We start from the raw sequence: 115,343 nt of genomic DNA, 5'->3' as shown, positions 1-115,343 counted from the left end.
CTGTTGGCAAGCCACTATCTATACTATGTGGGTAACGAGTAGAATAATCGACAATAGAAGCTTGATTTAATACGATAGTATAATATTTTTCATTTTTACCGTGCTGTGAAGTTCTATAAAAATCAAAGGTTAATTTAAGAACTTCATTATTAGAAATGGCAACTAATAACAAAGGTGATGATTTATCAATATTTTTAATAAACTCTATTGGATGATGGGATACATTTTGATTTCTTGTTATCGTGCTACTATATTCAATAATAATAATTTCATCTTCCTTTCCTTCTTGGCATTTATTTCCAATAGAGTCAATTGTTCCACATCCTCTTGAAATTAATCCTTGTTGTTTCCCTTCAATTGTTAAATAAATTAAGTTTCCCATTTTAATTTTTTAATCCTTTAATTATAATAACCTTAAATATACAACTATAATAAAACATTAAAAATCAAATAAAGAATAGGGATATTAATATGAAATTAAAAATAGTTACCATTCTATTTATTATTATTATGTTTATAATAATGTTTTTTTTATTTCCGTTTAAGGAGGATAAAATAAATGATCCTTCTCCCTCTCTATTTAAACAAAGCCTTTCACATTATCAGCTTTACTTAGGCGATATTTATTTTGCTAAGAATGATAAAAACAAAGCCCGAAAGTTTTATTTATTATCTGCTTATAACGAAAATGCGGAAGCTCAAGCGAAAATAGGTTCTTTCTACATTAATGGAAATTTATATTTCCCTAAAGATTATGAATTGGCCATGAAGTGGCTATTAAAATCATCTAGTAAAAACAATCCTAGTGCACAGTTTTATATAGGATATATGTATGATGATGGTTTAGGTGTTACACAAAATTACTATACTGCAATTGAATGGTATTTAAAGTCTGCAGAGCAGAATTTTAGTAGAGCACAGAATAATCTAGGTCTTTTATATTTAGATGGTCTTGGTACTAAACAAGACTACGAAAAAGCAATGGAGTGGTATTTAAAAGCAGTTAGTAATGGGCATATCAAAACAAACAATAATATTGCTTATTCATATCAACATGGCTTAGGAGTTAAGCAGAATTATCAGAAAGCAATGACCTTCTATTTAAAGGCGGCTGAAGATAATGATCCCTCAGCTATTTATAATATCGGTTATTTATATGAAAAAGGATTGGGTGTCATTGCTGACAAAGAAAAAGCATGTGAATGGTATCAAAAGTCATATGAGCTTGGATTTAAACCCGCTAAATTTAGACTTGATCTATTAAAGATACATGACTAACTTACTTTCTTTTTCATAAAAAAATACCGTTGATTAATTATCAACGGTATTACAGTTTGTATATTAAGATAATATCAGTTAACCGCGACGAGCAACAACCGCATCTGCTAGTTGGCGTAACAGTATTTCAGTATCATCCCAACCAATACAAGCATCGGTGATACTTTTACCGTAAACCAAAGGTTCACTGCTTTCTAATGACTGGCTACCTTCCACTAAATGACTCTCAATCATAACGCCGATTAATGCTTTTTCACCTGAGCTAATTTGTTGGCAAATATCAGCACCAACTTCCATTTGTTTCTCAAATTTCTTGCAACTATTGGCGTGACTGAAGTCAACCATCACGTTTTGTGGTAAACCTGCTTTTTTAAGCCCTTCTTTTACCGCAGCTACATGTTCAGCGCTGTAATTTGGTTCTTTACCACCACGTAAAATAATGTGGCAATCACCATTACCTGCAGTACGTACAATGGCTGAATGACCCCATTTAGTGACAGAAAGAAAACAGTGTGGCGATCCCGCAGCGTTGATGGCGTCAATAGCAACTTTAATAGTTCCATCTGTGCCATTTTTAAAACCAACAGGACAAGACAAACCAGACGAAAGCTCACGGTGTACTTGAGATTCTGTAGTACGGGCACCAATTGCACCCCAACTCATTAAATCAGCAACATATTGAGGCGTTATCATATCTAAAAACTCGCCAGCTGTTGGCAAGCCACTATCGTTGATGGTTAATAAAAGATTACGAGCAATACGTAAACCTTCATTAATATCAAAGGTATGATCCATATGAGGATCATTAATTAAACCTTTCCAGCCTACTGTTGTACGTGGTTTTTCAAAATAAACACGCATAACAATTTCAAGTTTATCTTTAAGCTCTTCTCTAATGAGACTTAAACGTTGCGCATACTCCAACGCAGCTTTCGGATCATGAATAGAACAAGGTCCAATTACCACTAATAGACGATCATCTTTTCCTGCTAGGATTTGATGAATAGCTTCACGGGCATGACGAACTGTAAAAGCCGCATTATCAGTTGCTGGAAACTTTTCCAATAAAGCAACTGGCGGTAAAAGTTCATTAATTTGTGTTATTTTAAGGTCATCATTTTGATAATTCATTCCCGTGTATCCACTCTTTTATGTTATCTAGTCAATGTTATTATTGCTTTCCCAATCTAACCATTCGTTTTCTATCTGTAAACACCCTTTCACCTTAAAGCTCCTATAGTTGTTTTTCTAAAAAATCGTCAAAAATGGAAATAGCGCATTTAAGCAAAATAATGATTCAAAATTGCGTTAAGTATAAGAATAAAAACAATGAATAGTAAGGCTGGAGAGAAAGATAACTCTACCAGCCTTTTTTATTAGGAGAGATAATTATTTCTGCTAGAGCGTTTTGCTGTTTTGATCCACAAACGAGAACCGTTAATAGCGATAGCCAGTAAAATGATATATTCAACAGACATGGCATAAACACCTTGCTTGTAAAATATAACAACACTAATCACGTTGATAACCGACCAAACTAGCCAGTTTTCAACTAATTTCCGTGTCATTAAAATCATCGCCACAATCGACAGGACGGTCATTGTAGAATCCCAGAATGGGTAAGCATCAGGTTCAAGCACTGGCGTAGCTAAATTTGTACCAAAGACATTTAGTATATCAACAGCAACAACAGCTAAATAACCAAATACAGTATCAATATTAAAGGTCAAAGCGACAATAGCAGCTATTGAAACAACAATTAAAAAGAGACGATGGCTTGGTTTTAACCAACGAATTCTTAGTTCCGCTTGCTCAAAATCATTTACTCTACTCCATGCGTACCAGCCATAAATATTAGCTGCAAAGAAGAAAATTTGAAGGAGTAAGCTTGCGTATAGCTGAATTTGGAAAAAAATAATGGCAAATAAAGTGACGTTAATCAGTCCAAATAAGTAATTAATTATTTTTTCCTGACTTGCAAGCCATATACACAAAAGACCAGCTATAGTGCCCACAGCTTCAATCCACGAAAGTGGGTATCCACCTTGCCCAAGTGGAATATTGACTAAAATATTATTGATACTAAACCAACTCATGACATCCATTTTACAACCCCGACTTAATCATAGAAAAAAACAAAGAAAATATGGGTTATTGCGACATCTTTGCAAAGTAGTAAAGATATATTATAAATTCATATTTATAATGGTACTTAGTTTTTAATATTAAACATTATGTTTCTGATTTAAAAAAATAACAAACAAATGTTTTATATACTAAACAAATTATTCTAATTTTACTTTTTAAACAATAAAAACGACAAATAACTTTATTACATTTTACTTATTAGAGAGAAATATGGAGCCAACAACACGTTTAATCGATCGCATACTATCTTTTGCTCTCCTCGATCCTAGAATTGAGGCAGTAGTACTAACAGGATCGCTAGGACGCAATAGAAAGATAGACAGTTATTCTGATATTGATATAGAGCTTATCGGTTATGGTGCGACAGAGCTCGCAAAAAACCAACATTGGTTATCACAATTCGGTGATGCTCTTGTCAGCTTACAGTTGGAGTGTGAAGATCCCAAAAGTAAATTTTGGCCTATTTATTTACATGTTTTAGCTCAAGGTCGCAAAATGGACATTATGATGGCTGAACCTGAGCGTATTTTTAACATGAAAACAGAAGGACTTAGCCCAGTTTACCAGCGTGGATATCAAATCTTACTTGATAAAACGAGTTTATGTGACGGGCTTCCTGAAATTAGCGCTATAACGCCTCCTACGCTTTCAAAAGAGCAAGCATGTAACAATGCTCAAGAATTCTGGTTTGAGGCGACACAAGTCGCTATAGCCATTCTACGCCATGAGTTTTGGTTTGCTAATTATCGTATCAGTGATATGCGTGAATGGCTGATAGCATTACTTGAACAAGTTGCACTGCACGATACCCCAACACAAGATGTTTGGTATCAAGGGAAAAACTTAAAAGAATGGCTACCTAAATTTTATTCTTTACGATCATTGGAAAGTACTCTTGCAATGAGTACTCCCTATGAAGCGGCAGCAACACTTTCAATTATGATGGCATTTTTTCTTGATGCATCGAAACGCCTCAATTACCCTATTGATACAGCAATAAAAACACAAGAATTAGTCAGCAATTGGTTAATCGATAATGAATTTTTGACTGAAAATGAATACACCCAAATCACGTCATCAATTATTTGTCATTACTGATTTGAATGTCATTTCAAATTAAGACTAGGTAGTTTTTTCATTTTGAGAAAACTATCTTTATTGTTTAATAAAGCAATGAATTGCACTATCAAAAAATAGAAAAATAACTAAGAGTTTGTTTACTGTTTAGGGAATGATAAATATATAGGAAGGAGTTTGAAATGGTGGGCCGTGGGCGATTCGAACGCCCGACCAATTGATTAAAAGTCAACTGCTCTACCGACTGAGCTAACGGCCCATTTCAATAAAAACGGATTGGTGTTCGAAAATGGTGGGTCGTGGGCGATTCGAACGCCCGACCAATTGATTAAAAGTCAACTGCTCTACCGACTGAGCTAACGACCCTTTTTCGAACTTGCCACATTCTCTGTGGCAACGGCGGGTAATAATACTGATTTAATGTTTTTGTGCAACGTTTTTTTTCAAAAAAAAGTTCAACCGTTGAAAAAACAATCATTTAACCCCGAAAATGCAACATTTTACATTACGGGGTCAATAATTAGAGTGCCGCTAGCTGCTTTTGTGCTAATTTAGCGCCCGCACTATTTGGATATTGCTTAATCACTTGTTGATAAATAGCTTTAGCATTATCCTTTTGCCCTTTCTCTTGCATGATCAAACCAATTTTATAAAAGGCTTCACTTGCTTTTTGAGATTTTGGATAGTTTTTAACAACAATAGCAAATGTACTTGCTGCCTGATCCTTATTACCTTTTAAGTAATACATCTGACCCAACCAAAAATGTGCATTTGATTGATAGCTAGATTTTGGATAGTTATTGATAAAGTTGTTTAATTCAACAATTGCTTTATCGTAATCTTTAGAATTCAATACGATATCAATTGCTGCATTATAATCGGCCTTCTCATCACCTTGTCCTGAGCTAGTTGCAGCAGGTGGTGTTGAAGAAGCAGTATTATCAGGTTGAGTGGCTTCAGTTGATGTTGAAGCTCCGCCACTAAGGCCATCTAACTGTTGATAGATATTGCGTTGGCGTTCAACAACTTGATTTAACTGGTATTGATTTTCCTGAATTTGACCACGTAACATATCAATATCACGCTGAGAATCAGCGAGTTGTTGCTGTAATTGGGTCAAAAGCTGGCTGTGAGCATTTGAAAAACGCTCAAGTTGGGCGAGTCGTTCATCGGTCGAACCTGAACCGATATTACTGATTGGCGCTTGGGCAATAGCGGCTACAGGAGCCGCTACGCCAACCAGTAACAACAGACTCATCAAGAAAGGTCTGAAGTTACTGTTGTTCATGCCGTTCTCTTAGTAATCCAGTACTGCACGACGGTTTTTCGCGTAAGCGGCTTCGTCATGACCCAGTACAGCTGGTTTTTCTTTACCGTAAGAAACGATTGACAGTTGATCAGCAGATACGCCTTTACCTTGCAGGTACATTTTCACAGCGTTAGCACGACGTTCGCCCAGAGCGATGTTGTATTCTGGAGTACCGCGTTCGTCAGCATGACCTTCTACAGTGATACGTACTGATGGATTTGCACGCAGGAATGCAGCGTGTGCGTCTAACAGGTTAGCGTAGTCTGAGCTAATGTCATATTTGTCGAAACCGAAGTAAACGATGTTTTGTTGTTTCAGTTGTTCTAATTGCTGACGTGCTAATTCTTCAGCAGTAGGACCTTGTTCAACAACTGGTACATTGTTTGTATCAGTTTGATCTTCGTTTTTGTTTGAGCTACATGCTGCAACAGCAACGAGTGGTAATGCTAACATCAACCCTTTAAACACTTTGTTTAATTGCATCTCTATTTGTTCCTTTATTTTGTTTGCCATACATAATTTTTATGCATCACATAAACGGTGACCAGGCAGGTGATTTAACCTGACCATCAGTCGCCGGAAGACGCGCTTTGAAACGTCCATCAGTCGATACTAGCTGCAAAATGGTGCCTAAGCCTTGTGTAGAGCTATAAATAACCATTGTGCCGTTAGGCGCGATGCTTGGCGTTTCATCCAGAAACGTATCTGTTAGATATTGTACGGAATTCGTTTCCAGATCCTGCTTAGCGATATGTTGCCTACCGCTTTCAGAACTCACCATAACTAAGAAACTACCATCTGGGCTTACTGCAGGATTTTGGTTTTGTTTACCTTCCCACGTAATACGCTCTGGTGTTCCACCGTTAATATTAACTTTGTATATTTGTGGACGTCCACCTTGATCTGAAGTATAGACTAAGGTTTGTCCATCTGGCATCCAATTTGGCTCAGTATTATTGCTTCTGCCATTGGTTACCTGTGTCATATTCCCACTTGCTAAATCCATAACATACAGATTTAAGCTACCGCTCTTAGAAAGAGCAAAGGCAAGTTTAGAGCCATCAGGTGAAAACGATGGTGCACCATTATGTCTTGGGAATGATGCAATTTGGCGAATTTCACCTGTTGCTAATGTTTGTACCACTAAAGCAGATTGACCGCTTTCAAAAGTTACATAAGCCAGTTTAGCACCATCTGGTGACCATGCTGGTGACATTAATGGCTGTGATGAACGATAAACACGATCTTGGTTAAATCCATCATAGTCAGAAACGCGCAATTCATAAGGATATGCGCCCCCATTAGTCACAACAACATAAGCAATACGTGTACGGAATGCGCCACGAATACCAGTCAGTTTTTCGAACACTTCATCACTGGCCGTATGAGCAGAATAACGTAGCCATTTAGATGGGACTTTAAACTCGCTTTGAGATAAAACCGCGCCTGGAGAACCAGCAACGTCAACTAACTGATAGCTTACTAAATATTGGCCATCCGCTGACGGTTGTACGCGTCCAACAACAACAGAATCAATCCCTAATGCAGTCCATAATGCAGGTTGGACTTCAGAAGCCGTGACAGGCTGTTGAGGTATACGTGATACATCAATAGGATTAAATTTTCCGCTATTACGTAAATCAGCTGCAATCACACCAGCGATATCTTCTGGCATTTGACCAGTGCCTTCCCATTTAAAAGGAACGACACCAATAGGGCGTGCAGTATTCACCCCTTGTGTAATTTCAATTCGAACTTCAGCGTTAGCCAGAGTGGTTACGCATAAAATTAAAAGTCCGAAGATAACATTTAATGCCTGCTTCATCATGTCTCCCTTTTATTATTGCGGTTATTACGCAATAACGCACAGAATAGTAACAAACGCTTTTCAACAACACCATACAACACATCAATAACATTCTAAAATAGCTATAAATTAGTGTATGTTTTCCTACTATCAGACAGTTTTATGGCTTAAACTCAATTGTCGATGATTTTACTTGTTCATAAACATCTTTTGGTGGCTTAGGTAATTTAGCGGTATTTGCTGCTCTTAATGCCACTTGGCATAATGCCGCGTCACCACCTAAAATTTTCGCATTAATTAACATCCCATCAGGTGCAATACTAATTCTTAGTTCACAAGTTTTACCTTTGTATAACTCTGGATCAATGAACTTCTGTTCTATTGCAACTTTCAGCTGACCTTTATAGCGATCTACACCTTCACCATTTGCACCAGTGCGGTTTCCACCACCTTGCCCTGCTGCAGAGGCACCGCTTTGTTTATTACCATCAGCCATTAAACCATCGAGCAAACTATCAACGGCTTTACTCTGCTGTTGAGCAGCGGCTTTCGCTTTAGCTTCTGCGGCCGCTTTAGCTTTTGCCTCTGCGGCTGCTTTTGCTTTAGCGTCTGCTTCAGCTTTCGCTTTTGCATCAGCTTCGGCTTTTGCTTTAGCATCTGCCTCGGCTTTAGCTTTCGCCTCTTCCGCTTTTTGTTTTGCGGCTAACTCAGCTTGTTTTTTTGCTTCGGCTTCAGCTTGTTGTTTAGCATCCGCTTGTTCTTTTAAGATGCGATCACGCTCTGCTTTCGCTTGCGCAGCCGCTTCTTCTGCCACTTTTTGTTCTTCTTTCGCTTTGGCAGCAGCTAACGCGGCTTCACGTTTTTGAGCTTCTGCTGCCTCTTTTGCTTGTAAACGTTCAACTTCTAACGTTTTCAAACGTTCTTGTTCTTTCATTTGCTGCTGACGCAACTCTTCTTCTTGTTGCTCTGCACGCGCTTTACGTTCTTGTTCTGCTTTTTGGACGTTAGCCTGTTGCGATTTTTGCTGGTTATACTGTTGTACTACAGCATTAGGATCGACCATAATAGCATCAATAACTTGCCCACCTTCACCACCGCCACCACCTAAATCCCACTTCTGAGTTAATGACCCCCAGATAAGCAATGCGATAACAAGCAAATGCAAGGCAGTAGACAAGATAACTGAACGGCTCAATTTACTTCGGATTGGCTTCGTCTTCTTTCCCACGCTATTATCCAAACTTATTTCAACCTATTACATAGGCTGAGTCATTAAACCTACAGATTTAACACCTGCTTGACGTAACATGTTGAGCGCTTTAATTATCTCATCATAAGGAACATCTTTAGCACCGCCAATCAGAAATATAACTTTCGGATTTTTTTCCAATTGCCGTTTAGCTTCAGCCATAATCTGTTCTTGAGGCAATAATTCTAATACTTCTTGATCAACACGAATATTATATTGCCCAATTCCTGCAACCTCGACAATCACCGGAGGATTATCACTGGTTGAAACAGTTTGTGTATCTGTTGCTTCAGGAAGATCAACTTCAACACTTTGCGAAATGATAGGTGCTGTTGCCATAAAAATAAGCAAAAGCACTAACAATACGTCAAGCAAAGGAACAATGTTAATCTCTGATTTTACGCCTCGGCGGTTACTGCGACCTCGTGCCATCAGCTATCTCCTTCTGCGTTAACTATTTCTTTTCTGCTGAGGCAAAAGCTTGGCGATGTAAAATCGTCAGGAACTCTTCCATAAAGTTATCGTAACTTTGTTCCAGTTTAGTTACACGCTGCGTAAACCGGTTATAAGCCATAACTGCGGGGATTGCCGCAAATAAACCGATAGCCGTTGCAATCAACGCTTCAGCAATGCCGGGTGCGACCATTTGTAATGTTGCTTGTTTAACACTACCTAATGCAATAAATGCATGCATAATCCCCCATACTGTACCAAATAGACCAATATATGGGCTGATAGAACCAACAGTACCGAGGAAAGGAATATGAGTTTCTAGTGATTCTAATTCACGATTGAAAGAGACACGCATTGCTCTTGATGCACCATTTACAACTGCATCAGGGGCATGAACGCTTGCTTGATGTAAGCGTGCAAACTCTTTAAAACCGGAATGAAAAATTTGCTCTGAGCCTGATAACTCATCACGACGAGCTTGGCTATCTTTATATAAACGAGCCAAGTCAGTACCTGACCAGAATTTATCTTCAAAATCTGCGGCTTCACGATCAGCGGCATTCAGAACTTTAGTTCGCTGAATAATAATCGCCCAAGATGCAATAGAAAATCCGATTAAAATCAACATGATCAACTTAACTAAAAGCCCAGCTTTTAGAAAGAGATCGATAACATTCATATCAGCCACTACTTAAACTCCGCGATAATGGACTTAGGAAGCGCTACAGGCTTCATTTTTAATGAATCTACGCAGACAACGAGCACATCTGCGCTACACAAAACACAACCATATTGATTAATAAGCTTTTGAGAAAATGTCATTGAGGCACCACGTAATGTGGTAATTTCACTTTCTACTTGTAAAAGCTCATCAAGTCGAGCTGGTGCAATATATTCTATTGATAATTTACGTACAACAAATACAACATGATCATACTCCCGTAAATCATGCTGATGAAAACCTTTTTCTCTGAGTAGTTCTGTTCGGGCGCGTTCAAAATATTTTAGATAGCTGGCGTGATAGACCACACCACCGGCATCAGTATCTTCATAATAAACACGAACAGGCCAAAGAAACTGCATAATATCTTCCTTACATTTTCTGAGTTAAGTCCATAAATAATTAAGCTATAAGTCACTTAACTATACTTAAGAGGTAGCTCTAAGGGAATCATAGTAACGTAAAGAATAGAAAACACAGTTTTCAGGCGCCAATCATAAACTCTTCTTTGCAACACGCAATATGCTTTGTGCTCTGAATAGAAAAAATATTTTCATTAAGACAGCATAAAAATGCTTGCTAATTAGAAATTCATAGATTGTCTTATTTATTAGTATTATTTTTAATGGCCTAAAAAAACCAGTTTAAAAACTGGTTTTTCATATAAATCAATTAATTATTTATGATTGGTGTCTCATGGAGGTAGTGCCACTGCCAACTCGTTTCATGAGAATTGCGTCTCAATAACGCCACTGACTCCCGCATAAGAATTTTCTTATTTTCACTGTGTATTTCTTGATATCTGACAACCACCAAACAATCTGATTGATAAATTATTTTATAATCATCTGTTTTTATTTTCAGTCCACTTCTTTTTCCTGCATTTTGTCTGAACATCGCAATAACATCATCATAACTCACTGCTTTTCCATTGATCCCAACCATAGAAAACTCACTAGATAAAAGATTTTCTATCTTAGTTATTGCATCAATAGAAAGAGGAAATTGCGTAAAAACAGCTTCAATTTCATCATGTAAAGATCTAATGCTTTCTATAATTAAATCTGTATTAAATTTCATCTTGTATTTCCTGTACAATATTTTTTTTCTTTAATGTAAATAATAATGTGATAGGCAATATGCCAATTAAAGCACATATTAAAAACGTCATGTTATAAGCGGTTTGTGGTAAGCAAAAAAGTGAAAGAATATTAAATAACATAGCAACAACGGTTGCTCCGACACTAAAAACGACCTGCCTATTAATATTCCAAATAACACTGGCCTGAACTAATTCCTGTGAGTTAAAATCATATAATGCTGTTGTTTGCGCAGTATTAGCACCTATTCCGCCACCAATTCCGATAACTAAATAAGCAATAATTAATAAAGGTATATCCGTATTACTATTTACAAATATTAATAAAGCAATACCTATACTGTGTAATAACAGCGCGAAAATAAATAAACGTTTCATGCCTAATTTATTATAAAATACACCACTTATTGTCATTGAAATAAAAGCCCCAAGTGCATATAACAACATGAAAACACCTGTGCCTTGAGCAGTAAATTTTAAATATTGTTGTAAATAAAATATCGCAAGAATATTTACACCAGTGAAAACACCAGGAATACAGTAATAAACAAAAATAGAGATCGATAAATTTCTATTTTTTAATAATGATAAATTAATAACTGGAGATATATGGCGTCGATAATGATAATAATAAAGTACTGCAAAACATGCCGATAATGCCGCTATGACTAATGCAAGTAATGTTGAGTGATACTCACCATAAGCCGATAGAGCAAACAATCCTGAAACAATAACCAAACTAATAAGAATGATACCTTTGATATCAGGTATAGCGTTTTCTTTAGGTAAAGGCTCTTTTACCCAAATAAAAGCTAAAAGTGCGGTTAGTAATGAAAAAGGAATATTGCTATAAAATACCCAACGCCAAGAAGCCATATCAACAATAAATCCACCTAATGTAGGTGATATTGCTGGAGCGATTAAAGCTATCGCCATAATGATCGTTGATATTTTGCTTCTTTCATGTCCTTGAAAATATTGAAAAGTTAGTGCTTGTCCAATTGGGATCAATAATCCACCACTAACACCTTGAATAAAACGCCACAAAATAAGTTCACTAAATGAATGTGAGTCCCCTACTAGCGCCACAGACACACTAAACATCAGCATTGATGTCACCATCAATGCTCTAATACCAAAACGTTGTGATAACCAATGACTTAATGGAATAATTAACGTCAATCCCAAAATATAGCTATTTGAAACCCAAGTCACTGAAACAATGGAAATTTGCATATCATCAGCGACTGCGGGTAATGCAATGGCTGACATAAAAATGTTGATACAATCTATAAAGAAGCCCAGCAAAAATATAGATACAATTCGATAGCGGTAAGTCATAAAAATCCTCCGCGCATAGAGTACGGAAGATTGACGAATTTCGTCTATCTGACAAAATAGAACTTATTGTTTAATCAGAGTAAACAATCATGCAAAATCAAATTGATCGAATTCGCTCTTTTATTGCTGTTGTTGATACAGGATCTTTTACTCAAGCAGCAAAATATTTACGCTTGAGTAAATCAATGGTGAGTATTCATATCAAAGCATTAGAAACCGAGTTAAATGTCTCATTACTCAATCGCAATACTCGTCGATTTTCACTGACAGAGACTGGAGAGATGCTTTATCAAGATTTTCGTCAAGTGTTAATTCAATTAGAGCAAACATTAGATAAAGCGAGATTGGGTCAGCAGGAACTACAGGGATCATTGCGATTAAGTTCAACCGCTGAATTTGGTGAATATTATATTTTGCCGTTACTTAGTCAATTTATGCAATTACACTCAAAGTTGAAAGTACAGTATGCGTTTAATTCTTCTATTGAGGATTTAATAAATCATAAGTTAGATTTAGCTATTCGTTTAGGCACATTAAAAGACAGTAATTATCGCTCTACCAAATTGGCTAATTACGAGATAAGTTTAGTTATTTCACCTGATTTGTTACAAAAATTCTCGATAAAAACTATCAACGATTTAAGCGCTATTCCTTATTTAGCAAACAGTAATTTACGTCAAAGTAAGCTTTCATCATCTTCAGAATTTAATACCCTACTCTCTCAGTTAGCTCAAGATGCTTATTTTGAAACTAACACCATTGCCGCATTAAAAAAAATGGCTCTTGCGCACTCAGGGATGACTATTTTGCCACATTGGTATATTCGTCAAGAATTATTAGAAGGCCAATTGGTTGTACTGTTTCCTGAACATGCACTTTTAACTCAATCCGTTAATATTATTTTCCCTTATAGCGAACATATCCCAAGAAAAACACGTCTCTTTATTGATTACTTAAAAGAAAATATCCAGCTATAACGCTAGATGTGCGAGAGAATTTAGAAGAAATAGTTAGGAAATAAAATACCTTATTTCTTTCTCATACACTGAGCAGAAATAAGGTATTTTTTAGAAGAAAAAGTAACTTAGCCCAACAACTAAAATAATAATTGCAGGGATTGGATGTAATAAACATTTTGCAACAACATGTTTAGGGCGAAATGCTAAACCAAAAGTTGCACCAGCACACACAGACCAAATAAGAAGGACACCTTGCCAAATTGCAAGTGAACTGGTGTTCGCTGCAAATCGACTAGGATCCCACATGATACAAAATGCCATTACCAACGCCATGATTAAAACAAGAGCCCTAATAGGGCCCTTGTCTAGTAGTTGGTAGCTTTTATCCAACATTATTCTTCACTTTCTGAAGCTTTTTTCGCTTCAGCGTGCTCGAAAGCTAGTCCTGCGATCACCGCAATACTACAAGCGAAGAGCGTTCCGAGAAGCCATGCAAAATACCACATTCTCTATGCTCCTTAGTACAGAGTATGATTATTGCCTTCGATAAATTTCTTATCGAGGCGACCATGCATTTTCCAGTAACACCAGATGGTGTAAAGGAGAACGATAGGTACAAAGATAATCGCAACAACTGTCATTACCTGAAGAGTAAACAGGCTAGAAGTTGCATCCCACATTGTTAAGCTCACATCTGGGAAAGTGCTTGAAGGCATCACAAATGGGAACATAGTCACACCACAAGTCAGGATAACACAAGCAATTGTCAGTGAAGTGAACAGGAATGCCCAGCCACCTTTATTTGCTTTAGTAGCAACAATCGCCAGTAAAGGACATAACAGACCTAATGCAGGCAGAGCCCATAATACTGGATAGTTGTTGTAGTTAGTCATCCAAGCACCAGCTTCGTGAGAAACTGTTTTCAGTAGTGGAGATGAAGGACCAGCTGTATCAACAGTACTTGTAATAATGAAGCCATCGATACCATAGATTAACCATACACCAGCTAATGCGAAACCAACGAAAGTGATTAATGAGGTAATGTAAGTTGTCTTACGAGTACGCTCATGTAATTCACCAGTAGTACGCATTTGAAGATAGCTTGCACCGTGTGCAACAATCATCATTAAGCTAATTACGCCAGCTAATAAACCGTATGGGTTTAGTAGGTACAGCAGGTTAATGATACCGTTAGTTGTACCATTATAAGATACACGTTGCATGCTATCGACTTCTAATGGAACACCTTGTAACAGGTTACCAAAAGCAACACCGATAACTAATGGTGGAACGAAGCTACCAATAAAGATGCCCCAATCCCACATACCACGCCATTTTGGTGATTCTAATTTAGAACGGTAATCAAAACCTACTGGACGGAAGAATAATGCCGCCAATACGAAGATCATACCAAAATAGAAACCAGAGAATGCCGCAGCATAAACCATTGGCCATGCAGCGAATAATGCACCACCTGCTGTGATTAACCATACTTGGTTACCATCCCAGTGAGGTGCAACAGAGTTAATCAAAATACGGCGTTCAGTGTCATCTTTCGCGATAACGCGTAGTAACACACCGACACCCATATCAAAACCATCAGTGACTGCGAAGCCAATCAGTAAGATACCAATCAGTAGCCACCAAACAAATCGCAATACTTCATAATCAAACATAGTGGACTCCTGTGTTACTTACTTTGTGCAGAAGATGCGTTCTTCTGTTCAAAGTGATAGCGACCCGTCTTCAGGCTACTCGGCCCAAGGCGACCAAATTTGAACATCAGGAACATTTCGGCAACTAAGAACAGAGTATACAGACCACAGATAAGACCCATAGATATTAGGATATCAGCCTGTGTCAGTGAAGAAGTTGCTACAGCCGTAGGCAGGATTTCACCAATCGCCCATGGTTGACGTCCATATTCTGCAACAAACCAACCTGCTTCAATCGCAATCCAAGGTAATGGAATACCCAGTAACGCAGCACGTAGTAACCATCTATAGTTACCAATACGGTTTGATAGAACAGTCCAGAAAGAGACAGCAATAATCATTAACATCAGGAAGCCAACGGCAACCATGATACGGAATGACCAGAACAGAGGTGCAACATTAGGAATAGTGTCTTTTGCAGCAGATTTGATTTGCTCTTCTGTTGCATCGACAACATTTTCAGTATAACGCTTCAGTAATAAGCCGTAGCCTAAATCTTGTTTAGCGTCATTAAATGCAGCACGAATAGCAGGATCAGTATTACCTGCGCGTAGTTCGCTTAATAATTCGTAAGCTTTCATACCGTTACGAATACGAACTTCATGCTGACTCATCAGATCGTTAAGACCTAATACAGGCGTATCGAAAGAACGCGTTGCAATAATACCCATGACATAAGGGATTTGTAATGCAAACGAGTTTTCCATTTTTTCTTGATTAGGGAATGCAATCAGATTAAATGCAGCTGGAGCGGCTTCTGTATGCCATTCACCTTCAATTGCAGCCAGTTTGGTTTTTTGCACGTCACCCATTTCGTAACCAGATTCATCACCCAGTACGATAACAGATAATACAGCTGCGATACCAAAAGTAGCGGCAACTGCGAAAGAACGTTTTGCAAAACCGATGTCACGACCTTTGAGCAGGTAGTAAGAGCTGATACCCAGAACAAAGAATGCACCAGTACAGTAACCAGCAGCGACGGTGTGAACAAATTTAACTTGAGCGACAGGGTTTAAAACCAGATCAGCAAAACTCAACATTTCCATTCGCATGGTTTCAAAGTTGAAGTCTGCAGCGACAGGGTTTTGCATCCAACCATTCGCAACAAGGATCCATAGCGCAGAGAAGTTAGAACCGAAAGCAACTAACCAAGTTACCATCAAGTGCTGCTTCTTACCTAAGCGATCCCAGCCAAAGAAGAACAATCCGACGAAAGTTGATTCTAAGAAGAACGCCATCAGACCTTCGATTGCTAAAGGCGCACCGAAGATATCACCGACGTAATGAGAGAAATATGACCAGTTAGTACCAAATTGGAACTCCATGGTCAACCCAGTTGCGACACCCAGAGCAAAGTTAATACCGAATAACTTACCCCAGAACTTTGTCATATCTTTGTAAACTTGTTTACCCGACAGGACATATATCGTTTCCATGATTGCCAGCATAAACGCCATACCTAACGTTAACGGGACAAACAGGAAGTGATACATCGCTGTTAAGGCAAACTGTAACCGTGACAGTTCGACAATATCAAACATCTTGACTCCTTGCTCCTAGCAGGAAGACACCGACTTGCGGCAACCCGACTTTATTAAATTATAAAGCCTCATAACTACCAGCAATAAATGCCTCTAAAAACAACAACGAATATTAAAGACCAAAAACACAATACCTTACAAATAGTACGCTTATATTTACATATAATAAATATATTTTGCGTGACCCAGATTTGAATTCTGAGCTTAGGTCAACAATACGACTTTTAGGTTTGTAACAGCATATTTGATCGTGTGCCAATTTAAGCATATTCAGAAATTTTTGCCACAATTAATAACTTGACCTACATCAAAAAAACACTTTAATGTTAACTAGTTGCGAATAAATTACCCAATAGTTACCATTGTGTTAATGCAATGTTGTTTTTATTTTTAAGTGTAATTTATCTCCTTATATTTTCCATAATAAAATTAACTTTTTATTTTCATAAAAGCCCTAAAAATAAACACTTTTAGTTGTGTTTTATTAATTTTAATATCAAAATCATTTTTTTGCAGGTAAAAAATAAATATTTAAAAAAAATAATCTATTAATTAATAAGTTGAAATTTACAAAAGTGTAAATACAGAAAATGACATCTAGTTAATTTATCAAATAAAGATAAAATTAAAATCCAATAGTGATTATCTATTTTTAATATTAATAACTATTTATTTTGTTTTTTATTTCAGATAAGTAAACTGTAATTAATCTATGTTATATACCTAAAATACAAATCAATAATTCAATAAAATTAAAAATAACCTTTTAAATCAATTAAATAAGAAAGCCATCAAACCAGGTTCACGAAAAAGGAAAACAATTTGTCTTTATTGTATTTTATTATTTTTGTGGAACATTTCTTACAACAATCATAAGTGTTTCATCATTACTCTTGATAGGTATAAAAGAGCCTAGTTTCAGCTTTAATCTCCTTTTTGATGCCCTATCATAATAAAAGAATATTTTCTCAGGCACGCTTCTTTACCTGCCCTCCTTTTCACTTATTCATTAACATGTTTAAAAAAACATTTTTGTAGTAAAAATGTGCCTTACAGCGATGCTGAAGGGGGATTTAGGAACCATTATTACGATACTTATAGGAAAGGTATGATGATCACAACATAAAATAACTACTTACTTTTTTGTTAGTCCGTTTTTCATCTAAAAACATGTATTTAAAATGTTATTTTTAATAACAAAGAATGGATACAAACAGTATTTATCGTTATTTTCATTTTATGTAAAAAGCTTATAAAAAGAAAAAAGAGCGATTTTGCATAGAGATCAATATTTAAAAAAATCAATTAAAAACAAGTAATTACAATTAATTCATATAGATGTTTAATGTGTTAATCACAATACTTGATATAGACATTAATATTTAAATGAAGCTAGATATAAAAATGCCAGCTCCTATTAAGAAACTGGCATTTAAGATAGTATCAACCTGAAATCATTAACAGTATTGTTACTTACTTGATCATTGATTTAATAGCTTCGCCAATATCGGCCAAGCTACGCACAGTTTTAACACCCGCAGCTTCAAGAGCAGCAAATTTCTCATCTGCTGTGCCTTTACCACCCGCAATAATAGCTCCCGCATGTCCCATACGTTTACCTTTAGGGGCAGTCACACCGGCAATGTAACCTACAACCGGTTTAGTCACATGATCTTTGATATAAGCGGCTGCTTCTTCTTCTGCTGTACCACCAATCTCACCGATCATCACAATTGCTTCTGTTTGTGGATCTTCTTGGAATAGCTTCAGAATATCAATAAAGTTAGAACCCGGAATTGGGTCACCACCAATCCCAACACACGTTGATTGACCTAAGCCAACATCTGTTGTCTGTTTAACTGCTTCATAAGTTAATGTACCTGAACGAGATACAATACCTACTTTGCCCGGTAAGTGAATATGACCAGGCATAATGCCAATCTTACATTCACCTGGAGTGATAACACCCGGACAGTTAGGGCCAATCATGCGTACACCCGCTTCATCTAATTTTACTTTTACTGTTAGCATATCCAACGTAGGAATGCCTTCTGTAATAGTAATGATGAGTTTGATGCCCGCCTCAATCGCTTCTAAGATTGAATCTTTACAAAATGGTGCAGGTACATAAATAACTGTCGCAGTTGCACCTGTTGCCTCAACAGCTTCGCGTACAGTATTAAATACAGGAAGTCCTAAGTGCGTAGTACCACCTTTACCCGGCGTAACGCCACCAACCATTTGTGTACCATAAGCAATTGCTTGCTCAGAGTGGAATGTTCCTTGGCTACCAGTAAAACCTTGGCAAATTACTTTGGTGTTTTTATCAATTAAAATAGACATTATTTTGCCTCCGCTGCTGCAACAACTTGTTTCGCGGCATCAGTTAAGCTTTTAGCTGCGATAATATTTAATCCACTATCTGCTAATTTTTTGGTGCCTAACTCTGCATTGTTTCCTTCAAGACGAACAACCACAGGAACATTAACGCCAACTTCTTCAACTGCGCCAATAATACCGTCTGCGATTAAGTCACAACGAACAATACCGCCGAAAATGTTGACTAATACAGCACTGACATTTTCATCTGACAAAATAATCTTAAATGCTTCAGTTACGCGCTCTTTTGTTGCACCACCGCCTACATCGAGGAAGTTTGCAGGCTCGCCACCGTGAAGTTTAACGATATCCATAGTACCCATTGCTAAACCAGCACCATTGACCATGCAGCCAATGTTGCCATCTAATGCAACATAGTTCAGTTCCCACTGTGCAGCTTGCGCTTCTCGCGGATCTTCTTGCGATGGATCATGCAGTTCACGCATTTCAGGCTGGCGATATAATGCATTGCTATCTACGCCTAATTTACCATCAAGACAAATCAGATCATCTTCTTTTGTGATAACCAGAGGGTTAATTTCAATTAGCGCAAGATCGCGCTCTAAGAAAATAGTAGCTAATCCCATAAAGATCTTAGCAAATTGGCTGACTTGCTTGCCTTTTAAACCTAGTTTAAAAGCAAGTTCTCTTCCCTGATAAGGCATAGGGCCTGTCAGTGGATCAATAATTGCGCGATGAATAAGTTCTGGCGTTTCTTCCGCCACTTTTTCAATTTCTACGCCGCCTTCAGTTGAAGCCATAAAGACAACGCGACGGGTACCACGGTCAATAACCGCACCAAGATAAAGCTCTTTAGCGATATCAGTTGCAGCTTCAACCAAAATCTGTGTAACAGGTTGACCGTTAGCGTCTGTTTGATAAGTCACTAAACGTTTGCCTAACCATTGTTCAGCAAATGCGCGGATCTCTTCTTTAGATTTAACGACTTTTACGCCACCCGCTTTACCACGTCCACCCGCGTGAACCTGACATTTCACGACCCAAGGGCCTTGACCGATTTTTGATGCAGCTTCTTCTGCCTCGCGCGGCGTGGAGCAGGCGAAACCAGCAGGTGCTGGTAATCCATACCGTGTGAAAAGCTGTTTTGCCTGATACTCGTGTAAATTCATGATGTTCTATCCATAATCTTGTTGAAAGTCGGGCTTTCTTATTTTTTTGACTATAAGCCAGAGAAATCTGACTTCACGAACACACTGTACTTCTTTGATGCTTGTGTCTGTTGCTAAGTAGGCAGGAGGAGCATCTCCTGCCTAGAAGCGATATTTATTACCTATACATCAAGTAATAAACGGGCTGGATCTTCTAGCATCTCTTTGACGGTTACTAAGAAACCGACAGACTCACGACCGTCAATTAAGCGGTGGTCATAAGACAGAGCCAGATACATCATTGGTAGAATAACAACCTGACCATCAACGGCCATTGGGCGATCTTTAATAGCATGCATCCCTAAAATGGCACTTTGTGGTGGGTTGATAATAGGCGTTGACATTAATGAACCGAAAACACCACCATTTGTAATAGTAAAGTTACCACCCGTTAAGTCTTCAACGGTTAACTTACCATCACGGCCTTTTACTGCTAATGCTTTAATGTTTTTCTCAATATCCGCCATGCTCATTGCATCCGCATCACGTAATACTGGTGTTACCAGACCACGAGGTGTTGATACCGCAATACTGATATCGAAATAGTTGTGATAAACCACATCAGTGCCATCAATAGAAGCATTCACTTCTGGGTAGCGTTTCAGTGCTTCAACAACCGCTTTAATATAGAAAGACATAAAGCCTAAACGGACACCGTGGCGTTTTTCGAAAGCTTCGCCATATTGAGCACGTAAATCTTTGATTGGTTGCATGTTGATTTCGTTAAACGTTGTCAACATTGCAGTAGTGTTTTTCGCTTCTAATAAACGTTCTGCAACACGTTTGCGTAAACGTGTCATTGGAACACGTTTTTCGCTACGATGAGATAACAGCGCTTGAGGCGCTTCTTCAACAGGTTTCGTTGCAGTTTTATTTGCAACATGACCTTCGATATCTTGGCGAGTTAAACGACCACCTACACCACTGCCTTTCACATCAGCAGGATTAACATCGTGCTCTGCAACTAAACGACGTGCTGTTGGACTTAATGCATCGTTATTACCTTTTTCAGCAATATCAGCACTTTGACGTTGTGCTGGTGTACTATCTTGAGCTGGTTTCACATCAGCAGGAATACCGGTGCTATCACCTAAACGAATGCGGCCAAGTAATTGGCGTGAACCAACGGTAGCGCCTTCATCTTCAAGAATACTTTCTAATACGCCCGCTTCACTTGCAGGAACTTCTAAAACAACTTTATCTGTTTCGATTTCAACCAGCACTTCATCGCGTTGAATGCTATCACCAGGTTTTTTATGCCAAGTTGCGACCGATGCGTCAGCAACTGATTCAGGGAGATCCGGTACTAGAATGTCTACACTACTCATTTTCTATCCTTATTTATTCAACTTTCAGTGCGTCTTCAACCAGAGCTTTTTGTTGCTCCTGATGAACAGAGGTATAACCGACTGCTGGAGAGGCTGATGCCGGACGTCCTGCATAACGTAATGTTGCGCCCGTAGGGATCGCATCACGGAAATTATGCTGGCTGCAATACCAAGCCCCCTGATTTAAAGGCTCTTCTTGACACCAAACGAAATCTTTCACATGGGAGTAAGATGCCAGAATTTGCGCAATATTTTCGTGTGGGAATGGATACAGTTGTTCAATACGAATAATGGCAACGTTGTTTTGCTCATTAGCACGACGTTGTTCTAATAAATCGTAGTAAACCTTACCTGAGCACATCACAACACGTTTTACATCAGCCGGTTTTAAATCATCCATTTCACCAATTACAGGTAAGAATTTACCGTTGGCTAACTCATCCAATGCAGAAACCGCTAATGGGTGACGTAACAGTGATTTTGGTGACATTACGATAAGTGGGCGACGCATACCACGTAACGCTTGACGGCGTAACATATGGTAAACCTGAGCTGGTGTTGATGGCACACAAACCTGCATATTTTGCTCTGCACACAGTTGCAGATAACGTTCTAAACGTGCAGAGGAGTGTTCAGGGCCTTGGCCTTCATAACCGTGTGGTAGCAGCATCACTAAACCACACATACGACCCCATTTTTGCTCACCTGAACTAATAAATTGGTCTATAACAACTTGAGCAACGTTTGCGAAGTCACCAAATTGTGCTTCCCAAATTGTTAAATCACGAGGTTCTGTTGTGGCATAACCATATTCAAATGCAAGAACAGCTTCTTCTGTTAATACAGAGTCCCAGACATTAAATTGCCCTTGAGCATTATGAATATTAGCCAATGGAACATAAACAGAACCATTAGTTTGATTATGAACAACGGCGTGACGGTGGAAGAATGTACCACGACCAGCATCTTCACCAGAAAGGCGAATTGTGATCCCTTGGTCAACTAAAGTCGCATACGCTAATGTTTCCGCAGCACCCCAGTCGAGTAGTTTTTCACCTTCTGCCATGACAGCACGGTCAGCATAAATTTTCTCAACACGAGATTGCATGACGATTTCTGACGGAACAGTACTCACACGGCGTGCTAAATCTTGTAAACGTGTTTTCTCTACTTTATGTGGATACTCTTCATTCCATTCGTGATTTAAATACGGCTCCCATGTGTAAGAATGCAGCCCCATTGGGCGGTATTCTTCAACGACACAATCACCACGATCCAGTGCATCACGATAGAGATTAACCAGTTCAGTCACATCATTGGCATCAAGCAGTGATTGAGCAACCAGTTTATCTGCGTAAATTTTACGTGGTGTTGGGTGTTTCTTGATTTTTTGATACATCAGAGGCTGAGTCGCATTTGGCTCATCCGCTTCGTTATGGCCATGACGGCGATAACACACCAAATCAATCATTACGTCACGTTTAAAAGTATTACGGAAATCCAACGCAAGGCGAGTCACAAACGCAACCGCTTCTGGATCATCAGCATTAACGTGGAAAATTGGTGCCTGAACCATTTTCACAATATCAGTACAGTATTGTGTTGAACGAGCATCTTTTGGATTTGACGTGGTGAAACCAACTTGGTTATTGATAACAATACGAACTGTACCGCCAACTTCATAACCACGCGCTTGGGACATATTCAAGGTTTCTTGAACAACACCTTGACCAGTTACCGCAGCATCACCATGGATTGTAATAGGAAGAACCATATTACTACGCGCTTCATCTAAACGATCTCGACGAGCACGAACAGAACCGATAACAACTGGGCTAACAATCTCTAAGTGAGAAGGGTTAAAGGCTAATGCTAAGTGAACTTGAGCCCCTTCAGTTGCAAAATCGGATGAGAAACCTTGGTGATATTTAACGTCACCAGTTCCCAAATGCTCTTTATGGATCCCCGCAAATTCATCAAATAAATCAGCAGGTTTTTTACCGAGGATATTAACCAAAACGTTTAAACGTCCGCGGTGCGCCATACCAAGAACCACTTCACGAGTATCTTGTTTACCAGCATGACGGATTAAATCTTTTAACATAGGTACTAGTGCATCACCACCTTCTAAAGAGAAGCGTTTCGCACCTGGGAATTTCGCACCTAAATAACGTTCTAAGCCTTCAGCAGCTGTTAGCTCTGTCAGGAAGCGTAATTTTTCTTCTTTTGTAAATTGGTCTGCAACATTAACTGATTCTAAACGTTGTTGGATCCAACGTTTCTCTTCAGTGTTAGTGATATGCATATATTCAGCACCGATTGAACCACAATAAATGCGTTTCAGGGCTTCGTATAAATCACTTAATTTCATGGTTTCTTTGCCGATGGCAAAAGAACCAACATTGAAAGTTTCTTCAAAATCTTCTTTAGTCAGATTATGGAAAGCAGGATCTAAATCTGGAACAGATTCTTGTTTCCATAAACCAAGTGGGTCGAGGTTCGCATTTTGATGGCCACGGAAACGAAAGGCATTGATGAGCTGCAAAACTTTGACTTGTTTTGAGTCCGTTGCCGGATCGCTTACCGAGGTATGGTATCGAGTGGATTCTTTTGCGAGGCGTCTGAAGTAGTCGCGGGTCTGAGAATGCGACTGCTCTATGCCTTGACTTGCGGGCAGTTGTTGAAAAATCTCTCTCCAACTTTCGTCAACAGAGTTGGGGTCAGTTAGGTAATCTTCATAGATATCTTCTATGTAAGACTGATTCTCTCCTGCTAGAAATGTTGATTCTAGCCAGTCCTTCATTGCGCCGTTCTGCATTATGATCCCTTAAGCTATACAGCTTTAGTTCGCCGTGGATAACTAATACCGTGATTAAACGGTGTCGATTGCAAGGTTCTCTCATGACCCGCTATCTCGCAGGTTCTTTAAATATGGAGCTTTAGCTCTCAAGGAACCTTTAAGCACTGTCTAACAGTGTTTAAAGGTGCCTTACTATTTACCGCAAACGTCTAACTTAGTTTTTCCATTAACCGCCCTAACTATTTTAGGGCGGTTATTATTTTATGCACTACGTTTTAACAACATCGACTTAATATGGCCAATTGCTTTTGTTGGATTGAGTCCTTTAGGACATACGCTGACACAGTTCATAATGCCATGACAACGGAATACGCTGAACGCATCGTTAAGATCATCAAGGCGAGATTCTGTTTCTGTATCACGACTATCAATCAAGAAACGATATGCAGCTAACAATCCAGCTGGCCCGATAAACTTATCTGGATTCCACCAGAATGACGGGCAAGAGGTTGAACAACAAGCACAAAGGATACAATCGTAAAGTCCATCAAGCTTTTCACGTTGTTCTGGTGACTGTAAGTTCTCACGAGCAGGAGGATTTTTGCCATTATTAATTAAATACGGACGAATTTTCTCATACTGTGTATAGAACTGAGTCATATCCACTATTAAATCACGAATTACTGGTAAACCGGGTAACGGTCTGATCACAATTTTCTTACTTCCTTTCTGTAAAGATGAAATAGGTGTGATACAAGCCAAACCATTTTTACCATTCATGTTCACGCCATCAGAGCCGCAAACACCTTCACGACAAGAACGACGGAACGATAAGGTAGGATCTTTTTCCTTTAATTGAATTAATGCATCCAACAGCATCATGTCACGCCCTTCAGGAACTTCGAGGGTGTAATCTTGCATATGCGGCGCATTATCAACGTCGGGATTGTAACGATAAATCGAAAATTCAAGTTTCATATTTAAGTCTCCGCAACTTCAATAACACCGCTAATTAATATGTACGCACTTTTGGTGGGAAGGCTTCACGCAGTTTTGGCTGCATATTGACTTCACGGCGTGTCATTGTTTCGGTTTGCGGTTGATATAATGTATGGCATAACCAGTTCGCATCATCACGCTCTGGGAAATCGAAACGGCTATGAGCACCACGACTTTCTGTACGGAAGTTTGCAGATACTGCAGTGGCATAAGCTGTTTCCATCAGGTTATCTAATTCTAAGCATTCAATACGCTGAGTATTAAACTCGCTTGAATTATCATCCAGTCGGGCATTTTGTAAGCGCTCACGAATAACTTTTAGTTCTTCTAAGCCTTTTGCCATTGCATCACCTTCACGGAATACTGAGAAGTTATGTTGCATACAAGATTGCAGTGCTTTACGGATCTCAACAGGATCCTCACCAGAACGATTGTTTTCCCAGCGATTTAAACGTGTTAATGCTGCTTCAACATCCGACTCGCTTGCATCACGCATCGTGCCTTGTTCCATCAGAGATTCTTTTAAGTGAACCCCTGCTGAACGACCAAATACAACGAGGTCTAACAGTGAGTTACCACCTAAACGGTTGGCGCCATGAACAGATACACAGGCAATTTCACCGACAGCAAACAGTCCAGGAATAACAACATCTTCGCCCTTCTCATTTACACGAATGGCTTGGCCTGTCACTTTTGTTGGAATACCACCCATCATATAGTGGCAAGTAGGAATAACCGGAATTGGCTCTTTGATAGGATCAACGTGTGCGAATGTACGAGACAGATCAAGAATACCCGGTAAACGTGATTCAAGGACTTCTTTACCAAGATGGTCGAGTTTCAATTTCGCATGAGGACCCCAAGGACCATCACAACCACGGCCTTCACGAATTTCAATCATGATAGAACGAGCCACTACGTCACGACCAGCAAGGTCTTTAGCGTTTGGTGCATAACGTTCCATAAAGCGTTCACCGTCTTTATTCAACAGATATCCGCCTTCACCACGACAACCTTCGGTCACTAACACACCCGCACCCGCAATACCGGTTGGGTGGAATTGCCACATTTCCATATCTTGCAGTGGAACACCTGCACGAACCGCCATGCCAACGCCATCACCAGTGTTGATATGTGCATTTGTGGTAGATTGATAAATACGGCCCGCACCACCTGTGGCTAAAATAGTGGCATTAGCTTTGAAATAAACGACTTCACCCGTTTCGATGCAAATTGCAGTACATCCAACAATATCACCATCTTGGTTTTTCACGAGATCCAGTGAATACCACTCTGAAAAGATAGTTGTGTGATTTTTTAAATTTTGCTGATACAGGGTATGCAACAATGCGTGCCCAGTACGGTCAGCAGCGGCTGCAGTACGCGCAGCTTGTTCGCCACCGAAGTTCTTAGACTGACCACCAAACGGACGTTGATAAATACGGCCATCATCTAAGCGAGAAAATGGAAGCCCCATATGTTCCAGCTCTAAAATTGCTTCAGGGCCAGTTTTACACATATATTCGATTGCATCTTGGTCACCGATATAGTCGGAACCTTTTACTGTATCGTACATGTGCCATTCCCAGTTATCCTCATGAGTATTACCTAACGCAACAGTAATACCGCCTTGAGCTGAAACAGTATGAGAACGAGTAGGAAAAACTTTAGAAATTAGTGCGCAAGACAAACCCATTTGGGAAATCTGTAAAGCAGCACGCATACCCGCGCCACCAGCACCAATAACAACGGCATCAAACTCTCTTACTGGCAGATTCATTACACACCCCACACCACAATTGTTCCATAAATAAGATAAACCAACAGCGCAACAACAATAATCAGTTGTAAAGTCAGGCGTAATGCCAGCGGTTTAATATAGTCCGTTAACACTTGCCACATGCCTATCCACGCGTGGATAAGAATAGAAAGCAACGTCAAGATGGTGAACACTTTGGTTAGGGATGAGCTAAAGAACCCTCGCCATACTTCATAGGTAATTTCTGTGGTTGCAATAAAACCCACAAGATAAAGAACATATAAAACGATGATGATGGCTGAGGCACGCAGAAATAACCAATCCTGTATGCCAGTACGACCTAAAGTAGAAGAATTACTTACCATACTAATACCCCCGCCAATATTGATAAAATTACTGTAATAACCATAGATGCAGCCGCTGAATTGCGACCTACAACCAAGGTTTCATCAATAAAGCCGAAGTCCATTAACATGTGACGAATACCACCACAAATATGGTATGCCAATGCCGTTAGGATGCCCCACAAAATAAATTTTGCGAAGAAGCCAGTCATTATTTCAGCAGCTTGCTGAAAACCTTCAGGAGAGGAGAGAGAGGTGCCAAGTAACCACAGTAAGATGCCAACTGCGACTAACATGATAACCCCAGAGACACGATGCAAGATCGATGCGATAGCAGGGAGTGGAAACTGTATCGTCTGTAAATCCAGATTGACAGGTCTTTGTTTTTTCACAATTTATGCCCACACAGCTTTTATAATTTTTCCTTCCTCCGGACCTGGATGGAAATCAAACAGCGAATGGGGTACAAAGGCACATTTTAAGTAAAATGTTAAATCCGTCTATTTTACAAAAATTGTGGATTCGTTACGCTGGTTCTCCATACAACAAAGGTTCCGGAGACCTGCGCGCAGTATAAGTGGTTCACAAACTTATTACAATTACCACACAACTTGTGTGCTGGACATTTGCCTCGAACAGTGAGAGGGATCACTATTTAATATATCCGATGCAAAAATGATTATCATTTTTGACACATGCATAACATTTTTATTACATTTACTGCATAATTTTAATGTTTATGTTTTTTTTGTGCGCAAACACGCTTCCAGAAACCTCAAACTTATGTAAAAGTGTTGTCAGTACTAATTCTAAGTGCATTGCATAAAAAAGCACCTAAAAAAACATAACATCAAAAGCTCCTTAACATAAGTGACACACTATAGACCCAGATATGACGGGCATAAAATAAAACCCGACTGGGTACCTTACATCAACTATAGTTTCACTATCGAAGTGCATCTTTATTCTTTATGGAGATACCCTCGACTTTGTTAGGAGACATATAAGCGCTAAGGAGATTATAAATGGCTGATAACAAAGCTAAGCTAACGATTGATGAAACATCTGTAGACTTGGACGTTTTATCCCCTACACTCGGTTCCAAAGTTATTGATATTCGTACTCTCGGCTCCAAAGGTTATTACACCTATGATCCCGGCTTTACCTCAACCGCCTCTTGTGAGTCAAAAATCACTTTTATTGATGGTGATAACGGTATCTTACTTCACCGTGGTTTCCCTATCGGGCAATTAGCGACTGAATCAACATACTTGGAAGTTTGTTATATCCTGCTGTACGGTGAAGCTCCGACCCAAGAGCAATACGACAATTTTAAAACGACTGTCACTCGTCACACCATGATCCATGAACAAATCACCCGTCTGTTCAATGGTTTCCGCCGTGACTCTCACCCAATGGCTGTATTGTGTGGTGTAACAGGGGCCTTAGCTGCGTTCTATCATGATGCATTGGATGTCAGTAATCCGGTTCACCGCGATATCACGGCTTATCGCCTGTTATCCAAAATGCCAACCGTGGCAGCAATGTGTTACAAATACTCAATTGGTCAACCTTTTGTGTATCCAAAAAATGACCTATCTTATGCGGGTAACTTCTTGCATATGATGTTTGCAACACCATGCGAAGAGTATGTCATCAATCCAGTACTTGAGCGTGCTATGGATAGAATTTTCATCCTTCATGCTGATCACGAACAAAATGCGTCAACATCTACAGTACGTACAGCAGGCTCTTCAGGTGCAAATCCATTTGCCTGTATTGCTGCGGGTATCGCGTCACTTTGGGGACCCGCTCATGGCGGTGCGAACGAAGCGTGTTTACGAATGCTGGAAGAGATCAAAACAGTTGAACACATTCCTGAATTCATTAAACGAGCAAAAGACAAAAATGACTCCTTCCGTTTAATGGGCTTTGGTCACCGTGTTTACAAGAACTACGATCCTCGTGCAACAGTTATGCGTGAAACTTGTCATGAAGTGTTAAAAGAATTAAACCTCAATGACAGCTTGCTTGAAGTGGCAATGGAATTAGAACGCATCGCATTAAACGACCCGTACTTTATTGAGAAAAAACTGTACCCTAACGTAGATTTCTACTCTGGTATTATCCTTAAAGCGTTAGGTATTCCATCCAATATGTTTACTGTTATTTTTGCGATTGCACGTACAATTGGCTGGATTGCTCACTGGAATGAAATGCACGAAGATGGTCTGAAAATTGCGCGTCCTCGTCAGCTTTATACTGGTTATAATGAGCGCGATTTTAAAAGTGAAATTAAAAAGAAATAATTGAGTTCTATTAATTATTTATCTTGATAAGCCCCGTTTTAAATCGGGGCTTTATAATTTTAGCTACTATTAGCGACTAAAAGTTAATCAGCTTTTTAAATATTCTTGTGGCGTCTGCCCTGTCATTTTCTTAAAAAATGTAATAAAGGCACTGTCACTAGCAAATCCTAATATCTGACTAATATCTATATAACGATGATGAGTAGCTAATAATTCAATGGCTTTCATTAATCGCCACTGTTGACGCCATTGTTGGTAACTTAAACCTGTTTCTTTATAAAATAAACGCGTGATCGTTTTTTCACTCGCTCCCACATATTTCGCCATTTCTTGTAACGGTGGAGGTAAATCATCAAACGATAAACGTTTTAATCGCCTATCTTTCGGCATAAATAAATGATTGGGTTGTCGTTGAGCCTGCATGATTTCATCAAAGAAAACAGCTAATAGATTCGCATAACGCCCTTCTTCCCATTGCGTATCAAAGTCAGCCACAGAAATACGCTCAAGAATTTCTCGCAAAAGAGGAGAAAGCGTAAATATCTCACTCTCACTTGGAAATTTATCATGATATTTATCGGAAATATAAACAGAACGATATCCCACAGAGGCATACATTTCGACTCGATGTTCCAATTTTGCAGGGATCCACGCAATTCTCATGGGAGGCAAAACAGAAACCCGAGAGGCTAAAGTAATTCGCATACATCCTGACTGCGTAAATAATAATTGTCCTCTATCATGAGAATGAAATCCTGAATCGTGCTTTCCCATTTCTGCTGCAATACCCACTACTGATGCAAGATGCTCTTCTGGCACAAAGTGGTCGTATTGATTAAGCCAAGCCATCACTTGTCCTATTTGAAAAATAATATGTCTTTATATTTATAAAAAGACATTCATTATCTCTGTATTCTGTTCATCAAGATTTAAGGATGTAGGATAAAAAGATGAACAAAAAACTCTCTTTATGGTTAGCAATTGCGTTAATGATGTTTCCACAAATTGCAGAAACCATTTATAGCCCAGCACTTACTGATATTGCAAACGGCTTTTATGTCAGTGCAAACGAGGCTGGACAAACACTTTCGCTCTATTTCTTTGCATTTGCATTGGGGGTCATTATATGGGGTCGGTTATGTGATGTCATTGGTCGTCGTCCGACAATGTTAGCTGGGTTGTTTATTTATGCTATTGCTTGTCTTGGTGTTTTCATGACACAAGATTTTTCAGTATTACTTGGATTGCGCATGCTTTCCGCTTTTGGTGCTGCGGTAGGCTCGGTCGGCACACAAACCATTATGCGTGATGTCTATAATGGTGATGAGTTAGCAAAAGTATTCTCAGTTATGGGAGCGGCTATCGCCTTAAGTCCAGCAATAGGTATGTTAAGTGGTTCATTATTAGTGAGTTATGCAGGCTACCAAGGTGTATTTAGTGGCCTAGCCTTTCTTGCTGTGATTTTACTGTTATGGAGCACTTTTTCTTTACCTGAAAGCCGTCCTGAAACAGTAAAAACAGCGCCGTTAGGGGAAACTGCAATAAAAATGCTTAAAGATAAGCAAATTGCTAAAACAGTATTATTAATTGCTTTTTTTAATATCAGCCTCTTTGCTTATTATCAGTTAGCACCTTTTATGTTTGATAAACAAGGTTATAGCGCAAGCACTTTTGGATATAGTGGCATTGTGTTAGCAATAGGTGTCGGTATTGGCTCTTATATTAATAAAACATTATTAAATCATCATTGGTCATGTGGAAGACTAGTTTTACTCGCGAGTTTTATTGCATTAGTCAGTGCTGTGGGTGTTTATTTTTTACGTGACCACATTAGCTTTATTATCCCGATGATGACGAGTGTTATTGCTTATGGCATTGCTATTCCAAATATCTTAGCCACGGCATTAGCACAGTATAAAGATCGTTTAGGCACTGCCGGGGCATTATTAGGCTTGTTCTACTATTTGTTAATTGGTGTCGGGCTTGCACTTGCAGGATGGGGACAAAGCTTAGCAATCACCTTACTAATCTGTAGTCTAAGTTCATTGCTACTCTCTTTTTCTCGTCAAACGACAAAATAAAAAGGAATAAACTGACTAATATTACCTTGGTAGACGCTATTCATTGATGATTTTCTTATCCCGTACTAAATGAAAAGTACGGGATTGTTTCTAGCAATATTAAGTTTCGTTTTTTGCTGTTAATTCTCAATCAATTTAACTAAGGGTTAATGCTTATTTTGTTAAACAGACAATTCTTAAATTTTTCAAATACCACAAAAAATGCCTTTATTATCACTTCTTCATTTTCAGCACTTTTTCCTGATATAGCGTTTTATATATTGCAGAATTGAATATTAATAAAGCTAGGGTAGCTTTTTTAGCGTTTATATCTATAAATTTAACAAATGATATATCTTGCCATCGTTTCTAGTAGTGATAATCAAATTGTTCGTTTCGCTATTTCATGGTAAAAAAAACTGTTTATCCATACATAGCTTAAGGAACTGGCGTGATAAAAAAAATCTTAGACATTTTCCCTATTTTTGGGAAAAAAGACGTCGATATTACTGAGAAATATCTCCAAGAATCTCTTGTACTGCTTGCTATATTTGATGAAGGGTTACCTAAACGTGCATTAGATTATGTACTTACAGGCAAAAACCCTGAAATTCTTTTTGAATTAAATAAATTGGATGCAGCAAAAGCAGCCGTTTATTTTCATCGTGCAGGAACATTAGAATGGTGGTATGCCAGTAATGTTGATACAGGAAAATATAGTAAAGTTATCACCCAAGGTCTTAATGCCCGCCATAAGCTCTACTCTAAAGTTGGCGAAAGCTTTTCCTTAGAACAAGTCGCTCGTTATGCAAAAGTCATTGCAGCTGCATGCCAAGATATCAATATCAAAGTGACAACAACTGAAGTGCCAACTTGGGTTATTTACCTGTTAGTTGATGCGTTTTACACCACTTATGATAATGCACGTAATCTTAATTTAGAGCATCGTAAACATTGGAGTATGGAATTTATCGCTAATATGGTCGAAGCAGAGGCCAATATTCCAGGCGAAAATGCATTATTTGCAGTATTCGATAGAAAAGATATCTCTGAATATTATGCTTCTAATCTTAAACGTATTTATGAACTTCATGATTTAAAAGATTATCTACTTTCACATCAAGAATTTATTAGAACAGAATTAATCGAAAAACTGTCAGCAAATGGTTTAGTTGAGCTAATTAACTATCTAAATAAAAATACGATATTACGCGATACTTTTGCAGATATTATTGTTTTACTTGCCACCAGCAGTTTAAAAACAGTAAAAAAAGCCGCAGAACCTATTTTGAATACCTTACCGGCTGAAATTGTAAAAGAAAATTTAACTCATGTTTTAATGAATGGTACACCAAAACAACGTACACAAGCGGCTGATTTATTTGCTCGCCAAGGTGAAAACCGTGATGTGCTTGAAGAAGCGTTAAAACATGAAACCTCAAAAGCAGTCATCAAAAGCATTGAAAGTGCCCTACAACGTTTTAGCGTTGTTGATAACGCAAACACCGTTGATGCCATCGAAGCGCCTGATTTTACACCATTAGAAGATACGCCATTACCTGATAGTGCCCGTGATATTATGGTCAATAACTTCAATGAGATGTTAGCTAAAGCGAAAGAAAATGCTGAATGCGAAATTGAAGAAAATAAAACATCGAAGCACTCTTATAATTGGGCACAACGTCATTATAAAGATTTATCTAAGATTGATGAAAAACAATGTCGTGCATTAGTTGATAAACTCAATAGTGGGCAAGGCACTATTCAGTCGAATGAAATCCAAATTATTAAACACAAAAATCGTATTCCTAATTTGCCAGAATACACATTCTTCCATGCTGTGCGGGTGATAACTAACAACCGCCAACATGCCGATCACTTCTCCTCTCACTACTTTAATGGTGATATTCCTGAGCGTTTATTTAGTGATATTGAATTACGACAAGTTGAAAATGTATTAGAAAGATGTAGCTTCAAACGCGCAGCCCGTGTCACAGCGGCACTATGCTTAGAATCTTATCAAGATGGTTTACGCCGTTTTCGTAAACCAGAACAAGTTTGGCCATTCTTCTCTCAGCATACTGATTATATTGCTGAAGCTCTAAACTTAATGCCAAACCAAAGCGAACATCGCTATCGTCAATTTGAAACATCACAAGGTATTGAAGTATTAGGTCGTTTCCCAACAATTCCTGCACAATTTATTCCGCGCATCATGGAATTGGCATTAGGTGAAAACAAAACACACCGCGTTTCTGCACAAAAGTTATTAGAAACACTGCCTAATATTCATTTAAGTGCACAAGAAGGATTAACCTCTAGTAAACAAGAGATCCGTGTTACAGCCATTGAATGGCTAGCTCGCTTAAATAATCCGGATTCCTTACCTGCGCTTAATACCTTATTGAAAAAAGAGAAACGCGAAGTAGTACGAGCCTCTTTACTCACTGCATTAGAGCAATTAGGTGAAGACATTTCGAGCTACTTATCGCCAAAAACGTTATTAGCAGAAGCTGAAAAAGGCCTTAAAGCCAAAGCACCAGCAAGTCTTGCTTGGTTTAATTTTGAGGCAATCCCTGCATTAACATGGGAAAACAAGAAAGCGGTTGATCCTGCGATTATTCGTTGGTGGATTATTCTGGCAGTAAAATTAAAAATGCCAGGAGGCAACGCGCTATTACAACGTTATATCGGCCTGCTTTCTACAGATAGCCAACATAAACTTTCTAGCTTTATTCTACATACCTTCGTTGCTCAGGATATTAAAGGGCCATCACTGGAAGAAGCCATGGTAGAAGCGCAACGTGAAGCGCCGGGACGTTTAAGTAATTATCAAAACTGGGCTAAACGTTATCCTGAATATTATGCTAAATATGAAAACTTCACATTAGAACAAGTGGTTGAAGAGATTAAAAACGAGGTATTACGTCGTTATTTAGGCTCAGCAATCAGTGATAAAGGTATGCTTGCGCTTATCTGTGGTATTGAGGGTCATGTTGCGGTATCTGTACTACGCAACTATATGCGCGATCATTATCAGCGTCGTGCTCAAATTGAAGCGATGATTGATGCGGTTGCTTCAAGCAATGATCCTATTATCATCCAGCTTCTTCTTTCGTTATCTCGTCGCTATCGCACTGCATCTGTTCAGGAAAAAGCCCGTAATTTAGTTACGCAAATCGCAGAGCGTAATGGCTGGAGTGCAGATGAATTAGCCGATAGAACTATTCCAACCGCAGGTTTTGATGATACTGGAACATTAGTGCTGGAATATGGTGAACGTATTTTCACTGCAAAAATGGATGCAAAACAAAAACTTGTTCTGTTTAATCCAGAAGGTAAAGAGGTTAAAGCGTTGCCTGCTGCGCGCAAAAATGATGATGCAGAGCTGATTAAAGAAGCAAAAAAACTTTTCACTTCAAGTAAAAAAGAACTTAAACAAGTTATTGAATTACAAAGTGTGCGTTTATATGAAGCTATGTGTGCTCAACGTCAATGGTTAAGTGCAGATTGGCAAGAATATATTTTAGCTCACCCAATTATGCATAAATTAATCGAACAATTAGTTTGGCAGGAAGTTAAAGATGGCGAAGTGATCAATACGTTCCGCCCTTCTGATGATGGCGCATTACTTAACCTTGAAGATGACGAAGTCACTTTACAAAACGATTCATTTATTCAATTAGCCCACGCGGCATTAGTTAATGAAGATGAACGTAAAGCATGGATCGCGCATTTTAAAGATTACAAAGTGAAGTTTTTATTCTCACAAATGGAACATAAAATCCCAGAGTTAGATCTAACGCAAACAGAAGTTGAAGATCGAAAAGGCTGGATCACTGACACCTTCACTTTACGCGGTATTTTAACCAAAATGGGTTATCAGCGTGGCCCAGCAGAAGATGGAGGCTCGTTCTCCCACTATTACAAATTCTTCTCTAGTTTAAACTACTACGTCAACATCGGTTTCAGTGGTAGCTATGTGCCAGAGGAAAACATTCCTGCCGTCTTATTCGATTTAAGTTTTGAGAAAAATCAGCAAGATTACTGGGATCGCAATAATGTTGAGCTAAAAGAAGTTCCGCCAATTTTATTAGCTGAAAGCTATGCTGATTATCTAAAAATCGCTGAAGCTTGTGCAGGATTCGATCCTGAATGGGAAAAGAAAACACCTTGGTAATAATTAGGGATAACTAGGAAAGAATATGGCTAAAAAAGCACCCGCAGAACAACAAGCAATCAGGGAAAGTGCTGAGGTTCGATTTGCTCAAGAGTTAGAGTGTTTAACAAAAGCAGATGTAAATAATCCTAAACCACAAGGATGGCTTCGCTCTCCTCGTGCTGTACGCCAATTTATTTTAGGTGATGATGCATTAGGTATCACACCTAAGTTTTTCGGCGACGATGCCTTGGTTGATCGCGCAATTGTCACATTATTAGGCAAGCAAGGTTTAATGCTAGTTGGTGAGCCAGGTACAGCAAAATCAATGCTCTCAGAGCTTTTTGCTGCCGCCATCAGCGGTGATTCAGGATTAACTATTCAAGGCACTGCGGGCACTACAGAAGATCACATCAAGTACTCATGGAACTATGCGTTGTTATTAGCAGAAGGCCCAACGGAGCGCGCTTTAGTGGGATCGCCGCTTTATCAAGGTATGTTACAAGGTAAAATTGTTCGCTTTGAAGAGATAACCCGTTGTCCCCCTGAAATTCAGGATGTACTGGTTTCTTTGATGTCAGAAAAACAGTTAATGATCCCCGAAATGGGTGATGGTGCGCGTATTAGTGCAAAACCTGGGTTTAACCTTATCGGTACAGCAAACTTACGTGATCGTGGTGTCCACGAAATGTCTGCCGCATTAAAACGTCGTTTTAATTTCGAAACGGTAAAACCCATTCGTGATCCAGCATTTGAAATCAGCTTAATTCAATCACAGCTAGAAAATGAATTAGGCTCTTTAGCTAATGAAGTGACGGTACCTGTTGACGTAGTGGAATTACTGGTAACCACATTCCAAGAATTACGTTCAGGTAATACACAAGATGGCGGTAATATCAAAACCCCTGATGCAGTTATGTCTACCGCAGAAGCGGTGAACATTGCTTATGCTTGTGCCTTAGAAGCACATTATTTAGGTAATGGCGTAATGAATGCTGGTGCGATTGCGCGCCAATTAATCGGTGTTGTATTAAAAGATAATGCTGATGATATTAAACGTATTCGTTATTACATGGACAATGTAGCTAGAGAACGCGCTAGAAACAGTAAAGAGTGGAAAGCGTTCTTTGATGCATCAAAAGAGTTTTGGCAATAGCACGCTGAGATTAATTGCTACACAATAAATACGTTATTTATCAATTAAAGGCAGAGTTTACTGACTCTGCCTTTTCACCCAGAAAAGGGATCGACACGGTGACGCTACCTTCAATACCTTTGCCAGAAAGAATTGACCAAGCACGACTGAAATGGACGTCGTTACAGCAACAACATCTCTATTTTGCCCCTGTACGCCATCACAGCCCCGCTTGTGCTTATGCTGTTTTATCACTAATTGATTCGGTAAAGCCTGACTATATATTAATTGAAGGCCCTGATACCTTTAATTCTCTTATTCCAAGCCTGACTGATAAAGACACCCTGCCTCCGGTGGCTATTATGGGGCAAGCAGAATATTTGCATAATGATGGTAACCAAGAAGAGCGAGAAAAATCACTGCACTCTGCCTATTTTCCATTTTGTGAATATTCTCCTGAATGGCAGGCATTACGAGGTGGTTTACGCATCAATGCAAAAACACGCTTTATCGATTTACCATGGGCGGCTCAAGTTAATAACGAAGAGTATAGTGATTCACAAAGTCGCAGCTTACAAAAAGAACGTTATTTAGCCCATAGCCAATTTATTGCACAATTAGCCAAAAAATGTCATTGCCGTGATCACGATGATGTTTGGGAGCATCTTTTTGAGCTACGCAACATTGAAGCTTTAGCTGATTGGCAAGCCCTCTTTAATGATACCTTTATTTGGTGTGCTCTTGCGCGTCTTGATTATGAGCCAGAAGTACTTGAATCAGAAGGTTCTTCGCAACGTGAAGCACATATGCTCACTCATATTAAAACCATCAAACAACAAGAGCCCAATGCCAAGATTTTAATTGTAACTGGAGGATTTCATACCCTTGCATTAATTGAAGGTCTAGCTGATTCACAATCTCAATCTTTCGCCATTTCTAGCACAGAGCAAAAGCAATTCACTAAAATGCAAAGAATGGCCGAAAAAGAACAAGCTTGGCTTATTCGTTACAGTTTTGACAGATTAGATGCACTTAATGGCTATGCTTCTGGTATGCCATCTCCAGCTTTTTATCAACAAGTTTGGCAAAGCTTGATGCAACAACATCATGATAAATTAGAAAATAATGCTCTTGCTAAACAGCCAACACAAATTTATCGCAATAAAATGGGGATCGCATTTTTAAGCTCAGTGGCTCAATCTATTAGAGAAAAACAATTTGATAATCCACCTAGTTATTTAGCCGTAAAACTGGCTGCCGAGCAAAGTTTACGCCTTGCTTTACTTAGAGATCATGCTGGTATGGGTCGCTATGATTTGCTTGATGGTTTACAAAGTGCCTTTATTAAAGGCAGTTTAGATGATAGCCAAAGCGAGTTATGGACAGAAATTAAAACCTGTTTTTCCGGCTATCTATTAGGCAAAATTCCATTAGGTACAGCAACACCACCGTTGGTAAATGAAACCTATGAACGTGCCAGAGGTTTTCGTTTTAAACTTGATGATACATTAGCAAAAACCACTAAATGTGATGTTTACCGCAACCCTCAACATCGCTTAAGAAGTCGTTTTTTACATTTACTGGCTTTCTTAGAAATTCACTTTGCACATCGAATCAATGGCCCTGACTTTCTTTCTGGTCATCAATTGGATTTATTGTTTGAAGAGTGGCAATACGCTTGGACACCCAATGTGGAAGGAGAGCTGATTTCATTATCAGAGAAAGGCTCACAACTTGAAGCTATCGCCTTAACTAAGTTGTTATCTATGGAAAAACAGCTTGAAGAACAAGGCCAAGGTCGCTCAAGTCAAAGTGCTGTCACTTTATTAACACAAGCAGCATTAATAGGCCTCCACCAGCGCATTCCATCACTCTTTAAACTATTAGATAGCTATATTCAGCAAGATTTTCGCCTTGAGTCATTAACTCAATGTGGACATAAATTGATCCATTTATGGCGAGGTCGTCAATACCTTGATATTACCGATGAGCTAGCACTGGAAAATCGACTACATCAAGTTATCCCTCAAGCATTTTTTTGCTTAGAACAACTCGCTCAAGGTGATGAACAACAACAAGAAAGCAATTTACAAGCTTTGCTCTCTTTACGTGAACTGATTGAATTTATGCCATCACTCAATAATCCTCATGATTACAAAAGCGATTTCTATCAGCAACTTAATCGCCTTGATGGTCAACTAGATGCAGTTCCTTTATTAAAAGGTGCTGTTGATGCATTGCGCTATTTAGGCTCATATATTGATGAAACCACGCTGACAAACGCATTAAATGCCACGTTTAGTACAGGAAGTTCTCCTGAACAAGCTATTGGTTATTTTGTCGGGATTATGCGAACAGCACCAGAGCTTGTGATCCGCTTACCTTTATTGGTTGATCACTTAAATACCTTGTTACAACAATGGGATGAAGAGCGTTTCATTCAGATCTTACCTGATCTGCGTTTTGCATTTAGCCAACTTAATCCCAAGCAAAATGCAGAACTTGCACAATATATTGCCAACGATATTGGTTTAGATACACAAGCGTTATCATTATGGCAGTCAGAATTTAGTGCCAAACAAATGATTGAAGCCACTAAACTCAATCAAAAACTGCAACAGCGTATAACGGAGCAAGGCATAATTTCTTGGTTTGATACTAAGAAAGCAGAGAAAGGAGACAATGCCTATGAGTCAGCATAATGACGATATGCCTGAAGATAAAATACAACAAGCAAAACGCTGGCGCCTGATTTTAGGTCAATATGCGGATGATGCTCTTGGGCAAGCGACTTTTAATGCTGATGATTTAAAAGTTGAACGTACACTCGACTTTCTCTATCGCCGAGAATATCAGCGCCGAGGGCTTCGCCAAGAGCGAGGACGCCATGGTTCACTCGATGCATCGCAACTTACCGCGGTAAACTGGCTAAATCAAGCACGTAAGCTATTTCCTAATAGCACCTTTGAACGTATGCAATCACAAGCTATTGAACGTTATCAAATCAGTAGCTTTCTTAAAGATCCTAATACGTTAAAAGCAATGGAGCCCACAAAAGCGTTAGCCAAAACACTATTAAGCTTACGTGGACGAATGAGCGAAGAAACACGAGATGCTGTTAAAACTATTATTCGCAAAGTGGTTGAAGATATTTTACGTCAAATTCGTAATAATTTTCGCCAATCATTAACGGGACGTCGTAATCGCTTTAGACGCTCTTTGGTGCCTAATAGTCGCAACTTTGATTGGCGCGCAACTATTACTGCAAATTTAAAACATTACGATACCCAAAATCGTCGCTTAGTCATTGAAACACCTTATTTTAACTCACGGATGCAACAACATTTTCCGTGGGATGTTATTCTCTGCGTTGACCAAAGTGCGTCAATGTCTAGTTCCATTATGTATGCAGCTGTTTGTGCCAGTATTTTAGCTTCATTGCCTGCCGTTAAAGTCTCTTTAGTGGTTTTTGATACTCAAGTTGTCGATTTATCTCATTTAGCAGACGATCCTGTTGAGGTTTTAATGACCGTACAATTAGGAGGCGGTACTGATATTGCTGGTGCAATGCAATACTGTGAAAGTTTAGTCAAAAACCCTAAACGTACCGTTATTTCACTAATCAGTGACTTTGAAGAAGGTGGCTCATTAAACCGATTATTAGATTGCACACAACGTCTTAATAGCCAACAAGTTAAATTATTAGGGCTTGCGGCACTTGATGATGAAGCTCAACCTGTTTATGACTCTGCGATTGCACAAAAACTTGCGGACAGAGGTATGCAAGTTGCCGCCTTAACACCAGAACATTTCGCACAATGGCTAGCAGAGGTAATGCAATGAGTTGGCAAACCGTTTACTTTCATTACGATGAAGATGCGCTCACTGTATTTGCTAATGCAGGATTATTAAGACGCGCAAGAAAAGACGTTGATAACGAAAAAGTATCACTCACTGATGCCAATACAGGGCAATTCAGTAGTGATGGACAAAGTGTTGTTTTACACGAAGCAGGTATTCAACAAGCCAGTTGCGATTGCTCTGCATCTGGTTGCTGTAAACATATTTTAGCCGCCGTTTTATGGCTACAAGCTAATAATAATGCTGATAATTCAAATAACGATAATAGTGATGAAATATCATCAGAAACCATTACTGAGCCTGTTGAAATCATCCCTCTGCTACCCACATTATTTGCTCTTGATCCAGAAGCATTAATCAAAAAAGCGGGTAAACCAGCCTGTCGGACAGCAATTAAATTAATTGAGCAATGGGAAAATATAACATTCAATCTAGAAGACACAGGAATTCAGTTAAAAATTCAACTTCCTGATGTTGATGAGCCTGTTATTTTCTTACAAGCGAGTGGTTACGATGGCATGTTATCACCATTTTCCGACTCACATAAAAAAGCCTTTCATCTTGCTATCGTGGCTAAATTATTTGAGCAATACACGAAACCTTGGGCATGGCCAGAAGATTTAATGACGGTGCAATCTTCTAAACGTCCCCTGAATGATGAAGAAATAGCGCTAATTAATACCATTGAACAATTTATTTATGATTTATTACGCCAAGGGCTATCACATATTAGCTTAAGCAGTGCCACACAGTTGCACTTATTAAATATGTCCGCTCGAGCAGAAGGTTTACCTCGTTTAGCGTCTTATTTACGAACATTAAGCACTCAAGTCAAACTGTTGGCAGAAAGACATTTCACTATGGATGAAAGCAATGTCTTGCGTTTATTAGCCCATATTTCTGCCTATCTATTCCAATTATCTAATGCGACACCAGAACAGTTAAAAGTGTTACGAGGGCAACTTCGTCGTCAATATGATGATAAAAAAAATAGCCTTTCCCTTATTCCGGTTGGAGCAAATTGGTGGACAGCACAAAGTGGCGCATTAGGAGCAACGTTTACCTTTTGGGATAGCGAAGAAAAACAGTTATTACAAGCGACACAAGCGCGCCCTAATCAGCTCGATACCTTGTTTAATCGTTATGGTGTTTGGAACAGTTTGTCATTATGGAAACAAACTGCGGATAAATTAATGCGTCGTCCTTTTTTATTACAAGAGCCTCGTATTTCTGATGAAGGAAAACTCGCCACTATTGGTGATAGTTTTGCTCAAAATCAAGCAGACTTTCTTGATATGACGGAATACAACAATTTACAAACTGAGCTAGGCATCAATAATTGGCGAGATTTACCTGATTACTTTGCCCATCAAACAGAAGGGTTTCTTTCCCCTCTTGTTTTGCATATCAAAAACTATAAACCTTTAATTTGGTATGAAGTAGAGCAATGCATAATTTGGGAAGTGTCAGATAATCATGAGAATTCAGCATTCTTGCGCCTTTATTGGGAAGGAACAACACAAAATAATCTAGAAGAGTTGCGCTTTCTTACCAAAAAAGAGTTAGAAATTGTCGCAATCACGGTGCAACCCGTTCGACGTGATCTCAATATAGACTTGTTACCAACGACTATTTGGATCAAAACAGAAAAAGGCATTGAACTGTTTTATCTCGATTTTGACCAATTTCCACGTAAGAAAAAACAATCAGGCTTTATTAGCCGTATTCAAGAATATATGGCTAAACGTAAGCAACAAACAGCAATGCATCACAGTGAACCGACTCTAGCACAAAAGTTCTGTCGCCCTATTTTATCGGTATTAGAAGCTCAAGCGTGTACTGGACGGGAATTACTTTCAGAAATGCAAAAAGAGCAATTAGAAATAAGCAAACATACCGCAGATGATTTAGGAATGACATTAATAGCTGATCAATTGGCTTATTATTTGGCGTTAACTTCCCGCGACTCACGGACGTTATTACAGTTAATTTGGCTATGCGATAATCTGCAACAATTACAAAGTCCGTTACCTATTCAACTTAACGAATAATTGGTATTAGCGAAAAAAAGCTATCTCTCAAATTAAAGAGAGATAGCTTTTAAGATAAGAATAAATAATGGGTTTATGCTGGATTATCAATATCAACAAATGTCACATCTAAATGATGTGTTTGAGCCAGCCATTCACCTAATGCTTTAATACCATAACGCTCTGTTGCATGATGCCCAGCAGCAAAGAAATGAACGCCCATTTCTCTTGCGATATGAATTGTCTGTTCTGAGACTTCACCTGTCACAAAAGCATCTACACCTTGCTCTGCAGCATCTTGAATAAAGCCCTGTCCGCCGCCCGTACACCAAGCAATATTACGAATAGTTTCAGGGGCATTATCACCACAATGTAATACATTGCGTTGTAACGCTTTTTCTAAACGTTCTTTTAATTCAAGAGGTGTTAAAGGTAAATCAAATACGCCTTTAGGCAATAAAGGTAATATTTCACCTTCAACTTTAACCCCCATTTTTAATGCTAATTGAGCATTGTTACCTAAGATTGGGTGAGCATCTAACGGCAGGTGATAACCAAAAAGATTAATGTCATTGCAAAGTAATGTCTTTAAGCGGTTACGCTTCATTGAACGAATAACAACGGGCTCATTTTTCCAAAAGTAACCGTGGTGTACTAAAATTGCATCAGCGTTTAATCGTACTGCTTCATCGAGTAATGCTTGGCTTGCAGTCACACCCGTGACTATTTTTTGAATATGAGGGCGTCCTTCGACTTGAAGTCCATTAGGCGCATAATCTTGAAAGTTCTCAATGCTTAACTTCTCATTAATCACTAATTCCAGATCAGTATTCTTCATTTCATTTATTTCCCTGTTATCACGAATACCACTATTTATATAACAATAGTAAAAATAGCAATAGGTTAGTGGCATTCGTTTAAATGACTCATTATTGTTTATTGTAACGTAAAAATTGAAGATTATTTGAAGTTAAGAAAAAACGAGAAGATAGCATTACAAAAATGCTTAAAAAAGAGGAATAAAAATAACGCCTACTTATGTAAGCGTTATTTTGATGTTCTGTTATTTGTGGCTATTTAATGCCACTTCTGATTTTGCCAGCCAAACTGGTTTATCACTTGTTTTAGACCATACACGGTGTATATAGCTATAAAATTGTGCACGTTTAGGATGGAAAACCATAACAGGAAATGCCGCAACACCTAGCGCAACAGCACCAGTACGACGGGCCAAAACATGTTTTTTTGTATATTCGTTATAAGCTGGCATAGTGCTCTCCTGTATAGAGATTAATTTGATGTTGAAATTTTACCTCATTTGATGAAATTTTACTACTGATCAGACCACTCAATTCGTGCGAAAAATCACCTTTATTTTGCTTGATATGTAATTAAATTTCATAATAGAAACAAAAATGAAACATAAGTGACATAATTATTAACAGAATTAGATCGGTATTTTTACTTAATAAAAGTTGTAGTAAATAATTTCGAGGATAAATTATCAAAAAAGAAAAAATCAAATAAGAGAAGAGAAGAGAAGAGAAGTAGAATATTCAAGAATGCAGGTTTTAGTATTAACAACATAGATCTGCTACTAAATAATATACGACTGAATAATACATTTAGCAGTGAGTAATGAAGTATTTATTCAGGAAAATCAAGAAAATCAACGTCCATTGAATGATGGATAAGGCGAGCGATAAATAAGGCATCATTTTTTGGTAGATAATAAATTGAGTGTTTTTTAAACTCAAATCGTCTCATGCCATCACACACCCAATTGCACTCTCGCCCAATCCAAGGTGCTCGAGCAAGTAGCTCAAATGTCTGTTTTAACTCATTATGGTATTTTTTTGCCTGAGTTACACCAAATTGCTGAATGGTATAACGTGCAATTTGATAAATATCTTCTTCTGCTAATTTAGAAAGTTTATACATTTAAGTCCTTTTCAGCTCTTGTAAAAATATCATCCATGTTATTTTCACTTTCTGGTGAATTCACACCATCTAGTACCATTTTACGAATTATTTGGATCCGTTCTTCTCTGATTTCCATCATACGTAAAGCATCTCTGATTACCTCGGAGGTATTTCCATAACGTCCTGAATTAATCATTTCACCAACAAAATCATTAAAATGTTCACCCAAAGTTACGCTAGTTACTCGTGCCATAAATCCTTCCTACATTGTATTACTTAGTAATACAACAGTAGCAATAAATTTATTAATTTGCCATCTAATACCATAAAAAAACACCCCACTATTGAAAACCAATTTTGAGGTGTCATCAGTAAATAGAGAATTTTATAGCTTAAAATACCCTGAACTTATTTCTTAACTGCTTTACCTTTACCACGTAGGGTTTCGGTTAATCCTTTCAGGAAATATCTTACAAGCTGATCGCCACAATTACGGTAGTTTTTATGCCCTGGTTTACGAAATACAGCACTTAATTCAGGCTTAGAAACACGGAAATCCGCAAGTTCATAAATATTTAGAATATCCACATCTTTTAATTCAAAAGCGACACGCAGTTTTTTTAGGATAATGTTATTTGTGATACGCTTTTCAACTTCAGGTGCTGGGAAGTTTTCATCTTTTCCACGACGATAAAAAATTAGTCCATTTAAAAAATGTCCCATCGCATTATCGTCACACTCGACAAATTCAGGTTCATCGTCTTTTTTCAGCCAGCTATTTACTAACTCTTTTGTAACTGTAAAATCAGCCAATTTCATGATTTCAACAACATGTGCATCACTTAGATCCAGCATGTAGCGTACACTTCGTAAAACAAAATTATTTTGCATTGTATTGATTATCCACTCTATTTTTAATTCTAAATCAACCTCAATGATGGATATCAATGCTGTGATCTAAAAATATTCAATAATTAAAAAAATACACTCTACCTTTGGGTAGAGTGTATTCTATATAAATAGTTTATTGCACTAACTTATTTGTTAGCAAAAACATTATTTACTATTTCAATCGCTTCTTTTTCAATTAATTCACGATGCTCAGGGCCTCGGAAGCTTTCACAGTAAATCTTATATGCTTCTTCAGTACCAGAAGGACGAGCAGCAAACCAACCGTAATCAGTCATCACTTTTAAGCCACCAATAGATGCGCCATTACCTGATGCATGTGTTAAACGTGCAGTAATCGGATCGCCTGCTAATGTGCTTGCAGTCACCATTTCAGGTGATAAGCGTGACAACAGTGCTTTTTGTTCATGAGTTGCTGATGCTTGAATACGATTATAGCTTGGTGAACCAAAGCGTTGTGCTAATTCGTTGTAATGCTCTTGCGGATCTTTGCCTGTTACCGCTTTCATTTCAGCAGCTAACAGACATAAAATGATGCCGTCTTTATCGGTTGACCATGGTTTGCCATTAAACCGTAAGAAAGATGCACCTGCGCTTTCCTCACCACCAAAGCCAAACTCACCACTAAATAAACCTTGAACAAACCATTTAAAGCCAACTGGTACTTCAACAAGTTCACGACCTAAATCTGCCACAACACGATCAATCATTGCACTTGAAACCAGTGTTTTACCCACTTTTACATCTTGAGCCCATTGTGGACGATGACGGAAAAGATAGTTAATTGCAGCCGCTAAGTAGTGGTTAGGATTCATTAAACCAGACGGTGTCACAATACCATGGCGATCGTAATCAGGATCGTTAGCAAAAGCTAAATCGAATTTATCACGCAGTTGTAATAGACCTTCCATTGCCCAAGGTGATGAACAGTCCATCCGAATAACGCCATCATGATCGAGCGTCATAAAACGGAATGTCTGATCGACTTGATCGTTAACTAATTCAAGATCAAGACCATAATATTCACCAATGCGTTTCCAGTACTCGATACCAGAACCACCTAATGGATCAACACCTAATTTTAAGCCTGCTTTCTTAATAGCTTCCATATCAACAACGTCACCTAACGCTTTGACATAAGGCATAATTAAGTCTTGAGCTTCAATATAACCACTCGCCAAGGCTTCATCATAAGAAAGACGTTTGATCCCTGCTAAATTACTTTCAAGCAGTTCATTAGCACGTTTTTCAATAACAGAAGTTAAATCGGTATCAGCAGGCCCGCCATTTGATGGGTTATATTTAATACCGCCATCTTCAGGTGGGTTATGTGATGGCGTGATCACAATACCATCAGCAATATCTTGATGTGCATCGTTGTAAGTCAAAATAGAAAAAGAGACTGCCGGTGTGGGTGTATAGCCATTATTTTCTTGAATAATCACTTTCACTTTATTAGCAGCGAGTACTTCTAAAACAGAAATAAATGCAGGCTCTGACAGTCCATGAGTATCTTTACCCACGTAACATGGCCCTGTTACTCCATTTTTTGCACGTACTTCAGCAATAGCTTGTGCAATTGCCAAAATATGGGCTTCATTGAAGCTATGGCGATTTGCACTTCCGCGATGGCCAGATGTACCGAACTTCACACGATGAGCATTAATGCTAGCTTGTGGTTTAAGTGAATAATATTGCGACGTTAATTGTGCCACATTAATCAGATCACTTTGACAAGTATGCTGCCCTGCTCTTGGATGAATTGCCACAAATCTTCTCCTATTTGACATCACAAGCACGCTTTAAACAAAAGCCTTTGCAATGCATCAATTAACAATAGTGGTTAGATAGTTCCACACACCTTATCAATCTCATTCGCAGGGAATTGCATATCCTGCATGATGCTTTGTACCATTGTTCTTTTACGCTCTGTATTGGAGTTAGTAATAACCCAAAATGGCGTGCCTGAAATATGGCGCGGTTTTGTATGACGTCCACTATTGAGTAATGTTTGTTCATCACCAGCAAAATAGATGCGTGTTCGTCCATGTACTGTTTCAGCAGATTGAGTAAAAGTAGCACTATCTAGGCTATATAACGTAGAAAGGATCTGTAAAAAACGATCAACTGATTTTGTTTTTTCTGCATAGCTGTCAGATAACAACAGTTCTCGCATTTCACGGACCGGATTTTTTGCTGGTGTAATCGATTTAGGTTCAGCTTCCTGTTTAATAACAGGTGCTTGTACTGACTCAGTGACAACGACTGGCTGTACGGGCTGTTTGGCATCAAGCTTCAGTAGACGCCTTAAAATATCTGAAGCGCTTTCACCGATATGTCTAGTTTCGCTAGCAATATAGCGGTAAAGTTCGTCATCAATTTCTATCTTTTTCATTGCTACCCAGTACTGTTTTCAAAAAAAAGTAATTAGGATTATAAGATATAATCTTTAAAAACAAAATAGGTAAAATTTCAATAACTTAAAGAAGATCTATACAAGATCCAGCCATTTCAATGGCTAAGCTTGGTATTTATCCTATTGTTTATCTCGGTATCATCTTCTATTCTTTGAACTTATTCAAACAAAGCCTGCTTCAAATACCGCCTTCTCACACTACACCAACCATCAAATAATATAAAATTCTAAATATTTATTTTTGAGCAATATCAAGATTTCAACTTTTTAAATAAGTTTAGAATAAATATCTAGATAATGTCACTTATCTAGTTTTTTATAAATTTCCCTTATCAATTATTTCTGCTCTTAATCACTCACGCATATTATTACGATAAGTTGGCTTAGCACCTTGTGCATGTCATCATAGAAAAAATCGCAATTATTTTTTGGTCATTAACATGAAACTCAATACATTATTAAATTATCAATTACATCAACCTGAAACAGCACCTGCATCCGATTTACCTATTGTTTTGATCCACGGTCTTTTTGGTGACTTAAATAATTTAGGCATATTAGGGCGTGATCTACGCAAAGACCACTCCGTGATCCAAATTGACGTGCGTAATCATGGACATTCTCCTCATAGCGAAAGTATGAACTATCAAGATATGGCACAAGATGTACTTACATTACTTGATAGTTTACATATCTCAAAAGCCATCATTATTGGGCACTCCATGGGGGGAAAAATAGCAATGGCAATGACGGCATTAGCACCAGAGCGAATTGCTCGCATTGTCGTAATAGATATGTCACCTGTAGCTTACAATGTCCGTCGCCACGATAACATTTTTGCGGCACTCGAAGCCGTCAGTAAAGCTCAAGTTACACGACGTCAAGATGCAGTAGAAATTATGAGTCCCTTTATTAAAGAAGAGGGAGTTATTCAGTTTTTACTTAAATCATTTAAAAGTGGTGAATGGCTATTTAATTTATCTGCAATCAAAAATGCTTATTCAGACATTATTGGTTGGAAAGAAGTTCCTGCTTGGAATTATCCGGTGCTATTTATTCGCGGTGGTTTATCACCTTATATATTAGATGAATACCGTAATGATATTGCACGCCAATTTCCGCAAGCTAGCGCTTTTGTCGTAGCAAATACTGGACACTGGGTACATTCAGAAAAGCCTAGCACTGTTATTAACGCTATTCGTCGTTTTTTATCCAAAGCTTAATTTATTGCCTAAAGTGACGCCATTAAGAAAGTAATAATTTAGCTGAATGTATAATTATTGTACTTAATCACGCAATCTGTCGATAAAAAGACCAAATGACAATAGGTTAAACTCAGGAAGCAGTGGCAGGACGCCACTATGTGGGGTATTATTGGACGTTTCGCAATTTAGTCATTGGTATACGCCCTTTCACAGCAAAATTTATGGCAAAAGAACAAACTGATCGCACCACACTGGATTTGTTCGCAGATGAACGCAGACCTGGGCGACCTAAAACAAACCCGCTTTCTCGGGATGAACAGCTTAGAATTAATAAACGCAACCAATTAAGACGAGACAGAGTCAATGGTTTACGTCGAGTTGAGTTGAAATTAAATGAGGACGCTGTGAATGCACTTAATGAGTTGGCGACTGCAAGAAATGTTAGCCGTAGCGAGCTTATTGAAGAAATATTACTAGAACAATTGGCGCAAAATCACGCCTTGAAAATACATCAAAATGAGAATAGCTAGCAGCTAAACCACACAAATTCGACAGAATTACACTGCTATTTTCGTCAAAATACGTTTTTTAGTTTTCTATTATGAAAACAAGATGTTTATTTTTCACTAGTAATTGTTCAAACACAGACAAATATACTCTAACTATTTTGAAGTGTGGCTAGGTGGTAAGTAAAGGCGTTACTGGTACATACAAAGTATGTAATTAGTACGAATTAACGTAGCCAACAACGCAACAATTTGAAGTATAACGAATATAGAATAAAAGAGGTTATCTCACTTTATGGCAATCATAGGTATATTCTTCGGCAGTGATACCGGCAACACTGAAAATATTGCCAAAATGCTTCAAGAAAGACTGGGGGCTGATAATGCCGAAGTTCATGATATCGCAAAATCCAGTAAAGAAGATATCGAAGCATTTGATATTCTGTTACTAGGTATTCCTACTTGGTATTATGGTGAAGCACAATGCGATTGGGATGACTTTTTCCCAACACTAGAAGATATTAATTTTGACGGTAAGCTGGTTGCACTGTTCGGTTGTGGCGACCAAGAGGACTATGCAGAATACTTCTGTGATGCAATGGGCACAATCCGCGATATTATTGAACCTCGTGGTGCTGTCATTGTGGGTCACTGGCCAACAGAAGGTTACCATTTTGAAGCCTCTAAAGGGCTTGCAGATGATAATCACTTTATCGGCCTTGCGATTGACGAAGACCGTCAACCAGAATTAACCGAAGAGCGTGTTGATGCTTGGGTTGCTCAAATCAAAGAAGAAATGAGCCTAGATGAAATTCTGGGATAAATAAATACTCAATATTGAGAATGATAATTATTCAATGGTGTGCTAAGATAGTGTGATAGGTAGGGGTGTTTATTTTTAAATATCATGCCTATAATCAATAAGGTTATTTATTCACCCGAGTGTTAATGAATCAACCCTATTAGTGAGCACAAAAATTAAATTCACCATTAGCAACAGGATTAAATCCGCATGACCGACAATAATAAAGCGTTAAAAAATGCTGGGTTAAAAGTTACACTTCCTCGCTTAAAGATCTTGGAAGTGCTCCAGGATCCTGAGTGCCATCATGTCAGTGCTGAAGATCTCTATAAAAAACTCATCGATATCGGTGAAGAGATTGGTCTGGCAACCGTGTATCGCGTCTTAAACCAATTTGACGATGCTGGTATTGTTACCCGACATAATTTTGAAGGTGGTAAATCAGTATTTGAATTAACTCAACAACACCATCACGATCATTTAATTTGTCTTGATTGTGGTAAAGTTATCGAGTTTACAGATGATGCGATTGAAGTGCGCCAAAGAAACATCGCTGAACGTCATGGTATCAAGCTTTCCAATCATAGCCTTTATTTATATGGCCACTGTGCTGAAGGCAATTGTAAAGAAGATAGCCACGCACATGATGAGAAATAATTCATTCTGGATAATCTCTCAGTAAAAAAAAGGAACTGTCTACAGTTCCTTTTTTATTGCCTAAAATCCGAGGATAACTCTACTTAGCCACACTGATACTGTGTTTAATATGTTTTAAATGAACCACGATAGTAAATGTAACAATGACTAACAGTGACCAAGAGCCCCATTTTCCTGCATGTACAGCAGACCAAGCACCAATTTGGTTAGGATATTGCCATACGCCAAAAAATGTACCGAAATTCTCAGCAAGCCAAATAAAGAAACCTATCAGAACAAAAGCCAATAATAGTGGCATTTTTCGCTCTGTATCATAAGGCGTAAAATAAACCACACTACGGGCATAAAGACCTAAAATAAAGGCAGTTAAATACCAGCGATAATCACCGATAAAGTGATGAGAAAAGAAATTAATATAGATAGCGAGCGCAACCAAAGTTGCCATCCAATAAGGTGGATAATGTTCAATTCGTACTTTTAAAAAACGCCATGCTTGAATTAAATAACTTCCTACCGCGGAATACATAAACCCTGTAAATAAAGGGACTTCCCACAATTTAGTGTAAGCAAAATCAGGGTATTTCCACGATCCAATTGCCGCTGATGTTTTAAATAATTCCATCACAAAACCAACAATGTGGAAAAAACAGATCGCTTTTAATTCATCCCATGTTTCGAGTTTTCCCCATACCATCCATAATTGGAAAGCAATAGCGAGAATAAGTAAAACGTCATAACGAGGTATTCCTAATATTCCTTTACTTGGTGTTACAAATAAAATAAAAAAGAAAAATCCCGCAAATAAACAAGAACGCGCTTCTTTCACACCAAAAAAAAGAAATTCAACAATAAATCGTTTTATACCTTTAAAAGGCTTCAATGGTGGTTCTAATAAAAAATCATCCAATCGCTTTAACATGCTTCTTCCTGAAAACGTGCATTATTAAATAGTATTCAATGCAGAATAATAAATTAAGGAGAGATAAAATGAATGAGAAGAAATTTGCCATAGAATGAAAAAACGCACAAGGATGAAAAGGACGAAAAAGAAAGGATTTAAAAATAAAGGTATTTACCCCCCACTACGATACCCACTCTGACTGCCTTTTAGGGTAAATACCTTACGCAAATTTTGCGAAATAACTGAAGCTCAAGAGATAAACATAACCCACTCACATTTATCTCAGACGACATAACATGACATGACGACTTTACTTCTACTTTTTACTACTGCTGACAACTTCACTTTATTAACGAGGCTAATTTTTGAGAATAATATTTATTCTTTTTAATTTATCCCTACTCTTTCTATTAGTTATTTTTACTTATCGTAATCGTATTTAGCTTTTTATTTTTATTCAGGATAAAGTGCAATTAATACACTTTATCCTCACTCTGATATTAGAAAATAGTAAATGGCATAATTACGTTAAATTTAACGTCTTTTTCATCTTGGAAGATATTACCAAAACCACCTTCATAACTTGGGATATCGGAATGGTTATCATAACGGGTATAATGAAGCTTAAAGAGTGTCCCTTTAGCGCGACCTTCTTGAACCGTATACATAATATCCGCATTCCACGCACTTTCTCTGATGCGCTGACCTTGATCATAAATGGCTTTACCACTTGGTTTAGCATCCCATGCATAAACATAAGAAGTACCTACCGCCCAGCCAGATAGATCCCAATTTTTCAGGTCGTACATTACACCCGCATAAAGTGCTTTTTCACCGTTGGCGTTAAAGTCAGAACGACCATCCCACCACACATCAAGACGACCATTTGATGTCGCCCAACCCGGAGTCATACGTTGTAAGAAATAACCTTGATTACCTTCAGCTTTAACCCATGTTCCTTCTACTTTGAAGTCAAATACATTGTAGGTATAACCAAAAGTCAGTGCTTGTAACCATGCCAGCCCATCATAAACATCATTAACGCCACCACCGGTCACTTTATCTTTAGCACCGTAGAATTGGTAAGACGTTCTTAATGCATTGTCAGCAATTGGGAAATCATAAGAAACTTTACCAAAATACTGATCGATATAACCATCAGCCTGACCAAATGCAGCTTCTAACACAAGGCTGTTTTTAAAATCATATTTGGCGCCGAAAGAGTGAAGATAGCTGATATTCGTTTCTAGATCAGCTTTACGGAAGTTATACATATTCCGATACCATGGTGCTTTGTATTCATCTGTCCACATATAGGAGAAAGATAATTCACCACTTTTATCGAAATCGAAGACTGCACCAGCTTCAGCACCGCGGTAAGTTCCTGGTAAGAAGCTCCAATGTGGACGCAATAAACTTTGGCCTTTAGGTTGAATATACCCACCTTGTGCCCAGAAGTTGCCTAATTTGAATTTCGCAGCTGCTTTATAAACGCTCATACCACTGCGATCGCCAGTCCATTTTTCATCCCAGCGACTTTTTGCATCACTAAAACCGATTTCATTAGGTGCAGCAGGGCCACTATTATTCAATTCAGCCGCACCAAAGGCAGCTAAATCAATACCAATAAAATCACCTAGGTAACCTGATGAGAAGTCTAGATTAGCGTTGAAAGTAGAATGGTGTAGGTTGGCTTTGTATTTACCGTAATCAGGACTATTTGGTGTTAACTCTTTTCTATCACGGTCACGTTGCCAATAAAAAAGACCACCTGTTAAGGTTGAGTCATCAATAAATCCTTCAGCATGAGACATTTTTGCAGGTAGTGCAGTTACAAGCAATGCGCCCATAACGGCAAGTGCCACCCTGCCTGGTTTAGCATGTTGCATAACCATAGCATTGTTTCCTCTTTGACTTTGACTAAAAAAGAAATAAGCACAATGCCTATTTCCAAATATAAAACCCCAAGTGGGGAAAAAACCTAAATTAGGTTAGAAACAGCATATTTTTCGCGACGCGAATTATCAACCAAAAAAAAAGAATTTTTATCAAAATATGACCAAGGGCACATAACTAAATGATCGTTTCATTTTCTTGCTTTTATAAGCTCTCATTAAAAATAAACATAAGAAATTGATTTAATTTAATTTTTTAGACTAATCTTTAAACGATATTAGATTTCGTTTTTATTAAAAGGAATAATAAGTAGTGCTTATAAATAATCTTTTTTAACGTTGTAAAATATGTGCTTTAAATCACACTTTTCTTACTACAGTCTTATTGAATGAAATGTTATGAAAAAACGGAAGAATAAAGTGATAACAAGTTAATTATTTCAAATGAAATAAATAAAAAGTTATCGTTTGGAATGAAAAACTTGAGATTAATTGATCCTAAAAGAATAAATACTAAATATAAATAGATGAAAAATTGTACAAAATTAGAAAAAAAACAGATAAAAAAATGCTCGATAACTAATTACCGAGCATTCTATTAATTTTGGTGCTAACTATTGCGACTCAAAATAAGGTTTAAATCAACCTTGTTGAGAAATCTTAGCCCAAGTGTCACGTAAGCCTACTGTACGGTTAAACACTAACTTATCCGCTGTTGATAGCTTATCAGCACAGAAGTAGCCTTCACGCTCAAATTGATACGCTTTTTCGATAGCTGCATCTTTTAAGCTACGTTCAACAAAACCTTCACGAATAACTAAAGATTCAGGGTTAATTGTTGATAAGAAATCATCTTCTGCCGCTGGGTTTGGTACGCTAAACAGACGGTCATACAGACGTATTTCAGCAGGAACAGCATGTGGAATACTTACCCAGTGAATAACACCTTTTACTTTACGACCATCAGCAGGATCTTTATTTAAAGTCTCAGCATCATAAGTACAGTAAATGGTCGTAATTTCGCCTTGTTCGTCTTTTTCGACACGTTCTGCTTTAATCACATAAGCATTACGTAAACGGACTTCTTTACCTAGCACCAGACGTTTATATTGGCGGTTTGCTTCTTCTTTGAAGTCAGCACGATCAATATAAATTTCACGGCTAAATGGCACTTCACGCGTTCCCATTTCCGGTTTATTAGGGTGATTCGGCGCAGTTAAAATCTCTTCGCCTTCTGGCATATTTTCAATCACTAAACGAACTGGATCGATAACAGCCATTGCACGAGGTGCATTTTCGTTTAAATCATCACGAATACAAGATTCTAATGCAGCCATTTCAACATTATTTTCTTGTTTCGTTACACCAATACGTAAACAGAATTCACGAATAGAGTCTGCGGTATAACCACGACGACGTAAGCCTGAAATGGTTGGCATACGAGGATCATCCCAACCATTGACGATGTTTTCTGTCACAAGCTGATTCAGCTTACGCTTTGACATCACAGTATATTCAAGGTTAAGACGAGAGAATTCATATTGACGAGGATGACAAGGGATAGTGATATTATCCAGCACCCAATCATATAAACGACGGTTATCTTGGAATTCTAACGTACATAAAGAATGAGTGATATTTTCCAGAGCATCTGAGATACAGTGGGTAAAATCATACATTGGATAAATGCACCATTTATTTCCAGTTTGGTGGTGTTCAGCGAATTTAATACGATAAAGCACCGGATCACGCATAACAATAAATGGTGATGCCATATCAATTTTCGCACGTAAACACGCTTTACCTTCTTCAAAGCCACCAGCACGCATTTTTTCAAACAGTGCTAAGTTCTCTTCTACGCTACGTGAACGATAAGGACTGTTTTTACCTGGCTCTTTTAATGTACCGCGATATTCACGAATTTCTTCAGCGCTCAACTCATCGACATAAGCTAAGCCTTTATTAATCAACTCAATCGCATATTGATAGAGTTGATCAAAATAATCTGAGGAGTAATGAACGCTACCTTCCCATTGGAAACCTAACCACTGAACATCTTTTTGAATTGAGTTGATGTACTCAATATCTTCTTTTACTGGATTGGTATCATCAAAACGTAAATTACATTTACCCTGGTAATCTTTAGCAATACCAAAATTCAGACAAATTGATTTCGCATGGCCGATATGAAGATAGCCATTAGGTTCAGGTGGGAAACGCGTATGCACGCTATCATGTTTCCCTGTTGCCAGATCTTCGTCAATTATTTGACGAATAAAGTTAGTTGGGCGGGCATCTGCCTCATTCATGGTCATTTTTTCCTCAAAGCAAAACGCATAATTAACCCACTATAATCCAATAAGCAGGTTTCATAAATACCTTAGCTAAATACACCCCTGAGATATTTATCAAAATAGAGATAAAAAAACGGGAAGTTTGAAAGACTCCCCGTTTTATCGTCTTATTTAACCATCTCTTTATAGAGGATTAAATATCTGTATAGAATTTATTTTAATACTTTGTAGATAACGGTTTTATTTCCAACCACATCACCTGTAACTTGTTCAGCAATTTTATCAAAATCATCAATATTGCTTACAATCACAGGACTTATCATCGATTTAGCATTAGCGTTCAGATATTCAAGATCTAATTCTAAGATAGGTTGACCGACTTTAACGTTCGCACCTTCTTCAACTAAACGCTTAAAGCCTTTACCGCCTAATGCGACAGTATCAATCCCCATATGAACGATGATTTCAACACCATTATCGGTTTCAATACAAAATGCATGGTTAGTATCAAAAATCTTAACAACCGAGCCTGTTGCAGGTGCCATTACAATATTAGAGGTTGGTTTAATCGCAAGCCCATCCCCTACAACACCACTTGAGAAAGCTTCATCAGGCACATCTTTTAATGCTACAACTTCACCATCAAAAGGCGCAATCATTTCAAGTAATACTTTTGCATTAGTATTAGCTTGTTTTATAGGTGTTTTTTCAGTAGACACGGTTGAAGTAGATGTACCTTCATAAGCGGCAACTGGGCCTTGTGTTAATACATCGCGCATTGCGTTAGCCACAAGTTCTGCACGCGTACCCACAATCACTTGAACACTTTGTTTATTTAAACGAATAACACCTGATGCGCCTAAACGTTTTGCGTATGCATCATTAACTACAGAAGAATCTTTTACATTGAGGCGTAGGCGAGTAATACAAGCATCGATACCCGTTAAATTATCAGAGCCACCAATAGCGGCGATATATTGACGAGCTTCTTGCTGGATGCCTGCTTTGCTATTCGCAGGGGCTGTTGTGATATCTTCATCATAACCATCTGCGGTTTCATCATCAGACACTTCATCTTCACGGCCTGGTGTTTTTAGATTGAATTTCGTAATAGTGAAACGGAAAATACCGTAATAGATAAAGAAAAACACAATACCTTGGACAATCAACATGTACCAGTGTACAGCAAGTGGGTTACGAGATGATAAGAACATATCCACTAAGCCTGCACTAAAGCCAAACCCTGAAATCCACTCCATACTAGCAGCAATATAAACAGAAATTGCCATTAAGAATGCGTGAATAACATAAAGCACTGGTGCAACAAACATAAATGAGAATTCAAGCGGTTCAGTGATACCTGTGAAGAATGCAGCAAATGCACCCGCCATCATAATACCAGCAACTTTTGCTTTATTTTCTTTACGTGCACAGTGATAAATCGCCAGTGCAGCACCTGGTAAACCAAACATCATGACAGGGAAGAAACCCGCTTGATAACGACCAGTTACACCGACTGTCGCTAAACCAGCATCAATAGATTTCTGACCAGCAAGGAAATTAGGAATATCATTGATACCCGCAACGTCAAACCAGAATACAGAGTTCAATGCGTGGTGTAGACCAACAGGAATTAATAAACGGTTAAAGAATGCGTAAATACCGGCACCTAATGCCCCCATATCTTTAATACTTTCACCGAAGCTGACTAATCCGCCATAAATAACAGGCCAGATATACATCAAAATAAAGGCAACGATGATCATGAGGAATGACGCTAAAATAGGAACTAAACGTCGACCACTAAAGAATGAAAGTGCAAGAGGCAATTCTACTTGGCTAAAACGGTTATAAAGTTCCGCTGAAAGCACACCCACTAAAATCCCCACAAATTGGTTCTCTATTTTACCAAATGCGGCAGGTACAGCCTCTAATGGGATCCCCTTGATCATAGACACAGCTGCTGGCGAACAAAGTGTTGTGACCACCAAGAAACTCACAAAACCCGTTAGAGCAGCAGCACCGTCTTTGTCTTTTGACATGCCATAAGCGACACCAATGGCAAATAAGACTGACATGTTTTCGATGATAGCAGCACCAGATTTGATAAGTAAGGCAGCAAGCGCGTTATCGCTACCCCAGCCTACTGGATCAATCCAGTAGCCAATCCCCATCAGAATTGCAGCTGCAGGTAATGTAGCAACAGGCACCATTAGTGCCCGTCCTATCTTCTGCAGATAACTTAAAATATTCACAAACTCCCCCTTGGATAGCCCCTATACGGGATCTTATTCATACTCATTCATATTTTATAAAAAAATTGATGAGCTAATTATTTAATTCCATTTTCAGTCTAAAAAAATTATTTCGTATCGCAAATTAATTAGTCATAATTTGTGATTGAAGTCACCAATATCGTATATTTTTTAGCTGAAATGCTGGCTAAGTCAGAAAGCTTATTTTATGATTAAAAATATCTTTTGGCGGGACAATTGAGTCATCGACTAAAAATGAAAAGAAATTCGTGTTATAGATGAGCCACTGATAATCACACAATGAAATAACATGTTCCTGAATTATCAGATTTGTCTTTTTTCTAAGAGGTTACTATGAGGTTAATCCCCCTATCCACGGCAAAACAAGTTGGTAAGTGGTCCGCAAATTACATCGTTGAAAAGATCAACGCATTTAATCCAACCGCAGATCGCCCTTTCGTGCTTGGTTTACCAACTGGTGGCACGCCATTGGCGACATATAAAGAGTTAATTGAATTACACCGTGCTGGAAAAGTCAGTTTTCAACACGTTGTGACATTCAATATGGATGAATATGTTGGTATTCCATCAGATCATTCACAAAGTTATCGTACATTTATGTATGAAAACTTCTTTAATCATATTGATATTAAAGATGAAAATATCAATTTATTAAACGGCAACGCAGAAGATCCACAAGCAGAATGTGCACGTTATGAGGCTAAAATAAAGTCTTATGGCAAAATCAATCTGTTTATGGGCGGTGTAGGTAACGACGGTCACATTGCATTTAATGAACCTGCGTCATCACTCTCTTCACGCACTCGTATGAAAACGCTCACCGAAGACACCCGTTTAGCAAATTCACGTTTCTTCGACAATAATGTTAATCATGTTCCTAAATACGCACTAACTGTCGGTGTAGGCACATTATTAGACGCTGAAGAATTAATGATTTTGGCAACAGGTTTTAATAAAGCGCAGGCTGTGCATGCCGCCACCGAAGGTGCAGTTAACCATTTATGGACAATTTCCTGTGTCCAGCTTCATCCAAAAGCAATTATAGTGTGTGATGATCCTGCCACAATGGAATTACGAGTTAAAACATTGCGTTATTTCCAACAAATTGAAGCGCAAGAGTGTCAAAAATACCAAGACTAAGTTTAGTAAAATAAGTACCTACTGATTAAGTAGTGGAAAAGGCTAAGCTCTCTTACTTATCAGCCAGAATTTACTGGCTGATATCGGCTTTTTTTAGATTGACTTCCCTTATCAGGAGACAAAGGTATGTTTGCCTTAACAAATGCTGTTATTTATACAGGTTACGACCGTTTAGAAAATCACGCCATTATTATTAACGGCTCCCGTATTGAGCAGGTTTGCCCACAGGATCAACTGCCAAAAGATATCACTGTTCGTGATATGAAAGGTGCAATTGTCTCTCCCGGTTTTATCGATTTACAAGTTAATGGTTGTGGTGGCGTGCAATTTAATGACACACCAGAAAATGTCACCGTTGAAACGCTAGAAATCATGCAAAAAGCAAATGAGCGTTTAGGCTGTACCAGTTATTTACCAACACTAATTACCTGTTCTGATGAATTGATGAAGATAGGCATCGAAGCAACTCGCGCCTACATGAAAAAACATGAAAACAAAGTACTGGGATTACACTTAGAAGGCCCTTACATCAATGTGATTAAAAAAGGGACACATGATCCGCAATTTATTCGTCAACCAAGTGCTCAGATGATTAGCTATTTGTGCGATAATGCTGATGTCATCGCTAAAATCACCCTTGCACCAGAAATGGTTGATGAAAAGTATGTTCGTCAATTAATCAAAGCAGGTATCATTGTTTCGGCAGGCCATTCCAATTCGACTTATGAAGAAGCTCGTAAAGGATTCCGTAATGGAATTTCATTATCGACCCATCTTTATAATGCAATGCCTTATATTACAGGCAGAGGCCCTGGCCTTGTTGGCGCTATTTATGATACACCTGAGGTTTATGCAGGTATTATTGCTGATGGTATGCATGTTTCATGGGCTAATATTCGCAATAGTAAACGTTTAAAAGGCGATAAATTACTATTAGTCACAGATGCAACTGCGCCTGCGGGGCTTGATCCTAATAAAAATGAGATGGATAGCTTCGTTTTTGCAGGAAAAACCATATATTATCGTAATGGATTGTGTGTCGATGCTGATGGCACATTAAGTGGATCATCACTTACCATGATTGGCGCGATTAAAAATAGCGTGATTCATGTAGGTATTCCATTAGATGAAACATTACGAATGGCTACACTTTATCCCGCTCGTGCGATTGGGATAGAAAAAGAACTCGGTACAATTGAAGCAGGAAAAATTGCTAATCTCGCTTCTTTTGACAAGGACTTCAACCTTTGCACAACATTTGTCAATGGTATTGAAATAACTGATAACTAATGGATGTATATGCTGATGAGTCATAACAACACTGAAACGCAAATTGGCAATATCGATCTTGTTAAACAACTTAACAGTGCGATTGTGTATCGACTGATTGATCAACACGGGCCCATTTCCCGTATCCAAATAGCCGAACAAAGCCAACTAGCACCTGCCAGTGTGACTAAAATTACTCGTCAGTTGCTTGAACGTGGACTGATTAAAGAAGTTGATCAACAAGCATCAACAGGTGGACGCCGTGCGATTTCCATCATTGTTGAACACCGTAATTTTAATACCGTCAGTGTGCGACTAGGACGCAATGATGCGACTGTCGCACTCTATGATCTGAGTGGTAAGGTCATTATTGAGCAACACTATCCCATAGAACAGAGCACACAAAATGAAGTTGAAGCTCTGCTTATTAATGCAATTGATGATTTTATTAAACAAAATCAACGTCGTATTCGTGAGCTGATTTCAATTTCTGTCATCTTACCCGGCCTTGTTGATCCCAATAAAGGCGTTGTTCGCTATATGCCTCATATGAAAGTGGATAATTGGGCTTTAGTAAACAGTCTTGAAAAACGCTTTAGCCTTCCATGTTATGCTGGTCATGATATTCGAAGCCTCGCATTAGCTGAAAACTATTTTGGTGCTACCAGAGATTGTGAAGATTCGCTATTAGTGCGGATTCACCGTGGTGCGGGTGCCGGGGTTATTATTAATAATAAAATTCTCCTCAATCAGCGCGGTAACCTTGGGGAAATTGGCCATATTCAAATAGACCCTCTAGGCGAGCGTTGTCATTGTGGTAATTTTGGCTGTTTAGAAACAATTGCATCCAATACAGCAATTGAAGCCAAAGTACGCTATCAATTAGAGCAAGGCTACCCAAGTCAATATTTATCATCGACACAATGTCAAATCCAAGATATCTGTCATGCGGCAGTTAAAAATGATCCATTAGCCGTGGAAACAATTAAACAAGTTGGCCTACATTTGGGTAAAGCCATTGCGATCGCAATTAACTTATTTAACCCACAAAAAGTTGTCTTAGCGGGTGAATTAACCGAAGCTGCTGAAATTTTGCTACCGTCCATTCAAAGTTGTATTAATACGCAAGTCTTAAAAGAATTTAGAGAAGAGCTTCCTGTAGTCACATCAGAGCTTGATCATCGTTCTGCAATAGGGGCTTTTGCATTAACTAAACGAGCAATGCTTAACGGAGAATTGCTTCAACAGCTATTAGAAAAGTAAGTTATTGCTGATAAATTATACTTTTTGAGTTAAATACATACTTTTTCTTAGTTAAATAGAAAAATGAGTCCAAATTTCAAACAGTAATAGATTAAGAAAAAGAAATGTTACGTGATTTTCTCACTACATTTCTTTTTTTATACCTTTTTATCTCTACATTTTAATAGTGTTTATTCATCTCCTCTCTTCTTACTGCTTTGTTTTTTCTTTTTATTCACACTTTACACTCTCTTATTTTTGAGTATATTTTTTATCAACAAGGTTGTTTTTTGGATCTTTTTTCGACAAAATGATTAACCATCGAGCAAACGGACACGTTTCTCGAAAATTAATGCAAAAAGCAGTTGACGGATTTGTCTGTAATACGCATAATGCGCCCCGCAACGCCGACGAAGGTTATGCAAAAAAAGATGGCTATGTAGCTCAGCTGGTTAGAGCACAACACTCATAATGTTGGGGTCACAGGTTCGAATCCCGTCATAGCCACCATCTTTTTTGCGGGAGTGGCGAAATTGGTAGACGCACCAGATTTAGGTTCTGGCGCCGCAAGGTGTGCGAGTTCAAGTCTCGCCTCCCGCACCATTTTAACCTCGTCAAGAATTTATCAGTTGGGATATCGCCAAGCGGTAAGGCACCAGGTTTTGATCCTGGCATTCCCAGGTTCGAATCCTGGTATCCCAGCCATATTTCTGATAAATTAGTGTGTTGACAATTGAATTAGCGGATGGGATATCGCCAAGCGGTAAGGCACCAGGTTTTGATCCTGGCATTCCCAGGTTCGAATCCTGGTATCCCAGCCATCTTTCGCTAGATTCAATATGGCTATGTAGCTCAGCTGGTTAGAGCACAACACTCATAATGTTGGGGTCACAGGTTCGAATCCCGTCATAGCCACCATTTTTTGGGATATCGCCAAGCGGTAAGGCACCAGGTTTTGATCCTGGCATTCCCAGGTTCGAATCCTGGTATCCCAGCCATATTTTGAAAGAGAGACTCGCAAAGCGAGTCTTTTTTTCTCCAAGTTGTTGCGGGAGTGGCGAAATTGGTAGACGCACCAGATTTAGGTTCTGGCGCCGCAAGGTGTGCGAGTTCAAGTCTCGCCTTCCGCACCATTGATTATTAACGTGTTTATCACGAAATCAACGATTAAGACTCGCAATAGCGGGTCTTTTTTGTTTCTGCGATCCTATTTTCCCCAAACACAATTTCCCCCTTTGTACTTCTCTTTACTTTCCTGCATTCAAAACGATTTTTTTAATTCCATCTTTATTTTTCCAAGCCTTTTTGATCTCTCTGTACATATATTCACTCAAATACTATACTCCCCTATAGTATATTTAAGGATTATATATGCCACACTCACCAGCAGAAAAAAAAGCCGCGTTAACTCGCGTGAGAAAAATCAAAGGGCAACTTCTTGCATTAGAAACTGCTCTTGAAAATGAAAATGAATGCGGTCAGGTATTACAACAAATTGCTGCCATTCGGGGCGCTATCAATGGCCTAATGGCAGGTGTACTCGAAAGTCATTTACGTGAAGGTCTAATGGATGCTGTCGCTTCTCCTGAAGATCAAAAAAATTCCGTTGATGATGCCATTTCACTTATCCGCACTTACCTGCGTTAATAACAAAAAAAGGATACACCATGAAATCTCGTGCTGCGGTCGCATTTGGACCAGGAGAGCCTTTAAAAATTGTTGAAGTTGATGTGATGCCACCAAAAGCTGGCGAAGTGCTCATAAAAATTAGCCACACAGGCGTTTGCCATACAGATGCCTTTACGCTCTCAGGTGATGATCCTGAAGGCGTCTTCCCAGCAATTCTTGGTCATGAAGGCGCAGGCGTTGTTGTTGAAGTAGGTGAAGGCGTCACTAGCGTAAAACCTGGCGATCATGTTATTCCCCTGTACACAGCAGAATGCGGTGAATGTCTATTTTGTAAATCAGGCAAAACAAACTTATGTGTTGCAGTCAGAGCAACACAAGGAAAAGGCTTAATGCCTGATGGAACAACACGCTTTTCCTATAATGGACAACCTATTTATCACTACATGGGATGTTCTACCTTTAGTGAATACAGCGTTGTTGCTGAAGTTTCACTAGCAAAAATTAATCCTGAAGCTAATCACGAAGAAGTCTGTTTATTAGGATGTGGTGTAACAACAGGTATTGGTGCAGTTCACAATACGGCAAAAGTACAAGAAGGTGATTCAGTCGCTGTCTTTGGTTTAGGTGGTATTGGTCTTGCTGTTCTGCAAGGTGCAAGACAAGCCAAAGCGGGCCGTATTTTTGCCATTGATACTAATCCTGAGAAATTTGCATTGGCACGTCAATTTGGTGCGACAGATTGTCTAAATCCTAATGATTACGATAAACCTATCCAGCAAGTCCTTGTCGAAATGACCCAATGGGGTGTTGATCATACTTTTGAATGTATCGGAAACGTCAATGTGATGAGAGCCGCATTAGAAAGTGCGCATCGTGGTTGGGGTCAATCTGTCATCATTGGTGTGGCAGGTGCAGGACAAGAGATCTCAACACGTCCTTTCCAATTAGTGACGGGTCGTTCGTGGAAAGGTACTGCTTTTGGTGGTGTAAAAGGCCGTAGTCAATTACCCGGCATGGTTGAAGATGCAATGAAAGGTAATATCGAACTTAAACCTTTTGTTACCCATAAACTGCCATTAGAAAAAATTAATGAAGCTTTTGATTTAATGCACGAAGGTAAATCAATCCGCACTGTTATTCATTTCGATTAATCATCCTCAAACCTATGTCTCATCGGTTTGTCTTTGTTTTTTAAAGGAGTCAAAATGGAAAGGATTGAACGTCACGCCTGTTTTGGTGGTTGGCAAGAAGTTTATCAACATACATCAAAGGCGTTAAGTTGTGAGATGAAATTTGCCATCTATCTTCCTCCGATGGAAGAAGGGCAAAAATACCCTGTTTTATATTGGTTATCAGGTTTAACTTGTAATGAACAAAATTTTATTACTAAAGCTGGTGCTCAACAATTTGCAGCACAACATAGCATTATTTTAGTTGTGCCAGATACCAGTCCTCGTGGTGAAAATGTCGCTGATGATAGTGCTTATGATCTAGGGCAAGGTGCAGGCTTTTATCTTAATGCCACCCAATCGCCTTGGAATGAACATTACAAGATGTATGACTATATTGTTGATGAGCTACCGACACTGATTGAAACACACTTTCCTGTCACGGATAAACGCGCAATTAGCGGTCATTCAATGGGAGGACATGGCGCCTTAACGATTGCCTTACGAAATTCAGCCCGCTATCGCAGCGTGTCGGCATTTTCTCCTATAGTGTCACCCTCTATTGTTCCTTGGGGTAAAAAGGCGTTTAGCGCTTATTTAGGGAATGATGTGGCACAGTGGAAACAATATGATGCGGTTGAATTAATTAACCAAGCAGAAAGTGTATTACCTATGCGTGTTGATGTCGGGCTTGATGATCCGTTCTATCAAGAACAGCTTAAACCTGAATTATATGCGCAAGTTTGTGACAAAAAACAGTTCCCTTATCAATTGAATTTACATCAAGGGTACGATCACAGTTACTATTTTGTGGCAAGTTTTATTGGCGAACATATTGCCTTTCATGCAAAGCACTTAAACGCTTAGCGATAATGCGATGCTCTCTTTGGGGAGATCATCGCATTACTTTATTACTTAAATCACTTAATGCCTAATGCATAACGTAGCGCCGCTTCTTTAGCCTTACCTGCATGTTGAGCTGCTAAAAGACCGATATTTCTAACAACTTTTAATCCCGGTAATTGGTGACTAAAGGCGTGATAAAAAACATCCATTCCCGCTTGCATCACTAAGTTATCAGGCATACGTCGACGCTGATATTTCTTCAATAACGCCATTGAATCCCAAGGTTCAAAATGTTTTTTGGCATCAGCCACTAAGTCTAAGAAACAATCCACATCACGGTAACCTAAATTGACGCCCTGCCCCGCTAAAGGATTGATGGTATGAGCCGCATCTCCCAACAAAATAATCCCTTTATCAACATAACGGCTTGCATGTTGACGCGTTAATGGGAATGAACCGGCTGCAATAGGTGTCGCTTTACCTAATCGCTCAGGAAAAGCATGTTGAATTTCTTTTTCTAACTGCATCATCGACATGTTTTGCAGTTTTCTAATTCGATCAGGTGAGTCATACCAAACCAAACAAGCCCAGTTATCAAAAAGCGGTAAATAAGCACGAGGCCCAGAAGGGTAAAAACGTTGCCATGTTCCCTTTTCTGGTGGTAATTCTGTTTTTACTGTAATCAACATACAAGATTGGCGATATTGCCAGCCATTGCTACCAATACCTGCAAATTGGCGTACTTGAGAATTCGCACCATCGGCACCCACCACTAAATTTGTGGTCACTTCACTGCCATCAGAAAGTGTTACCTTCCATTTATCATCTAAATAGATCATTTTACTTAGACTGTTTGGGCATAATAAAGTGATATTGCTATAACGTTCAGCTTCTTGCCAAAGCGCTAATTGCAAAATACGGTTTTCAACCATATACCCCAATTCGGGCAATCCTAAGCTTTTTGCATCAAAAACAACATGAGCGTTTTCTTCTTCCCATGTTTCAAGAGTGAGATAAGGCGCAGAACGCATAGCCAAAACATGTTGCCATGCACCTAGTTGTTTTAATAGACTAACGGACGCACAGCTAATCGCAGAAATACGGATATCAGGATGAGATGACGCATCAAAAGGTGCTGGAGACTGTCGTTCAATCATTGCGACACGCAATCCTTCTTGCGCCAGCCCAATTGCAACAGCAGCGCCAATCATCCCGCCACCCGCGATGATTGCATCAAAATCGTTTTTTACATTACTCATCATTGTTATGCCATAACTCATTACTTTAAATAATAGGTAAGCGCTGTTTCTGTTTATTTTGATTAAACTAAACGCCATAAAGAATTAGCGCCGACTTACTCTAGTCACTGACCACACAAATGACTACAATAACCGCCTTATTGGCTTATTACACGCAACGTTTTCCAGTGATTAGCTATTGTCTCACTGAAAATACCGGATTTACACAATGTCGACGATAAAAAAACTGTACATTAAAACTTGGGGCTGTCAGATGAATGAGTACGATTCATCCAAAATGGCAGACCTACTCGAAAGCACCCACGGTTATCAGTTAACCGATGTCGCCGAAGATGCGGACATTCTACTGCTAAATACCTGTTCTATCCGTGAGAAAGCACAAGAAAAAGTCTTTCATCAGTTAGGACGTTGGAAATATTTTAAAGATAATAAACCCGATATTATCATTGGCGTTGGCGGTTGTGTTGCCTCTCAAGAAGGTGAATACATTCGTCAACGTGCGCAGTGTGTCGATATTATCTTCGGACCACAAACCTTACACCGCTTACCTGAAATGATTAACCAGGTTAAAGGTACTAAAAGCCCAGTTGTCGATATCAGCTTCCCTGAAATCGAAAAATTTGACCGTCTGCCAGAGCCTCGTGCTGATGGCCCTTCCGCTTTTGTTTCTATCATGGAAGGCTGTAACAAATACTGCTCTTTCTGCGTAGTTCCTTACACTCGCGGTGAAGAAGTTAGCCGTCCTTGTGATGATGTGCTATTTGAAATTGCTCAATTAGCTGCACAAGGTGTGCGCGAAGTAAACCTGTTAGGTCAAAACGTTAATGCCTATCGTGGCGCCACTTTTGATGGTCAAATCTGTAGCTTTGCTGAATTAATTCGCTTAGTGGCAGCAATTGATGGTATTGACCGCGTTCGCTTTACTACTAGCCACCCTATCGAATTTACTGACGATATTGTTGCAGTTTATGAAGATACACCAGAATTAGTCAGCTATTTACACTTACCAGTGCAAAGTGGTTCTGACCGCATTCTAACATTAATGAAGCGTAACCATACGGCACTTGAATATAAGAGCATCATTCGCAAATTACGCAAAGCGCGTCCTGGTATTCTGATAAGCTCAGACTTTATCATCGGTTTCCCAGGTGAAACACAAGACGACTTTGAAAAAACGATGCAATTAATTGCAGATGTTAATTTTGATATGAGCTTTAGTTTCATCTATTCCGCTCGTCCCGGTACGCCAGCCGCTGACTTACCTGATGACGTTAGTGAAGATGAAAAGAAACAGCGTTTATATCTGCTACAACAACGTATCAATCAACAAGCCATGAACTTTAGCCGAGCGATGCTAAACAGTGTGCAACGTATTCTTGTTGAAGGCCCTTCACGTAAAAATGTGATGGAGCTTTCTGGTCGTACTGAAAATAACCGAGTGGTTAACTTTGAAGGTACACCGGATATGATTGGTAAGTTCGTTGATGTTGAGATTGTGGACGTTTATGCCAACTCCCTACGTGGTAAAGTGGTTAGAACGGAAGATCAAATGGATTTACGTATCCATGAATCACCAGAATCCGTCATTGCACGTACTCGTAAAGAAGATGAATTAGGGGTAGGTGTTTACCAACCTTAATTAATCAGATTTAACAAAAGGATAATCAGTGACAGTAATAGCACATGCACAAGTAGCGACCCAAGAAATTTTCTTAGAGCCAGCTGACAATGCCCGTTTAATGAGCCTATGTGGTCCATTTGACGATAATATTAAGCAACTTGAGCGCCGTTTAGGTATCGAGATTAATCATCGTGATAACCGTTTTAAACTCACGGGTAAATCATTATGTGTCAATGCAGCAGCAGGAATTTTACGTCGCCTGTATGTGGAAACCTCGCCAATTAAAGGCGTGATCCCCGATATCGACCCTGAACAAATTCACCTTGCAATCAAAGAAAGCCGTGTGCTTGAGCAAAGTGATGAGCATGTTCCTGAATTTGGGAAATCGACCAATATTCGAACTAAGCGAGGTGTGATAAAACCTCGTACACCGAATCAGGCACAATATATTGCCAATATTCAAACCCATGATATTACTTTTGGTATTGGGCCTGCCGGTACAGGGAAAACTTATCTGGCTGTTGCTGCCGCTGTTGATGCTCTTGAACGTCAAGAAGTGCGTCGTATTTTATTAACACGCCCTGCGGTTGAAGCCGGTGAAAAACTGGGCTTTTTACCGGGCGATTTAAGTCAAAAAGTCGATCCCTATTTACGACCACTTTATGATGCGTTATTTGAGATGTTAGGTTTTGAAAAAGTTGAGAAACTAATAGAGCGTAATGTCATTGAAGTCGCTCCTCTCGCTTATATGCGTGGGCGTACACTCAATGATGCCTTTATTATTCTTGATGAAAGCCAAAACACCACCATCGAACAGATGAAAATGTTCTTAACGCGTATTGGCTTTAATTCTAAAGCGGTTGTTACTGGGGATATTACCCAAATTGACCTGCCAAGAGGCAATAAATCAGGCTTACGTCATGCCATCGAAGTTTTATCCGATGTGAATGACTTAAGTTTTAACTTTTTCCACAGTGAAGACGTTGTTCGCCACCCTGTGGTTGCCAAAATTGTTATCGCCTATGAAGCTTGGGAAACGGAAGATCAAAAACGTCGCCAAGCTATCAAAGCAGAAAAAGAGAAGCTTCAGAGAGAAAATCATGAGTGAAGTTATCCTTGATTTACAAGTAGCTAGTGAAAATACACAAGGGCTTCCTACTGAAGCCCAGTTTATGACATGGTTGGAAGCGGTATTACCGCAGTTTCAACCTGTAAGTGAAGTGACTATTCGCATTGTGGATGAAGCAGAAAGTCATGAACTGAATCTCACTTATCGCGGTAAAGATAGACCCACTAACGTGCTTTCTTTTCCTTTTGAAGCACCACCTGAAATTGAACTGCCTCTATTAGGTGATTTGATTATTTGCCGACAAGTGGTAGAAAAAGAAGCCGTTGAACAGAGTAAGACCGTCGAAGAACATTGGGCACACATGGTTATTCATGGTTGTCTGCATCTTTTAGGTTATGATCATATTGAAGATGATGAAGCCGAAGAAATGGAAGGTTTAGAGACAGAAATCTTACAAAATTTAGGTTATGCAGATCCCTATTTAATTGAAAAAGAGTAACAGTTCTCTTATTTTTATGATAAATACTATATCTAATTAACCATTCAATGAGGAAAAATAGTTAAAACGCCATGAGCGACGACCAATCTTCGAGTAACGATAACCCTGGTCCTAAGAAAGGGTTTCTCACACTGCTTAATCAGTGGTTCCACGGTGAACCTAAAAACCGTGATGATCTGATGGAGCTTATCCGCGATTCTGAACAGAAAGAATTAATTGATCCTGATACCCGCGACATGCTTGAAGGGGTAATGGATATTGCTGAACAACGTGTTCGGGATATTATGATCCCACGCTCCCAAATCGTTACACTAAAACGTAATCAAACTCTTGATGAATGTTTAGATGTAATTATTGATTCAGCACATTCCCGTTTCCCAGTCATCAGCGAAGACAAAGATCATATTGAAGGCTTATTAATGGCAAAAGATTTACTGCCATTTATGCGTACTGACGCAGAGCCATTTAGTATGGATAAAGTCTTACGTTCAGCGGTTGTTGTACCTGAAAGTAAACGGGTCGATCGCCTATTAAAAGAATTCCGCTCACAACGCTATCATATGGCAATTGTGATTGATGAATTTGGAGGTGTATCAGGGCTTGTCACAATTGAAGATATTCTAGAACTTATCGTAGGCGAAATTGAAGATGAGTATGACGATGAGGATGATATTGATATTCGTCCACTGAGTCGCCATGCTTACTCAGTTCGAGCTTTAACCCAGATAGAAGATTTCAATGAAGCGTTCGGTACACATTTCAGCGATGAAGAAGTTGATACTATTGGCGGTTTAGTTATGCAAGCCTTTGGTCATCTTCCTGCTCGTGGTGAAACTATTACCATTGATAATTACCAATTTAAAGTTGTTATGGCAGATAGCCGTAAGATCATTCAGGTTTATGTGCATATCCCAGATGATGCGCCCATTCCTGAACTAGGTAATGATGCATAGGATCTAAATGAATAATACCTCTTTCTTAAACCGCCAGTGGGTTCGCGCCCTTCTGGCGGTTTTTTTCGGTGCTATCGGCACCTTCGCGTTTTCGCCTTTTAACTTTTGGCCTGCGGCCTTAATTTCACTGCTGGGCCTATTACTGATAATCACGCAACGTACAACCCGACAAGGTGCATTTCTTGGCTTTGCTTGGGGCTTTGGATTATTCGGCACCGGTGTAAATTGGGTTTATGTCAGCATTGCTGATTTTGGCGGTATGCCATTTGCAATAAATATCTTTTTAGTGATTTTATTAGCACTTTATTTATCACTCTATACCCTACTTTTTGCCGGCTTATTAAATAAGTTTTTCCCAAACCCGACTCTATGGCGATTTGTTTTTGCTGCACCCGCACTATGGCAAATTACAGAATTCTTAAGAGGTTGGGTATTATCGGGTTTCCCATGGTTACAATTTGGTTATAGCCAAATTGACGGCCCATTAAAAGGTATTGCACCTATTTTTGGTGTCACAATGATAACGTTGCTACTGACTGTTATCAGTGGCCTTATCGCATTTACTCTCTTTCGAAAATCAATTTATAGCCTTGTTGCAGCACTCCTATTATTGGTGCTGCCTATCAGCTTTAAATCTTATCAGTGGTATCAACCATTACCAGATGAAACACAAGAGATAGCACTTGTTCAGGGGAATATTGCGCAATCATTAAAATGGGAACCCGGTACATTAGAAAGTACACTAAAAACCTATCTCACTTTAAGCCGTCCTTTTATTGGTAATGCAAATCTTATTATTTGGCCTGAATCGGCGATCCCTGATATTGAAATTCAACAGCAAGGCTTTTTAGCTGAGCTTGATAAGCAATTGAGAGAGCAAGATACTCATTTAATGACAGGAATTATTGATGCTCGGCCGACATTAGAAGGTTATCGTTTCTATAATAGTGTCATCACATTAGGTGAACACTATGCTTATCAATATCCAGCCACAGATCGCTATAATAAACATCACCTTGTTCCTTTTGGTGAATATGTACCATTAGAATCACTATTACGCCCACTGGCACCTTTCTTTAATTTACCGATGTCATCATTAAGCCAAGGCGAATATGTACAACCTCAACTGACTATCAATGATGCCAAAATTACCGCGGCTATCTGCTATGAAATTATTTTAGGTGAGCAAGTTCGTGCTAATTTCAAACCTGATACACGATTCTTATTAACGATTTCTAATGATGCGTGGTTTGGCAATTCAATCGGCCCTTGGCAGCATTTTCAAATGGCGAGAATGCGCTCTCTTGAGTTAGGAAGACCATTATTACGTTCGACAAATAATGGTATTACAGCCTTTATTGCCGCCAACGGTGATGTAATTTCTCAACTTCCTCAATTTGAAGAAGGTGCTTTAGCGGAAAAAATGACACCAACAACAGGATTAACCCCTTATTATAAATGGGGTAATACACCATTGTGGATACTGGTTGGATTATTTTTTATTATCGCCTTTATTAAACGCCGTAATTAAAATGAATAAAGCCCAACCTTATTAAGTTAATATTAATTAGGTTGGGCTTTCTCTAATAAAAGGGCTTTATCATGGAACATTACCCTGAACATATTCTCGATATTATTTGGCAAAGAGCTAAAAAAATATCAACAGATAATGAAACAAAGGGTTTCCGTACAGATAAAGAAAATAAATGGATCCAACGCCAAATGTTCAATCGGCAACAACATGAATTTGGCTGGGTATTATCAAAACACCCAGAGTCAATTAATCAACTTATTGAAGATAAAACCATTGTACCTGTGCATTGGAAAACTGCGATTAATATTCAACAAAAACAAGAAGTTGAATCTAAACGCCTTAATGTCTCCTTACTTGAACCACCAGCACTATCTCAATTAATTCATTCATCAGCCGATATTCAATCTTATTGGCAATATGCTCATAAGATTTCCAGTGATAACGAAGAAAAAGGTTTTCGTAAAGATTATTACGGTTATGTTATTGAGCAAAATGCGTTCGGAAATAAACAACATCAATATGGTTGGACATTAGCCCAATTAACACCTGTAAATAAAAATAATCAAACCGCTATCCCTATTAATATTGTGCCGATACATATTAATACTTCAAAACGTATTGCCAATGAAAAAGTGTTAATAGCTCAAAACACTCAAGAAGCAAAAATTGAGCGTAGACGTAAAAATGTTATTTATGAGGTGATCTACTTTATTGCCAGCTTACCCGGTATCATTTTTTCTTTACTAAAATTCTGATAACTGATTTAAAAAGAAGCCCACCATAAACGTAGTTTCAATCCCCATGAGGATGACCAACCACTCGTAAAGCCCACCATTTCCCCTTTATAAACAATAACAAATGAAGGTGTTGCACTAATTTCCCACTGCTGAGAAATATCGCCTCGATTATCATTTATTACAGGAAAGACCAGTTCTTTAGACTGAATACCACGTGCGAGTTTTGCATTATCACCAGAACGGATCGCAACTGATGTCACGTTATACCCATCTTGCGCTAACGAATTTACTGCGGGTGTTGTTAGTTTACAAACACCACACCATGTTGCCCAAAAATAGATTAATAAGGGTTTTTCAGCACTCAATTCTGTTAATGAAACAACTTTATTATCAACAGTATAAAGTTCAGGTAAATTCGTTAAAGAAGGTGGCGTAGGTTGTCGCCACCAATCCATCGCGAAAGAGGCTATACCGAAAATGACCACCAGAACAATAAGTTCTTTACTCCACTTTCGTAAGCGACTACGCATTATTTTTTCACTTTAGCCAGTTGCTCTTTCACAATCACTTCTAGCTGAGCATAATCAACGGCGCCTGGGATAACCATATCGCCAACAACAGTTGCAGGTGTACCTTGAATACCTAATTTACGAGAAAGATCTAGGTTATTTTGTAACGCTTTTAAGCTGTCATCCGTTAATTTTACTTTGCTTGTATTGGTAGTTTTCATTGCATCATCAATACTTGCATTATCTAGCATTGTTTTCTTCTGCATTAAACGTTGATGTAACGCTAAGAACGCTTTTGGATCTTCTTTCCATACAGAAAGCACAGCTTGGGAAGCTTTGGCCGAACTTTCGCCTTTAAATGGTAATGGTTTAATTACCACAGCTACTTCTGGATAATCTTTTGTGATTTGTTCTAATAATGGGTCGAAACGTTTGCAGTATGGGCAGTTATAATCAGTAAAAGAAACTAACACTAACTTCGCGTCTTTTGCACCAATACGAGGGCTTGCTGCATCGTTATATAATGCGTCGTGTTCTGCCTTTAATGCAGTACGAAATTGTGCTTGTTGCTCATCGGCTTTTTGTGCTTGTAATGCAGTGATTGCTTCTTCCAGAATTTCTGGATTTTTGATTAATGTATCACGAACCAGCGCGCGAACTTCTTTTTCCTGATCAGCACTTAATGCCGCGGCTTGCACATTTGCACCAAAAAGTAATGACGAAATAACCAGTGCAGAAAGTGTTTTTTTCATTATTGGGCTCCTTTAGCCTCTGAAAGAACAGTCAATGTTGAATCTTTATTTAAAAGAGGGGGTAAAACCACGCCATCTTTATGGCAAGGTCCATAAACTTGGTTAAAAGGTACAGCAACTTGACCACGTTGTTTTAAAAACTGAGTGATCTTATCAGAGGGTTTAGTCCAATCCCCTCTTAATGCAACAACATCAGGTGCTGACAGTGCAGCCTGAATATCTTCTCGCAATAATACATTGTATTTGTTTGCTTTGCAGGTCACACACCAATCTGCCGTGACATCAACAAACACACGTTTATTATCAGCCAAGGCTTGATGTATTGCTTCTTCAGATAAAGGTTGCCAATTTACCGTGTCTTGACCTGCAAGTGTATGGCTTTCTGGTTGAGCAACAAATAAATAAGTACTTCCCGCCAAAAATAAGGCAATTACAGTAGAAATAAGAGCCGTTTTTTTGCCATAGTGCCGTGTAATTGCGAGTAATAAAAGCAAAGTAATAACAATAAAAATGCCAGCAACAATTGCCATCCCAAAATGAGGAATTAAAAGTGTAATAAGCCAAATGCTAGACAACAGCATCATAAAACCTAAAACAACTCTTAGGCGATTCATCCATTTACCGGGTTTTGGTAGCACTTTTGCAACAGATGGAAATATTGCCACTAAGATCCAAGGCAAACTCATTCCTATCCCTAATGCAGTAAAAATAAGCCATAACTCACTTAACGGAGCAATCAAAGCATAAGCGACTGCGGTACCTAAAAATGGTGCAGAACAAGGGGTAGCAAGTAAAGTAGCAAAAGCACCTTCCCAAAAATGACGACCATATCCCTGCCCACCAGCCGTTGCCATTTTAGTATTCATATTGCTACTTAAACGTAACTCAAATAGACCAAATAAATTAGCGGTAAAAATAGCCGTCACTAACACCATAAATCCAATAAACCAGGGGCTTTGAAACTGTATTCCCCAACCTAAGGCTTCTTGGCTATAGCGTAAACCCGTCATAAATAGAGCTAATGCCCAAAAAGAAACTAAAATACCTAAAATAGACACCGAAAATTGCTTACGAATAACCCCTTTATCTCGATTTTCAAGGTGTAAAATCGAACCCAACTTCATCGCGAGTACAGGTAATACGCAAGGCATTAAATTTAAGATCAATCCACCTAATAGCGCAAAAGCTAGAATACTCCATAATCCAACACTTGAATGAGATGGAGGAGCAATACCTGTTTTCCCCAGTCCTATTGTGTCATTAACTTGACGAGAGAAATCTTGGTCAGTAATAACAAATGAGAGTGCTTTACCCGAAATATCACCCGCAGCATCACCCCAGTCATCAGTTACATCAACAGTGACAAATAAATTATTATCTTTATGATTTAAATGCGGAATACCATAAAGCATACCTTCGGGAGGATCGAGATAAATATTAGGTTTAACCCACGAACCTTGCTCTTTTTGTAAAGAGATAGTGAGCTGGCTATCGTTATAATCAGAAGAAACCGAGGAGATAAGTCCTGTGCCAACTGGGATTTTTGCCATCGCCTGACTATATTGCCATTCAAAATCAGCAGGTGCTGGCTCTGTAAGATCCAAGTCTAAAGTGTAGTCAGTCAAAATACAGACATTACTGCATGTTGATAACGTTAAAACGCCTGTTAAACGATCCGCATCAACAGAGGTTAATTCAATCGGAAAAACAACTTGCTTGTCATAGCCTTGAGTGTGAATACCTGCGACATCGAAAGCAGAAGGTGACGGCCAATGCCATACCATTGTACTCACATCTTGTGACCAATTAATTTCAGGTGCAACACCACCTTCTCCTGGTGAGCGCCAGTAAGTTTTCCATCCAGACTCAAGTTGCACTTCAAGTAACATTTTCACATCGCCTGTTGGTGACTTTTGTGCTGTCGCCCTAACTTGTGCGTGAGAATTATCAGGCATGGTTAACCAACCTGTATCTGCTGCTTGAGATGTAGATAACGTAAATAGCGTTAATACCAACGCCATAACAAAAGAACGAAACATAACAACTCCCTAAAAATTCCTACAACGCTACACACAAAGCTACGCCCAAAGATAGACGTGCAAATTTTTAGCTAAAAGGAAATTTCTAATCCCTCAAAATACAATAATGAAGGTGAAGTCTTATCGGAGGAGGTGGATGATGGTGTTTTTTCTGGCTACGCTGACGCGAAACATAGATAGCGGCCATACTTAACAGTAATAGTACAGCCCACGAATGGAAAAAAGGCTCTATTGTTAGTGGAGGAACAGATAATAATGATTTAGCGCTTAATTCACAGGTAGAGAGTGAATAAGTATGTTCTGTTGCGCTATTCTCATCAGTAATCGGTGTTGATAGTGGATATTGAGTTTGAGAAACAGCCGTCGCTAAGCGCTCACTAATGACGTGGGCACCTAATGAACGCTGAACAATGCAACACAAGATCAGCAAAACTGTTATCACCACTAGCCAGCGACCTGACCGCCAATTACTCATAGATGTTCCTCATCAATATGACCCGCTATCTTAACGGTAATCCACAGACAAACAACTCCTTAAGACAAACTTTACAAATCCCTACTTATTTTATTTTTGCTATTATCTCAATTTTTCATCTTTAACCTTTATTTCCGTAAGGTTTCTACTACAATAATTTTAAATATTGAAAACAACTTCCAAAAAAATAATCAACCACATTTGATTTCATTCTTTTATTGAGAGATACCTCTCGTATTTCACAAATTACACTTCCCAACGGTATGTTATTTGTTCTATCTATTAACATTATCAAAACAAATTAAAACAAAAAAGCAACACAAGGCAAATCACAAATATCATTTATCACCACGACAGGAGTTATTATGCGCATGCGTAAACTAGCATTATCATTAATGATTTTAGGGGCTGCAGGAGCTGTGCAGGCAGAAGAACTCACTGGAACCTTAAAAAAAATCAACGACAACGATATTATTATTGTTGGACATCGGGAATCCTCTGTTCCTTTCTCTTACTATGACAACCAACAAAAAGTGGTTGGTTATTCTCAAGACTATTCCAATCTGATTGTACAAGCAGTAAAAGACAAAATAGGCAAACCTAATCTGCAAGTTCGCCTGATCCCTATTACATCTCAGAATCGCATTCCATTATTACAAAATGGTACATTTGATTTTGAATGTGGCTCAACAACCAATAATGAAGCTCGTCAGCAACAAGCTAGTTTCTCTAATACTATTTTTATCGTAGGTACACGTTTACTGGCGAAAAAAGACGGTGGAATAAAAGACTTCTCTGATCTATCCGGTAAAAACGTAGTCGTAACATCAGGAACAACATCTGAAATGTTACTCAACAAACTTAACGATGAGAAAAAAATGAATATGCGCATTATCAGCGCAAAAGATCATGGAGACTCATTCCGTACACTTGAATCAGGTCGTGCTGTCGCTTTTATGATGGATGATGCATTACTTGCTGGTGAACGCGCTAAAGCGAAAAAACCAGGTCAGTGGGAAATTGTAGGAACCCCACAATCTGAAGAAGCCTATGGTTGTATGTTGCGTAAAGACGATGCTCAATTCAAAGCATTAATCGATGAAACTATCGCTAACGCACAAAAATCAGGCGAAGCAGAAAAATCCTTCAATCGCTGGTTCAATGCCCCTATTCCACCTAAAAACCTTAACCTAGAATTCACTATCTCTGATGAAATGAAAGCCTTATTTGCATCACCAAATGATAAAGCATTGAATTAAAAATACATACGAAGTTGATGCAAACAAATAATTATAAAGTATCTGTTGGACAGACAGATCAGTGAAGTTTGGGGCAGTCGTTCCCTGCCCCTATTTTTCACCGGAGGTGAAATCATGTCGATTGATTGGGATTGGGGGATATTCTTCCAAGAAGCTCCTTTCGGAAACACCACATACTTAGGATGGCTGATTTCAGGCTTCCAAGTCACCATTGCCTTATCTTTATGCGCTTGGGTTATTGCCTTTCTTGTTGGTTCTTTATTCGGAATTTTGCGTACTGTACCTAATCGTTGGCTTTCGAGCTTAGGTACAATTTATGTTGAGTTATTCCGAAACGTACCACTTATTGTTCAATTCTTTACATGGTATTTAGTTATTCCTGAACTATTACCTCAATCTATTGGCGACTGGTTTAAAATGGACTTAGCGCCAAATGTACAGTTTTTTGTCTCTTCAGCACTCTGTTTAGGTTTGTTTACTGCAGCACGTATGTGCGAACAAGTCAGAGCTGCAATTAATTCATTACCCCGTGGGCAAAAAGCTGCTGGACTTGCCTTAGGTTTAACCTTACCTCAAACCTATCGTTATGTTTTATTACCCAATGCTTATCGTGTCATTATTCCACCAATGACCTCCGAAATGCTTAATCTCGTAAAAAACTCAGCGATTGCTTCCACTATCGGGTTAATTGATATGGCGGCACAAGCAAACAAGCTACTCGATTATTCAGCGAAAGCGTATGAGTCATTCACAGCAATTACCCTCGCCTATGTTTTTATCAACGTCATCATTATGTTAATCATGAGTTGGCTTGAAAAACGTGTGCGTTTACCTGGCACAACAGGAGGTCAATAATGTACGAATTTGACTGGAGTTCTGTTGTTCCAAGCCTACCATTTTTAGTCGATGGTATGGCAATCACTTTAAAAATCACCATCACCGCTATAGTAGTTGGTATTTTATGGGGAACGGTGCTTGCTGTTATGCGCCTTTCTACGTTTAAACCTATTAGTTGGTTTGCGGCTGCTTACGTTAATACCTTTCGTTCAATCCCATTAGTCATGGTATTACTGTGGTTTTATTTAATTGTGCCTAACATATTACAAAATGTTCTAGGACTTTCACCGAAAAGTGATATCCGTTTAATTTCAGCAATGATAGCGTTCTCATTATTTGAAGCTGCGTACTACTCTGAAATTATAAGAGCAGGTATTCAAAGTGTTAGTAAAGGACAATTCTCTGCCTCACTTGCATTAGGAATGACTAAATCACAAACGATGCGCTTAGTGATTTTACCTCAAGCATTTAGAGCCATGGTTCCACTTTTACTCACTCAAGGAATTGTCTTGTTCCAAGATACGTCCTTAGTTTATGTATTAAGTCTCACTGACTTTTTCAGAACGGCGGCAAATATTGGTGAACGCGATGGCACACAAGTTGAGATGATCCTCTTTGCAGGTTTTGTTTATTTTGTCATTAGCTTCGCAGCTTCAATGTTAGTGAACTTTCTTAAAAAAAGGACTACCTAGATGATTTCCCTAAAAGACGTATCCAAATGGTATGGTCAATTTCAAGTACTGACTGAATGTTCCACTGAAGTTAAAAAGGGGGAAGTTGTTGTTGTCTGTGGGCCTTCTGGTTCAGGTAAATCGACACTGATCAAAACAGTGAATGGTCTAGAACCAATACAGCAAGGTGAGATCCTTGTTAATGAAATCAAAGTAAATGATAAACGTACCGATCTTGCTAAATTACGAGCAAAAGTAGGTATGGTATTCCAACATTTTGAACTTTTCCCTCATCTTTCTATTATTGAAAATCTTACACTCGCACAAGTTAAAGTACTTAATAGAGAGAAAGGCGCAGCAAAAGAAAAAGGCTTAAAGTTATTAGAACGCGTTGGTCTATCCAGTCATGCGAACAAATACCCAGCTCAACTTTCTGGTGGTCAACAACAGCGTGTCGCCATTGCTCGAGCTTTATGTATGGATCCTATCGCAATGTTATTTGATGAACCTACATCCGCACTTGATCCTGAAATGATTAACGAAGTACTCGATGTAATGGTAGAGCTTGCAAATGAAGGCATGACGATGATGGTAGTAACCCATGAAATGGGTTTTGCTAAAAAAGTTGCTGACCGTATTATCTTTATGGATGAAGGTCGAATTGTGGAAGATAGGCCTAAAAATGACTTTTTTGATAATCCAAAATCAGACAGGGCAAAAGATTTCTTAGCTAAAATCTTGCATTAATACTTTATATCTCCTCTGCTGGCGTGCTTTCTTAGCACGTCAGCCTCAAATAATAATTTTGAAAAACCTCGCAACCAAATATCAAGCAATCTTCTTTTCTCGCAATATCACCAACGTTTTTCTAGAAAACACGCATTTATTCTCTTTTTGTTTTAACTCGTTCCAAGATATCTCGCAATTGTCTTGAAAAAGTTATGCAAACAGTGGCTTTCATTGAGATCAATAGTTGTGGCTATTAGACAAAATCAGCTATGCTATGCAAGACTTAATTTCATAATAGCGGTTACCCTCCGGTAGCCATTAATTCACCATAGGATTATCGGTGCCATGCAAGAACAATATCGTCCCGAAGATATAGAGCAAACTATCCAGGAACACTGGGAAAAGAACAATACATTTAAAGTGACAGAAGATAATAACAAAGAAAAATATTACTGCCTGTCAATGCTACCTTATCCTTCTGGCCGACTACACATGGGACACGTCCGCAACTACACCATTGGTGACGTGATTTCCCGTTATCAACGTATGCTGGGTAAAAACGTCTTACAACCTATCGGTTGGGATGCGTTCGGTTTACCAGCAGAAGGTGCCGCAGTAAAAAATAAAACCGCTCCAGCACCATGGACTTACGAAAACATCGATTACATGAAAAACCAGTTAAAAAAACTGGGTTTTGGTTACGATTGGGATCGTGAAGTCACTACTTGTACACCTGAATATTATCGCTGGGAACAGTGGTTCTTTACTAAGTTATATGAGAAAGGCTTAGTTTATAAAAAGACCTCTGCTGTTAACTGGTGTCCACATGATTTAACCGTATTAGCTAACGAACAAGTTATTGACGGCTGTTGCTGGCGTTGTGATACCCCAGTAGAACGTAAAGAAATTCCACAGTGGTTTATCAAAATTACCGATTACGCAGAAGAGCTGTTAAACGATTTAGATACGTTAGATGAATGGCCTGAACAAGTTAAAACCATGCAACGTAACTGGATCGGTCGTTCAGAAGGCGTCGAAATCACATTTGATGTTGCGGATAGCGACGACAAAATGACGGTTTATACAACACGTCCTGATACCTTTATGGGTGTTACTTATGTGGCCGTTGCAGCAGGTCATCCATTAGCGCAAAAAGCAGCTCAAAACAATCCTGAAATTCAACACTTCGTTGATGAATGCCGTAACATGAAAATGGCAGAAGCCGATATGGCAACAATGGAGAAAAAAGGGATTGCTACTGGTCTTTATGCCATTCATCCATTAACTAAAGAAAAAGTAGCTATTTGGGTCGCTAACTTTGTCTTAATGGAATACGGTACAGGTGCCGTGATGGCTGTTCCTGGTCATGATGAGCGTGACTGGGAATTTGCAACCAAATATAACTTACCTATTAAAGCTGTTATTGCTGATGCTGAAGGTAACCAACCTGACTTATCTGAAGGTGCATTAACCGAGAAAAATAGCCTGATCAATTCTGGTGAATTTTCAGGGTTAGATAATCAAGCTGGCTTTAATGCTATTGCAGATAAACTTGCACAAATGGGTGTTGGTGAACGCAAAGTTAATTACCGTTTACGTGACTGGGGTGTTTCTCGTCAACGTTACTGGGGTGCACCAATTCCAATGGCAACCTTAGAAGACGGTACTGTTGTTCCTGTTCCTGAAGATCAACTGCCTGTTATTCTGCCAGAAGATGTAAAAATGGATGGGATCACCAGTCCAATTAAAGCCGATCCTGAGTGGGCAAAAACCACCATTAATGGTCAGCCAGCACTGCGTGAGACAGATACTTTTGACACCTTTATGGAATCATCTTGGTATTACGCTCGTTATACCTGCCCTGATTACGATAAAGGCATGTTAGATCCAAAAGCAGCTAACTATTGGTTACCTGTTGACTGGTATATTGGTGGTATTGAACACGCCATCATGCACTTAATGTATTTCCGCTTCTTCCATAAACTGATGCGTGATTCAGGTTTAGTGAACTCTGATGAACCAGCAAAACGTTTACTGTGCCAAGGAATGGTATTAGCTGATGCGTTCTATCACACAGGCGAAGACGGTGCTCGTCATTGGGTATCTCCTGCTGAAGCTATTGTTGAACGTGATGAGAAAAACCGCATCATTAAAGCGACGGACAGTGCTGGTCATGAACTGACTTATGCTGGCATGAGCAAAATGTCTAAATCTAAAAATAACGGTATCGACCCACAAACAATGGTTGAACGTTATGGTGCAGATACCGTCCGTTTATTTATGATGTTTGCAGCTCCACCAGAATTAACACTTGAATGGCAAGAGTCTAGTGTTGAAGGTGCTAACCGTTTCTTACGTCGTTTATGGCGTTTAGTTCATGAGCACACTCAAAAAGGATCGGCACAATCACTTGATCTGTCTGCATTAACAGAAGAACAAAAAGATTTACGCCGTGACTTACATAAAACTATCGCAAAAGTGTCTGATGACGTAGGTCGCCGTTTAGCTTTCAATACCGCGATTGCAGCTATCATGGAGTTAATGAATAAATTAACTCGTGCAAGTCAAGAAACAGAACAAGATCGTGCATTAATGCAAGAAGCATTAGAAGCCATCGTTCGTATGCTTTCTCCAATCATTCCTCACGCTTGTTTTGTAATGTGGCAGGCATTAGGTGGAAAAGAAGACGTTGATGTTGCGCCATGGCCTGTTGCTGATGAAGAAGCTATGATTGATGACACTAAACTGATTATTGTTCAAGTGAATGGTAAAGTCCGTGGTCGTGTCACTGTTCCGGCTAATTCAGAAAAAGAATATGTTCAGGAAATGGCGACAAAAGAGTACAGTGTTGCTAAATACTTGGAAGATGTGACTATTCGTAAAGTCATTTATGTTCCAGGAAAATTACTGAACATCGTTGTTGGCTGATAAGGAGGCCTAGTGCGATATCTATTTTCGCTATTTTTCGGTTTAGCGGTGTTAATCACCGCTGGCTGCGGTTTTCACTTACAAGGGAAAACTCAGGTTCCAGCAGAATTAAAAACGCTTTATCTTAGCTCTGGTGACCCTTATGGCCCATTATCTCGTGTAATGCGCCAACAACTCAGACTTAGTGGTGTTCAGCTTGTTGAAAATCCAACAGCAGATATCCCTATTCTCAAAATTGTGGGCTCGTCAGAGAGTAAAGAGACCGTTTCTGTGTATCAAGACGGTAAATCAGCAGAACGTCAGCTAACATTTGTGCTAGATGCGCAAGTGATTATGCCAGATGGAACGATTTATCCTATTTCATCACAGGTTTCACGACCATTCTTCGATAACCCATTAGAAGCATTAGCAAAAGATGCTGAAAATGACATTATCAAACAAGAAATGCGTGAACAAGCGACAGCAATATTAGTGCGTAAATTATTGGTTGTTCACAATGCTGAACGCCAAAAAGCCGCACAAGCTGAGCAAGCAAAACAGATAATCTCTCCGGCCAAATGATCCGCTTATATCCAGAACAACTGAATGCGCAGCTCCAAGAGGGGTTGCGCCAAAGTTATCTACTCTGGGGCAATGAACCTCTATTGCTCCAAGAGTCTCAAGATGCCATCCAATCTGTTGCTAAAGCCCAAGGGTTTATTGAACACTATCAATTTACTCTTGATAATAATACGGACTGGAATGAAATTTACTCACTTTGTCAATCGCTAAGCCTTTTTTCTCAAAGACAATCTCTTTTACTGCATTTGCCTGAAAATGGCCCTAATGCAGCCATGTCAGAGAAACTCACAAGGTTATCTCAAGAGTTACATCAAGATTTATTGTTGGTTTTACGTGGCAATAAACTCACCAAGGCTCAAGAAAACAGTGAATGGTTTAAAACATTAAGCCAGAATGGAACGTATGTTTCTTGTCTCACACCTGAACTTGATAAATTGCCTAATTGGGTTGCTCGTCGAGCAAAACAAAAAGGATTAGCGCTGGATGAACAAGGTAACCAACTACTTTGCTACTGCTATGAAGGTAATTTGCTCGCATTGGCACAAGCGATAGAGCGTCTTTCCCTACTTTACCCTGATGGTAAATTGACATTACCTAGAGTAGAAGCAGCCGTTAATGACGCTTCTCATTTTACCCCTTATCACTGGGTTGATGCATTGCTTGCAGGTAAAACACAACGCGCATGGCATATTTTGCAACAACTCAAAAGAGAAGATAGTGAACCGGTTATTTTACTCAGAACGTTGCAACGTGAATTAATGCAATTAATTACGCTACACCGAGAGTCTAAAACAGCCGCTTTAAAAACGATTTTTGATAAACATCGAATTTGGCAAAACCGACGTCCAATTTTTACAGCAGCATTACAACGTTTATCCGAGCATCAACTGCTAACTGCAATACGGTTATTAGCCAGTATCGAAATGACCATTAAACAAGATTATGGTCAAACTGTTTGGCCATCTCTTAGCGCGTTAGGCTTATTGCTTTGTGGGAAAGCATTACCAGAAGGATTTGTAAGTCATGCCTAAAAATAATGATCCTACACCTTTAATTAATCAAGCTATCGCCTTATACGGTGGCACATTTGATCCAATTCATTATGGGCATTTACGTCCAGTTGAAGCACTTTCAGGATTAATTGGCTTAAAAGAAGTGGTATGGCTACCCAATAATATTCCCCCTCATCGCCCACAGCCTGAAGCATCTTCTCAGCAACGTCTGGATATGGTACGTCTTGCTCTTGAGCCATATTCTTCATTTAAAGTGGATACTCGTGAGCTTGAAAAGCTGACACCTTCTTATACTATTGAGACATTAAGAGACTTCAGACAAGAAATTGGTAATAAACAACCTTTAGCATTTATTATTGGTCAGGATTCATTACTTTCAATTAATACGTGGCACCAATGGGAAAAACTATTAGATATATGCCATTTGTTAGTTTGTGCTCGCCCTGGTTATCAAACTCATTTCGAGTCACCTCAAATGCAGGAATGGCTAAAAAAACACCAAACTAATCAACAAGAAGATATTCATTACCTACCTTCTGGCAAAATTTTTCTGGCTGATACACCTCTTTATAATATTTCAGCAACAGATATTCGTGCTCGCCATAAAGCAGGAATTGATTGTCATGATTTGCTACCCAGTTCTGTTGAAGACTATATTCGCCAGCAACAACTCTATAAATAATGAATTAAGGCTAAAGTTGCTCTCTTAAATAATTAAAAGTGAACGGATAAGGCGAAAAATAGCGTTGATGACTCAAATACTCATCAGGATAAACAGTTAACCAATATTTGAGTAAATCATAAGGTTTAGATAAAGGCACAATACCTTGACGATATTGTAAAATTGTCTGTGCCATTTCTTGTTTTTGTTGTGAGTTTAGATTTCGCTTAAAATACCCAGCCATATGCATTAACGCATTAGTTTGTCCTTCTCTATTTGCTGCAACACTGAATGCCTTCATTAGCTTTTCCTGATATTTCGATGCAACTTCTCCAAGGGGAATAGCATCAGAAAAATTAGCAATATCACGCCCCAACTCTCGATAAGCCACAAGTGAATAAGCCATAATTAAATATTTGTATCGGCTATGAAATTTAACTAAAGCCCCTTTAGTTAATGATTGATAAACCTGTTGTTGATAATCAAACAGTGTGAAAAATTGGGTAAGAAAATGGTCAAGAACAATAGGCTGTAAAAGTTGATCAATATTTAATTGAGGTAAAGCAAAATTCAAGGGTGAGGTAAGGCTGTCTCCTTTTTTTCCAACATAACCATAAAGTGGTAACAGGTTATCTCTATTTTGAGCCTCTATCTGCATAATACCTATCTTTTCCGCCTGAACAGTATCGCAAAGCAATGCTAACTTTTCTTGTAATTGGTGATTGGTGTTACTCATAATTTCTGAAGATATCCCGAGATAATTCACTTTTCTTTCCATTCTTTTTTTCTCCAATTAAAAAGTCTAAGCATTACACGGTATAATCTGACGCTAACAAAGTAAAAACACACCTAATTAGGTGTTTGATGAGCATTGACAGACGATGTTTAGCTGTTATTCTCACCCTCTGTTCCCTTAAGGGAACTGTAAGGTAAAACTGTCGTCTAACTGAAAAGTTCTTATGCGCCTTCTTTTTATTATTGATTATGACGCAGTTAATGGGCATATATGAATTTTTCTAAATCAAACGTCGAAAAACAAAAGAATGAGGTTTATGTTCTTGTTATCGCTAACTGGAATTACTCATCGAGTAAAATAGATTTATTGGTGTAAATTCCTTTAAAATAGCGTTCATGCTCTAAATAAATCGAGATGCAGTAAAACGACAAGTAAATTGGTCACTAAAAGCAGACAAAAGTCTGTAACTAGTACAAATAAACATAGTTAACAATACTGCAAACTGACGTATAACGAGTATAGTATTTTTCGATTGAATTAACTCATTAGATTAAAGGTGATCCTTTTGCAAGGTTCTGAATTACAACAATTTATTATTGATAAACTTGAAGATTCTAAAGCTCAAGACATCATTGCATTAGATGTCCGTGGAAAATCAAGTGTAACGGATTACATGATTATTTGCACAGGTACATCCAGCAGACATCTTATGTCTGTGGCAGATAATCTCGTTGATGATTGCCGCGAAGCGGGATTACAACCTTTAGGTGTGGAAGGACAAGGTGTTTCTGATTGGATTGTCGTCGATCTTGGTGAAGCCATGGTACACGTAATGCAAGAAGATAGCCGTCGCATGTACGAACTTGAAAAACTCTGGAGCTGAGTTTGAAATTACAGCTCATTGCCGTTGGTACAAAAATGCCGGACTGGATACAGACCGGCTTTATGGATTATCTTAATCGATTTCCCAAAGACATGCCTTTAGAACTTATTGAGATACCCGCAGGTAAACGCGGAAAGAATGCCGATATTAAACGAATTCTCGAAAAAGAAGGCGAACAAATGTTAGCAGCTGTTGGTAAAGGGAATCGTATTGTTACTCTTGATATTCCTGGCGCTCGCTGGGATACGCCAAAACTTGCAGAACAACTTGATCGATGGAAGCTTGATGGTAGAAATGTCAGCTTATTAATTGGTGGCCCTGAAGGGTTAGCGCCTGCTTGTAAAGCTGCAGCTGAACAAAGCTGGTCTTTATCTCCTTTAACAATGCCACACCCCCTTGTTCGTGTCGTAGTTGCAGAAAGTCTTTATCGAGCATGGAGTATTACGACAAACCATCCTTATCATCGTGAATAATCAATAAAATTGGCGGGTCAGTAAGTGAAGTCAAATGGGATGAAGAGAAAAAAACGTACCCCGTTTCGAGATTATACTGCGGAATCAAAATTGTTTATCCGCCGTGTGATCGTCGCATTTTCAGTAATTATTATATTAAGTGGTGTTTTGGTTTTTAACCTCAATCACTTACAAATCGCTCGCCATGACGATTATCAAACACGTTCAAATGATAACCGAATTAAACTCGTCCCAATTGCACCTAGTCGTGGCATTATTTACGATCGCAAAGGGATCCCTCTTGCGCTCAATCGTACTATCTACCAGTTAGAAGTCGTACCTGAAAAGGTAACAAACTTACAAGAAACGCTTGAAAGTTTGAGAGAAGTTGTTGACTTAACTGATGAAGATATCACAGCTTTTGAAAAAGAGCGTAAGCGCTCTCGTCGATTTAGCTCTATTCCCTTAAAAACTACACTTAGCCAAGTGCAAGTTGCGCGTTTTGCTATCAATCAATATCGTTATCCGGGCTTAGAAATCAAAGGTTATCAACGCCGTTATTATCCTTATGGCTCAGCATTAACACATGTAATTGGTTATGTTGCAAAAATTAACGATAAAGATGTTGAACGCCTTGATAAAGAAGGTTTATCACCTAATTACGCCGCTACTCATGATATCGGTAAATTAGGTATTGAACGTTATTATGAGTCTGTATTACACGGAACAACTGGCTATGAAGAAGTTGAAGTCAATAGCCGTGGTCGCGTTATTCGCCAATTACATGAACAACCGCCACAAGCAGGTAAAGATATTTACCTTACCGTTGATCTTGAATTACAGACCTATATTGAAACATTACTCACCACAAGCCGAGCTGCTGTTGTAGTGACTGATCCTCGTAATGGTGAAATTTTAGCCCTTGTCTCAAATCCAAGTTACGATCCGAACTTATTTGTGGGCGGTATTTCTAATACTGATTATCAAGGATTGCTAAATAACCCTGATAGACCGCTAATAAATCGAACAACACAAGGCCTTTATCCACCAGCCTCAACGGTTAAACCCTTTATGTCTGTTGCTGCATTAAGTGAAGGGGTTATTACTGCGAATACGACTATCCACGATCCTGGCTGGTGGCAACTTCCAGGCTCTGAAAAACGCTATCGTGACTGGAAACGCTGGGGGCATGGTAAACTCAACGTTACCAAGTCCATTGTTGAGTCTGCGGATACATTTTTCTACCAAGTTGCTTATGATATGGGAATCGATCGTATATCAACTTGGATGGGGCGCTTTGGCTATGGCGAATACACAGGAATTGATCTATCCGAAGAACGTAATGGCATCATGCCAACGCGCGAGTGGAAGCAGCAACGTTATAAAAAACCTTGGTATCAAGGTGATACGATCCCAGTCGGAATTGGTCAAGGTTATTGGACAGCAACGCCAATTCAAATGGCAAAAGCGTTAATGACATTGATTAATGATGGTCAAGTTAAAACCCCTCACCTACTTTACGGTACGAAACTAGGTAATGAAATGTTGCCTTATGTTGATACTGAAACCCGTCAAATTGGTGATATTAACTCTGGCTATTGGGAATTAGCAAAACATGGTATGTATGGTGTGGCTAACTTCCCTAATGGCACAGGTCGTCGAAGTTTTGCTGATGCTCCTTATAAAGTGGCAGCTAAATCAGGAACTGCACAGGTGTTTAGTTATGAAACATACAACGCAAGCCAATTAGCTGAACATCTTCGTGACCACAAACTGATGATTGCCTTTGCGCCTTATGATAAGCCGACTGTTGCTATAGCAATTATTTTAGAAAATGGTGGTGCTGGCCCTTCTGTCGGTGATATTACAAGACAAATTCTTGACCACATTCTCCTAGGTGATAACAACACAGTGTTACCTGATTCGCCAGCTGCTCCACGCGGTTCAGAGGAATAATCATTATGACTGAAAATAATAAGAAAAAATCCTTCTGGACCCGAGTCCATATAGACCCTCTATTCTTGCTCTGTATTATTGCTTTATTGGGATACAGCGCATTTATTATGTGGAGTGCAAGTGGCCAAGATCCAGAAATGATGCAACGCAAATTAGGCCAGATTGGTATGGGGTTTATGATCATGATAGTCATGGCTCAAATCCCACCACGAGTCTATGAGAGTTGGGCTCCACATCTCTATTTCTTTTGCGTTATCTTGCTTATTCTTGTTGATGTCTTTGGTCAAATAAGTAAAGGTGCTCAACGCTGGTTAGATTTAGGTATTGTACGTTTCCAACCTTCAGAAATTGCTAAAATTGCGGTGCCATTAATGGTAGCACGATTTATGAACCGCGATATCTGCCCGCCTACGTTGCGTAATACAGCTATTGCTTTGGTACTTATTTTTGTACCAACGTTATTAGTTGCGGCACAGCCCGATTTAGGGACATCTATTCTTGTTGCCGCATCGGGTTTATTTGTTCTTTTTCTTGCAGGAATGAGTTGGCGCCTTATCACTGTAGCCATAGTTCTTGTTGCTGCTTTTATCCCCATACTCTGGTTTTTCCTTATGCATGATTACCAACAAGCTAGGGTAATGATGCTGCTTGACCCTGAATCTGATCCGCTCGGCGCCGGATATCATATCATCCAATCTAAAATTGCCATTGGTTCTGGCGGATTACATGGAAAAGGATGGTTACAAGGCACGCAATCTCAATTAGAATTCTTACCAGAGCGCCATACAGACTTTATTTTTGCTGTATTGGCTGAAGAACTCGGATTAATTGGTGTTTTGATACTGCTAGCTCTTTATATACTCTTAATTGCGCGAGGCCTTTACCTTGCAACGAAAGCACAAAATACATTTGGTAGAGTAATGATTGGCGGATTAATGCTAATCTTCTTTGTCTATGTCTTTGTCAACATAGGAATGGTGAGTGGTATTCTTCCTGTTGTCGGTGTTCCGTTACCGCTAATGAGTTATGGAGGCTCTGCCCTAATTGTCTTAATGGCAGGATTTGGCATTGTTATGTCTATTCATACACACCGAAAACTATTATCGAAAAGTTTATAATGAGGTTTCTATGCGTCTGCAATGGGTTTTGATAGGTATCAGTGCATTGCTACTTTCAGGGTGTGTTGTTGATAAACCGAACACTAATAAACAGCCAGCACCATTACCCAATGTGCCTGTTCAACGTGTTCTCGGTGCTGAACCTCGTTACGAGCCTTATCACCCAACGGCAAATCAAGATTACCGAAAAAATGGTGTGGTCTATCGTATTGTGACTGATCCCGCAAACTTTAGTGAGCGAGGAGAGGCTATTGTTTATGATAGCTTAGCTATGAGTCGTTTAACGACTATTGGTGAACGTGTCAATCCCTATGAATTTGCAGCTGCACATCCCACATTACCCATTCCAAGTTATGTAAAAATTACAAACTTACTCAATGGGCGCACAATGGTTGTCAGGATCAATGACCGTGGCCCTTACGTCAACGGTAAACAAATCCAAGTCACTCCCGCCGTTTCTGATAGTTTGCGTTTAATGCCAACAACACCATTGCAAATTGAAGGGATCGTCGTCGATCAAAATGGCCATATGAGTGGCATTGGTACACACGGGGCTCAAATTGAGAAGAAAACAACAGCCTTACCCGAGCGCCCTAATTTTAATGCTCAATCAACAACATCTACGCCATTAACAACATCTGCACCTGTTAATATGCCTATTGAGCCACCAGCACAACCGGAAGCCAAAGTTTCAGCTCCAACTTCAGTTCCAACTTCAGTTCCAGCTCCAGCTCCAGCTCCAGCTCCAGCTCCAGCTCCAGCTCCAGCTCCAGCTCCAGCTCCAGCTCCAGCTCCAGCTCCAGTATTACTATCAAACTCCATAGCACAAGGCTTTTATGTACAAGTTGGCGCACTCAGTAACGAAAATAATGCTCAGTTTTGGCTCAATGATTTATCGTCATCATTTGGTACTCAAGGCGTGATTAATAAAACAGATGGACTATATAAGGTACAACTCGGCCCTTATTCCTCTAAAGATCAAGCCGAAGCAATAAAAAACAAACTGAAACAAGTTAAAGATATCTCTGGGTTTATTATTACCCAATAAAGGTAAGATGACGTAAAATCCTTTTTATATCAGCAAATTCAAGCGTAGAATCGCCTGGTTTTGCTGATATTTTATTTATCAGCCCCTATTTTTCCCTGAATTTTCGGATTAAACAAACAGAATGAAACAGACACTCCCAGCTAAATTACTAAGAACGAGCCTATTAAGTGCCACTTTTGCTTTATTGACAGTAACGCATCAAAGCTTGGCTGATGATTCACTAAAAACAATGATACCCGCTGTTCCTAATATCGAAGCCGAATCTTATATTCTTATTGATTATAATTCTGGGAAAGTGCTGGCTGAAATGAATGCTGATGTTCGTCGCGATCCTGCAAGTTTAACCAAAATGATGACCAGTTATGTTATTGGACAGTCTATTCGCGCAGGCAAAATTACTAATAACGATATCGTGCCAATTGGTGAAGAGGCATGGGCAACGGGTAACCCTGTTTTTCGTGGCTCCTCTTTAATGTTCTTAAAACCTGGCGACCAAGTTACTGTCGCACAATTAACCCGTGGTATTAATTTGCAATCAGGTAATGATGCTTGTGTTGCAATGGCCTCTTATGTCGCAGGTAGCCAAGATACATTTGTCACCATGATGAACGATTACGTTAAACGTCTCGGCTTAAAAAACACCCAATTTCAAACAGTTCATGGACTTGATGCTCCAGGGCAATATAGCTCTGCTCGTGATATGGCGTTAATTGGAGCCGCATTAATTCGTGATGTACCTGACGAATATGCCATCTACAAAGAGAAAGAGTATACCTATAACAATATCCGCCAAACGAATCGAAATGGATTGTTATGGGATAGCAGTTTAAATGTGGATGGTATTAAAACTGGCCACACTGCCTCAGCAGGTTATAACTTAGTTGCCTCAGCAACCGAAGGCAATATGCGCTTAATTTCAGCAGTAATGGGTGGCCATTCATCTAAAGGTCGTGATGCTGAAAGTAAAAAATTGCTGACTTGGGGTTTTCGCTTCTTTGAAACAGTAAAACCACTCCAAGTAGGTAAAGAGTTTGCAGCTGAACCAATTTGGTATGGTGAAACAGATAAAGTACAATTAGGCGTAGATAAAGATGTTTATTTAACTATCCCTCGTGGTCGATTAAAAGACTTAAAAGCAAGCTATGTACTTGATAATGTAGAATTACATGCCCCAGTGACTAAAAACCAAGTTGTCGGAACCATTAATTTCCAACTTGATGGGCAAATTATTGAACAACGTCCACTCGTGGTGATGAATGAAGTAAAAGAAGGTGGCTTCTTTAGTCGCATTATCGATTACATCAAATTATTATTCTCACACTGGTTTGGCTAAGACTTGAAAAAGATAAATGTGACCACATATAACTTACATATAGATATTGGCATAAACACATTTACCATTCCCCTATTTACCCTAATTACCAGTATCGCATTCCTTAATAATTAAGGAATGCGCTTTTTATTTGTCAAGATTAGGTGTAGATATAGATAATTAAAACAACAGTGTCTGTTGTCTTAAGGAATTACATTATGATGAAAACAAAATTAAATGAACTGTTAGAGTTCCCATGTTCTTTCACTTATAAAGTGATGGGTCATGCAAAACCAGAATTAGTGGATCAAGTCGTTGAAGTTATTCAACGCCACGCACCAGGTGATTATACTCCTTCTGTAAAACCAAGCAGCAAAGGCAATTACCATTCAGTTTCTATTACGATCAATGCAACCCATATCGATCAAGTAGAAACACTGTATAAAGAGTTAGGTGAGCTTGAACTAGTTCGTATGGTTCTGTAATCCCTTCATTTAAAATGATGAATTTTTCAAAAGCGCCTTTTACTCAGGCGCTTTTTCTTATCTTAATATCTTTCATTTTTCTCTCCTCTTCGGAAAAAAAACATCTCAATCTGGTAGTTCATTTACTGGGGCGTTATACTGCTCTTCACAATTACGCTACAAATGAAGATTTTCACGGTGCAAGACAAAACAATCATTATTCGCCAATTAGGTGTGAAACCCTACTTACCGGTTTCTGATTCTATGCATCAGTTTACGGAAAAACGGGAAAGTCACACACCTGATGAAATATGGCTCGTTCAACATGAACAAGTTTTTACTCAAGGCCAAGCAGGTAAAGCTGAACATTTATTAAACACAGGAACTATTCCTGTTATTCAATCTGATCGTGGCGGTCAGGTGACCTATCATGGCCCAGGCCAACAAGTCATGTATGTTTTAGTGGATTTAAAACGTAACCATATTGGTGTTCGCCAATTAGTCACTGCACTTGAAAATACCGTTATTGATACGCTAGCGGAATTTAATGTAGAAGCTTATGCTCGCGCTGATGCACCGGGCGTATATGTGAAAGGCGATAAAATCTGTTCGTTAGGGCTACGTATTCGTAAAGGTTGCTCTTTTCATGGTTTAGCCCTCAATATCGATATGGATTTATCCCCTTTTTCACGAATAAATCCTTGTGGTTATTCTGATCTGAAAATGACACAGTTAATTGATTTTGCTCCTAATACGACAACGACACAGGTAGCACCATTATTAGTTAAGCATTTTTGTACACAACTAGGATTCCAACCACAGTAATAAAAATGCTATAATTTTTTTAACATTTGTCATTTTTTTTTAAAACCCTGATTACCTCAGTCACATCGTGTTAATCACTCTAGATAACTGGAACTGGCACAATTATGAGTAAACCTATTCAGATGGAACGCGGAGTTAAATATCGCGACGCCGATAAAATGGCACTTATTCCTGTTAAAACAGTCGCTACAGAACGTGAACAACTGCTACGCAAACCTGATTGGATGAAAATAAAGCTGCCCGCTGATTCAAGTAAAATTCAGGGCATCAAAGCAGCAATGCGTAAAAATGGCCTTCATTCTGTCTGTGAAGAGGCATCTTGTCCTAACCTTGCAGAGTGCTTCAATCACGGAACGGCAACCTTTATGATCTTGGGCGCAATCTGTACTCGTCGTTGCCCATTTTGTGATGTCGCTCATGGCCGACCAAATACTCCCGATCCACAAGAGCCAGAGAAGCTCGCACAAACCATTAAAGATATGGGATTACGCTATGTTGTTATCACCTCAGTAGACCGTGATGACTTACGTGATGGCGGTGCCCAACATTTTGCCGATTGTATCGCCGCTATTCGTGCAAAGAATCCTACTATTCGTATTGAAACACTAGTGCCAGATTTCCGTGGTCGTATGGATAAAGCACTTGAGATCCTGACAGACACTCCACCAGATGTCTTTAACCATAACTTAGAGAATGTACCTCGCGTTTATCGTCAAGTACGCCCGGGTGCTAACTATCAATGGTCATTGACGCTATTAGAACGCTTTAAACAAGCACACCCTGATATTCCAACAAAATCAGGCCTGATGGTAGGTCTTGGGGAAACCAACGAAGAAATTATTGACGTTATGCGTGATCTGCGTAAACATGGGGTAACGATGCTGACATTAGGGCAATATTTACAGCCAAGTCGCCACCATCTTCCTGTTCAACGCTACGTCAGTCCTGACGAGTTTGAATATATGAAAGAACAAGCACTTGCAATGGGCTTTACTCACGCAGCTTGTGGGCCTTTTGTTCGCTCATCTTATCATGCCGACCTTCAAGCTCAGGGGATTGAGGTTAAATAACGATTAATCTGTCATGCTTAACATTGCAATTGCTGTATTTATAGGTGGTGGTTTAGGTAGCGTATTACGCTGGCTAATTAGCTACCGCCTAAATTCTATTTTTCCTCATTTTGCCACAGGCACCTTTGTTGCTAACTGTATTGGTGCATTTATTATTGCCTTTGGTATCGCTTGGTTTAGCAAAGCACCACATATTGATCCTATTTGGAAAATTATGCTGACAACGGGCTTTTGTGGCGGTCTGACAACTTTTTCAACCTTTTCGGTTGAAGTGGTTTCTCTCTTAACAGAAGGGAAAATTGGATGGGCATTAAGCACCATGGGGGCTAATTTAGCGGGCTCATTTTTAATGACAGCATTTGCATTTTGGTTATTACGTGAAATGTAATATTAGAGACATAATAGCCTATTCAATAATAGGCTTAACTCTAGAAACATTAAAACCCGTTAAAAACGAGTTTGCTATATAAAATATAAAAACCCGTTAAAAACGAGTTTTGCTATATAAATATAAAAACCCGTTAAAAACGGGTTTTTACTGTCTCAAAGAAGTCGTTAATTAGATAGCGACAACGTTTGCAGCAGATGGCCCTTTCGCGCCGTCAGTAACTTCAAACTCTACTTTTTGACCTTCAGCAAGGGTTTTAAAGCCTTCTGATGTAATAGCGGAAAAGTGTACAAATACATCTTTGCTGCCATCTTCTGGAGTGATAAAACCAAAACCTTTAGTTTCGTTAAACCACTTAACGTTACCTTTTAATTTAGACATCAAGTTTACCTTTAAAATAGAAAATAAACGCAAGCGTTTTGCGTTGGCTATAGTAAAACAAAAATGATGATTCCCTGTCCACAGCCTAGATCACGAAACTCACATTTTTTTTCTGCTAAATGATTAATATTCAGACAAATCCCATGCCTTAACGCATAGTTCACTTAAGAAACAATACTTAATACTTACAATCTGAACTATTCATCAACTTCTACTTTTTCATATTGAAGTAGCCAACGCTTAATATCTAACCCGCCGGTATAGCCAACTAACTTGCCGTTATGACCAATAACTCGATGACAAGGAATAATTAAAGAAATTGGATTGCGTGAATTTGCCATTCCGACCGCCCTGCAATAATTGACCGAACCTAATGTAAGTGCCAATTTTTTATAACTCCAAATTTCACCATAAGGGATTGTCTGTAATGTCTTCCAAACACGGCTTTGAAACTCCGTTCCTTCTGGTGCCAGTGGCACAGAAAAGGCGGTACGTTTACCCGCAAAATACTCTTTTAATTGTTTTATACATTGATTAATTACGGGGCTTGAATTCACAGCAACATCTTTGTCATTTACAAAATAGAGGCTGGTGATCCCTTTTTCATTGGCTGTAATAGAGATATAAGGTTTTGGGAAGCCAACAGGTGCATCGAGATAGTCTTGGTACATAATATTTTCTCTGCTGATTTGTCTGTAGCACTAAGAGTAAATCATGCGTGATTGATAATGCAATCATCTAATTACTTGTATATCTAATAAAAATGGATCAATAGCGAGATCGAAAAATAAAATTAGTGCGCTAACTGTTTAATTTTAATGATAATCATTATCAAAATAGAAAAGCACCATATATTGTGTGGTTGAAAATAAATAACTCTATATATAGTATTTAAGTACTTCTCATTATGGATGTGAAAACAGACGCATCCATATTTTTATAAGGGTTATTTTTATGTCTGTTATCCTCTATACCAAACCGAATTGCGTTCAATGTAGTGCCACAGAACGCGCATTAAAACAGAAAAATATTCCGTTTGTTGCTGTTGATCTCACCCAAGATACACAAGCCTTAGCTCAAATAGTCTCTATGGGATATCGCCAAGTTCCCGTTGTTGTTCATGGTGATCAACATTGGTCGGGTTTCTGCCCTGATAAGATAAGACAGATTACGCTCTAAAGGAGCCTTTCATGCAAACTGCACCTTTGATCTATTTTTCAAGTCGTTCGGAAAACTGCCATCGCTTTGTACAAAAGCTTCATTTACAGGCGACTAGAATTATTGAAGATGAAATATTACTTGCAACACAGCCATTTGTGTTGCTTTGCCCTACTTACGGTGGTGGCGGTACTAAAGGTGCAGTTCCTAAAGCGGTTATTCAGTTTTTAAATATTCGTGAAAACCGCCAACTAATACGCGGTGTTATTGCTTCTGGAAATACAAATTTTGGTACAGCTTATGGGTTGGCTGGAGACATCATTGCACAAAAATGCCAAATCCCTTTTTTATATCGATTTGAGCTATTAGGCACACCAGAAGATGTAAAACGTGTAAAGACTGGTTTAAGTACGTTTTGGTCAAACCTAGCAGACCACTGCGTCACGAGATAATTAACATGACACAATCAATAGAACAACTTGATTACCATGCCTTAAACGCCATGCTAAATCTGTATGATGAGCAAGGTAATATTCAGTTTGATAAAGACAAATTAGCGACACATCATTTTTTTCGTCAACATGTAAATCAAAACACAGTGTTTTTTCATGATTTAAAAGAAAAACTCGAGTTTTTAGTACAACAACACTATTACGAAGCTCAAGTATTAGAACAATATGAATTTGCCTTTATCAAACAGCTATTCAAACATGCTTATAGCAAAAAATTTCGCTTTCAATCTTTTTTAGGTGCTTTTAAATACTATACCAGTTACACCTTAAAAACCTTTGATGGTGAGCGTTATCTTGAACGCTATGAAGATCGCGTCTGTATGGTAGCGCTTACTCTTGCACAAGGTGATACCAACCTTGCCATTCATCTCGTTGATGAAATTATTAGTGGTCGTTTCCAGCCCGCAACACCAACTTTCCTAAATTGTGGAAAACAACAACGTGGTGAATTGGTTTCCTGCTTTCTATTGCGTATTGAAGATAATATGGAATCTATCGGTCGATCGGTCAATTCTGCATTACAGCTTTCTAAACGTGGCGGCGGCGTTGCATTTTTGCTTACTAATTTACGTGAAGCCGGTGCCCCTATTAAGCGTATAGAAAATCAATCTTCTGGCGTAGTTCCCGTCATGAAAATGCTTGAAGATGCTTTTTCCTATGCAAACCAATTAGGTGCAAGACAAGGTGCTGGCGCTGTTTATCTTCATGCTCACCATCCTGATATCTATCATTTTCTTGATACCAAAAGAGAGAATGCAGATGAAAAAATCCGAATAAAAACTCTCTCTTTAGGCGTTGTTATCCCTGATATCACGTTTGAATTAGCAAAACGTAATGAAGATATGTATCTCTTCTCGCCTTATGATGTAGAACGTGTTTATGGCGTACCAATGTCAGAAATCAGTGTTAGCGAAAAATACAGTGAGATGGTGAATAACGCACAAATACGTAAAAAGAAAATTAAAGCGAGAGAGTTCTTTCAAACATTAGCCGAAATTCAATTTGAGTCTGGCTATCCTTATATCATGTTTGAAGATGCGGTAAATCGCGCAAATCCTATCGCAGGTAGAATTAACATGAGCAATCTCTGCTCTGAAATTTTACAAGTCAACAGCGCAAGTGAGTATCACCCAGACTTAAGCTATCGCCATATCGGTCATGATATCAGTTGTAACTTAGGTTCTATGAATATTGCTATGGCAATGGATTCTCCTAACTTTGCACATACCGTCAGCACTGCAATTAGGGCATTAAGCAATGTCTCTGAAATGACGAAAATTGAGTCGGTTCCTTCTATTGAAAAAGGTAATCTCGCTTCTCATGCGATTGGTTTAGGACAAATGAATTTGCATGGCTATTTAGCGCGTGAAAGAATTTATTACGGCTCTGAAGAAGCATTAGATTTCACCAATATCTATTTTTATACTGTCACTTATTATGCGTTATTAGCTTCAAACCAATTAGCCATTGAAAAAAAACAACACTTTAAAGGTTTTGAAAACTCAAAATACGCAACAGGTGAATACTTTAATAAGTATGTATCACAACAATGGCTGCCAAAAACACAGAAAGTCCACCAGTTGTTTAGTCAATCGAATATCCATATTCCTACACAAGAAGATTGGCAAACACTCAAGCACTCTATTATGACGCATGGGATCTACAACCAAAACTTACAAGCGATACCACCTACTGGGTCTATTTCCTATATAAATCATTCCACATCAAGCATTCACCCTATTGCAGCACCAATAGAAATTAGAAAAGAAGGCAAGATTGGACGTGTTTATTACCCAGCCCCATTTATGACTAATGAAAATCGCCAATATTATCAAGATGCGTATGAAATTGGGGCAGAAAAGATTATCGATACCTATGCAGAAGCGTCACAACATATCGATCAAGGCTTATCACTGACATTATTCTTTTCAGATGAAGCCACAACTAGAGATATTAACAAAGCACAAATTTATGCTTGGCGTAAAGGAATTAAAACCTTGTATTACATTCGTATCCGACAATCCGCATTAGCAGGCACTGAAATAAAAGGCTGTGTTTCGTGCGCACTTTAATAATTACAATAAGGAGAACATAGCATGTCATCACCTTTATTAAGTCATGTTAATGCGATTAACTGGAATCGTATTGAAGACGAAAAAGATTTAGAGGTTTGGAACCGTTTAACCATGAATTTTTGGTTACCTGAAAAAATTCCACTCTCTAATGACATTCCTTCATGGAACACATTAACTCAAGCCGAAAAGCAGCTCACTATTCGTGTTTTTACTGGGTTAACGTTACTGGACACAATCCAAAATACAGTAGGCGCGCCAACATTGATGCCCGATGCATTGACGCCACATGAAGAGGCGGTGTTATCCAACATCTGTTTTATGGAAGCTGTTCATGCTCGCTCTTACAGTTCGATATTTTCCACACTCTGCTTAACAACAGATGTTGATGAGGCATATCGTTGGAGTGAGGAAAACCCTTACCTGCAAAAGAAAGCAGATATTATTCTGCGCTATTATCAAGACAGCGATCCTTTAAAGAAAAAAATTGCCAGTGTATTTTTAGAATCTTTTTTATTTTATTCTGGATTCTATTTACCTATGTATTGGTCAAGCAGAGGAAAATTAACCAATACAGCCGATTTAATTCGTCTCATTATTCGTGATGAAGCCGTTCATGGTTATTATATTGGCTATAAATTTCAAAATCAGTTATTAAATAAATCTGAATTAGAGAAACAAGATATTAAAGATTTTGCATTCTCATTATTATTGGATTTATATGACAATGAAGTTAAATATACTGAAGATCTTTATGATACTGTTGGTTGGACAGAGGATGTAAAAAAATTCCTTCATTATAATGCAAATAAAGCATTAATGAATTTAGGTTATGAAGCATTATTCCCTGATGAAATAACAGATGTCAGTGCAGCGATCCTTTCATCATTGTCGCCTGATGCTAATGAAAATCACGATTTCTTTTCTGGCTCAGGTTCATCTTATGTTATTGGAAAAACCATTAATACTGAAGACGATGATTGGGATTTTTAATACAAAATAATACAACTAAGTGTATTAGAGACAATAAAATACATTCAATTTAATTATATATTTCGATTTTAACGTAACGCACTGAAAAATAGATATTATTTTTTTGTGCGTTTTTTTCCGTTCAATAAACCACCTAATTGTATGATTTTTACCGTTTGATTTATTCAAATAATCAATTTTTTACGAATGGTTTTAGCATATTTAAAATATTCAAACCGATAACAAGCTAAAAATCATTACATTTACTAATGTATATGGATTTTTTTTCATTTATTTTTTCCTTATTTTTTCCTCAATTTAGTTATTTAATGCCTGTTTTTATTGAGATCCTAATCAAAATAATAATATCTTTAAAAACAACTGTATTTCAGTAAGTTAAAAGAAATATCATCTTTTAATAAAAAAGTTTTATTTCACTTTATTTAATTGTTAATCATTATAAAAATAAAGAAAAAACATCCCGATTTTTTAATTAATTATAATTAACATAGGGTTGTCAGATGCAATCATTGTGGTAGGGTATTTCCCTTACTAAAAATCTTATTTAGGAAAACAACAATACTGATTTAATTAAATTTAATTTATTCCTTTCATTATTTAAATAGGAAATAATATATTGCATGGCAATTAAACTCGAAGTGAAAAATCTCTATAAAGTATTTGGCGAGCACCCCAAACGAGCCTTTGAATTATTAAAATCGGGTATGAATAAAGATCAGATTTTTGATAAAACAGGTTTAACCGTTGGTGTTCAAAATGCAAATCTGGCAATTGAAGAAGGCGAAATATTTGTCATCATGGGATTATCTGGCTCAGGTAAATCCACCCTAGTCCGCCTTCTCAATCGTCTGATCTCTCCTACAAAGGGAGAGGTGCTTATTGATGGTGAAAATATTGCCACCATGTCTGATAAAGAATTACGACAAGTTCGACGTAAAAAAATCAGTATGGTGTTTCAATCATTCGCCTTAATGCCACATATGAATGTGCTTGATAACACAGCTTTCGGAATGGATCTTGCTGGATTAAGCAAAGACGAACGTTATAAAAAAGCAATGGATGCGTTAGAGCAAGTCAATCTTGGTAGCTACGCAAACTCTTGGCCTGATGAGCTTTCTGGTGGGATGCGTCAACGTATTGGTCTAGCTCGTGCACTTGCCAATGATCCCGATATCTTGTTAATGGACGAGGCCTTTTCAGCACTTGACCCATTAATTAGAACTGAAATGCAAGATGAGTTATTGAGCTTACAAGGCGATAAACAGCGTACTATTGTGTTTATTTCTCATGATCTTGATGAAGCCATGCGTATTGGTGATCGTATTGCCATTATGCAAGGTGGGGTCGTCGTCCAAATCGGCACACCTGATGAAATACTAAATAATCCAGCTAATGATTATGTACGCACATTCTTCCGTGGGGTTGATATTAGCCATGTATTTAGTGCAAAAGATATTGCCAAACGTCGCCCTGAAACCTTATTACATGTTGCTCCCGGTTTCGGCCCTCGCTCAGCATTAAAAGTGCTTGAAGATGAAGATAGAAATTTTGGTTATCTCATTGAACGAGGTAGGAAGTTTATTGGTATTGTTTCTGTGAACTCTCTTGAAGAGGCTCTAAAAAATAAACAACCTATTGAATCAGCCATTTTATCCGAACCTTGCGCTATAAATGGTGATACACCATTAAATGAGCTGATTTCAACTGTTGCACAATCTCCCTGTGCTATTCCTGTTATTGATGAAAAAAACCGCTATATCGGTTTAATTTCTAAAGGAATGTTACTACAAGCACTGGATAAGGAGACGCCAAATGAGTAATACAACAAATCAAGATACGGTTTTAGATACAAATATCCAAGAAACCGCAACAAGCGAGACAGCTCAGGTGACAACCCATAGCGTAAATGATGATCCTTGGGCTACAACCGATGCCAGTACAACAGAAAGTGATCCTTGGAGCAGTGCTGACAGTTCATCGGCAGATGCCGATCCATGGGGAGCTGGCAGTGGTAGCGACACTATTGATACATCATCCGCAGGGAGTGATTGGCTAGATGCAACACCTACTGATGTTGCGCCAGACTCTTTTAATCTTATGGACCCCTTTCATAATACACTGATCCCTTTGGATTCGTGGGTTACCGACGCAATTGATTGGATAGTATTGCACTTTCGTCCTGTGTTCCAAGGTATTCGAGTCCCCGTTGATTTTGTGTTAAGTGGCTTTGAGAATTTCTTAACCTCAATGCCAGCACCTGTTGCCATTATTCTATTTTCACTGATTGCATGGCAACTCTCAGGCAAAGTGATGGGCATCACCTCGTTTATTTCATTGATATTGATTGGTGCAATTGGCGCTTGGTCTGAAGCAATGGTTACGCTTGCTTTAGTACTAACTTCGTTACTGTTCTGTCTGATAATTGGACTTCCCTTGGGGATATGGCTTGCCAATAGTGATAGGGCATCAAAAATTGTTCGGCCTTTACTTGACGCAATGCAAACTACCCCTGCATTCGTTTACTTAGTGCCTATTGTAATGCTATTTGGGATTGGTAATGTGCCAGGTGTTGTAGTCACTATTATTTTTGCTTTGCCGCCTATTGTGAGACTGACCATTTTAGGGATCAAACAAGTTCCTGAAGATTTAATTGAAGCAGCTCAATCATTTGGGGCAAATCCACGACAAATGTTGTTTAAAGTGCAGTTACCACTCGCCATGCCAACAATTATGGCTGGTGTAAACCAAACCTTGATGTTAGCGCTTTCAATGGTTGTTATTGCGTCAATGATAGCCGTTGGTGGATTAGGTCAAATGGTATTACGTGGTATTGGTCGCCTTGATATGGGACTTGCTGCTGTAGGGGGTGCCGGTATTGTTATTCTCGCGATTATTCTTGACCGATTAACGCAATCCTTGGGGCAGAATAGTCGTCATAAAGGCAATCGATGCTGGTATATGACAGGCCCTATTGGCTTAATTTGCCGACTATTTGGCAAAAAAGCATCGTAATAAATATTTTCACTATTAATTAAAAATCTATAAAGAACATAACGTTCAATCAATATAAGAAATAGAGGCGACAGTTCGCTGTCGCTATTTATCTCTTACTATCACAACAGAAGGAAAAACTATGCGTAATCCAGTTATCTGGGCAACCGTATTGTCCGCCACACTGATAAGCACCCAGTTATCCGCTGCTGATTTACCCGGAAAAGGGATTTCGGTTCAACCTGTGCAAAGTACAATTTCGGAAGAAACCTTTCAAACCTTAATCGTCAACAAAGCACTCGAACAATTAGGCTACACAGTTCAACCGATCAAAGAAGTCGATTACAACGTTGCTTATTCCTCTATCGCCAACGGTGATGCCACTTTTATGGCGGTAAGTTGGGTTCCACTTCATAACTCGCAATATGAAGCAGCGGGCGGTGATAACACTTTTTATCGTAAAGGCGATTATGTCGTTAATGCAGCTCAAGGCTACTTAATTGACAAGAAAACAGCTGAAAAATACAACATCACCAATATTGAGCAATTTAAAGATCCTAAAATTGCCAAACTCTTTGATGCCAATGGTGACGGTAAAGCCGATTTAACAGGTTGTAACCCAGGCTGGGGATGTGAAGAAGCCATCAATAATCACTTAAAAGCCTATGATTTAGAAAAATCAGTTACACATAATCAAGGTAATTACGCGGCTATGATGGCAGATACCATTACTCGCTACAAAGAAGGTAAACCTATTTTTTATTACACATGGACACCATATTGGATAAGTGATGTATTAAAACCGGGTAAAGATGTTGTTTGGTTACAAGTGCCATTTTCATCTTTACCAGGTGATGACAAAACAGACACCACATTAGCAAATGGTAAAAACTATGGCTTCCCACCAAGTACCATGCATATTGCAGCAAATAAAAAGTGGGCTGAAGAAAACCCTGCTGCGGCAAAACTCTTTGAAGTCATGAAAGTGTCTGTTGCCGATATCAATGCGCAAAACTTACGTATGCATAATGGTCAAAAATCACAGGCTGATATTGAACGTCATGCAAATGCGTGGATCAAAGCTCATCAGAAAACATTTGATGGTTGGGTTGAACAAGCTCGAAGTGCCGCGCAATAACATCATAAAATAACAAAGACTCTAAAATAGAAATTATTATTAAACAGGCTACAATATTGTGGCCTGTTTTTATTTATAAAATAACTAGAATGATAGGTAATTAAACAAAATACGTTTATACAATAAAAAATCTTACTCCTACTCTATTATTAAGATTATTCTTCTTATTAATCACTTAAATACCCCTTCCTTTCATTCATTGAATTCTTCAATTATGATTATCTTTTTCTCCAGTTGCCATTTTGGCATTCTCATTTTTATATTGAAGATTTAGATAAGGAATAAATTGTGTCTTACACTAACAAACCTGTACCTGAAGAAATTAAACGTTGGAACTGGGGTGCTTTCATGTTTAATATTATTTGGGGTTTTGGTAATAAATCCTATCTTCCATTATTAGCACTCGTTCCTTTACTTAACCTTATCTGGATTTTTGTTTGTGGTATTAAAGGTAATGAATGGGCTTGGAAAAGTGGTGATTACGATTCTGTTGAAACCTTTATGAAAGTACAAGAAACATGGAATAGAGCTGGCTTTGTTTATTTTATTATCAGTATCGTTATGGCTGTTCTTTTCTTTATTTTCTTCTTCACTACCATGATGGCAATGATTGCAACATCTGCATCATACGGTTATTAATTCAATATTTTGAATATTGAACGCTTAATGACAATAAACCCCATAATATCTATGGGGTTTATCTTTTTTTATTTTTAGTAATATTAGAAACGTTTTACCACAGTAAATCGATAATCACGTCCTACACCTGAAACTGATTCACCTAAATAAGGATAGTAATCACGGTTAAATAAATTTGCGACAGTAAAACGAACCTCAGTATTATTTATAAAAGAAGGTTCCCAATTTGCAAATAAACCGTGGATTGCATAACCTTTACTTTTTGGTAATGACCAATAGCCAGCATCAGGATCGGCATCCATTGGTGAACGGCGTTGAGCACCAATAAAATCCCCCGTCCATCCCATATTGACATTAATACTTGGTACTTTTACACCAAGAGTGGCATGTAAAGCATCAGGTTGAATTTCGGCAATCCATGTTTTCTGACCAAACCATGGGTCACGCGGTGATTGATCGCGCTTTCCTTTCATTGTGGAATACGCTAATCGACCAAATACATTAGGGCTATTATAAAAGGCTTCGATTTCCAACCCTTGAATATGGTATCCCGGTAAATTACGGTAGTTACCAATTGATGGAGGGCAATTTCCATTATGTCCATCCACCTTTTGACTTTCACAATAGACACCACGACGACGGAAAATTTCGTCTTTACCACGAGTATCAAACAGTGTTGTTCTTAACTGCAGTTGGTCTTCTTGTTGAATAACACTTTCAAAGTCTGCAATTGCGCCAATTCGTGCGGCTCTTACCGTTTCTTTATCTAGATGACGGCTCGTGCCAGTTAAGCTAGAAATACTTCCTTGTACTTCATATTGCTCATCAATCAATGGTGCTCGCCATGTATAGGTTAAATCACCAAAGAATCTGAAATTTTTGTTCATTTTCCATAATAAACCTAAATGAGGTGTTGCTCCGCTATAAGTTACATCAGAGTAATCATGACCATAATAGGGATCAGGATCTTGATAGGTAATAGCTCGACTTCCCTTACCTTGGTTTTTAACGATATCGTAACGAACACCCGGTGTTATCGTCAGATTTCTATAACTCATCGAGTCTTGAAGATAGAAACTGGTTGTCGTTTGCGTACCTTCAGGCATATAAGGAGGTGCATAATATCCATAGTTATAATTTGGATTCTTAGCTTTATCGCGTGTAAACATTAAGACATCACGATCATTACGATGCCAACGTGTTCCTACTAATACCTTATGCTCTAAAGCACCTTGCATAACCGTGCTTTCATTTTTAATTTCAATTTGATGATTACGATAATCGACCCAACTTTGATTGCCCATGCTGCCACTAAAATAGGAGCTAGCTGTCTCTGGGCGACTATCGTTTTGTTTGGTTTTTGAATAACCGTAAGTCAGTGTTAAATTAATTAAATCTGAATCAACTGGCTGAATATTCCATTTCACACTGAAGGTGTCATCTTTTTGATCACGATAAACTAATTTACGTTTCATCGCTGCATCAAAGCCATATTTATCTACGTCAGCTTGGCTAGGTTTAGCTAATTCATCCCGTTTAGCAGCCCAAGGTGTCCAGCCGTCACTTTCTGATCGTGATGCTGATAACGTTAATGTTTGTGCTTCGGTTAGATAGATATTGGTTTTAATTAAAAAAGAATCTTGATCGGATTGTGAATAGCCAAATTTAGTTCCATCAGGACGTCGCAGATCATCACTTTCACGACGGTTAAAATAGAATAATCCATCTGCTTGCCCATCGAGTAATTTACCGTATACCGCACCACTATAACGATTTTGTCTATCATTCGTATGGTGACCATATTTTAAAAACATCCCAATATTCTGATCAGGTAATAATAAATCATCAGGATCTTTGGTTTCAATTCTCACCGAACCACCAAATCCACCATTACCTTGAGTAATATTATGAGGGCCTTTATCAACATCAAGACGGCGTATTAATTCGGGATCAATAAAAATTGAACCTTGGCGATATTTTTCAAAGGTTTTGGGTGTGCCATCAAGTGTGATTTTAATATCTTCAGGATTACCCATTCCCCAGATATTTAATGTTTGACCGCCAGGTCTTGGTGAGCCAGATGATGAAATTCCCGGTAACTTATCCACCAGCTCTGCAATATTATTAGGCTGAATTCGGTCGATATCTTTTAATGTCAGAACCGTACTCCCTGCATCAACACTTGAATTGAGTTCACCTGATACGTAAATAGGTTCAATAATAATCTTTTCACGCGATTTAGGTTGCGCAGGACTTTCTGATTTTGTGGATGCCGTTATTTCTGGTTTAACACTTTCAGCCGCATAGCTATTTAACGAAGTGAGTGAAGTCAATAATAATGCTATCGCTGATGACGAAAATGAAAATATCCCAATTCCCTGACGATAAGCATCATTTTTTGCTAAGAAATGGATCATAATAGTAGTATCTTTTTGTATGGTTATTAGTTTGATAGATGATTAATGCTGTAACTAACAGCGCCAATCATGATAATGATAATAATTATCATTATCTAGTTTTTTTGCACTTATCACTCAATACAGATAACTACACTATCGATACACTCTTGTTAGATTTAAATTTCACCTAAAATAATATTTATAATAAATTAAACTAATTTCATTAGTTATTATAAGGTATTTAATATCTCTTATTTTCATTTTCCTCATTTAATTCACTAATTATAATTACGTACATATTACTAAAGAAAATTTAATCATTTTTAAAATAAAAAGAATAGAGCAGACACAGAACAGTCTGATAATTACAGTTTTGCGGATCTTGTTTTCTCTTTATTTTGAGAGCTAAATAATTATTAACTCAAGTAAATTTTAAGTCTTAGTTTTATGTTTAAATCGTAAATAAATTAAAGCATTGAAATAAAGATATTCAATGAGATAAAAATCAGCTAATAATAAAATTATGATTATGAGGTATATACGCACTTTTGAACACAAGGATGCGTCATGACAATTTATGACCTAAAACCCAAATTCCAAGCTCTATTACGCCCTTATGTAGAATGGTTATTCGCAAAAGAGATCACTGCAAATCAGGTCACGCTTTCTGCCTTACTATTATCCATTGTCGTTGGTGGATTGCTTTTGCTTTATCCTTATCCTCGTTTATTTTTATTACTCCCTGTTGTCCTTTTTTTCCGTATGGCACTTAATGCCATCGATGGCATGCTTGCACGAGAACATAATCAAAAAAGTGCACTTGGGGCGATATTAAATGAAGCCAGTGATGTTATTTCAGACATTGCACTTTATCTCCCTTTTGCCTTTATTTTTCCACAAGCCTACTGGTGGATCATGCTGGCACTTTTTTTAATGATAATGACTGAGTTCTTAGGGGTTCTTGCCCAAACAATTAATGCCACTCGTCGTTATGATGGCCCGATGGGAAAAAGTGATAGAGCCTTTATTTTCGGCACTATTGCCTTTTTTATCGGATTATTCCCCTCGCTGACATCATCAGAAAACACGCATTATCTTTTTATTATTATTAATTTATTACTTTTGTTGACTTGTTATCACCGAATTCATCGCGCACTAAAAGAAGCAACGATGACAGATAAAGATAAGGATACATCGTTATGAATCAACAACCACAATATCAAACTCAAAGGAATATGATTGAGTCTGAATTTACCACCAGCGATAAAACACCGTTGTATTATCGCCATTGGCCAGCTCAAATTACCACTGAGCCAAAAGCAATTATTTTATTTCATCGGGGGCACGAACACTCAGGCAGAGTTTCTCATCTAGTTGATGAGTTAGATCTTCCTGATTTCTCAATGTTTGCTTGGGATGCTCGTGGGCATGGTAAAAATGAAGGTGCTCGTGGTTATAGCCCATCAATGGGAACGTCAATAAAAGATATCGATGAGTTCGTCCATTATGTTGCATCTAACTATAATATTCCGATGGAGAATATTCTTGTTGTTGGCCAAAGTGTAGGCGCTGTTTTAGTCTCAGGTTGGGTACATGATTACTCACCAAAAATTCGCGGTATGGTATTAGCGTCCCCTGCATTTAAAGTAAAATTATATGTTCCTTTTGCACGCACTGGCCTTGCCTTGATGCAAAAAATTCGTGGACTTTTTTATGTTAATTCCTATGTAAAAGCTAAATATTTAACCCATGATCAAAGTCGTATAGACTCTTTTAATCAAGACTCGTTAATCACTCGCCCTATTGCCGTTAATATTTTATTAGAACTTTATAAAACGGCCGATCGCGTGGTTGAAGACGCAAAGGCGATTACCTTACCAACACAATTATTTATTTCGGGTAATGATCATGTTGTTCACGCAAAACCTCAGCATCTTTTCTATGAGCGTTTAAATACCTCAATTAAAGAAAAACATGTTTTACCCGGTTTTTACCACGACACTTTGGGCGAGAAAGACAGGGCAATCCCCATCAATAAAATGCGTCACTTTATTGAAACCTTGTTTGCACAACCGCTTTATCAACATGATTACCAAAATGAAGATATATGGAGCCATAGTGCTGATGTTTATCGTTCATTACAGACACCACTTCCTCAATTTTGCCCCAAAAGACTCTATTACAAAGTGCTTAGTCGTTCGATGAGCACGTTAGGTAAAGCATCTGAAGGTGTGGCACTAGGTTACGATAAAGGTTTTGATTCTGGATCGACTCTTGATTATGTCTATCGCAATCAGCCACAAGGAAAAGGCTTATTTGGCCGTATCGTTGATAAACAATATTTGAACAGTATTGGTTGGCAAGGTATTCGCCAACGTAAAATCAATATTGAAAATACGATCCGATACGCTATTCGCCAATTAACACAAAATAATATGCCAGTACATATTATGGATATTGCTGCTGGGCAAGGCCGTTATCTTTTTGATGCGGTTAATGACTATGGTAAGGTCGATTCAATTTTAATGCGTGACTATAGCCCGATTAATGTTGAACAAGGCCGAATTGCCATTAAAGAACGTCACTTAGAAGACAAAGTGCGTTTTGAAGAAGGTAACGCCTTTGATGCAGAAAGTTTGAGTACCGTTTCACCATCACCAACTTTAGGTATTGTCAGCGGACTCTATGAATTATTCCCTGAAAATCATTTGCTAAGAGAGTCTTTAAAAGGACTATCGCAAGCCATTCCAAGTGGCGGTTTATTAATTTATACCTGCCAACCTTGGCACCCTCAGCTTGAAATGATTGCCCGTGTATTACCCAGCCACCAAGATGGTCAACCGTGGATCATGCGTTGTCGCAGTCAAGGTGAAATGGATGCACTAGTAGATGAAGCTGGTTTTGAAAAGCTCGATCAACAAATTGATCACTGGGGTATTTTTAGTGTATCGATAGCAAAACGTCGCTAATAAAATACACTATGGCTAAATTAATTATCGCTATATGGCAACATCAACATATAGCGATAATTTTAAGCAAACTGCAAAAATAGAAAAAACGATAAACAAAAAAAGGAAATTTAGTATGGAGGGAACTCAACACTCTCAAATAACATCATCAAGAAAAAGTATCTGGTTTGCTGGGATTGTATGGCTGTTATTTCTAGCCCCTTTTTTCTATTTAACTTATATGCAAGTCAATGCTTATACTTCTACTTTATCTGATGTTCCTTCTTTTGTTTATTCGTGGGAAAACGCTATTCCCTTTTTACCGTGGACAATCATTCCTTATTGGAGTGTGAATATTGCCTATGGTATTTCACTGATTATTTGTACAACGTTAAGAGAACAATTTATACATGGACTACGTTTAATTGTTGCCTCTCTTATTGCTTGTGCTGGTTTTTTATTATTTCCTTTAAAATTTAGCTTTATTCGCCCAACAACAGAGGGATTTTCTGGTTGGTTATTTACCCAATTAGAAGGTTTCGATTTACCTTATAACCAAGCCCCTTCTTTACACATTATTTTATTGTGGATTATTTGGTTACGTTTTCGCGCACATACTCCAAAATCATGGCAATGGTTTTTAAATTTATGGTCATTGCTTATTGCTGTTTCTGTACTGACAACGTGGCAACATCACTTTATCGATATTATTACGGGTTTTGGTGTCGGCGTGTTTATTTGTTATTTATTACCAATAAACTCTCGTTGGAAATGGCATTTTACTGGCAGTAAACGCAGTTTACGTATTGGTAAAAACTATGCGTTATCAGCAATGGTGTTTTATCTGTTATCTTTTGGCTTACAAGGATTCTTTTGGATCTTTCTATGGCCAGCAATCACATTAACTTTTGTGACTTTGGGCTATTTAGGCGCTGGTGCTTCTATTTTTCAAAAAAATACACAAGGTGAAATTCCACTTTCTGCACAGATAATCCTATTACCTTATCGCTTCTTTGCATGGTGTACTTATCGTTATTATTTAAAACAATGCCAAACACCGAGTTTAGTCACTGAAGGCATTTTATTAGGTGGGCGCCCTCTTTATGATCTCAACGCCAATGCGGTATTTGATTTAACTTGTGAGTGGCCAAGAAATAAGTTTAGTCAAAATAAGCTTTATTTAGCACAGCCTCAAATCGATTTATTACCTTTATCTCCAGATGATATTAACAGAGCAATGTTATCAATGGAGCAACTCAATCAAACGGGTACTGTTTATATTCATTGCAAACTAGGCTATTCGCGTAGTGCAACCATTGTCGTTGCTTGGTTGGTTTACAATGGCACAGTAGCAACGTTAAAAGATGCGATAAAAAAAGTCTCTCAAGTTCGTCCTCAAGTGATTTTAAATCCAGAAACACGGGAGGCACTACAAATTTGGTATTCACATTTTCAGCACATTAAATAACGAGACAACCATGTTAACAACTAAAACTAGCGGTAAAGTGATTGTATCTTTAACACAAAGTTGGCGCTATTTACTGTTTTTATCGCTTTTTCCTTATTTGAGTACATGGCCTGTATTTAGTCTACACTTTCATCATCAACTGACTTTTTTTGTTGCTTCTTTTTTATTTTTATTTACCCAATATTTTCTTTTTCGTTTATGGCTTGATAGTCATTTTTTTCGGGCTCTTTATCGTTATCAAGATGATATTAGCTTTGATGAAAGTCTCTCTATATTATTTCCTAAACGCCCCCAAAAACAGACAATGGAAGCTCGCTGGCTAGGGACTAAACGTCTATTTTCTTTTGCAATAATTGGCGTTTCAGTTCAATGGATATGGTGTTTGACGATGCTCTTTTTTACGCTTTTTAGTTATTAAAAAGCTCAGTTAATAACCTTATTTAGCATATAAAACAATATGTTATAACAATTAAATATAAAGATTTATATCAAATTAATTGAACATTTCTATCACAGTAATTCTTTTCTCAAAAAAATGACTCATGTTACTATCATTTACCTTACAAATGATTTTTTATGAGTATTATGGAAAACACCGCACCACAAACATCACTTAGCAAAGGTCTTATTCTGCTAATGGCCGTTGCTACAGGCATGGTTGTCGCCAGTAACTACTACGCACAACCTCTACTTGATTCTATCGCAAATTATTTTCATATATCAGCGACTTTAGCCGGATTTATTGTCACCACGGCACAACTCAGCTATGCCGTAGGACTGATGCTATTAGTGCCTTTGGGCGATATTTTTGAACGCCGTTCACTCATTATTACCATGACATTAATTTCTGCTAGTGGGCTATTAATTACTGCGATGGCAACGAATATTTGGGTGATGTTAATAGGTACCGCACTCTCTGGTATGTTCTCTGTTGTCGCTCAAATTCTAGTTCCTTTTGCAGCCACTCTCGCCGCACCACACCAACGAGGAAAAGCCGTTGGCACAATTATGAGTGGCCTTTTGTTGGGTATTTTACTGGCTAGAACAGTATCTGGGCTGATGGCGTCATTTACAAATTGGCAAGGTATTTTCTGGGTTGCGAGTGTTTTTCTAACAATCTTAGCTATTACGTTATGGCGTTGTTTACCCACTTATAAAAGTCAAACAAACTTAAATTACTTTCAGTTATTAGGTTCTATCTTCAAATTATTTGTTACAACCCCAGTACTTCGAACTCGTTCAGTAATTGGTGCGCTGATTTTTGCCCACTTTGGCTTATTGTGGACATCAATGGCCTTTTTGCTGGCGGCAGATCCATTTAACTACTCTGATGCAGTTATTGGATTGTTTGGTCTTGTGGGCGCTGCGGGCGCATTGATGGCAGGAAAAGCAGGCGTATTAGTCGATAAAGGGAAAGGCAAGAAAACCACCACTATCGGATTAATTATCCTCCTTTTGTCTTGGGGTTTTATTATCATTGCACCTTATTATCACTGGGTTGGACTCATCAGCTTTATTATTGGTGTTGTCCTGCTAGACTTAGCTGTTCAGGGTGTACATGTCACAAATCAAAGCACCATTTATCGTATTTTACCTGATGCTAGAAATCGCCTAACCGCAGCTTATATGACAAGCTATTTTATTGGTGGGGCATTAGGCTCTTTATTATCAGGTTATGCCTATCATCAATATGGGTGGATGGGGGTTTCTATTGCTGGACTGGTCATTGGCATTATCGGTCTTATTGTTTGGTTATTAGGTTATAAAAATGATCCAATAATCCATGCTGAATAATTTTCAGACCCAAGGATGGGCTATATTATTCCTATAATCCCACTCTAATCAGAATAAAATGTGAATGTTTTAACAGCGTGATTACTATTGATGTATATCATCATCCCATTCTTTATTAAGAAAATTATATCAATCTTATCAATAAAGCACTGTATAAATAATTTCAATTCGGTATTATCCACATGGTAAGCATTGGTGATTAAAATAAATTTATTACGTGTTTTATCGTAAAAAACGATCCATTTTTTCGCAAATAGACTACTATTCATTGTCAGATAAGTGATAAATTGATTTTATTAACTTATTGCAAAGAGATAAGTACCTATCCTTTTTTTGTGTTATCATTCATAAAATTTATGAATCAGGTAACATAATCAAAAA

The 115,343-nt window shown here is 38.5% G+C and carries 101 protein-coding genes, 9 tRNA genes and 2 pseudogenes (1 of these 112 only partly in view); 64 read left to right on the top strand and 48 right to left on the bottom strand.

The window, feature by feature from the left end:
* Together aroG (LG402_RS22235) and tssD are read right to left on the bottom strand one after the other, a co-directional pair.
* A pseudogene (gene aroG / locus LG402_RS22235) lies at positions 1-19 on the bottom strand (3-deoxy-7-phosphoheptulonate synthase AroG) (its annotated part extends 632 nt beyond the left edge of the window); the annotation flags it as partial.
* Between the two features lie 6 nt (positions 20-25).
* Positions 26-382, bottom strand: a pseudogene (gene tssD / locus LG402_RS22230) (type VI secretion system tube protein TssD); the annotation flags it as partial.
* An 89-nt stretch (positions 383-471) separates the two neighbouring features.
* On the opposite strand from tssD, the gene LG402_RS05700 reads away from it, so the two are divergent.
* Complete coding sequence (locus LG402_RS05700; protein ID WP_227336571.1) at positions 472-1,278, top strand: tetratricopeptide repeat protein; 807 nt, start codon at positions 472-474, stop codon at positions 1,276-1,278.
* Between the two features lie 78 nt (positions 1,279-1,356).
* Here the strand turns inward: LG402_RS05700 and aroG (LG402_RS05695) are convergent, their stop codons facing one another.
* Positions 1,357-2,409, bottom strand: a complete 1,053-nt coding sequence (gene aroG, locus LG402_RS05695) for a 3-deoxy-7-phosphoheptulonate synthase AroG (protein WP_088493400.1) — start codon at positions 2,407-2,409, stop codon at positions 1,357-1,359.
* Between the two features lie 245 nt (positions 2,410-2,654).
* On the bottom strand, positions 2,655-3,383 hold the full coding sequence (gene pnuC, locus LG402_RS05690) for a nicotinamide riboside transporter PnuC (RefSeq protein ID WP_109410029.1): 729 nt from the start codon (positions 3,381-3,383) through the stop codon (positions 2,655-2,657).
* Between the two features lie 253 nt (positions 3,384-3,636).
* Between pnuC and LG402_RS05685 the strand changes: the two genes are divergently transcribed.
* Positions 3,637-4,524 carry an aminoglycoside 6-adenylyltransferase gene (locus tag LG402_RS05685; RefSeq protein WP_166541043.1) on the top strand — a complete coding sequence of 296 codons (888 nt, stop codon included), beginning with the start codon at positions 3,637-3,639 and terminating at the stop codon, positions 4,522-4,524.
* 162 nt (positions 4,525-4,686) lie between these two features.
* Here LG402_RS05685 and LG402_RS05680 read toward each other — a convergent pair.
* The 11 genes from LG402_RS05680 to LG402_RS05630 form a co-directional block, all read right to left on the bottom strand.
* Positions 4,687-4,762: transfer RNA gene (locus tag LG402_RS05680), tRNA-Lys, on the bottom strand.
* A 31-nt stretch (positions 4,763-4,793) separates the two neighbouring features.
* Positions 4,794-4,869, bottom strand: a tRNA-Lys gene (locus LG402_RS05675).
* Between the two features lie 154 nt (positions 4,870-5,023).
* A complete protein-coding gene (gene cpoB / locus LG402_RS05670) occupies positions 5,024-5,791 on the bottom strand; it encodes a cell division protein CpoB (protein ID WP_227336570.1) in 768 nt (255 codons plus the stop codon).
* Positions 5,792-5,800: 9 nt separating this feature from the next.
* Positions 5,801-6,295 carry a peptidoglycan-associated lipoprotein Pal gene (gene pal, locus LG402_RS05665; RefSeq protein ID WP_072070586.1) on the bottom strand — a complete coding sequence of 165 codons (495 nt, stop codon included), beginning with the start codon at positions 6,293-6,295 and terminating at the stop codon, positions 5,801-5,803.
* Between the two features lie 46 nt (positions 6,296-6,341).
* The gene (tolB, locus tag LG402_RS05660; RefSeq protein WP_023581196.1) at positions 6,342-7,637 is read right to left on the bottom strand and encodes a Tol-Pal system beta propeller repeat protein TolB; all 1,296 of its coding nucleotides are present in this window, start codon (positions 7,635-7,637) and stop codon (positions 6,342-6,344) included.
* Positions 7,638-7,779: 142 nt separating this feature from the next.
* Positions 7,780-8,847, bottom strand: coding sequence for a cell envelope integrity protein TolA (gene tolA, locus LG402_RS05655; protein WP_109410026.1), 1,068 nt, complete (start codon positions 8,845-8,847; stop codon positions 7,780-7,782).
* A 27-nt stretch (positions 8,848-8,874) separates the two neighbouring features.
* Positions 8,875-9,300, bottom strand: coding sequence for a colicin uptake protein TolR (tolR, locus tag LG402_RS05650; RefSeq protein WP_072070589.1), 426 nt, complete (start codon positions 9,298-9,300; stop codon positions 8,875-8,877).
* A gap of 22 nt (positions 9,301-9,322) precedes the next feature.
* Positions 9,323-10,009, bottom strand: a complete 687-nt coding sequence (tolQ, locus tag LG402_RS05645; RefSeq protein WP_072070590.1) for a Tol-Pal system protein TolQ — start codon at positions 10,007-10,009, stop codon at positions 9,323-9,325.
* Positions 10,009-10,404 (bottom strand): tol-pal system-associated acyl-CoA thioesterase, encoded by a 396-nt coding sequence (gene ybgC, locus LG402_RS05640; RefSeq protein WP_227336569.1) that lies wholly within the window; start codon positions 10,402-10,404, stop codon positions 10,009-10,011. The genes tolQ and ybgC overlap by 1 nt, the downstream gene beginning before the upstream one ends.
* A gap of 310 nt (positions 10,405-10,714) precedes the next feature.
* Complete coding sequence (locus tag LG402_RS05635; protein WP_166541039.1) at positions 10,715-11,122, bottom strand: DUF4440 domain-containing protein; 408 nt, start codon at positions 11,120-11,122, stop codon at positions 10,715-10,717.
* The gene (locus LG402_RS05630; RefSeq protein ID WP_227336568.1) at positions 11,112-12,482 is read right to left on the bottom strand and encodes an MFS transporter; all 1,371 of its coding nucleotides are present in this window, start codon (positions 12,480-12,482) and stop codon (positions 11,112-11,114) included. The genes LG402_RS05635 and LG402_RS05630 overlap by 11 nt, the downstream gene beginning before the upstream one ends.
* 89 nt (positions 12,483-12,571) lie before the next feature.
* On the opposite strand from LG402_RS05630, the gene LG402_RS05625 reads away from it, so the two are divergent.
* Positions 12,572-13,459, top strand: coding sequence for a LysR family transcriptional regulator (locus LG402_RS05625; RefSeq protein WP_166541037.1), 888 nt, complete (start codon positions 12,572-12,574; stop codon positions 13,457-13,459).
* 90 nt (positions 13,460-13,549) lie between these two features.
* Here the strand turns inward: LG402_RS05625 and ybgE are convergent, their stop codons facing one another.
* The 12 genes from ybgE to sdhC all read right to left on the bottom strand — a co-directional run bounded on the left by ybgE (position 13,550) and on the right by sdhC (position 27,873).
* On the bottom strand, positions 13,550-13,834 hold the full coding sequence (ybgE, locus tag LG402_RS05620; RefSeq protein WP_166541036.1) for a cyd operon protein YbgE: 285 nt from the start codon (positions 13,832-13,834) through the stop codon (positions 13,550-13,552).
* Entirely contained in the window at positions 13,834-13,947 is a 114-nt protein-coding gene (gene cydX / locus LG402_RS05615) for a cytochrome bd-I oxidase subunit CydX (protein WP_069370099.1), read from the bottom strand. The genes ybgE and cydX overlap by 1 nt, the downstream gene beginning before the upstream one ends.
* 12 nt (positions 13,948-13,959) lie before the next feature.
* Positions 13,960-15,117 (bottom strand): cytochrome d ubiquinol oxidase subunit II, encoded by a 1,158-nt coding sequence (gene cydB, locus LG402_RS05610; protein ID WP_166541035.1) that lies wholly within the window; start codon positions 15,115-15,117, stop codon positions 13,960-13,962.
* 14 nt (positions 15,118-15,131) lie between these two features.
* A complete protein-coding gene (gene cydA / locus LG402_RS05605; protein ID WP_166541034.1) occupies positions 15,132-16,700 on the bottom strand; it encodes a cytochrome ubiquinol oxidase subunit I in 1,569 nt (522 codons plus the stop codon).
* Between the two features lie 1,473 nt (positions 16,701-18,173).
* Positions 18,174-19,043, bottom strand: coding sequence for a succinate--CoA ligase subunit alpha (sucD, locus tag LG402_RS05600; RefSeq protein ID WP_072070202.1), 870 nt, complete (start codon positions 19,041-19,043; stop codon positions 18,174-18,176).
* On the bottom strand, positions 19,043-20,209 hold the full coding sequence (gene sucC, locus LG402_RS05595) for an ADP-forming succinate--CoA ligase subunit beta (RefSeq protein ID WP_072070203.1): 1,167 nt from the start codon (positions 20,207-20,209) through the stop codon (positions 19,043-19,045). Before sucC ends, sucD begins: the two co-directional genes overlap by 1 nt.
* 161 nt (positions 20,210-20,370) lie before the next feature.
* Positions 20,371-21,576 (bottom strand): 2-oxoglutarate dehydrogenase complex dihydrolipoyllysine-residue succinyltransferase, encoded by a 1,206-nt coding sequence (gene odhB, locus LG402_RS05590; protein WP_109410020.1) that lies wholly within the window; start codon positions 21,574-21,576, stop codon positions 20,371-20,373.
* A 13-nt stretch (positions 21,577-21,589) separates the two neighbouring features.
* Positions 21,590-24,394, bottom strand: coding sequence for a 2-oxoglutarate dehydrogenase E1 component (gene sucA / locus LG402_RS05585; protein ID WP_166541033.1), 2,805 nt, complete (start codon positions 24,392-24,394; stop codon positions 21,590-21,592).
* A 243-nt stretch (positions 24,395-24,637) separates the two neighbouring features.
* A complete protein-coding gene (locus LG402_RS05580) occupies positions 24,638-25,354 on the bottom strand; it encodes a succinate dehydrogenase iron-sulfur subunit (protein WP_006537662.1) in 717 nt (238 codons plus the stop codon).
* A gap of 34 nt (positions 25,355-25,388) precedes the next feature.
* Positions 25,389-27,155, bottom strand: a complete 1,767-nt coding sequence (sdhA, locus tag LG402_RS05575; protein ID WP_109410018.1) for a succinate dehydrogenase flavoprotein subunit — start codon at positions 27,153-27,155, stop codon at positions 25,389-25,391.
* The gene (gene sdhD / locus LG402_RS05570) at positions 27,155-27,499 is read right to left on the bottom strand and encodes a succinate dehydrogenase membrane anchor subunit (RefSeq protein WP_006537664.1); all 345 of its coding nucleotides are present in this window, start codon (positions 27,497-27,499) and stop codon (positions 27,155-27,157) included. The genes sdhA and sdhD overlap by 1 nt, the downstream gene beginning before the upstream one ends.
* Positions 27,493-27,873, bottom strand: a complete 381-nt coding sequence (gene sdhC, locus LG402_RS05565) for a succinate dehydrogenase cytochrome b556 subunit (RefSeq protein ID WP_162557032.1) — start codon at positions 27,871-27,873, stop codon at positions 27,493-27,495. Before sdhC ends, sdhD begins: the two co-directional genes overlap by 7 nt.
* 630 nt (positions 27,874-28,503) lie before the next feature.
* Between sdhC and LG402_RS05560 the strand changes: the two genes are divergently transcribed.
* Positions 28,504-29,787, top strand: coding sequence for a citrate synthase (locus LG402_RS05560; protein WP_166541032.1), 1,284 nt, complete (start codon positions 28,504-28,506; stop codon positions 29,785-29,787).
* 87 nt (positions 29,788-29,874) lie between these two features.
* Here LG402_RS05560 and LG402_RS05555 read toward each other — a convergent pair whose 3' ends face one another.
* Complete coding sequence (locus LG402_RS05555; RefSeq protein WP_109410015.1) at positions 29,875-30,636, bottom strand: AraC family transcriptional regulator; 762 nt, start codon at positions 30,634-30,636, stop codon at positions 29,875-29,877.
* Between the two features lie 101 nt (positions 30,637-30,737).
* Here LG402_RS05555 and LG402_RS05550 point away from each other — a divergent pair, with 101 nt between their 5' ends.
* The 6 genes from LG402_RS05550 to LG402_RS05525 all read left to right on the top strand — a co-directional run bounded on the left by LG402_RS05550 (position 30,738) and on the right by LG402_RS05525 (position 43,053).
* Positions 30,738-31,868, top strand: a complete 1,131-nt coding sequence (locus LG402_RS05550) for a multidrug effflux MFS transporter (protein ID WP_227336567.1) — start codon at positions 30,738-30,740, stop codon at positions 31,866-31,868.
* A gap of 430 nt (positions 31,869-32,298) precedes the next feature.
* Positions 32,299-36,027 carry a DUF4132 domain-containing protein gene (locus LG402_RS05545; protein ID WP_227336566.1) on the top strand — a complete coding sequence of 1,243 codons (3,729 nt, stop codon included), beginning with the start codon at positions 32,299-32,301 and terminating at the stop codon, positions 36,025-36,027.
* A gap of 25 nt (positions 36,028-36,052) precedes the next feature.
* Positions 36,053-37,162, top strand: coding sequence for an ATP-binding protein (locus LG402_RS05540; protein WP_227336565.1), 1,110 nt, complete (start codon positions 36,053-36,055; stop codon positions 37,160-37,162).
* A 98-nt stretch (positions 37,163-37,260) separates the two neighbouring features.
* Entirely contained in the window at positions 37,261-39,843 is a 2,583-nt protein-coding gene (locus LG402_RS05535; RefSeq protein WP_227336941.1) for a DUF5682 family protein, read from the top strand.
* Positions 39,830-40,984: a VWA domain-containing protein gene (locus tag LG402_RS05530; protein ID WP_227336564.1), complete on the top strand. Its 1,155-nt coding sequence runs from the start codon at positions 39,830-39,832 to the stop codon at positions 40,982-40,984. Before LG402_RS05535 ends, LG402_RS05530 begins: the two co-directional genes overlap by 14 nt.
* Positions 40,981-43,053 carry an SWIM zinc finger family protein gene (locus LG402_RS05525; protein ID WP_227336563.1) on the top strand — a complete coding sequence of 691 codons (2,073 nt, stop codon included), beginning with the start codon at positions 40,981-40,983 and terminating at the stop codon, positions 43,051-43,053. The genes LG402_RS05530 and LG402_RS05525 overlap by 4 nt, the downstream gene beginning before the upstream one ends.
* 73 nt (positions 43,054-43,126) lie before the next feature.
* Here LG402_RS05525 and LG402_RS05520 read toward each other — a convergent pair whose 3' ends face one another.
* From LG402_RS05520 to seqA, 7 genes are all read right to left on the bottom strand, one after another.
* Positions 43,127-43,870 carry a type 2 GTP cyclohydrolase I gene (locus LG402_RS05520; RefSeq protein WP_166541026.1) on the bottom strand — a complete coding sequence of 248 codons (744 nt, stop codon included), beginning with the start codon at positions 43,868-43,870 and terminating at the stop codon, positions 43,127-43,129.
* Between the two features lie 225 nt (positions 43,871-44,095).
* A complete protein-coding gene (locus LG402_RS05515) occupies positions 44,096-44,302 on the bottom strand; it encodes a YbfA family protein (RefSeq protein WP_072070216.1) in 207 nt (68 codons plus the stop codon).
* A gap of 377 nt (positions 44,303-44,679) precedes the next feature.
* Complete coding sequence (locus LG402_RS05510) at positions 44,680-44,973, bottom strand: type II toxin-antitoxin system RelE/ParE family toxin (RefSeq protein WP_166541025.1); 294 nt, start codon at positions 44,971-44,973, stop codon at positions 44,680-44,682.
* The gene (locus tag LG402_RS05505) at positions 44,966-45,208 is read right to left on the bottom strand and encodes a type II toxin-antitoxin system ParD family antitoxin (RefSeq protein WP_166541024.1); all 243 of its coding nucleotides are present in this window, start codon (positions 45,206-45,208) and stop codon (positions 44,966-44,968) included. Before LG402_RS05505 ends, LG402_RS05510 begins: the two co-directional genes overlap by 8 nt.
* A 155-nt stretch (positions 45,209-45,363) precedes the next feature.
* Positions 45,364-45,846 (bottom strand): DUF1456 family protein, encoded by a 483-nt coding sequence (locus LG402_RS05500; RefSeq protein ID WP_166541023.1) that lies wholly within the window; start codon positions 45,844-45,846, stop codon positions 45,364-45,366.
* 146 nt (positions 45,847-45,992) lie between these two features.
* Positions 45,993-47,633, bottom strand: a complete 1,641-nt coding sequence (pgm, locus tag LG402_RS05495) for a phosphoglucomutase (alpha-D-glucose-1,6-bisphosphate-dependent) (protein WP_227336562.1) — start codon at positions 47,631-47,633, stop codon at positions 45,993-45,995.
* Positions 47,634-47,707: 74 nt separating this feature from the next.
* On the bottom strand, positions 47,708-48,259 hold the full coding sequence (gene seqA, locus LG402_RS05490) for a replication initiation negative regulator SeqA (protein ID WP_227336561.1): 552 nt from the start codon (positions 48,257-48,259) through the stop codon (positions 47,708-47,710).
* A gap of 461 nt (positions 48,260-48,720) precedes the next feature.
* Here seqA and ybfF point away from each other — a divergent pair, with 461 nt between their 5' ends.
* The 4 genes from ybfF (at position 48,721) to fur (ending at position 51,450) form a co-directional block, all read left to right on the top strand.
* Complete coding sequence (ybfF, locus tag LG402_RS05485; protein ID WP_227336560.1) at positions 48,721-49,503, top strand: esterase; 783 nt, start codon at positions 48,721-48,723, stop codon at positions 49,501-49,503.
* A gap of 203 nt (positions 49,504-49,706) precedes the next feature.
* Complete coding sequence (gene ybfE, locus LG402_RS05480; RefSeq protein WP_109410031.1) at positions 49,707-50,015, top strand: LexA regulated protein; 309 nt, start codon at positions 49,707-49,709, stop codon at positions 50,013-50,015.
* A 271-nt stretch (positions 50,016-50,286) separates the two neighbouring features.
* Entirely contained in the window at positions 50,287-50,814 is a 528-nt protein-coding gene (fldA, locus tag LG402_RS05475) for a flavodoxin FldA (RefSeq protein ID WP_109410002.1), read from the top strand.
* A 189-nt stretch (positions 50,815-51,003) separates the two neighbouring features.
* Complete coding sequence (gene fur / locus LG402_RS05470) at positions 51,004-51,450, top strand: ferric iron uptake transcriptional regulator (protein WP_006537692.1); 447 nt, start codon at positions 51,004-51,006, stop codon at positions 51,448-51,450.
* A gap of 79 nt (positions 51,451-51,529) precedes the next feature.
* Here fur and LG402_RS05465 read toward each other — a convergent pair whose 3' ends face one another.
* The 4 genes from LG402_RS05465 to nagE form a co-directional block, all read right to left on the bottom strand.
* Complete coding sequence (locus LG402_RS05465) at positions 51,530-52,369, bottom strand: DUF817 domain-containing protein (protein WP_166540961.1); 840 nt, start codon at positions 52,367-52,369, stop codon at positions 51,530-51,532.
* Positions 52,370-52,851: 482 nt separating this feature from the next.
* Positions 52,852-54,246, bottom strand: a complete 1,395-nt coding sequence (gene chiP, locus LG402_RS05460) for a chitoporin ChiP (protein WP_099075900.1) — start codon at positions 54,244-54,246, stop codon at positions 52,852-52,854.
* A 641-nt stretch (positions 54,247-54,887) separates the two neighbouring features.
* Entirely contained in the window at positions 54,888-56,555 is a 1,668-nt protein-coding gene (gene glnS, locus LG402_RS05455; protein ID WP_109410000.1) for a glutamine--tRNA ligase, read from the bottom strand.
* 197 nt (positions 56,556-56,752) lie between these two features.
* The gene (gene nagE, locus LG402_RS05450; protein ID WP_227336559.1) at positions 56,753-58,795 is read right to left on the bottom strand and encodes an N-acetylglucosamine-specific PTS transporter subunit IIBC; all 2,043 of its coding nucleotides are present in this window, start codon (positions 58,793-58,795) and stop codon (positions 56,753-56,755) included.
* Positions 58,796-59,149: 354 nt separating this feature from the next.
* Between nagE and nagB the strand changes: the two genes are divergently transcribed.
* From nagB to fghA, 13 genes are all read left to right on the top strand, one after another.
* Positions 59,150-59,956 (top strand): glucosamine-6-phosphate deaminase, encoded by an 807-nt coding sequence (nagB, locus tag LG402_RS05445; RefSeq protein ID WP_109409532.1) that lies wholly within the window; start codon positions 59,150-59,152, stop codon positions 59,954-59,956.
* Positions 59,957-60,082: 126 nt separating this feature from the next.
* On the top strand, positions 60,083-61,246 hold the full coding sequence (gene nagA / locus LG402_RS05440) for an N-acetylglucosamine-6-phosphate deacetylase (RefSeq protein WP_109409531.1): 1,164 nt from the start codon (positions 60,083-60,085) through the stop codon (positions 61,244-61,246).
* Between the two features lie 9 nt (positions 61,247-61,255).
* Positions 61,256-62,488: a DNA-binding transcriptional regulator NagC gene (gene nagC, locus LG402_RS05435; protein WP_166540957.1), complete on the top strand. Its 1,233-nt coding sequence runs from the start codon at positions 61,256-61,258 to the stop codon at positions 62,486-62,488.
* Positions 62,489-62,900: 412 nt separating this feature from the next.
* A tRNA-Met gene (locus LG402_RS05430) sits at positions 62,901-62,977 on the top strand.
* A gap of 8 nt (positions 62,978-62,985) precedes the next feature.
* Positions 62,986-63,070, top strand: a tRNA-Leu gene (locus LG402_RS05425).
* A 27-nt stretch (positions 63,071-63,097) separates the two neighbouring features.
* Positions 63,098-63,172: transfer RNA gene (locus LG402_RS05420), tRNA-Gln, on the top strand.
* Between the two features lie 41 nt (positions 63,173-63,213).
* Positions 63,214-63,288 (top strand) — tRNA-Gln (locus LG402_RS05415).
* Between the two features lie 20 nt (positions 63,289-63,308).
* Positions 63,309-63,385 (top strand) — tRNA-Met (locus tag LG402_RS05410).
* A gap of 5 nt (positions 63,386-63,390) precedes the next feature.
* Positions 63,391-63,465, top strand: a tRNA-Gln gene (locus LG402_RS05405).
* Between the two features lie 50 nt (positions 63,466-63,515).
* Positions 63,516-63,600, top strand: a tRNA-Leu gene (locus LG402_RS05400).
* Positions 63,601-63,838: 238 nt separating this feature from the next.
* Positions 63,839-64,114: a metal-sensing transcriptional repressor gene (locus tag LG402_RS05395; RefSeq protein ID WP_036938507.1), complete on the top strand. Its 276-nt coding sequence runs from the start codon at positions 63,839-63,841 to the stop codon at positions 64,112-64,114.
* Positions 64,115-64,134: 20 nt separating this feature from the next.
* Positions 64,135-65,247, top strand: coding sequence for an S-(hydroxymethyl)glutathione dehydrogenase/class III alcohol dehydrogenase (locus LG402_RS05390; protein ID WP_109409529.1), 1,113 nt, complete (start codon positions 64,135-64,137; stop codon positions 65,245-65,247).
* Positions 65,248-65,301: 54 nt separating this feature from the next.
* Complete coding sequence (gene fghA / locus LG402_RS05385) at positions 65,302-66,132, top strand: S-formylglutathione hydrolase (RefSeq protein ID WP_227336558.1); 831 nt, start codon at positions 65,302-65,304, stop codon at positions 66,130-66,132.
* 53 nt (positions 66,133-66,185) lie between these two features.
* Here the strand turns inward: fghA and ubiF are convergent, their stop codons facing one another.
* Positions 66,186-67,373: a 3-demethoxyubiquinol 3-hydroxylase gene (gene ubiF, locus LG402_RS05380; RefSeq protein ID WP_208105229.1), complete on the bottom strand. Its 1,188-nt coding sequence runs from the start codon at positions 67,371-67,373 to the stop codon at positions 66,186-66,188.
* A gap of 205 nt (positions 67,374-67,578) precedes the next feature.
* Here ubiF and miaB point away from each other — a divergent pair, with 205 nt between their 5' ends.
* From miaB to LG402_RS05350, 6 genes are all read left to right on the top strand, one after another.
* Positions 67,579-69,009, top strand: coding sequence for a tRNA (N6-isopentenyl adenosine(37)-C2)-methylthiotransferase MiaB (miaB, locus tag LG402_RS05375; protein WP_166540953.1), 1,431 nt, complete (start codon positions 67,579-67,581; stop codon positions 69,007-69,009).
* Positions 69,010-69,037: 28 nt separating this feature from the next.
* Complete coding sequence (locus tag LG402_RS05370) at positions 69,038-70,099, top strand: PhoH family protein (protein WP_036912056.1); 1,062 nt, start codon at positions 69,038-69,040, stop codon at positions 70,097-70,099.
* Positions 70,092-70,559, top strand: coding sequence for an rRNA maturation RNase YbeY (gene ybeY, locus LG402_RS05365; RefSeq protein WP_075671597.1), 468 nt, complete (start codon positions 70,092-70,094; stop codon positions 70,557-70,559). The genes LG402_RS05370 and ybeY overlap by 8 nt, the downstream gene beginning before the upstream one ends.
* A 71-nt stretch (positions 70,560-70,630) precedes the next feature.
* Positions 70,631-71,512 (top strand): CNNM family magnesium/cobalt transport protein CorC, encoded by an 882-nt coding sequence (gene corC, locus LG402_RS05360; RefSeq protein WP_023581153.1) that lies wholly within the window; start codon positions 70,631-70,633, stop codon positions 71,510-71,512.
* A gap of 7 nt (positions 71,513-71,519) precedes the next feature.
* Positions 71,520-73,043, top strand: a complete 1,524-nt coding sequence (gene lnt / locus LG402_RS05355) for an apolipoprotein N-acyltransferase (RefSeq protein WP_227336557.1) — start codon at positions 71,520-71,522, stop codon at positions 73,041-73,043.
* A gap of 71 nt (positions 73,044-73,114) precedes the next feature.
* Positions 73,115-73,801 (top strand): hypothetical protein, encoded by a 687-nt coding sequence (locus tag LG402_RS05350; RefSeq protein ID WP_227336556.1) that lies wholly within the window; start codon positions 73,115-73,117, stop codon positions 73,799-73,801.
* An 8-nt stretch (positions 73,802-73,809) separates the two neighbouring features.
* Here the strand turns inward: LG402_RS05350 and LG402_RS05345 are convergent, their stop codons facing one another.
* The 4 genes from LG402_RS05345 to LG402_RS05330 all read right to left on the bottom strand — a co-directional run bounded on the left by LG402_RS05345 (position 73,810) and on the right by LG402_RS05330 (position 77,558).
* Complete coding sequence (locus tag LG402_RS05345; protein ID WP_166540950.1) at positions 73,810-74,313, bottom strand: protein disulfide oxidoreductase; 504 nt, start codon at positions 74,311-74,313, stop codon at positions 73,810-73,812.
* Positions 74,313-75,044 carry a DsbA family protein gene (locus tag LG402_RS05340; protein WP_109409522.1) on the bottom strand — a complete coding sequence of 244 codons (732 nt, stop codon included), beginning with the start codon at positions 75,042-75,044 and terminating at the stop codon, positions 74,313-74,315. The genes LG402_RS05345 and LG402_RS05340 overlap by 1 nt, the downstream gene beginning before the upstream one ends.
* Entirely contained in the window at positions 75,044-77,083 is a 2,040-nt protein-coding gene (locus LG402_RS05335; protein ID WP_227336555.1) for a protein-disulfide reductase DsbD family protein, read from the bottom strand. Before LG402_RS05335 ends, LG402_RS05340 begins: the two co-directional genes overlap by 1 nt.
* An 85-nt stretch (positions 77,084-77,168) precedes the next feature.
* Positions 77,169-77,558, bottom strand: a complete 390-nt coding sequence (locus LG402_RS05330) for a metal resistance protein (RefSeq protein ID WP_109409520.1) — start codon at positions 77,556-77,558, stop codon at positions 77,169-77,171.
* 365 nt (positions 77,559-77,923) lie between these two features.
* Between LG402_RS05330 and LG402_RS05325 the strand changes: the two genes are divergently transcribed.
* The 8 genes from LG402_RS05325 to nadD all read left to right on the top strand — a co-directional run bounded on the left by LG402_RS05325 (position 77,924) and on the right by nadD (position 86,238).
* On the top strand, positions 77,924-78,817 hold the full coding sequence (locus tag LG402_RS05325) for an amino acid ABC transporter substrate-binding protein (RefSeq protein WP_109409519.1): 894 nt from the start codon (positions 77,924-77,926) through the stop codon (positions 78,815-78,817).
* A 114-nt stretch (positions 78,818-78,931) separates the two neighbouring features.
* Positions 78,932-79,672 (top strand): amino acid ABC transporter permease, encoded by a 741-nt coding sequence (locus tag LG402_RS05320; RefSeq protein WP_109409518.1) that lies wholly within the window; start codon positions 78,932-78,934, stop codon positions 79,670-79,672.
* Positions 79,672-80,346 (top strand): glutamate/aspartate ABC transporter permease GltK, encoded by a 675-nt coding sequence (gltK, locus tag LG402_RS05315; RefSeq protein ID WP_072070241.1) that lies wholly within the window; start codon positions 79,672-79,674, stop codon positions 80,344-80,346. Before LG402_RS05320 ends, gltK begins: the two co-directional genes overlap by 1 nt.
* On the top strand, positions 80,347-81,072 hold the full coding sequence (locus tag LG402_RS05310) for an amino acid ABC transporter ATP-binding protein (RefSeq protein WP_166540948.1): 726 nt from the start codon (positions 80,347-80,349) through the stop codon (positions 81,070-81,072). It abuts the gene before it with no gap.
* Positions 81,073-81,399: 327 nt separating this feature from the next.
* The gene (leuS, locus tag LG402_RS05305) at positions 81,400-83,982 is read left to right on the top strand and encodes a leucine--tRNA ligase (RefSeq protein ID WP_166540947.1); all 2,583 of its coding nucleotides are present in this window, start codon (positions 81,400-81,402) and stop codon (positions 83,980-83,982) included.
* Between the two features lie 12 nt (positions 83,983-83,994).
* Positions 83,995-84,543, top strand: coding sequence for an LPS assembly lipoprotein LptE (gene lptE, locus LG402_RS05300; RefSeq protein ID WP_109409515.1), 549 nt, complete (start codon positions 83,995-83,997; stop codon positions 84,541-84,543).
* Positions 84,540-85,574 carry a DNA polymerase III subunit delta gene (gene holA / locus LG402_RS05295; protein ID WP_166540946.1) on the top strand — a complete coding sequence of 345 codons (1,035 nt, stop codon included), beginning with the start codon at positions 84,540-84,542 and terminating at the stop codon, positions 85,572-85,574. The genes lptE and holA overlap by 4 nt, the downstream gene beginning before the upstream one ends.
* Positions 85,567-86,238 (top strand): nicotinate-nucleotide adenylyltransferase, encoded by a 672-nt coding sequence (gene nadD / locus LG402_RS05290; protein ID WP_210812883.1) that lies wholly within the window; start codon positions 85,567-85,569, stop codon positions 86,236-86,238. The genes holA and nadD overlap by 8 nt, the downstream gene beginning before the upstream one ends.
* A 10-nt stretch (positions 86,239-86,248) precedes the next feature.
* On the opposite strand, the gene LG402_RS05285 is transcribed toward nadD, so the two are convergent.
* Complete coding sequence (locus LG402_RS05285) at positions 86,249-86,995, bottom strand: YbgA family protein (RefSeq protein ID WP_227336554.1); 747 nt, start codon at positions 86,993-86,995, stop codon at positions 86,249-86,251.
* Between the two features lie 514 nt (positions 86,996-87,509).
* Here LG402_RS05285 and rsfS point away from each other — a divergent pair.
* From rsfS to crcB, 10 genes are all read left to right on the top strand, one after another.
* Positions 87,510-87,836, top strand: a complete 327-nt coding sequence (gene rsfS, locus LG402_RS05280) for a ribosome silencing factor (RefSeq protein WP_006537732.1) — start codon at positions 87,510-87,512, stop codon at positions 87,834-87,836.
* Between the two features lie 2 nt (positions 87,837-87,838).
* Positions 87,839-88,309, top strand: coding sequence for a 23S rRNA (pseudouridine(1915)-N(3))-methyltransferase RlmH (gene rlmH, locus LG402_RS05275; RefSeq protein WP_004246050.1), 471 nt, complete (start codon positions 87,839-87,841; stop codon positions 88,307-88,309).
* A gap of 39 nt (positions 88,310-88,348) precedes the next feature.
* Positions 88,349-90,244 carry a peptidoglycan DD-transpeptidase MrdA gene (gene mrdA, locus LG402_RS05270; protein WP_227336553.1) on the top strand — a complete coding sequence of 632 codons (1,896 nt, stop codon included), beginning with the start codon at positions 88,349-88,351 and terminating at the stop codon, positions 90,242-90,244.
* Between the two features lie 5 nt (positions 90,245-90,249).
* Entirely contained in the window at positions 90,250-91,362 is a 1,113-nt protein-coding gene (gene mrdB, locus LG402_RS05265; RefSeq protein WP_072070249.1) for a peptidoglycan glycosyltransferase MrdB, read from the top strand.
* A gap of 10 nt (positions 91,363-91,372) precedes the next feature.
* The gene (rlpA, locus tag LG402_RS05260; RefSeq protein ID WP_227336552.1) at positions 91,373-92,410 is read left to right on the top strand and encodes an endolytic peptidoglycan transglycosylase RlpA; all 1,038 of its coding nucleotides are present in this window, start codon (positions 91,373-91,375) and stop codon (positions 92,408-92,410) included.
* A 121-nt stretch (positions 92,411-92,531) separates the two neighbouring features.
* Positions 92,532-93,743 (top strand): D-alanyl-D-alanine carboxypeptidase DacA, encoded by a 1,212-nt coding sequence (gene dacA / locus LG402_RS05255; RefSeq protein ID WP_210812886.1) that lies wholly within the window; start codon positions 92,532-92,534, stop codon positions 93,741-93,743.
* 200 nt (positions 93,744-93,943) lie between these two features.
* Entirely contained in the window at positions 93,944-94,207 is a 264-nt protein-coding gene (gene ybeD, locus LG402_RS05250; RefSeq protein WP_036912266.1) for a DUF493 family protein YbeD, read from the top strand.
* A 162-nt stretch (positions 94,208-94,369) separates the two neighbouring features.
* The gene (gene lipB, locus LG402_RS05245; RefSeq protein WP_109409508.1) at positions 94,370-95,011 is read left to right on the top strand and encodes a lipoyl(octanoyl) transferase LipB; all 642 of its coding nucleotides are present in this window, start codon (positions 94,370-94,372) and stop codon (positions 95,009-95,011) included.
* 104 nt (positions 95,012-95,115) lie between these two features.
* The gene (gene lipA / locus LG402_RS05240; RefSeq protein ID WP_198630170.1) at positions 95,116-96,081 is read left to right on the top strand and encodes a lipoyl synthase; all 966 of its coding nucleotides are present in this window, start codon (positions 95,116-95,118) and stop codon (positions 96,079-96,081) included.
* 13 nt (positions 96,082-96,094) lie between these two features.
* Entirely contained in the window at positions 96,095-96,469 is a 375-nt protein-coding gene (gene crcB / locus LG402_RS05235; protein ID WP_109409507.1) for a fluoride efflux transporter CrcB, read from the top strand.
* 171 nt (positions 96,470-96,640) lie between these two features.
* Here crcB and cspE read toward each other — a convergent pair whose 3' ends face one another.
* The gene (cspE, locus tag LG402_RS05230; RefSeq protein ID WP_023581133.1) at positions 96,641-96,850 is read right to left on the bottom strand and encodes a transcription antiterminator/RNA stability regulator CspE; all 210 of its coding nucleotides are present in this window, start codon (positions 96,848-96,850) and stop codon (positions 96,641-96,643) included.
* Between the two features lie 197 nt (positions 96,851-97,047).
* Positions 97,048-97,521 (bottom strand): methylated-DNA--[protein]-cysteine S-methyltransferase, encoded by a 474-nt coding sequence (locus tag LG402_RS05225; RefSeq protein WP_109409506.1) that lies wholly within the window; start codon positions 97,519-97,521, stop codon positions 97,048-97,050.
* A gap of 283 nt (positions 97,522-97,804) precedes the next feature.
* Between LG402_RS05225 and LG402_RS05220 the strand changes: the two genes are divergently transcribed.
* The 8 genes from LG402_RS05220 (at position 97,805) to LG402_RS05185 (ending at position 106,353) form a co-directional block, all read left to right on the top strand.
* Positions 97,805-98,029, top strand: coding sequence for a glutaredoxin family protein (locus LG402_RS05220; protein ID WP_072070255.1), 225 nt, complete (start codon positions 97,805-97,807; stop codon positions 98,027-98,029).
* A gap of 11 nt (positions 98,030-98,040) precedes the next feature.
* Positions 98,041-98,460, top strand: a complete 420-nt coding sequence (gene nrdI, locus LG402_RS05215; RefSeq protein ID WP_166540939.1) for a class Ib ribonucleoside-diphosphate reductase assembly flavoprotein NrdI — start codon at positions 98,041-98,043, stop codon at positions 98,458-98,460.
* A gap of 5 nt (positions 98,461-98,465) precedes the next feature.
* Positions 98,466-100,592 (top strand): class 1b ribonucleoside-diphosphate reductase subunit alpha, encoded by a 2,127-nt coding sequence (gene nrdE, locus LG402_RS05210; protein WP_166540938.1) that lies wholly within the window; start codon positions 98,466-98,468, stop codon positions 100,590-100,592.
* A gap of 24 nt (positions 100,593-100,616) precedes the next feature.
* The gene (gene nrdF / locus LG402_RS05205) at positions 100,617-101,585 is read left to right on the top strand and encodes a class 1b ribonucleoside-diphosphate reductase subunit beta (RefSeq protein ID WP_109409503.1); all 969 of its coding nucleotides are present in this window, start codon (positions 100,617-100,619) and stop codon (positions 101,583-101,585) included.
* Positions 101,586-102,205: 620 nt separating this feature from the next.
* Positions 102,206-103,405: a glycine betaine/L-proline ABC transporter ATP-binding protein ProV gene (proV, locus tag LG402_RS05200; RefSeq protein ID WP_109409502.1), complete on the top strand. Its 1,200-nt coding sequence runs from the start codon at positions 102,206-102,208 to the stop codon at positions 103,403-103,405.
* Positions 103,398-104,597 carry a glycine betaine/L-proline ABC transporter permease ProW gene (proW, locus tag LG402_RS05195; RefSeq protein ID WP_227336551.1) on the top strand — a complete coding sequence of 400 codons (1,200 nt, stop codon included), beginning with the start codon at positions 103,398-103,400 and terminating at the stop codon, positions 104,595-104,597. The genes proV and proW overlap by 8 nt, the downstream gene beginning before the upstream one ends.
* Positions 104,598-104,718: 121 nt before the next feature.
* A complete protein-coding gene (gene proX, locus LG402_RS05190; protein ID WP_166540936.1) occupies positions 104,719-105,714 on the top strand; it encodes a glycine betaine/L-proline ABC transporter substrate-binding protein ProX in 996 nt (331 codons plus the stop codon).
* Between the two features lie 288 nt (positions 105,715-106,002).
* Positions 106,003-106,353, top strand: coding sequence for a ribonuclease G (locus LG402_RS05185; RefSeq protein WP_109409499.1), 351 nt, complete (start codon positions 106,003-106,005; stop codon positions 106,351-106,353).
* Positions 106,354-106,436: 83 nt separating this feature from the next.
* Here the strand turns inward: LG402_RS05185 and LG402_RS05180 are convergent, their stop codons facing one another.
* Positions 106,437-108,770, bottom strand: a complete 2,334-nt coding sequence (locus LG402_RS05180) for a TonB-dependent hemoglobin/transferrin/lactoferrin family receptor (RefSeq protein WP_166540935.1) — start codon at positions 108,768-108,770, stop codon at positions 106,437-106,439.
* A gap of 549 nt (positions 108,771-109,319) precedes the next feature.
* Here LG402_RS05180 and LG402_RS05175 point away from each other — a divergent pair.
* The 5 genes from LG402_RS05175 to LG402_RS05155 all read left to right on the top strand — a co-directional run bounded on the left by LG402_RS05175 (position 109,320) and on the right by LG402_RS05155 (position 114,962).
* A complete protein-coding gene (locus LG402_RS05175; protein ID WP_166540934.1) occupies positions 109,320-109,955 on the top strand; it encodes a CDP-alcohol phosphatidyltransferase family protein in 636 nt (211 codons plus the stop codon).
* Positions 109,952-111,721 (top strand): bifunctional alpha/beta hydrolase/class I SAM-dependent methyltransferase, encoded by a 1,770-nt coding sequence (locus LG402_RS05170; protein WP_227336550.1) that lies wholly within the window; start codon positions 109,952-109,954, stop codon positions 111,719-111,721. The genes LG402_RS05175 and LG402_RS05170 overlap by 4 nt, the downstream gene beginning before the upstream one ends.
* 115 nt (positions 111,722-111,836) lie before the next feature.
* Positions 111,837-113,168 carry a phosphatase PAP2/dual specificity phosphatase family protein gene (locus LG402_RS05165; RefSeq protein ID WP_227336549.1) on the top strand — a complete coding sequence of 444 codons (1,332 nt, stop codon included), beginning with the start codon at positions 111,837-111,839 and terminating at the stop codon, positions 113,166-113,168.
* Between the two features lie 10 nt (positions 113,169-113,178).
* A complete protein-coding gene (locus LG402_RS05160; RefSeq protein WP_109409491.1) occupies positions 113,179-113,586 on the top strand; it encodes a hypothetical protein in 408 nt (135 codons plus the stop codon).
* A 167-nt stretch (positions 113,587-113,753) separates the two neighbouring features.
* The gene (locus tag LG402_RS05155) at positions 113,754-114,962 is read left to right on the top strand and encodes an MFS transporter (protein ID WP_166540930.1); all 1,209 of its coding nucleotides are present in this window, start codon (positions 113,754-113,756) and stop codon (positions 114,960-114,962) included.
* Positions 114,963-115,343: the final 381 nt, after the last annotated feature.

Origin of the sequence: Proteus sp. NMG38-2, from assembly GCF_020640995.1 — a bacterium.
GTDB lineage: Bacteria > Pseudomonadota > Gammaproteobacteria > Enterobacterales > Enterobacteriaceae > Proteus.
This window is presented reverse-complemented; position numbering and strand designations above follow the sequence as displayed.

What these genes read in the sequence shown, in the direction of transcription:
- LG402_RS05700 (WP_227336571.1), top strand. Translation starts at nt 472, where the DNA reads ATGAAATTAAAAATAGTTACCATTCTATTTATTATTATTATGTTTATA.
- aroG (WP_088493400.1), bottom strand. Translation starts at nt 2,409, where the DNA reads ATGAATTATCAAAATGATGACCTTAAAATAACACAAATTAATGAACTT.
- pnuC (WP_109410029.1), bottom strand. Translation starts at nt 3,383, where the DNA reads ATGGATGTCATGAGTTGGTTTAGTATCAATAATATTTTAGTCAATATT.
- LG402_RS05685 (WP_166541043.1), top strand. Translation starts at nt 3,637, where the DNA reads ATGGAGCCAACAACACGTTTAATCGATCGCATACTATCTTTTGCTCTC.
- cpoB (WP_227336570.1), bottom strand. Translation starts at nt 5,791, where the DNA reads ATGAACAACAGTAACTTCAGACCTTTCTTGATGAGTCTGTTGTTACTG.
- pal (WP_072070586.1), bottom strand. Translation starts at nt 6,295, where the DNA reads ATGCAATTAAACAAAGTGTTTAAAGGGTTGATGTTAGCATTACCACTC.
- tolB (WP_023581196.1), bottom strand. Translation starts at nt 7,637, where the DNA reads ATGAAGCAGGCATTAAATGTTATCTTCGGACTTTTAATTTTATGCGTA.
- tolR (WP_072070589.1), bottom strand. Translation starts at nt 9,300, where the DNA reads ATGGCACGAGGTCGCAGTAACCGCCGAGGCGTAAAATCAGAGATTAAC.
- ybgC (WP_227336569.1), bottom strand. Translation starts at nt 10,404, where the DNA reads ATGCAGTTTCTTTGGCCTGTTCGTGTTTATTATGAAGATACTGATGCC.
- LG402_RS05635 (WP_166541039.1), bottom strand. Translation starts at nt 11,122, where the DNA reads ATGAAATTTAATACAGATTTAATTATAGAAAGCATTAGATCTTTACAT.
- LG402_RS05630 (WP_227336568.1), bottom strand. Translation starts at nt 12,482, where the DNA reads ATGACTTACCGCTATCGAATTGTATCTATATTTTTGCTGGGCTTCTTT.
- LG402_RS05625 (WP_166541037.1), top strand. Translation starts at nt 12,572, where the DNA reads ATGCAAAATCAAATTGATCGAATTCGCTCTTTTATTGCTGTTGTTGAT.
- ybgE (WP_166541036.1), bottom strand. Translation starts at nt 13,834, where the DNA reads ATGTTGGATAAAAGCTACCAACTACTAGACAAGGGCCCTATTAGGGCT.
- cydX (WP_069370099.1), bottom strand. Translation starts at nt 13,947, where the DNA reads ATGTGGTATTTTGCATGGCTTCTCGGAACGCTCTTCGCTTGTAGTATT.
- cydB (WP_166541035.1), bottom strand. Translation starts at nt 15,117, where the DNA reads ATGTTTGATTATGAAGTATTGCGATTTGTTTGGTGGCTACTGATTGGT.
- cydA (WP_166541034.1), bottom strand. Translation starts at nt 16,700, where the DNA reads ATGTTTGATATTGTCGAACTGTCACGGTTACAGTTTGCCTTAACAGCG.
- sucD (WP_072070202.1), bottom strand. Translation starts at nt 19,043, where the DNA reads ATGTCTATTTTAATTGATAAAAACACCAAAGTAATTTGCCAAGGTTTT.
- sucC (WP_072070203.1), bottom strand. Translation starts at nt 20,209, where the DNA reads ATGAATTTACACGAGTATCAGGCAAAACAGCTTTTCACACGGTATGGA.
- odhB (WP_109410020.1), bottom strand. Translation starts at nt 21,576, where the DNA reads ATGAGTAGTGTAGACATTCTAGTACCGGATCTCCCTGAATCAGTTGCT.
- sucA (WP_166541033.1), bottom strand. Translation starts at nt 24,394, where the DNA reads ATGCAGAACGGCGCAATGAAGGACTGGCTAGAATCAACATTTCTAGCA.
- LG402_RS05580 (WP_006537662.1), bottom strand. Translation starts at nt 25,354, where the DNA reads ATGAAACTTGAATTTTCGATTTATCGTTACAATCCCGACGTTGATAAT.
- sdhA (WP_109410018.1), bottom strand. Translation starts at nt 27,155, where the DNA reads ATGAATCTGCCAGTAAGAGAGTTTGATGCCGTTGTTATTGGTGCTGGT.
- sdhD (WP_006537664.1), bottom strand. Translation starts at nt 27,499, where the DNA reads ATGGTAAGTAATTCTTCTACTTTAGGTCGTACTGGCATACAGGATTGG.
- LG402_RS05560 (WP_166541032.1), top strand. Translation starts at nt 28,504, where the DNA reads ATGGCTGATAACAAAGCTAAGCTAACGATTGATGAAACATCTGTAGAC.
- LG402_RS05555 (WP_109410015.1), bottom strand. Translation starts at nt 30,636, where the DNA reads ATGGCTTGGCTTAATCAATACGACCACTTTGTGCCAGAAGAGCATCTT.
- LG402_RS05550 (WP_227336567.1), top strand. Translation starts at nt 30,738, where the DNA reads ATGAACAAAAAACTCTCTTTATGGTTAGCAATTGCGTTAATGATGTTT.
- LG402_RS05540 (WP_227336565.1), top strand. Translation starts at nt 36,053, where the DNA reads ATGGCTAAAAAAGCACCCGCAGAACAACAAGCAATCAGGGAAAGTGCT.
- LG402_RS05530 (WP_227336564.1), top strand. Translation starts at nt 39,830, where the DNA reads ATGAGTCAGCATAATGACGATATGCCTGAAGATAAAATACAACAAGCA.
- LG402_RS05525 (WP_227336563.1), top strand. Translation starts at nt 40,981, where the DNA reads ATGAGTTGGCAAACCGTTTACTTTCATTACGATGAAGATGCGCTCACT.
- LG402_RS05520 (WP_166541026.1), bottom strand. Translation starts at nt 43,870, where the DNA reads ATGAAGAATACTGATCTGGAATTAGTGATTAATGAGAAGTTAAGCATT.
- LG402_RS05515 (WP_072070216.1), bottom strand. Translation starts at nt 44,302, where the DNA reads ATGCCAGCTTATAACGAATATACAAAAAAACATGTTTTGGCCCGTCGT.
- LG402_RS05510 (WP_166541025.1), bottom strand. Translation starts at nt 44,973, where the DNA reads ATGTATAAACTTTCTAAATTAGCAGAAGAAGATATTTATCAAATTGCA.
- LG402_RS05505 (WP_166541024.1), bottom strand. Translation starts at nt 45,208, where the DNA reads ATGGCACGAGTAACTAGCGTAACTTTGGGTGAACATTTTAATGATTTT.
- LG402_RS05500 (WP_166541023.1), bottom strand. Translation starts at nt 45,846, where the DNA reads ATGCAAAATAATTTTGTTTTACGAAGTGTACGCTACATGCTGGATCTA.
- seqA (WP_227336561.1), bottom strand. Translation starts at nt 48,259, where the DNA reads ATGAAAAAGATAGAAATTGATGACGAACTTTACCGCTATATTGCTAGC.
- ybfF (WP_227336560.1), top strand. Translation starts at nt 48,721, where the DNA reads ATGAAACTCAATACATTATTAAATTATCAATTACATCAACCTGAAACA.
- ybfE (WP_109410031.1), top strand. Translation starts at nt 49,707, where the DNA reads ATGGCAAAAGAACAAACTGATCGCACCACACTGGATTTGTTCGCAGAT.
- fldA (WP_109410002.1), top strand. Translation starts at nt 50,287, where the DNA reads ATGGCAATCATAGGTATATTCTTCGGCAGTGATACCGGCAACACTGAA.
- fur (WP_006537692.1), top strand. Translation starts at nt 51,004, where the DNA reads ATGACCGACAATAATAAAGCGTTAAAAAATGCTGGGTTAAAAGTTACA.
- LG402_RS05465 (WP_166540961.1), bottom strand. Translation starts at nt 52,369, where the DNA reads ATGTTAAAGCGATTGGATGATTTTTTATTAGAACCACCATTGAAGCCT.
- chiP (WP_099075900.1), bottom strand. Translation starts at nt 54,246, where the DNA reads ATGGTTATGCAACATGCTAAACCAGGCAGGGTGGCACTTGCCGTTATG.
- glnS (WP_109410000.1), bottom strand. Translation starts at nt 56,555, where the DNA reads ATGAATGAGGCAGATGCCCGCCCAACTAACTTTATTCGTCAAATAATT.
- nagB (WP_109409532.1), top strand. Translation starts at nt 59,150, where the DNA reads ATGAGGTTAATCCCCCTATCCACGGCAAAACAAGTTGGTAAGTGGTCC.
- nagA (WP_109409531.1), top strand. Translation starts at nt 60,083, where the DNA reads ATGTTTGCCTTAACAAATGCTGTTATTTATACAGGTTACGACCGTTTA.
- nagC (WP_166540957.1), top strand. Translation starts at nt 61,256, where the DNA reads ATGCTGATGAGTCATAACAACACTGAAACGCAAATTGGCAATATCGAT.
- LG402_RS05395 (WP_036938507.1), top strand. Translation starts at nt 63,839, where the DNA reads ATGCCACACTCACCAGCAGAAAAAAAAGCCGCGTTAACTCGCGTGAGA.
- LG402_RS05390 (WP_109409529.1), top strand. Translation starts at nt 64,135, where the DNA reads ATGAAATCTCGTGCTGCGGTCGCATTTGGACCAGGAGAGCCTTTAAAA.
- fghA (WP_227336558.1), top strand. Translation starts at nt 65,302, where the DNA reads ATGGAAAGGATTGAACGTCACGCCTGTTTTGGTGGTTGGCAAGAAGTT.
- ubiF (WP_208105229.1), bottom strand. Translation starts at nt 67,373, where the DNA reads ATGATGAGTAATGTAAAAAACGATTTTGATGCAATCATCGCGGGTGGC.
- miaB (WP_166540953.1), top strand. Translation starts at nt 67,579, where the DNA reads ATGTCGACGATAAAAAAACTGTACATTAAAACTTGGGGCTGTCAGATG.
- ybeY (WP_075671597.1), top strand. Translation starts at nt 70,092, where the DNA reads ATGAGTGAAGTTATCCTTGATTTACAAGTAGCTAGTGAAAATACACAA.
- corC (WP_023581153.1), top strand. Translation starts at nt 70,631, where the DNA reads ATGAGCGACGACCAATCTTCGAGTAACGATAACCCTGGTCCTAAGAAA.
- lnt (WP_227336557.1), top strand. Translation starts at nt 71,520, where the DNA reads ATGAATAATACCTCTTTCTTAAACCGCCAGTGGGTTCGCGCCCTTCTG.
- LG402_RS05350 (WP_227336556.1), top strand. Translation starts at nt 73,115, where the DNA reads ATGGAACATTACCCTGAACATATTCTCGATATTATTTGGCAAAGAGCT.
- LG402_RS05345 (WP_166540950.1), bottom strand. Translation starts at nt 74,313, where the DNA reads ATGCGTAGTCGCTTACGAAAGTGGAGTAAAGAACTTATTGTTCTGGTG.
- LG402_RS05340 (WP_109409522.1), bottom strand. Translation starts at nt 75,044, where the DNA reads ATGAAAAAAACACTTTCTGCACTGGTTATTTCGTCATTACTTTTTGGT.
- LG402_RS05335 (WP_227336555.1), bottom strand. Translation starts at nt 77,083, where the DNA reads ATGTTTCGTTCTTTTGTTATGGCGTTGGTATTAACGCTATTTACGTTA.
- LG402_RS05330 (WP_109409520.1), bottom strand. Translation starts at nt 77,558, where the DNA reads ATGAGTAATTGGCGGTCAGGTCGCTGGCTAGTGGTGATAACAGTTTTG.
- LG402_RS05325 (WP_109409519.1), top strand. Translation starts at nt 77,924, where the DNA reads ATGCGCATGCGTAAACTAGCATTATCATTAATGATTTTAGGGGCTGCA.
- LG402_RS05320 (WP_109409518.1), top strand. Translation starts at nt 78,932, where the DNA reads ATGTCGATTGATTGGGATTGGGGGATATTCTTCCAAGAAGCTCCTTTC.
- gltK (WP_072070241.1), top strand. Translation starts at nt 79,672, where the DNA reads ATGTACGAATTTGACTGGAGTTCTGTTGTTCCAAGCCTACCATTTTTA.
- LG402_RS05310 (WP_166540948.1), top strand. Translation starts at nt 80,347, where the DNA reads ATGATTTCCCTAAAAGACGTATCCAAATGGTATGGTCAATTTCAAGTA.
- leuS (WP_166540947.1), top strand. Translation starts at nt 81,400, where the DNA reads ATGCAAGAACAATATCGTCCCGAAGATATAGAGCAAACTATCCAGGAA.
- holA (WP_166540946.1), top strand. Translation starts at nt 84,540, where the DNA reads ATGATCCGCTTATATCCAGAACAACTGAATGCGCAGCTCCAAGAGGGG.
- nadD (WP_210812883.1), top strand. Translation starts at nt 85,567, where the DNA reads ATGCCTAAAAATAATGATCCTACACCTTTAATTAATCAAGCTATCGCC.
- LG402_RS05285 (WP_227336554.1), bottom strand. Translation starts at nt 86,995, where the DNA reads ATGGAAAGAAAAGTGAATTATCTCGGGATATCTTCAGAAATTATGAGT.
- mrdA (WP_227336553.1), top strand. Translation starts at nt 88,349, where the DNA reads ATGAAGAGAAAAAAACGTACCCCGTTTCGAGATTATACTGCGGAATCA.
- mrdB (WP_072070249.1), top strand. Translation starts at nt 90,250, where the DNA reads ATGACTGAAAATAATAAGAAAAAATCCTTCTGGACCCGAGTCCATATA.
- rlpA (WP_227336552.1), top strand. Translation starts at nt 91,373, where the DNA reads ATGCGTCTGCAATGGGTTTTGATAGGTATCAGTGCATTGCTACTTTCA.
- dacA (WP_210812886.1), top strand. Translation starts at nt 92,532, where the DNA reads ATGAAACAGACACTCCCAGCTAAATTACTAAGAACGAGCCTATTAAGT.
- ybeD (WP_036912266.1), top strand. Translation starts at nt 93,944, where the DNA reads ATGAAAACAAAATTAAATGAACTGTTAGAGTTCCCATGTTCTTTCACT.
- lipB (WP_109409508.1), top strand. Translation starts at nt 94,370, where the DNA reads ATGAAGATTTTCACGGTGCAAGACAAAACAATCATTATTCGCCAATTA.
- lipA (WP_198630170.1), top strand. Translation starts at nt 95,116, where the DNA reads ATGAGTAAACCTATTCAGATGGAACGCGGAGTTAAATATCGCGACGCC.
- crcB (WP_109409507.1), top strand. Translation starts at nt 96,095, where the DNA reads ATGCTTAACATTGCAATTGCTGTATTTATAGGTGGTGGTTTAGGTAGC.
- cspE (WP_023581133.1), bottom strand. Translation starts at nt 96,850, where the DNA reads ATGTCTAAATTAAAAGGTAACGTTAAGTGGTTTAACGAAACTAAAGGT.
- LG402_RS05225 (WP_109409506.1), bottom strand. Translation starts at nt 97,521, where the DNA reads ATGTACCAAGACTATCTCGATGCACCTGTTGGCTTCCCAAAACCTTAT.
- LG402_RS05220 (WP_072070255.1), top strand. Translation starts at nt 97,805, where the DNA reads ATGTCTGTTATCCTCTATACCAAACCGAATTGCGTTCAATGTAGTGCC.
- nrdI (WP_166540939.1), top strand. Translation starts at nt 98,041, where the DNA reads ATGCAAACTGCACCTTTGATCTATTTTTCAAGTCGTTCGGAAAACTGC.
- nrdE (WP_166540938.1), top strand. Translation starts at nt 98,466, where the DNA reads ATGACACAATCAATAGAACAACTTGATTACCATGCCTTAAACGCCATG.
- nrdF (WP_109409503.1), top strand. Translation starts at nt 100,617, where the DNA reads ATGTCATCACCTTTATTAAGTCATGTTAATGCGATTAACTGGAATCGT.
- proV (WP_109409502.1), top strand. Translation starts at nt 102,206, where the DNA reads ATGGCAATTAAACTCGAAGTGAAAAATCTCTATAAAGTATTTGGCGAG.
- proW (WP_227336551.1), top strand. Translation starts at nt 103,398, where the DNA reads ATGAGTAATACAACAAATCAAGATACGGTTTTAGATACAAATATCCAA.
- proX (WP_166540936.1), top strand. Translation starts at nt 104,719, where the DNA reads ATGCGTAATCCAGTTATCTGGGCAACCGTATTGTCCGCCACACTGATA.
- LG402_RS05180 (WP_166540935.1), bottom strand. Translation starts at nt 108,770, where the DNA reads ATGATCCATTTCTTAGCAAAAAATGATGCTTATCGTCAGGGAATTGGG.
- LG402_RS05175 (WP_166540934.1), top strand. Translation starts at nt 109,320, where the DNA reads ATGACAATTTATGACCTAAAACCCAAATTCCAAGCTCTATTACGCCCT.
- LG402_RS05170 (WP_227336550.1), top strand. Translation starts at nt 109,952, where the DNA reads ATGAATCAACAACCACAATATCAAACTCAAAGGAATATGATTGAGTCT.
- LG402_RS05165 (WP_227336549.1), top strand. Translation starts at nt 111,837, where the DNA reads ATGGAGGGAACTCAACACTCTCAAATAACATCATCAAGAAAAAGTATC.
- LG402_RS05160 (WP_109409491.1), top strand. Translation starts at nt 113,179, where the DNA reads ATGTTAACAACTAAAACTAGCGGTAAAGTGATTGTATCTTTAACACAA.
- LG402_RS05155 (WP_166540930.1), top strand. Translation starts at nt 113,754, where the DNA reads ATGGAAAACACCGCACCACAAACATCACTTAGCAAAGGTCTTATTCTG.